This is a genomic window from Aeromonas sp. Y318-3, from assembly GCF_027706185.1.
Classification (GTDB): domain Bacteria; phylum Pseudomonadota; class Gammaproteobacteria; order Enterobacterales; family Aeromonadaceae; genus Aeromonas; species Aeromonas veronii.
This window is the reverse complement of sequence record NZ_JAPDCN010000019.1, coordinates 1-87,263: the sequence shown is the minus strand read 5'-3', so window position 1 is coordinate 87,263 and position 87,263 is coordinate 1. Positions and strand designations below refer to the sequence as shown.

The 87,263-nt window shown below is 57.5% G+C and carries 104 protein-coding genes; 79 read left to right on the top strand and 25 right to left on the bottom strand.

Annotation, left to right across the window (positions count from 1 at the left end; genetic code table 11):
- Positions 1 to 1,005: ParM/StbA family protein (gene parM, locus OKB77_RS20715; RefSeq protein WP_270818418.1), on the bottom strand; the 1,005-nt coding region annotated here is incomplete at its 3' end.
- Positions 1,006 to 1,655: 650 nt separating this feature from the next.
- Between parM and OKB77_RS20710 the strand changes: the two genes are divergently transcribed.
- Complete coding sequence (locus OKB77_RS20710; RefSeq protein ID WP_270818416.1) at positions 1,656 to 2,447, top strand: hypothetical protein; 792 nt, start codon at positions 1,656 to 1,658, stop codon at positions 2,445 to 2,447.
- Positions 2,447 to 3,952: a terminase gene (locus OKB77_RS20705; protein ID WP_270818415.1), complete on the top strand. Its 1,506-nt coding sequence runs from the start codon at positions 2,447 to 2,449 to the stop codon at positions 3,950 to 3,952. The genes OKB77_RS20710 and OKB77_RS20705 overlap by 1 nt, the downstream gene beginning before the upstream one ends.
- Before the next feature lie 48 nt (positions 3,953 to 4,000).
- Here the strand turns inward: OKB77_RS20705 and OKB77_RS20700 are convergent, their stop codons facing one another.
- From OKB77_RS20700 to OKB77_RS20690, 3 genes are all read right to left on the bottom strand, one after another.
- Positions 4,001 to 4,771: a hypothetical protein gene (locus OKB77_RS20700; RefSeq protein WP_270818414.1), complete on the bottom strand. Its 771-nt coding sequence runs from the start codon at positions 4,769 to 4,771 to the stop codon at positions 4,001 to 4,003.
- Between the two features lie 128 nt (positions 4,772 to 4,899).
- The gene (locus OKB77_RS20695) at positions 4,900 to 5,196 is read right to left on the bottom strand and encodes a hypothetical protein (protein WP_270818413.1); all 297 of its coding nucleotides are present in this window, start codon (positions 5,194 to 5,196) and stop codon (positions 4,900 to 4,902) included.
- Positions 5,196 to 5,384, bottom strand: a complete 189-nt coding sequence (locus tag OKB77_RS20690; RefSeq protein WP_270818412.1) for a hypothetical protein — start codon at positions 5,382 to 5,384, stop codon at positions 5,196 to 5,198. Before OKB77_RS20690 ends, OKB77_RS20695 begins: the two co-directional genes overlap by 1 nt.
- Positions 5,385 to 6,138: 754 nt before the next feature.
- Between OKB77_RS20690 and OKB77_RS20685 the strand changes: the two genes are divergently transcribed.
- Positions 6,139 to 6,753, top strand: a complete 615-nt coding sequence (locus tag OKB77_RS20685) for a tyrosine-type recombinase/integrase (RefSeq protein WP_270818411.1) — start codon at positions 6,139 to 6,141, stop codon at positions 6,751 to 6,753.
- A gap of 150 nt (positions 6,754 to 6,903) precedes the next feature.
- Here the strand turns inward: OKB77_RS20685 and OKB77_RS20680 are convergent, their stop codons facing one another.
- The 8 genes from OKB77_RS20680 to OKB77_RS20645 all read right to left on the bottom strand — a co-directional run bounded on the left by OKB77_RS20680 (position 6,904) and on the right by OKB77_RS20645 (position 10,610).
- A complete protein-coding gene (locus tag OKB77_RS20680; RefSeq protein ID WP_270818410.1) occupies positions 6,904 to 7,548 on the bottom strand; it encodes a hypothetical protein in 645 nt (214 codons plus the stop codon).
- Between the two features lie 178 nt (positions 7,549 to 7,726).
- Positions 7,727 to 8,062: a Lar family restriction alleviation protein gene (locus OKB77_RS20675; protein WP_270818409.1), complete on the bottom strand. Its 336-nt coding sequence runs from the start codon at positions 8,060 to 8,062 to the stop codon at positions 7,727 to 7,729.
- Positions 8,063 to 8,074: 12 nt separating this feature from the next.
- A complete protein-coding gene (locus OKB77_RS20670; RefSeq protein ID WP_270818408.1) occupies positions 8,075 to 8,272 on the bottom strand; it encodes a hypothetical protein in 198 nt (65 codons plus the stop codon).
- Positions 8,273 to 8,281: 9 nt separating this feature from the next.
- The gene (locus tag OKB77_RS20665; protein WP_270818407.1) at positions 8,282 to 8,578 is read right to left on the bottom strand and encodes a hypothetical protein; all 297 of its coding nucleotides are present in this window, start codon (positions 8,576 to 8,578) and stop codon (positions 8,282 to 8,284) included.
- Positions 8,575 to 8,979, bottom strand: a complete 405-nt coding sequence (locus OKB77_RS20660; RefSeq protein WP_270818406.1) for a hypothetical protein — start codon at positions 8,977 to 8,979, stop codon at positions 8,575 to 8,577. Before OKB77_RS20660 ends, OKB77_RS20665 begins: the two co-directional genes overlap by 4 nt.
- A 63-nt stretch (positions 8,980 to 9,042) precedes the next feature.
- Positions 9,043 to 9,852 (bottom strand): hypothetical protein, encoded by an 810-nt coding sequence (locus OKB77_RS20655; protein WP_270818405.1) that lies wholly within the window; start codon positions 9,850 to 9,852, stop codon positions 9,043 to 9,045.
- A 95-nt stretch (positions 9,853 to 9,947) separates the two neighbouring features.
- Positions 9,948 to 10,166: a helix-turn-helix domain-containing protein gene (locus OKB77_RS20650; RefSeq protein WP_270818404.1), complete on the bottom strand. Its 219-nt coding sequence runs from the start codon at positions 10,164 to 10,166 to the stop codon at positions 9,948 to 9,950.
- A 75-nt stretch (positions 10,167 to 10,241) separates the two neighbouring features.
- Positions 10,242 to 10,610: a hypothetical protein gene (locus OKB77_RS20645; protein WP_270818403.1), complete on the bottom strand. Its 369-nt coding sequence runs from the start codon at positions 10,608 to 10,610 to the stop codon at positions 10,242 to 10,244.
- 206 nt (positions 10,611 to 10,816) lie between these two features.
- Here OKB77_RS20645 and OKB77_RS20640 point away from each other — a divergent pair, with 206 nt between their 5' ends.
- From OKB77_RS20640 to OKB77_RS20555, 18 genes are all read left to right on the top strand, one after another.
- A complete protein-coding gene (locus tag OKB77_RS20640; protein WP_270818402.1) occupies positions 10,817 to 11,143 on the top strand; it encodes a hypothetical protein in 327 nt (108 codons plus the stop codon).
- Positions 11,144 to 11,190: 47 nt separating this feature from the next.
- A complete protein-coding gene (locus OKB77_RS20635) occupies positions 11,191 to 11,382 on the top strand; it encodes a helix-turn-helix domain-containing protein (protein ID WP_204524146.1) in 192 nt (63 codons plus the stop codon).
- Positions 11,383 to 11,760: 378 nt separating this feature from the next.
- Complete coding sequence (locus OKB77_RS20630) at positions 11,761 to 12,234, top strand: hypothetical protein (protein WP_270818401.1); 474 nt, start codon at positions 11,761 to 11,763, stop codon at positions 12,232 to 12,234.
- Positions 12,231 to 12,680, top strand: a complete 450-nt coding sequence (locus OKB77_RS20625; RefSeq protein ID WP_270818400.1) for a hypothetical protein — start codon at positions 12,231 to 12,233, stop codon at positions 12,678 to 12,680. Before OKB77_RS20630 ends, OKB77_RS20625 begins: the two co-directional genes overlap by 4 nt.
- Entirely contained in the window at positions 12,677 to 12,874 is a 198-nt protein-coding gene (locus OKB77_RS20620) for a hypothetical protein (protein ID WP_270818399.1), read from the top strand. The genes OKB77_RS20625 and OKB77_RS20620 overlap by 4 nt, the downstream gene beginning before the upstream one ends.
- Complete coding sequence (locus tag OKB77_RS20615) at positions 12,871 to 13,194, top strand: hypothetical protein (protein ID WP_270818398.1); 324 nt, start codon at positions 12,871 to 12,873, stop codon at positions 13,192 to 13,194. The genes OKB77_RS20620 and OKB77_RS20615 overlap by 4 nt, the downstream gene beginning before the upstream one ends.
- A 35-nt stretch (positions 13,195 to 13,229) precedes the next feature.
- A complete protein-coding gene (locus OKB77_RS20610) occupies positions 13,230 to 13,883 on the top strand; it encodes a hypothetical protein (protein WP_270818397.1) in 654 nt (217 codons plus the stop codon).
- Between the two features lie 84 nt (positions 13,884 to 13,967).
- Positions 13,968 to 14,591, top strand: coding sequence for a Ref family recombination enhancement nuclease (locus tag OKB77_RS20605; protein WP_270818396.1), 624 nt, complete (start codon positions 13,968 to 13,970; stop codon positions 14,589 to 14,591).
- Between the two features lie 431 nt (positions 14,592 to 15,022).
- On the top strand, positions 15,023 to 15,619 hold the full coding sequence (locus OKB77_RS20600; RefSeq protein WP_270818395.1) for a hypothetical protein: 597 nt from the start codon (positions 15,023 to 15,025) through the stop codon (positions 15,617 to 15,619).
- Positions 15,619 to 15,942, top strand: a complete 324-nt coding sequence (locus tag OKB77_RS20595; protein ID WP_139495176.1) for a baseplate protein — start codon at positions 15,619 to 15,621, stop codon at positions 15,940 to 15,942. Before OKB77_RS20600 ends, OKB77_RS20595 begins: the two co-directional genes overlap by 1 nt.
- Entirely contained in the window at positions 15,942 to 17,153 is a 1,212-nt protein-coding gene (locus tag OKB77_RS20590) for a hypothetical protein (RefSeq protein ID WP_270818394.1), read from the top strand. Before OKB77_RS20595 ends, OKB77_RS20590 begins: the two co-directional genes overlap by 1 nt.
- A complete protein-coding gene (locus tag OKB77_RS20585; protein ID WP_270818393.1) occupies positions 17,150 to 17,701 on the top strand; it encodes a hypothetical protein in 552 nt (183 codons plus the stop codon). Before OKB77_RS20590 ends, OKB77_RS20585 begins: the two co-directional genes overlap by 4 nt.
- On the top strand, positions 17,694 to 18,437 hold the full coding sequence (locus OKB77_RS20580; protein WP_270818392.1) for a hypothetical protein: 744 nt from the start codon (positions 17,694 to 17,696) through the stop codon (positions 18,435 to 18,437). Before OKB77_RS20585 ends, OKB77_RS20580 begins: the two co-directional genes overlap by 8 nt.
- Positions 18,438 to 18,440: 3 nt before the next feature.
- Positions 18,441 to 19,433, top strand: coding sequence for a hypothetical protein (locus OKB77_RS20575; protein WP_270818391.1), 993 nt, complete (start codon positions 18,441 to 18,443; stop codon positions 19,431 to 19,433).
- Positions 19,430 to 20,125: a phage baseplate assembly protein V gene (locus OKB77_RS20570; RefSeq protein ID WP_270818390.1), complete on the top strand. Its 696-nt coding sequence runs from the start codon at positions 19,430 to 19,432 to the stop codon at positions 20,123 to 20,125. The genes OKB77_RS20575 and OKB77_RS20570 overlap by 4 nt, the downstream gene beginning before the upstream one ends.
- Before the next feature lie 3 nt (positions 20,126 to 20,128).
- Positions 20,129 to 20,416, top strand: coding sequence for a PAAR domain-containing protein (locus OKB77_RS20565; RefSeq protein WP_270818389.1), 288 nt, complete (start codon positions 20,129 to 20,131; stop codon positions 20,414 to 20,416).
- A gap of 2 nt (positions 20,417 to 20,418) precedes the next feature.
- Positions 20,419 to 20,778: a hypothetical protein gene (locus tag OKB77_RS20560; protein WP_270818387.1), complete on the top strand. Its 360-nt coding sequence runs from the start codon at positions 20,419 to 20,421 to the stop codon at positions 20,776 to 20,778.
- A 53-nt stretch (positions 20,779 to 20,831) separates the two neighbouring features.
- A complete protein-coding gene (locus OKB77_RS20555; protein ID WP_270818386.1) occupies positions 20,832 to 21,611 on the top strand; it encodes a DUF7217 family protein in 780 nt (259 codons plus the stop codon).
- Positions 21,612 to 21,641: 30 nt separating this feature from the next.
- On the opposite strand, the gene OKB77_RS20550 is transcribed toward OKB77_RS20555, so the two are convergent.
- Complete coding sequence (locus tag OKB77_RS20550; protein ID WP_270818385.1) at positions 21,642 to 21,956, bottom strand: hypothetical protein; 315 nt, start codon at positions 21,954 to 21,956, stop codon at positions 21,642 to 21,644.
- A gap of 66 nt (positions 21,957 to 22,022) precedes the next feature.
- Entirely contained in the window at positions 22,023 to 22,769 is a 747-nt protein-coding gene (locus tag OKB77_RS20545) for a hypothetical protein (protein ID WP_270818384.1), read from the bottom strand.
- Positions 22,770 to 23,199: 430 nt separating this feature from the next.
- On the opposite strand from OKB77_RS20545, the gene OKB77_RS20540 reads away from it, so the two are divergent.
- The 23 genes from OKB77_RS20540 (at position 23,200) to OKB77_RS20430 (ending at position 53,385) form a co-directional block, all read left to right on the top strand.
- A complete protein-coding gene (locus OKB77_RS20540) occupies positions 23,200 to 24,888 on the top strand; it encodes a hypothetical protein (RefSeq protein ID WP_270818383.1) in 1,689 nt (562 codons plus the stop codon).
- Between the two features lie 46 nt (positions 24,889 to 24,934).
- Positions 24,935 to 25,372 (top strand): hypothetical protein, encoded by a 438-nt coding sequence (locus tag OKB77_RS20535; RefSeq protein WP_270818382.1) that lies wholly within the window; start codon positions 24,935 to 24,937, stop codon positions 25,370 to 25,372.
- Positions 25,373 to 25,374: 2 nt separating this feature from the next.
- Positions 25,375 to 27,003: a hypothetical protein gene (locus OKB77_RS20530; protein ID WP_270818380.1), complete on the top strand. Its 1,629-nt coding sequence runs from the start codon at positions 25,375 to 25,377 to the stop codon at positions 27,001 to 27,003.
- Between the two features lie 47 nt (positions 27,004 to 27,050).
- Positions 27,051 to 27,740 (top strand): hypothetical protein, encoded by a 690-nt coding sequence (locus OKB77_RS20525; RefSeq protein ID WP_270818379.1) that lies wholly within the window; start codon positions 27,051 to 27,053, stop codon positions 27,738 to 27,740.
- Positions 27,741 to 27,753: 13 nt separating this feature from the next.
- A complete protein-coding gene (locus tag OKB77_RS20520) occupies positions 27,754 to 28,332 on the top strand; it encodes a hypothetical protein (protein ID WP_270818377.1) in 579 nt (192 codons plus the stop codon).
- Between the two features lie 9 nt (positions 28,333 to 28,341).
- Positions 28,342 to 28,842 (top strand): baseplate protein, encoded by a 501-nt coding sequence (locus OKB77_RS20515; protein WP_270818375.1) that lies wholly within the window; start codon positions 28,342 to 28,344, stop codon positions 28,840 to 28,842.
- Positions 28,842 to 29,405, top strand: coding sequence for a hypothetical protein (locus tag OKB77_RS20510; protein ID WP_270818373.1), 564 nt, complete (start codon positions 28,842 to 28,844; stop codon positions 29,403 to 29,405). The genes OKB77_RS20515 and OKB77_RS20510 overlap by 1 nt, the downstream gene beginning before the upstream one ends.
- 9 nt (positions 29,406 to 29,414) lie before the next feature.
- Positions 29,415 to 29,993 (top strand): hypothetical protein, encoded by a 579-nt coding sequence (locus OKB77_RS20505; RefSeq protein ID WP_270818370.1) that lies wholly within the window; start codon positions 29,415 to 29,417, stop codon positions 29,991 to 29,993.
- A gap of 2 nt (positions 29,994 to 29,995) precedes the next feature.
- Positions 29,996 to 30,799, top strand: coding sequence for a hypothetical protein (locus OKB77_RS20500; protein ID WP_270818368.1), 804 nt, complete (start codon positions 29,996 to 29,998; stop codon positions 30,797 to 30,799).
- A gap of 852 nt (positions 30,800 to 31,651) precedes the next feature.
- The gene (locus OKB77_RS20495) at positions 31,652 to 34,171 is read left to right on the top strand and encodes a transglycosylase SLT domain-containing protein (protein WP_270818366.1); all 2,520 of its coding nucleotides are present in this window, start codon (positions 31,652 to 31,654) and stop codon (positions 34,169 to 34,171) included.
- On the top strand, positions 34,171 to 34,530 hold the full coding sequence (locus tag OKB77_RS20490; protein ID WP_270818364.1) for a hypothetical protein: 360 nt from the start codon (positions 34,171 to 34,173) through the stop codon (positions 34,528 to 34,530). Before OKB77_RS20495 ends, OKB77_RS20490 begins: the two co-directional genes overlap by 1 nt.
- Complete coding sequence (locus tag OKB77_RS20485; RefSeq protein ID WP_270818362.1) at positions 34,527 to 35,957, top strand: bleomycin hydrolase; 1,431 nt, start codon at positions 34,527 to 34,529, stop codon at positions 35,955 to 35,957. Before OKB77_RS20490 ends, OKB77_RS20485 begins: the two co-directional genes overlap by 4 nt.
- Complete coding sequence (locus tag OKB77_RS20480) at positions 35,947 to 36,783, top strand: hypothetical protein (protein ID WP_270818360.1); 837 nt, start codon at positions 35,947 to 35,949, stop codon at positions 36,781 to 36,783. Before OKB77_RS20485 ends, OKB77_RS20480 begins: the two co-directional genes overlap by 11 nt.
- 76 nt (positions 36,784 to 36,859) lie before the next feature.
- Positions 36,860 to 37,279: a hypothetical protein gene (locus OKB77_RS20475; RefSeq protein WP_270818358.1), complete on the top strand. Its 420-nt coding sequence runs from the start codon at positions 36,860 to 36,862 to the stop codon at positions 37,277 to 37,279.
- Between the two features lie 11 nt (positions 37,280 to 37,290).
- Positions 37,291 to 43,428 (top strand): pyocin knob domain-containing protein, encoded by a 6,138-nt coding sequence (locus tag OKB77_RS20470; protein WP_270818356.1) that lies wholly within the window; start codon positions 37,291 to 37,293, stop codon positions 43,426 to 43,428.
- Between the two features lie 16 nt (positions 43,429 to 43,444).
- Positions 43,445 to 43,831: a hypothetical protein gene (locus OKB77_RS20465; RefSeq protein WP_270818354.1), complete on the top strand. Its 387-nt coding sequence runs from the start codon at positions 43,445 to 43,447 to the stop codon at positions 43,829 to 43,831.
- Between the two features lie 125 nt (positions 43,832 to 43,956).
- Positions 43,957 to 44,295, top strand: coding sequence for a hypothetical protein (locus OKB77_RS20460; RefSeq protein ID WP_270818352.1), 339 nt, complete (start codon positions 43,957 to 43,959; stop codon positions 44,293 to 44,295).
- Between the two features lie 369 nt (positions 44,296 to 44,664).
- Entirely contained in the window at positions 44,665 to 45,090 is a 426-nt protein-coding gene (locus tag OKB77_RS20455) for a hypothetical protein (protein ID WP_270818350.1), read from the top strand.
- Positions 45,083 to 45,712, top strand: coding sequence for a hypothetical protein (locus OKB77_RS20450; RefSeq protein WP_270818349.1), 630 nt, complete (start codon positions 45,083 to 45,085; stop codon positions 45,710 to 45,712). Before OKB77_RS20455 ends, OKB77_RS20450 begins: the two co-directional genes overlap by 8 nt.
- Positions 45,712 to 48,549: a hypothetical protein gene (locus tag OKB77_RS20445; RefSeq protein WP_270818348.1), complete on the top strand. Its 2,838-nt coding sequence runs from the start codon at positions 45,712 to 45,714 to the stop codon at positions 48,547 to 48,549. The genes OKB77_RS20450 and OKB77_RS20445 overlap by 1 nt, the downstream gene beginning before the upstream one ends.
- On the top strand, positions 48,549 to 49,724 hold the full coding sequence (locus tag OKB77_RS20440; protein ID WP_270818346.1) for a hypothetical protein: 1,176 nt from the start codon (positions 48,549 to 48,551) through the stop codon (positions 49,722 to 49,724). Before OKB77_RS20445 ends, OKB77_RS20440 begins: the two co-directional genes overlap by 1 nt.
- A 38-nt stretch (positions 49,725 to 49,762) precedes the next feature.
- Entirely contained in the window at positions 49,763 to 53,116 is a 3,354-nt protein-coding gene (locus OKB77_RS20435) for a hypothetical protein (protein ID WP_270818345.1), read from the top strand.
- Complete coding sequence (locus OKB77_RS20430; RefSeq protein WP_270818344.1) at positions 53,116 to 53,385, top strand: hypothetical protein; 270 nt, start codon at positions 53,116 to 53,118, stop codon at positions 53,383 to 53,385. Before OKB77_RS20435 ends, OKB77_RS20430 begins: the two co-directional genes overlap by 1 nt.
- A gap of 30 nt (positions 53,386 to 53,415) precedes the next feature.
- Here the strand turns inward: OKB77_RS20430 and OKB77_RS20425 are convergent, their stop codons facing one another.
- The 3 genes from OKB77_RS20425 to OKB77_RS20415 form a co-directional block, all read right to left on the bottom strand.
- Complete coding sequence (locus OKB77_RS20425; RefSeq protein ID WP_270818343.1) at positions 53,416 to 53,868, bottom strand: lysis system i-spanin subunit Rz; 453 nt, start codon at positions 53,866 to 53,868, stop codon at positions 53,416 to 53,418.
- Positions 53,865 to 54,653 carry a hypothetical protein gene (locus OKB77_RS20420; RefSeq protein ID WP_270818342.1) on the bottom strand — a complete coding sequence of 263 codons (789 nt, stop codon included), beginning with the start codon at positions 54,651 to 54,653 and terminating at the stop codon, positions 53,865 to 53,867. Before OKB77_RS20420 ends, OKB77_RS20425 begins: the two co-directional genes overlap by 4 nt.
- A gap of 323 nt (positions 54,654 to 54,976) precedes the next feature.
- Positions 54,977 to 56,062, bottom strand: a complete 1,086-nt coding sequence (locus OKB77_RS20415) for an RNA-guided endonuclease InsQ/TnpB family protein (RefSeq protein ID WP_270818341.1) — start codon at positions 56,060 to 56,062, stop codon at positions 54,977 to 54,979.
- A gap of 169 nt (positions 56,063 to 56,231) precedes the next feature.
- Between OKB77_RS20415 and OKB77_RS20410 the strand changes: the two genes are divergently transcribed.
- Positions 56,232 to 56,759 (top strand): hypothetical protein, encoded by a 528-nt coding sequence (locus OKB77_RS20410; protein WP_270818340.1) that lies wholly within the window; start codon positions 56,232 to 56,234, stop codon positions 56,757 to 56,759.
- Here the strand turns inward: OKB77_RS20410 and OKB77_RS24080 are convergent.
- From OKB77_RS24080 to OKB77_RS20395, 4 genes are all read right to left on the bottom strand, one after another.
- Positions 56,756 to 56,950 carry a DUF4236 domain-containing protein gene (locus OKB77_RS24080; protein ID WP_139495212.1) on the bottom strand — a complete coding sequence of 65 codons (195 nt, stop codon included), beginning with the start codon at positions 56,948 to 56,950 and terminating at the stop codon, positions 56,756 to 56,758. The two genes, OKB77_RS20410 and OKB77_RS24080, sit on opposite strands and share 4 nt — an antisense overlap.
- Entirely contained in the window at positions 56,947 to 57,699 is a 753-nt protein-coding gene (locus tag OKB77_RS20405) for a RepB family plasmid replication initiator protein (protein ID WP_270818339.1), read from the bottom strand. Before OKB77_RS20405 ends, OKB77_RS24080 begins: the two co-directional genes overlap by 4 nt.
- Before the next feature lie 601 nt (positions 57,700 to 58,300).
- Positions 58,301 to 58,717: a hypothetical protein gene (locus tag OKB77_RS20400; RefSeq protein WP_270818338.1), complete on the bottom strand. Its 417-nt coding sequence runs from the start codon at positions 58,715 to 58,717 to the stop codon at positions 58,301 to 58,303.
- Between the two features lie 4 nt (positions 58,718 to 58,721).
- Positions 58,722 to 65,384 carry an SNF2-related protein gene (locus OKB77_RS20395; RefSeq protein ID WP_270818337.1) on the bottom strand — a complete coding sequence of 2,221 codons (6,663 nt, stop codon included), beginning with the start codon at positions 65,382 to 65,384 and terminating at the stop codon, positions 58,722 to 58,724.
- 128 nt (positions 65,385 to 65,512) lie between these two features.
- On the opposite strand from OKB77_RS20395, the gene OKB77_RS20390 reads away from it, so the two are divergent.
- The gene (locus OKB77_RS20390; protein ID WP_270818336.1) at positions 65,513 to 67,183 is read left to right on the top strand and encodes a phage portal protein; all 1,671 of its coding nucleotides are present in this window, start codon (positions 65,513 to 65,515) and stop codon (positions 67,181 to 67,183) included.
- Entirely contained in the window at positions 67,180 to 68,181 is a 1,002-nt protein-coding gene (locus tag OKB77_RS20385; protein ID WP_270818335.1) for a hypothetical protein, read from the top strand. Before OKB77_RS20390 ends, OKB77_RS20385 begins: the two co-directional genes overlap by 4 nt.
- 36 nt (positions 68,182 to 68,217) lie before the next feature.
- Here OKB77_RS20385 and OKB77_RS20380 read toward each other — a convergent pair whose 3' ends face one another.
- Both OKB77_RS20380 and OKB77_RS20375 read right to left on the bottom strand, forming a co-directional pair.
- Positions 68,218 to 68,424 carry a Rop family plasmid primer RNA-binding protein gene (locus OKB77_RS20380; protein ID WP_270818334.1) on the bottom strand — a complete coding sequence of 69 codons (207 nt, stop codon included), beginning with the start codon at positions 68,422 to 68,424 and terminating at the stop codon, positions 68,218 to 68,220.
- A gap of 9 nt (positions 68,425 to 68,433) precedes the next feature.
- Positions 68,434 to 69,186, bottom strand: coding sequence for a hypothetical protein (locus OKB77_RS20375; RefSeq protein WP_270818333.1), 753 nt, complete (start codon positions 69,184 to 69,186; stop codon positions 68,434 to 68,436).
- 1,074 nt (positions 69,187 to 70,260) lie between these two features.
- On the opposite strand from OKB77_RS20375, the gene OKB77_RS20370 reads away from it, so the two are divergent.
- The 22 genes from OKB77_RS20370 to OKB77_RS20270 all read left to right on the top strand — a co-directional run bounded on the left by OKB77_RS20370 (position 70,261) and on the right by OKB77_RS20270 (position 79,525).
- Positions 70,261 to 70,683 carry a hypothetical protein gene (locus OKB77_RS20370; RefSeq protein ID WP_270818332.1) on the top strand — a complete coding sequence of 141 codons (423 nt, stop codon included), beginning with the start codon at positions 70,261 to 70,263 and terminating at the stop codon, positions 70,681 to 70,683.
- A 29-nt stretch (positions 70,684 to 70,712) separates the two neighbouring features.
- On the top strand, positions 70,713 to 70,979 hold the full coding sequence (locus OKB77_RS20365; RefSeq protein ID WP_443111671.1) for a helix-turn-helix domain-containing protein: 267 nt from the start codon (positions 70,713 to 70,715) through the stop codon (positions 70,977 to 70,979).
- Between the two features lie 32 nt (positions 70,980 to 71,011).
- On the top strand, positions 71,012 to 71,464 hold the full coding sequence (locus tag OKB77_RS20360) for a hypothetical protein (protein ID WP_270818328.1): 453 nt from the start codon (positions 71,012 to 71,014) through the stop codon (positions 71,462 to 71,464).
- Entirely contained in the window at positions 71,461 to 71,676 is a 216-nt protein-coding gene (locus tag OKB77_RS24075) for a ParE family toxin-like protein (RefSeq protein ID WP_443111798.1), read from the top strand. Before OKB77_RS20360 ends, OKB77_RS24075 begins: the two co-directional genes overlap by 4 nt.
- Positions 71,669 to 72,049 (top strand): helix-turn-helix domain-containing protein, encoded by a 381-nt coding sequence (locus tag OKB77_RS20355; protein WP_270818327.1) that lies wholly within the window; start codon positions 71,669 to 71,671, stop codon positions 72,047 to 72,049. Before OKB77_RS24075 ends, OKB77_RS20355 begins: the two co-directional genes overlap by 8 nt.
- Positions 72,046 to 72,384 (top strand): DUF4406 domain-containing protein, encoded by a 339-nt coding sequence (locus OKB77_RS20350; protein WP_270818325.1) that lies wholly within the window; start codon positions 72,046 to 72,048, stop codon positions 72,382 to 72,384. Before OKB77_RS20355 ends, OKB77_RS20350 begins: the two co-directional genes overlap by 4 nt.
- Positions 72,368 to 72,565 carry a hypothetical protein gene (locus OKB77_RS20345; RefSeq protein ID WP_139495226.1) on the top strand — a complete coding sequence of 66 codons (198 nt, stop codon included), beginning with the start codon at positions 72,368 to 72,370 and terminating at the stop codon, positions 72,563 to 72,565. The genes OKB77_RS20350 and OKB77_RS20345 overlap by 17 nt, the downstream gene beginning before the upstream one ends.
- Positions 72,562 to 72,987, top strand: coding sequence for a hypothetical protein (locus OKB77_RS20340; RefSeq protein ID WP_270818324.1), 426 nt, complete (start codon positions 72,562 to 72,564; stop codon positions 72,985 to 72,987). The genes OKB77_RS20345 and OKB77_RS20340 overlap by 4 nt, the downstream gene beginning before the upstream one ends.
- 45 nt (positions 72,988 to 73,032) lie before the next feature.
- Positions 73,033 to 73,947: a hypothetical protein gene (locus tag OKB77_RS20335; protein WP_270818323.1), complete on the top strand. Its 915-nt coding sequence runs from the start codon at positions 73,033 to 73,035 to the stop codon at positions 73,945 to 73,947.
- An 8-nt stretch (positions 73,948 to 73,955) separates the two neighbouring features.
- On the top strand, positions 73,956 to 74,702 hold the full coding sequence (locus tag OKB77_RS20330; RefSeq protein ID WP_270818322.1) for a hypothetical protein: 747 nt from the start codon (positions 73,956 to 73,958) through the stop codon (positions 74,700 to 74,702).
- Positions 74,699 to 75,169, top strand: coding sequence for a hypothetical protein (locus tag OKB77_RS20325; protein WP_270818321.1), 471 nt, complete (start codon positions 74,699 to 74,701; stop codon positions 75,167 to 75,169). The genes OKB77_RS20330 and OKB77_RS20325 overlap by 4 nt, the downstream gene beginning before the upstream one ends.
- Before the next feature lie 9 nt (positions 75,170 to 75,178).
- The gene (locus tag OKB77_RS20320) at positions 75,179 to 75,439 is read left to right on the top strand and encodes a hypothetical protein (RefSeq protein ID WP_270818320.1); all 261 of its coding nucleotides are present in this window, start codon (positions 75,179 to 75,181) and stop codon (positions 75,437 to 75,439) included.
- Between the two features lie 34 nt (positions 75,440 to 75,473).
- Positions 75,474 to 75,866, top strand: coding sequence for a hypothetical protein (locus tag OKB77_RS20315; RefSeq protein ID WP_270818319.1), 393 nt, complete (start codon positions 75,474 to 75,476; stop codon positions 75,864 to 75,866).
- A 489-nt stretch (positions 75,867 to 76,355) separates the two neighbouring features.
- Positions 76,356 to 76,676 (top strand): hypothetical protein, encoded by a 321-nt coding sequence (locus OKB77_RS20310; RefSeq protein WP_270818318.1) that lies wholly within the window; start codon positions 76,356 to 76,358, stop codon positions 76,674 to 76,676.
- Positions 76,676 to 77,014 (top strand): hypothetical protein, encoded by a 339-nt coding sequence (locus OKB77_RS20305; RefSeq protein WP_270818317.1) that lies wholly within the window; start codon positions 76,676 to 76,678, stop codon positions 77,012 to 77,014. The genes OKB77_RS20310 and OKB77_RS20305 overlap by 1 nt, the downstream gene beginning before the upstream one ends.
- Positions 77,011 to 77,262 carry a hypothetical protein gene (locus OKB77_RS20300; RefSeq protein WP_270818316.1) on the top strand — a complete coding sequence of 84 codons (252 nt, stop codon included), beginning with the start codon at positions 77,011 to 77,013 and terminating at the stop codon, positions 77,260 to 77,262. The genes OKB77_RS20305 and OKB77_RS20300 overlap by 4 nt, the downstream gene beginning before the upstream one ends.
- Complete coding sequence (locus OKB77_RS20295) at positions 77,262 to 77,456, top strand: hypothetical protein (RefSeq protein WP_270818315.1); 195 nt, start codon at positions 77,262 to 77,264, stop codon at positions 77,454 to 77,456. The genes OKB77_RS20300 and OKB77_RS20295 overlap by 1 nt, the downstream gene beginning before the upstream one ends.
- A gap of 289 nt (positions 77,457 to 77,745) precedes the next feature.
- Positions 77,746 to 78,030, top strand: a complete 285-nt coding sequence (locus tag OKB77_RS20290; protein ID WP_270818314.1) for a hypothetical protein — start codon at positions 77,746 to 77,748, stop codon at positions 78,028 to 78,030.
- A 2-nt stretch (positions 78,031 to 78,032) separates the two neighbouring features.
- Positions 78,033 to 78,434, top strand: coding sequence for a hypothetical protein (locus tag OKB77_RS20285; RefSeq protein ID WP_270818313.1), 402 nt, complete (start codon positions 78,033 to 78,035; stop codon positions 78,432 to 78,434).
- 354 nt (positions 78,435 to 78,788) lie between these two features.
- Entirely contained in the window at positions 78,789 to 78,971 is a 183-nt protein-coding gene (locus OKB77_RS20280) for a hypothetical protein (RefSeq protein ID WP_270818312.1), read from the top strand.
- Positions 78,972 to 78,985: 14 nt separating this feature from the next.
- The gene (locus OKB77_RS20275) at positions 78,986 to 79,150 is read left to right on the top strand and encodes a hypothetical protein (RefSeq protein ID WP_270818311.1); all 165 of its coding nucleotides are present in this window, start codon (positions 78,986 to 78,988) and stop codon (positions 79,148 to 79,150) included.
- Between the two features lie 18 nt (positions 79,151 to 79,168).
- The gene (locus OKB77_RS20270) at positions 79,169 to 79,525 is read left to right on the top strand and encodes a hypothetical protein (protein ID WP_270818309.1); all 357 of its coding nucleotides are present in this window, start codon (positions 79,169 to 79,171) and stop codon (positions 79,523 to 79,525) included.
- Positions 79,526 to 79,889: 364 nt separating this feature from the next.
- On the opposite strand, the gene OKB77_RS20265 is transcribed toward OKB77_RS20270, so the two are convergent.
- Complete coding sequence (locus tag OKB77_RS20265; protein WP_270818307.1) at positions 79,890 to 80,174, bottom strand: hypothetical protein; 285 nt, start codon at positions 80,172 to 80,174, stop codon at positions 79,890 to 79,892.
- Positions 80,175 to 80,380: 206 nt separating this feature from the next.
- On the opposite strand from OKB77_RS20265, the gene OKB77_RS20260 reads away from it, so the two are divergent.
- The 10 genes from OKB77_RS20260 (at position 80,381) to OKB77_RS20215 (ending at position 86,555) form a co-directional block, all read left to right on the top strand.
- Positions 80,381 to 81,901 carry a hypothetical protein gene (locus OKB77_RS20260; RefSeq protein ID WP_270818305.1) on the top strand — a complete coding sequence of 507 codons (1,521 nt, stop codon included), beginning with the start codon at positions 80,381 to 80,383 and terminating at the stop codon, positions 81,899 to 81,901.
- A gap of 9 nt (positions 81,902 to 81,910) precedes the next feature.
- The gene (locus OKB77_RS20255; protein WP_270818303.1) at positions 81,911 to 82,543 is read left to right on the top strand and encodes a VRR-NUC domain-containing protein; all 633 of its coding nucleotides are present in this window, start codon (positions 81,911 to 81,913) and stop codon (positions 82,541 to 82,543) included.
- 26 nt (positions 82,544 to 82,569) lie between these two features.
- A complete protein-coding gene (locus tag OKB77_RS20250) occupies positions 82,570 to 83,148 on the top strand; it encodes a hypothetical protein (protein WP_270818302.1) in 579 nt (192 codons plus the stop codon).
- A gap of 146 nt (positions 83,149 to 83,294) precedes the next feature.
- A complete protein-coding gene (locus tag OKB77_RS20245) occupies positions 83,295 to 83,591 on the top strand; it encodes a hypothetical protein (protein WP_270818300.1) in 297 nt (98 codons plus the stop codon).
- Positions 83,588 to 84,316 (top strand): DNA-methyltransferase, encoded by a 729-nt coding sequence (locus OKB77_RS20240; RefSeq protein ID WP_270818298.1) that lies wholly within the window; start codon positions 83,588 to 83,590, stop codon positions 84,314 to 84,316. The genes OKB77_RS20245 and OKB77_RS20240 overlap by 4 nt, the downstream gene beginning before the upstream one ends.
- On the top strand, positions 84,303 to 85,004 hold the full coding sequence (locus tag OKB77_RS20235) for a crAss001_48 related protein (protein ID WP_270818296.1): 702 nt from the start codon (positions 84,303 to 84,305) through the stop codon (positions 85,002 to 85,004). The genes OKB77_RS20240 and OKB77_RS20235 overlap by 14 nt, the downstream gene beginning before the upstream one ends.
- Entirely contained in the window at positions 84,958 to 85,374 is a 417-nt protein-coding gene (locus tag OKB77_RS20230; RefSeq protein ID WP_270818294.1) for a helix-turn-helix domain-containing protein, read from the top strand. Before OKB77_RS20235 ends, OKB77_RS20230 begins: the two co-directional genes overlap by 47 nt.
- A complete protein-coding gene (locus OKB77_RS20225; RefSeq protein WP_270818293.1) occupies positions 85,367 to 85,597 on the top strand; it encodes a hypothetical protein in 231 nt (76 codons plus the stop codon). Before OKB77_RS20230 ends, OKB77_RS20225 begins: the two co-directional genes overlap by 8 nt.
- Positions 85,594 to 85,929 carry a hypothetical protein gene (locus tag OKB77_RS20220; RefSeq protein WP_270818292.1) on the top strand — a complete coding sequence of 112 codons (336 nt, stop codon included), beginning with the start codon at positions 85,594 to 85,596 and terminating at the stop codon, positions 85,927 to 85,929. Before OKB77_RS20225 ends, OKB77_RS20220 begins: the two co-directional genes overlap by 4 nt.
- Positions 85,930 to 85,964: 35 nt before the next feature.
- On the top strand, positions 85,965 to 86,555 hold the full coding sequence (locus tag OKB77_RS20215; RefSeq protein WP_270818290.1) for a 3'-5' exonuclease: 591 nt from the start codon (positions 85,965 to 85,967) through the stop codon (positions 86,553 to 86,555).
- 44 nt (positions 86,556 to 86,599) lie between these two features.
- On the opposite strand, the gene OKB77_RS20210 is transcribed toward OKB77_RS20215, so the two are convergent.
- A complete protein-coding gene (locus OKB77_RS20210; RefSeq protein WP_270818285.1) occupies positions 86,600 to 87,088 on the bottom strand; it encodes a hypothetical protein in 489 nt (162 codons plus the stop codon).
- Positions 87,089 to 87,263 lie beyond the last annotated feature (175 nt).

Below are 87,263 nucleotides of genomic sequence, written 5' to 3'. Positions count from 1 at the left end.
AATGTCCACAACATATGGCCATGCCTTGGCGTGCTCGCGCAGCAAGTGAGCTCCCCCGCCCACGAAAACGACCCGGGTAAGCACGGCCTCATGGACACGAAGAATCTTGTGAATGCCATCGAGGATCAGCTCGTTCAGGGAGTCTGCCGCCTCGTTGATTTGCCTGGTTACATCAATGCGCTTGGCAATTGCATCAGGAGTCGTGGCGTTACTACCGATATAGCCGCGCTCGATCAGCGTCTTGAGGGTGGGGGAACTGGCGTTGGAGAGGTCTGGCAGCCCAAGCTCAATACTGTCGCGCATAAGCAGGGCGTGGAAGCGCTCAACCATGCGGTGTACGCCATGCTCATAAGTGGCAATGTCTTGGATCTCGTTGCCGGTAGTGATGATGGCGAGGTCACAGGTGAACTCGCCCAGGTCAACAACAAGGGTCGTATGCACATCAGGGTATTTACCAACATCTTCACCCGGCCGCGCCCCATAGGCGCAGTAGTAGTAAGCGGTCAGAGCCTCAGGGTATACGGACACAGAGAGAATGCGCGGCGGCTTGGCTGCGCCAAACGTGCTGGTGACCGCTTTCTTCAAAGAGGCTTGCTTGGCTTTGATGCGTTCTTCATTGAGGCGGTCGCCACCGGTTTTGCCCTTGTAATATTGGTTCACCGGTAGGGTGCAACCAATGGCAAGCAGTTGGCCGCCCAGCTTGGCTTTTACTAAGGTATCGACAACTAGCACTCGGGAGGCGTCAGAAATCTGGTAGTCGGGGGCAAGGGTGCTGATAGGGGACTGGGTGGTGCGGCGCACGGTGTAGTTGTGGTCACTGGTAGTCCAGACGCTCCCGTTGAGCTCGTCTGCCATGGATGCGGCTACATCGGCCTCTACAAGGGATGGCTGGGAATACTCAACCATGAAGCCTTCGGCGTCAGTGTAGGCGACGTTGATGTTACCGGAACCGTCATCTACGGCTACCAGTTGGATGTTTGGCTTCTCGGCAGGTTGCTTGGTCATTACGTTGTGCTCCTTGATGAATAAATATAGCGCGTTACAGCAGGGCTATTTTAGGGCCAAATCAGCGCCAAGCAATACCAAAAAGGCGCTGAGAGGTTCTTATTTGTGATGTTGGGGCGCTTTATGGCGCCAGCCGGTCAGTAAATGGGCGCCTGAAATGAGGGCTGCTCGCTCGGGTTAGATTGGGGCGCCCTGTTTGGGTTAATATCCTAACAGGTTTGACGTAACGGTAATTAATGACTATGGCACGCGAAAACTGGGAACTTCACAAAGCTCGCTATCGTGAGAGCTATTCGCACCTGTCTATTACCGACTACGCCAAAGAGATGGGCATCAACCCGAACACCGCCCGCCGAGCCATGGCGGGTGTTGCTGACCAGGGGAAGGCCAAGGAGGGAGAGCAGAAAGGGAAGGGCGATCAGAAAAGTGATCGATCCAAGGGTGATCAGGGCAAAAGTGATCGCAAAAGTGATCGTGCGATCACTTCCGGCAAAGTGATCGCATTGAGCGGCACCCCAAAGGCAAAAACAAAAAAGACAATAATATCAAAGCCTTACGGCTCCAATAAGCAGAGGGGCCAGCACGCACGCGATCAGTTGGCTGCCGCAGATCAAAAAAGCCAAAACAGTCGGCCTGATGACGACATTCTGATGCTGACGAGGCACGCCCAGGATCACACCGGCGGCTATGTCACCTATCTGGGGATGGATGACGACATACGGATGGCGGCCGAGATGCTGGCTATGGATGACGGCGATCTGATGCTGTCATGTGGCCGGTACCTGCAGATGGAGCGGGCCCAGAAAAACATACTGGCCCAGATAGAAGAGGACTATGACGCTGGCAAGTCATGGCCCTACCCCGGCACTGAGACCCCAATGCCCCGTTCGGTGGCAATCGCACAAGCTCTGATCTCCCCCTCTGACCGAATGACCGAGCTGATCAACTTCATCGGTCGCCGCAAGGTGTCAGCCGCCCGCCTGAGGCTGGATCAGCACCGCGCCCACCCCATTAGCGCCGAGCGCCAGATTGCCATCGTTGATGAGGCGCTGGATCTGCGAGAGGAGAAGCAGCTCACGGCCTTGGAGACTGCCTATCTGATAGAGCGTCATGGCATACGCCTACCCCGCGCCCTGGAAGCCGAGCTGCTGCGTGAAGTGTCGCTGATGGAAGCCAAGGTTGAAGAGGGTCAGGGCATCACTGATGACGAGCTGGATGTGCTGGCCCGCAAGTACCAGGAGAAGATGGCCGACCAGAAGGGGCCATGGCTCAAGAACCGCCGAGAGGAGGTGCAAGCCGCCATCGAGGCGGAGCTGGCCGCTCAGGTAAGCGATCAGCTGGACGAGGACGAGTATGCCGACCTCCCCCCTCCCGATTGGAGCGATGTGGATGGGGTAGAGCCGCTTACCGGCGAGGATGACGTACCAGGGGAGCATGGATAATGGCTCGCCTGCGCTCTATCACGAAAGACCCGCGCTACCCCGAGCTGGTGGCCAAGTACCGGTACGACTGGATAAGGGCGTCCGTTGACCTGTTCGGCAAGGAGCCGACATGGCAGCAGCAGATCATCTTGGAGGCCATCGAGGAGCCGGGTTCTAAGGTGTCGGTGTCGTCAGGCCACGGTACCGGCAAATCAGACATGACCTCCATCATGGTGATTTGCTACATGCTGTTCTTCCCGAACGCCATGGTGAACATCGTGGCCAACAAGATCTCCCAGGTGCAGCAGGTGGTCTGGAAGTATTTGCGCCTCAACTGGAAGGAGCTCTGCCGCCGTCACCCTTGGGTAGAGCAGTATTTCGTACTGACCGATACCACGTTCTACGAGATCACCGGCAAGGGCGTCTGGTTTGTGGCTCCCAAGGGTTGCCGTATCGGTAACGAGGAATCGCTGGCCGGTTCGCACGCCAAACACCTCCTCTACATCGTGGATGAGGCCTCCGGCGTCAGCGACAAGGCATTCGGTGTAATGACCGGCGCCTTGACGGAAGAGGACAACCGGATGCTCCTGTTGTCCCAGCCGACCCGTAACGGCGGCTTCTTCTATGACACTCATCACAAGCTAGTGAAGCGTGGGCCGGACGATAAGGACGGATGGACGGCGATAAAACTCAACTCCGAAGAGTCCCCTATCGTCAAAGTCGGCTTTATCCGCATGAAGTTGCGGGAGTATGGCGGCTCCCGGGATGCGCCGGAGTACATGATCAAGGTGCGCGGGGAGTTCCCCAAGTCGCTCGCTGGGTACCTGCTGACCCGCGATGAATGCGAGCGCTCAGGGCGGGCCAAGCCGCGGCTGGATGAGTCGTGGGGCTGGGTGCTCACAGTGGACGTTGGTAACGGCCGCGATAGCTCTGTGGCCAATCTGGCGCGGGTATCTGGCGACCGGTTCGAGCGGCGAGTGGTGCCGCATAGCGTGAAAGAGTGGCCAGGTACCATTGATCCGGTCAACTTCGGTCGCCTGATTGCGGCCGAATACCCCAGGGAGCAGTACCCCAACATCACCGTTGCGGTGGATGGTGACGGCGTGGGTGCTGATACGGCAACGATCCTCGAGGAGGCCGGTGTCGCCGTACACAGAATCCGTTGGGGCCAGCCCTGCTTCTCCGATGATGACAAGACTCGATTCCTGAACAAGCGCGCGCTGGCAAATATTATGGCGCGTGACGCTGTTAAGTCTGGTCGTTTGAAACTGGATACAAATGAGAAAACGCTAGACCAGGCATCCCGAATACCTTGTCGCCTGAACGAGCAGGGACAATGGTGCATGATGCCAAAGGATAAAATGCGCAAAGATCTCGGCCTTCCGTCACCGGATAGATGGGATACCTACTGCTTCCATTTTTTGACAGATTATATTCCGGCCGCAATGGTGATTACGGATGATATGAGGGCTGAACATGAATCTGTATCCGCGTGGGCCAAGGAATTGGTCGCGGAGGATATTTAATATGTACGCATGATGTTGTTTTCCATGTTTATTATCCCATTGTGGTTATTAATCAGTGACGACAACACCTGACTTCTGCTCTCGATAGCGTTTCTTTTGAGCCAGAAGTTCGCTTTCCCTGTATAGAATGCCCGCCACGCTCGGAAGCGAGCATTTAACTGGTTCGCACGAAAGAAAATCCAGCTTGTCCTTTCTTTCGGCCTGTTCCCGTTTCTTTTTGATTTGCACTCGTCCGCTGCGGTTGTCGATAAGGAAGCCGGAGAATGGGCAGCGCTCCCTGACCGTCTCGCCATCTGTCATAGTGAAAAGGCATATGGTCTCTGTGCCATTGCTATTGCGGCATCGGTAGTGCGTCTCGCCGTCAGCCTCCATGGCTGCAAGCTCCTCTCGTAGCTCATTAAGAACGTGGGTACTGGCAAAAGTAGAGGCCCGCTCAGCGTCTTTTTCCAAGGCTTTAATATGCCGCTTCATCCGGTCAACGATAATTCTTTTCTCAATCAATCGGGAGCTGGTGGCCGCATCAATATAAACCTTCACAACATCTACGTTATATATAATGCGGGGCGGTGGATTGAATATGTGAGAGTTCTCAGGAAATCTAACGGGGTCGATAGATACCAACTCATTAACCATATTATTCCATGTGTCTATTAATAGAGTGAAGTCGCGCAGTTCGCTTTCATTTCTAATAAACCCAACAGGTCTTACGACTTTATTATTTTTAATTTCATGGCTTATAGAATGACGATGAATAAGATCGATAAGGGTTTGGCGAAATTCCAGAAATTTCTGGTACTCTGCGATTCCATTTTTACTCATAGTTGGTGCTGCTCCTGTGTGCGTCAAACGACACTTTTTATCAGTGTATAGATAAGCAAAAAGCCCGAATCAGGTCAACTGTTCGGGCTAGGTGTTAGGATAATTATTGTTACGATTTGCGACAATACCTATAGATCAGAGCGCTTTAGTAGCTGGTCGCACCAGATCAAATGAGCAAAGAAGGCCATCAATGAGGCGACACCGGTTGGCAGGTTGGGGATGATCACCAGGAGCGCGTAGCTGGCCGGAGGGATAATGGCGGCCGATGCCCCCACACAAAAGAGTCCAGCGCCACTGGCGAAGAATAAAATGCTGCAACCAAGCAAAAAAACAACAGAGGCAATATGTGGCACGCCAGCCATGCAAAAGGATTGCCCCACCAGCAATCCACCAATAGTGGCCAGAACCAGATTTCGTAGGGTCATCACCAGATCTCATTCTCCTCAATATAAGCCTGAACCGCTGGCATGAATCGTGCCTGAATTTCTTGCAACTCCTTGTCGCTGGTCTCAACCGGAAGAGTGGCTAAATATGCCATCCAAATATCATTAGGTGAGTTAGAGAGCGCGCTTCCTATTATCGACTCTATGTTATATGGCAGTGCCTTGTTCATTATTGTCTCCAAGATCCCGGAGACAGGATGATAACCGCTCGCAAAAAGATCCGGCAATCTTTTTGAGTCTGCAAAATGGTGATCTGTCGCCAACCTTGACCGTAACTGAATAAAGTGATCGAAATCCCTTGTAATTTTGTTAAGCGTATCCGAACAAGTGGTTTGGTTCATTTGAACACAAATCAATGTCTGATAATTACAGTTATACGACATTGATGTATAATCCCTCGGGTAACCCCAACGTCAAGAAGCGAACAATATGCAACTCCCATCTATCCATTCCGGCTCATTGCCGGTTTCAAGCATTCCTCTCCAGCTCGACCGAGTTGGGCCAGACCAACTGGCCGAACTGATCGCCCAAGCGCGCCTTCGTGGCATTCGCCTGGAAGATTCCCCCGAAGTGCAGGAGGCCATGCGCCGGTTCCTCGAGCGGTTCAAATCCACCAGCGGCCGCTTCTCGAAAAATACATGGCGTCAGTTAGAGAGTAGCTGGTCACTTTTCGTTAAGTGGTGTGATAGCAATTCACTGATTCCACTACCCGCAGAACCGGAAACCGTTAATCGTTATCTCTCACATAGAGGGGTGACCGTTCACCGTAATAGCTTAAAGGTTGACCTCTGGGCGATCGGGCGCGTGCATCGGGCGGCCGGTTGCCCAAATCCGGCTGCTGACTCTCAGGTGACCGACTCGGCCGCCGCGATCAGCCGGCGGAAGGTGGAGGAAGAGGAGGAGGGGGTTAGCCAGGCAAGCGCCATGCGCGAAACCCATCTCGATGAGCTGCTGACCATGTGGCGGAAAAGCCCAAGCCTGACTGCTCGCCGGGATCTGGCTCTGCTGACGCTGGCCTATGAGACCATGCTCCGAGAGGCCGAACTGGCGCGGGTCAAGCTCAAGCACATCGCCATGCAGCCGGATGGCGGGGCGATCCTGACGATCCCTATCACCAAGACGAATCACAGCGGCGAACCGGAAAAAGTGGCCCTGTCCCGCCAGTGCATGATGCTCATTGTTGAGTACCTGGAGCTGGCCGGTCGGGAGCTGGATGCCTACAGCGATGCGGCGCTGCTGGGGAGTGTTAGCCGGTTCGGCAAGGCCTTGAAGCGGGGCGCTCCTCTCACAACCAAGACGATCGAGCGGGTGTTTGCCAGGGCACATAAGGCGCTGGGGCTGGATAAGCTCGGGGTGCGGCCGTGGTCGGGTCACTCCGCGCGGGTAGGGGCCGCCCAAGATCTGGCGGCTGACGGCTACAACGCCCTGCAGATCATGAAGGCGGGCCGGTGGTCGAGTGAGGTGATGGTGATGCGCTACTGCAGAGACATATTTGCCCATGAAGGGGCGATGGCCAAGCGCCGAGCTGGGCGGGTGTAGGTCAAGTGAGTTAAGGGTAATTCACGGTGAGTTTGCTTAATTCACCGGATTTGACTAAAAAGCGCTCGCCTCCAACTATCCGGTATTGCCGGATAGTTGGGGTGGTCTAGGGTAGATGTAAGAAGGGCGCCAGTTCGGCGCCCTTTCTGTTTATATCGTGATCTCTACGGGGTATGGCAACGGCTTGCAGGATATGATGGCCAGCTGCCATTCGTGCCCGCCGGTATTCCCCCATATCGTATCTGATAGGGAGTTCAGCGCGTCCTGAGAAAGGATCTGGTGCAGCTCCGCCTTGAGCACTTCATAGTGATAGACGTAGAGGCCGCGATACAGCGCCTCTGACATGCGAGCCTTCCAGAAGTGCATACCTTCGCCTGTCTGGAGGTTATCGCTCAGGATCACATCATAGCGCTTCAAGATGTAGCCGAAGAACACCGCGGCTGGCAGGTCACGCAGCACCGCCTTGTGTTGGAAGTCGGTGGAGCGCCATACGCGCTGCTGGGTGGCCGGTCGGCACTTGAGGTCTTTGTAGTGAACGATGATCACCTGGTTGTAGTAGACAACCTGCTTGAGGTTGTCATTTACCAGGGCGATCTCGAACTTCTCTTTGTCGAGTCGGGTTGTCACGCAGATCAGGCGGTATCCCGGCGTCAGGGGCAGCCCCAGCTCACCAGCAATCTCCTGAACGTGACCGTGCCCCACCAAGGCGTGATAGATAGCCCCGTTGGTTGCTGTCACTTCAAGGTCACGGAATGTCTCTGTGACTTTGGCGGCGTCTAGGATGAGTTGCGGCATAGCGTCCCGTAGATTGCTCATATTTGATTCACGCCTACTCTACCACCCGAAACGGGGCTGTTCCATAAGAATAGCATTGGCGGCCCATCTACGGCGCCGCGCCGCATCATTGCGTAACGGCTTTAATATGTTAAATAGGGGGCAATAGAAAAGGGGGCTTGATGCCCCCTTGATGGTGTCAGCTGCGCTCTCCCGGGAGGGCGGCCAGTGATGAATCTATGATGGCGGCCACCAGCTCAAACGCCTTGTTGCTGGTGGCTGCCCTGGCATTCCAAAACAGCACGGCGGCGTTTCTTGCCTCCTGTTCAAACTCCGGCGTCAGCTTGTTGTCGCCACCTGGGCCGCCGTGAGATATTGGGCCTCGAGCGCCGCACTCGCCGCACTCCACCGCGTTCCTGACATAGGCGCAAACGCGAACCTTTCCATGTTTATTGAGAGCCAAATCTTGGCGCTGGATGGGGATGATCTCTAGTTCTTCTTGTTGGCCGCAAAATGGGCACGGATGGATTTTCACTACCTCTTTCCTCTATTGCTTTGCATCTCTGCGAATGATGGCCTTCACTTCGGCCACCGGCGCCCCAAGGGGGACGCTTACTGTTCCGGCCGGTTCGCCGCCCCGGCTCTTGGTTATCTCGGTGTCACCCTTGAACCAGCACCATTCTGTGTCGCTGGTGGTGTCGGCCGCCTCAAGGATGCCGCACCGGTACTGAAAGTTGATGGCCATCGCGCCCCCTCAACTGAGTTCCCATGCTGCCAAGACTTCATCGCCCTCAAACTCAATCAAGGGCTCCCCGCTCTCCCATTCGTGCCATACATCGCCCACCTTGAATGCGAAGAGGTGAACAATATCCCCCTCCCCATCCCAGTTATCGCGGAACCGGATGGCATGGGTAGGGTGGATGGGCTGAGCCTTTTTCTCTGGTACCTCTACTATCAGCCCGCCCGCCTTTAGCCTCTCAATTGCGGCCTCTACCTGGTCTAGGCTGCAGTCGAGTGATTGCGCCAGATCTTGTGCGGTCATTGCCATCATGCTTTTCCTTGTTCTGTTGCTGCTGGGCCACCAGCAAGCCGTTCTTGCGCCATCATCAGCTCGTAGCCGGTGATCCTGTCCACCCCCTTTACATCCCTCTGGGGTGGCCGGATCTCCGTCCCGTTGACTGTGCCGGTCAATATCCATTGCCTGAGCTGGCCTATCGTCATCCCCAGCTGCTTGCCGGCGTCCTCCATGCGCCATGAGTGCTTGAATAGGAGGTCGTCTGTCACTGGGTCAAAGGTGCCCGCCGTCATGCGCTCAAGCGCTCTATGGGCCAGCTCCTTGGCCGTGTCGCCGTATCGGGCCGTGCTATAGGTTATCTTCTGGCCTTTGTGCTGGGCCGTCCATTGGCCCTTTGAGGCCTGAAAGGAGATCCCGGTCGGGAGTGGTTCGCTCACGGATGGTCTCTTGCTGTTGGTGTTTATGTTCTGCCCCGGCTGGTGGCCGGGGCGATGTAATGGCTATGCCGCCATGCCTGCCCTTACCGCGGCCTCGACACTATCTATGCTCGCCAGGCGCTTGGTGATTGCTTCCCGTATGTGCATCAGCACCAGCTCTTGATCCGCTCTGAGCTCCTGCTGGCGGGCCAGCACCTCTTTACCCCGCTTCTGTGAGTAGAGCGGCGCGTTCTGGAGGCTGCAAAACTCGCTCGAAAACTCAGACATTCCATTGCCAAGCGCCTTTACGGTCACCAGCTTGTAGGCGGCCAGAGCGTCCGGGGTGCAGATGATCCACTGCTCACCGACCAGGGCGGAGCGAGTGAGCCGTTCCCACTGTGCAAGCCTCTCATTCAAGGCGTTACGGCTGCTGGACAGGTCATCGAGCAGCTTCACCAGCTCTCCATTGGCCGCCTTGCTCGCGCTGGCCGCCTGCGGCTCCTGTTCCTGCTGGGGATACTCATAGACCAGCCCTGTTGCCTCACCCGCCCAAGGGGTGTAGTCGCCATCGTTCATTGCTCTGACGGATTCGGCGCTATCGCAGCCGATGCAGATCAGCACCCGGGCGGCAGTCGGGAACCGGCCCTTGATAGTCTCCAGCGCGGCCTTGAAGCCTTTCAGGGTCTTTGGCATATCCCAGCTTTCGCCGGTGGCCAGCAGGGTTTTACCTTCCGCATCTTCGGCCACCAGCACGGCGCCGCGGCTGCGAATAACCCGCAAGTCCCAGTTGTTGGCCGCATCCTGCTTGGCTTCGGCAAACAGATCGCTTTTCAGGGCGCAGATGGCGGCCCAAGTGGTCGGGAGCTGGCTGGTGGTTTGGGTCTGGTTAGTCATGGCGAATCTCTCCAAAGGAAGGGGCGGCGCCCCCTGATGAGAGATAATATAAGAAACATATTTCCGGTTATCAAGCGGAAAGTGGAAATATATTTCTACTCTGCGCCGTTAGCATAGGGCAGGCCGCGCAGCGCGTCATCATAGTAACCAGGGCGGTTAGGGTCAGAAATCATCTGGCCGATCCGGCGCTCTGTCAGCTCCCAGCGGTCAGCCAGGGCGCGCTGCGTCCAGCCCTTCTTCTTGAGCAGGGCTTTGATCTCCTCCTTGGTCATCATGGCTGGCATGGGGGCTGGCTTGGTGGTGGTCTTTGTCATTCCTACTACCTTCAATATCGAAATGGCGAAATATATTTCATGTTATGCGACTGGCGCCCCAGCTGCAAACGCCGGTCACTCCATGATGTTCAGGGCGGCCATTGAGGTGGCGATGATGTATCGCTCATGCAGGGCATAGTTTCGGGTTGGCGCGCTGGCCGCCTCGATGGCCTTCGCCAGTTCGGGATGGGAGCCGTTGAAGGTCGGCCGGTCGTGTGCGCCGCCATCCAGGCAGCGGATCTCCCACTCCCCAGCTCTGGGGTTCCATGTCAGGTAGGGCTGACGCCACCAGAGCATTAGTTCCTGCTGGGTTCGGCGCTCGTTCGACAGGTCGCGGGCTGGTGGGTTGGCAGGGTTTACCGGCACGCCATTGATAACGGCGTCCACCAGCTCAACTGGAGGAAGGGTGCAGGCCTGCTCGAGGGGGATGCTTGAGAAGATCATGGTTAACGCTCCAGGGTGAAAAGGCGGCCGGAATACTATACCGAGTTGCTAACAGGGCCGCCCACAGAAGTTGTGGATAAGCGTATTTATAGCGCGTTACGCCAAATAGAACCAGAAACATATTTCTGATAAATTTCTTGAAAGTGCGCCTCCACGGCGTATTATGTGCGAGTCGATACGCCTTGGCGGCGTATACAGGAGGTGACATGAAGCTAGCCATAGAGAGCCGCTTTATGCGGAGTAGGTGGGGCGCTGATGGCCGACCGATCGGCGGTAACGTGCTGAGCATTGTTGCCACTGCTGGAAGCGGTACCCGGCTGCAGCGCACAGATACCTTTACCTGCTTTGCTTTTCGTGAGGGTGACCTGGTTGATCTGACCGGCGAGGCAAAGGCAAATGCCCAAGCCGCACTCGAGCGCCTGCAGAAGGATGTGGACAAGGGCGAGCTGTTCCCTGGTCAATGGGTGGAGATCGAACCGGCGGCCGGTTCGCCTCAAGCTGTATACAGCATGAAGGGTGCAGAGTGGCTGTGACTACGGCAGAGATAGTCGAGCGCCTGCAGGCCTGCAGGACGGTAGAGTTGAGTACCCGAGACATAACCCCCACCAACATCCGAGCGGCCCGAGAGGCGCTGGATATTCCGGTTGGCGTAATGGCCATGAGGCTGGGAGTGGATCGGGATACTTACAGTAAATGGGAGCGCGGTGTCTGCCAGCCATCTGCCAGCGCCGTGACCACGATCCGGTGGTTTCTGGCCGGTCGGGTGCTATGACTCCCCTCCCCTGGTGGCAGCCGGTGATGTGTCTCGGGGTTAATGGTGCGCGTTATGTCTTGTGAATCCATTATCCTAACAGATCGCCCGTTTGGTATATTATGATGATACAGCGCAGTCAGATGGTGAAAGGCCGATTAATCCAGCTCACGGCGGCCCGCAATGCCGCTGGCCACCCCGTTGTTATTGCGGCGTGGCTGGTGGATGGCGCCGAGGTGCAGGAGGCGGCTATCGCCTTTCCGATGCGCTCCGATGGTACGGCGATAGCCTTTGTGGCAAGCGCAACTGAGGCGGTATTCATGAGGGCTCACGCCCAGCTAGAACCGCACTTTGAGCTTGTCGATAGGTTCATCGCTGGCATGAAAGAAGGTATGCAACGTGCAAAATCAAGAAGCAAATTCCCACCCGTTCAGCCTGGGTACCGCCGCCGTGGATAACTCCCCGCGCCGGTTCCCCGCGTCACTGGTTCCATCAATGATCCGCGCCAAGTTGAGCGGGTCAGCTATCAAGGTGTGCGTGCTGGTGGCCACCGACAAGGCTGAGCTGATGAAAACCATCCCTCAGGCCGTTATCAGCAACCCGGATATGAGGCGCGTTGCCAGCGAGAATGGCGATGCTCACATCTACCGTGGCACCGTCCAGTATCAGGGTTCTGGCAACAGCAACCCCTGCATGGTCATTTTGGCTGCCTCTCAGGACGATCCCGCATTCAGGTCTGCCAAGTTCGCAGCTGGTGGCGAGCCGATGCAGGTGATCGCCCTGCACGATGGCGCGCTGGCCAAGGGCAGCTGCTTTGAGGCGCTGGTTCGCCAGCTCTGTGCTGAGCCGATGCAACTGGAGGGCGGTCTGTGAGCGTATCCAGCGGAATGCTGAGTGTGATCGTCTCCATGATGGAGTTTGGCGAATCCCCGTTCCTGAGCGTGGCCTACGATCCCGATCAGGATGCCTATACCGGCGTCTCCCCCTGCTCCGCCCTCTCCAAGCTGGAGAGGATGGGCTTTGTTCGGGTGATGGACGTTCAACCGGCGGCCGTGGGCGATTGCGCCACTGTTCGCCTGGAGGCTCGCTCCGACTTCCTGAGCGCCTTTGCTGCTGGGGTGCGGGAGTTCGAGAACGGGCGGGATCTCTACTACGCCGACTACTCACAGCACCCCTTCGCCTTCTCTTGCGGCCACCAGCACGCTGCAGCTCGGGCCAAGCGCCCCTGCAAGCCCTATCGTGCCTCTGCTGGCTACATGTGCCATGGCTTCCTTGATGCCGACAACGGCGAGACCCGTTTCATGCAGGGGGGCGAATGATCGCCGTCATCGACAAGGTAGTGCTCGACTCTATGGCGCTGGCCAAGGCCTACCTGGTGAAAGAGGGCTACACGAAAGTTAAGCGCCAGCGCCAGTGTCAGCTGCAATGGTGGATGCGTGGCTCTCGCCATGCAGCGGTAGTAGAAAGCAGCCCAACAGGCCGCGTAATTGTGAAAACAGGTGTTAACGCATGACCGAATTAATTGAGGTGACGATGGACAGCATGGACTGCAGCGCCGAGGCAAAGCAGTTTATCGACCAGTGCCTTGCTGCCCGCCCGGATGGCGAGCGCCTACCTGAGACAGCCAAGATTATGGCCGCCGGTATGGATGCCATGTCCTCTACGTTCAGCGAGCTGCTGGCCCGCAACGTGACGCCTCAAGAGCTGCTGCTGATGATCGCCAGTGCCATGGATGCCACTGAAACCGAGCATGGCAGCCTGCTTGATGTTGAATCCAAGTTCATCTCCGAGATGAAAGATCCCGCCGAACCGGCAAAACCCACAACCCACTAACCCAAGGCCTCAGGCCGCAACAAAAAGGTAATAGCGTGAACAACACCCAAGAGCAGAGCAATATCACCGAGCAGAAAGTCGAAGGCCAAGAGCAGGTGCAGGAGCAGGCGGCCCCGCAACTGACCGCCGAAGAGATCCTGCGCATCAACATGGCCAACAACTACTTCAAGCACTGCGTTAACTCTCGCGTGGTGGAGTGCAAGGAGACCGGCGCCAATCCGTTGCATATCGGCTCTGTTGATTCTCTGGTTGTCCTGCTGGGGCAGGTTCTCAATGTGAGCGAAGGCGATCCGCATGTGCTCCAACAGCAAGTTGGCGCCGTCATGCAGGCGCTCAACACCATCTCTATCGGTAGCGACTCCCTGAGCGTGATCATGGCTCGCCAGATGATCGGTCAGGCGGCCGACCAAGGCCAAGCCTTCTCTCTGATTGGCCACCTGCAGGACGTAGCCCAGCAGCATATGGCTAATGCCTCCATGAATGAGATGGCCCAGCTGGTGGCTTCCATGCAGGCGCCGGTTCAGCCAGCCAACTCCCCCATGGCCCCCTTCCCTGCTGGTGCAGAAGAGGTACCGGCCGTGAATGCCGTTGATGAGCCGAAGAAGGGCGAGGAAGAAGAGGCCGAACCGGCCGAACCGGCCGAGGTGGAGGCAGAGGAGCCGAAAAAAGAGGTAGAAACCGCCGAATAACAGGCATCAAAAAGCCCCTCCGAGGAGGGGCCATTGAATTGATCGGCTGTAACGCCAAATCAAGAAGCAGGGACATGGTAAGCGATGCGAACAACAGACGCAAACCCATTTGATAAAGTCAAAGCTCGACAGGAGCGCGCCAGAGAGCGTCAGCGGGCCAAGCTGGCTGACCCGACCTATCAGGCAAAGCAGCGCGAGAAGCAGAAAGCAGCGGCCGATAGGGCTATCCAGCGCCGCCGTGAGCTGGTGGCCTCCCCAGAGTACCAAGAGCGCCAGAAGGTGAAGCAGGCCGAGGCCCAGCAGCGCCGACAGTGCGCCCCGAAGAAGCCCAAGAAGGCCACCAGCAGCCCCAAGAAGCGGGCCAAGGGTATGCCAGGGCGAACCCCGACCGCCGATGAGCGCCGGGTGATGGACGCAATCGGCCAGTTGCCGTGCATCTGCTGCGAAATGATGGGGCGATACAACCCCGTTATCTCTTTGCACCACACGAAGGGGCGCACGGCGCCGGAGTGCCACAAGTATGTTCTGCCCCTGTGCGCTGGCCACCATGACACACCGGTACCGCCCGAAGTGCTCCAGCAGTACCCAGACATGATCCCCCGCCATGCTAAGGGCTCTCTTGGTGGCCCTGGTGCATGGCGCCGCCTGTTCGGTACCGAGGAGGCGCTGGTGCAGGCCGTCTGGGAACGTGCGGGGGTATCTTCCTAACAAATGGCCCTGTTCCGGTTATTGTGTCGGCTGATCGGCTCTCGTAGAATCGTCTACGTGTTAGCCACCAGCGACACACGGTTAAGGCAAAGCTCCGCTCTTTGAATGCCGTCCCCTCTAACGAGGGGGCAACCGCAAAGGTTCTACTCAGAGTCTTTCCGGTTGCGGGCCTATCTCCTGATGTTTCTCCCGTTCCCACTGCAGTGCATCGGGCCCGCAACAAACTGAGGAAGGTAACAACGGGGTGCATCCTTTTCGGTTCCTCAGGCCGTTTGGGGTGCAGCGCCGCTGTTTCCTGTGATGGCAGTGATGCTTCTTCTCAGGTTTCTATTAGGCGGCCAGCAATGGTCGCCATTTTTTTTGGGAATTTTATGGCCGATACCAACACCATTAACGTTGTGGCGATCAGCTTGGCCACAAAGCAGCCCGTCATGCTGATGGGTTCACTCACTCAGAATGCCCTCCATATCATCGAGCTGACCCAGCTCCCCGCGTCCATCCCAAAGCTGCGAGAGTCGATTGCCAAGCTGCGCACCAGGCTTGCCAAGGCGGGACGGGACGTAACCATTTACACCGAAGATCCTACCGGCCTGCTGCGTGACTGCGGCTACCAGTTGCGCCTGGACTCGATAGCCCCGGCAGATAGCCGCCCCCTGGTCTCTATCGCCCTCGAGCGGTACCGCGCCCTAACCTCTGTGAACGGCATTCAGTACCCCGGCGGCGACAACTCCGCATACCGGATCTCTGACTCAGTGATCAACATCAAGCTCAATGACATGGGTAAGACGGTGTACGAGGTGGATTGGGCCAACATCAAGGACGGCACGCGGGTAATGATGCTGCTGATCTACGGTGCGATGTGTCAGGGGCCAATGCAGGCGGATTACCTGCGCCGCATGTTCGCTGCCATGGATGCGGGATCGAGCAAGCCCAAGGCCGGTAACGGGTTCTTGGCGGCCACGGTCGGGTATGACCGGCTGCAGCAAAGCAAATTCCCCGCTGCGGCAGTGCCCGGGGAGACCCTGTAATGGCCCGCCTATCCCGCCTATCGGACATGCTGATCACCGATGACATTCTGCGGTCGTACCTCTATGCCGCCGTTCTGGCCATGGTGCGTGACCATGCCGAGACGGATGTGATCACCTACGAGATCCGCCCGGATGAAGAATACCGCGCCGACCTGCTGGCCCACCGGGCATACGGTACCGCCGAGCTCCGATGGGTAGTTAAGCTGGTGGTCGGTGTCGATGATGAAGCAGATCCCCTGCCGGTTGGTACCTCCATTCGCCTCCCCTCGAGCGCATGGGTGAGAGAGAAGATCCGGCACTTCCTTGATGACGGGGGGATCTGATGCCAAAGAAGGCGAGCTTTATTCAGGATGAGGCCGGTCGCTTTCAGACGGCTGGCCTGTCAGAGAAAGCCTTTATCCAGGTGTTCAAGGAGATAACGCGCCTCAACAACAAGCGCCGCCAAGACGGCAAGCGAACACTCCGCCCAGGGCAGCTGTCCCGAAAGTCGGTTCAAGACCTGGTACGCCTTGGCAAGAAACCGGACGGCACCGAGTTTACAGTCGATGACCTCAAACGGTTCGACAAGCTGCGCAAGCAGTACCGCAAGCGCCGCGGCGGCCAACAGGGGATCACTTACCTCGAGCTGGTGGCCCGTTCTGCAGATACCAGGATAGACCGCGCCAGTAACCGCTCTGGGGATGGCCGAGAGGTAAACTCCGCCCAGCTGCTTGCAGTGAAAGCCAACGTGCTGACGATCAAGGTCAAGGCCTCCCATGTGTCAGTCCACCAGCACCACCGCGTAGAGGTGCGACTGGAGGAGTGGGATCAGCTGATGGCCGATGCAAATGGGCTGGATTCCGGCTACCAGAAGGCCACCAAGCAGGCCTGCGCGGGCCGCCTGTCCATCAACTGCAGCTGTGGCGATCACCAGTATCGGTACCGCTATATGGCCACCCTGGGGAATTACTGCCTCTCCCCGCCCAAAGAGTTCTCATACCCAAAGATCACCAACCCGAACCTCTCCGGCTTGGCCTGTAAGCATGTGCTGCTGGCAGCGCGAATGATGCAGAGCCCGACCTGGTACAAGCGCCTCAGTTACGAGATGGCCGCTCAGGCGCGCCGAACCGGCTACGGGGATGTGAAGCGCACAACGGTCTACACCGGCCCCGATGCCAAGGCGCTCGCTCGCAACAAGTCCAAGAGCATTGATACGGACGCGGCTCGAGCGGCGTGGGACAAGTACCGGAAGAATGCCGCCAATGTGGCAAAGCGGGTCTCTCGAGGTGATGAAAAGCTCGAGAAGATGCGCGACCAGCTCCTCAAAACCCGCAAGAAGCACCAGGACACCAAGGCCAAGCTGCGCGAGGAGCAAAAGGCGAATGAGGCGCTGCGTAGGCAGGCCCAGCAGATGATGAGGGATAACCTCAAGATGCAGCTGCAGGCCTTCACCGATGCGTTCAAGGTCGCCGGTATGGACGCCAACAAGGCCATGGAGGCGTTTGCCAAACAGAAAGGGATCACCCCCTCCACCCTGCAGGAGTTGATTAAGTGACAACAGAGACCGAGAAGCCCGCATTGAAGCGGGCCCGTTCCCAAGGCCACCAGCCATTCAATGACCTGGTACGCCGCGACTGGGAGCGCCTGATCCGGCAGAGCCAAGACAACTTTGATGCCCTGCTCTACCGGCCGAACCGTGAAGAGACACAAGCGGCCATGACCGGCGCCATGTTCGGCATGGGGGATATGCAGCAGGCCACGATCAGCTATGAGCAAGAGCCAGAGCTGGTGGCCGCGCTGGTGGCCCCGCTCGATGATGACGGCTTTATGTCGATGTGGGATGGCGATGCCATGGGGATGGGCGATAGCGGCATTCTGACCGTGCTCCTGTCCTGTGTGCTGGCCCCTGAGGGTTCAATCCTTGAGTGGAAGGAGGAAACCGCCACCGGCGATGTGCGATCGGTGTTCTGGTATGTGCAAAACGTGCGTGCAGTGGGCTCTGCTGCCGTTGGAGCCTTGCATACCTGCGTACCCTGCGGTGACCTGACTCAAGCCAAACTAGAGGCCGCCAAGGTGGCTATGGGAGAAAACAACGATGAGTGAAGATGCGCTGATCAGTTGGGAGGAGGTGGTATCCACCCGCAATGGCTCCCATAGCGTTGATGACTGTCTGGCGGTCGATGTGGGGTTCGGTAACCTGATCTCTGCGCTGGTGATCGGGATGCGCCCTGGTAATGACCAGCGGCATGGGGCTCTTCGCCAGTTCTTGGCCCGCCCGCCCGCCTCCCGGGTGCTCTACTGCAGCCATGGCGACCCGACCAAGTTTATGAAAGACCTGCTGGCCAAGGGAGATCCCGCTGCTGACGGCAACACTGCGGCCCTGCCGGTGGTGTTCTTCACTCGGGACTTGAGTAGTTCGGTACACGATGGGTCGATATACAAGCCAATCAGAGACCTTGGCCCAATGCAGGGCAAGGATGGCCGGCTGGCCGTGCGCGTTAACCTACTCCATGAGGTTCTGACATATCAGGTGTTCGTGGTGGGCTGGGATCGCCATACCGCTGACTGGATGCGCCGCTACTTCTCCGCCATGCTGCGCCACCATGTAACCGGCTTCGCCTATGAAACCGTGCTGCTGGACGGCTCTATTGACGCATCGGCTGATGTGGTGACCAAAACCCCAGAATGGCAGCCCCAGCCGCTCGAGGATGCGCGCCTTGTGTGCCTGTCTACTTCCATTGAAGTGATTGCAGAGGTGTATGAGGCGGCAGGCCTTGACGCCCAGCTACGCCGGTACCGGCTTCTGGAGCCAAGACCAATGTTTGGCATGGAGGGATAAGCCATGGCCCGCCAGATATATCAATTCTTCCAGCGCCTCACTACCAACGGCCAAGAGATCCCGATCAACAACATCTCGGACGGCGCCTACAGTGAGTTCTGCTCCATGGATGGCCCCCAGCTGATCCTGAACCTGTCCGATACCGATAGCACCCTGGCTGACGATTACGGGCTGGTGGAGGGAGCGGTGATCGATGCCCGCTTTGGTCACACCTACAGCGGCGGTGACGACTACTTTGCCAGCTCCTTTACGGTCGTCTCTGCCGCCCCGAGCGGTGATCACCTGGTCGTTGAGGCAATGGAGTCTGGGGTGTTCGCCGTCAAGCAGCCAGAGCCCGCGCCCCGGGTGTTTGTGGGGGTGACAATCAAGGCCTTGCTGCAGGCCGTTTTCCCTGGCTACACCATCGAGGGGGCCACCAGCACCGACCGAGTGAGCTACCACGTTCAAGTGGGTGCCACTGTGTCGGCCATGCTGCGCCGCCTATCTGCCGATACCGGTCACGCAATCTGGGTCGCCCGGGGCGTGGTGTACTGTATCCCCTTCTCTGAGCTGCTGAACCGAGCTGACAAGGAAGAGCCGATCACGCTCGAGTATGACGGGTACCAATCCAAGTTCCCGATCCAGTCATACAAGCCGATCTACATCTCCGCCGCCGGTGACCGAGCAGCAAAGCGGCACTATGCCACCTGGGATACGGTCGGGGGCGTGATAGCTGGTGGCCAAAATGCCGGGTCACCCCGCGTCATGCTGCCCGCTGCTACCCCGCGATCGCTCAATGAGGGGGTCTGGCGCCTCGATCCCTGCCTCGATGCCACCCTGTTCGGCAATGCCCGCTACGCCGCCGGAATGACGGTTGGTGTGCGCCTGAATCGCCAGTCCACTGAGTCTGTTCTTGATGAGTCGGTACCGGCCAGCCAGACATTTATCAGTGTGACTCACCGAACCGTAGGCCATGCCTACAGCTGTATCGCGTCTCTGGGGGTACCAAGAAAGTGAGCGACAAACTATACGGCCGGTATCGCGCCAAAGTTGAGAACGTGGATCACCCTGAGGGGCACTACAAGGTGCAAGTGCGCCTCCTCTTCCTGTGGGATGACTGGCCCGCCGAGGCGTTGCCATGGGCAGAGCCGGAGCTCGCCCTGGGGACGCGCAAAAACAACGGGGCGGCGATCCCGCTCGAGGTGGGCGATCTGGTCTGGGTCGTGTTTGAGGCGGGTGACTCCCGAGCGCCGGTCATTACCGGAGGGTGCCTATATGCCCCAGAGGGCGTGCTCAACATGCCGCATGAGGCATTCGGTGGCTCTGAGTCATACCAGCACAAGCGAACCGACAAGCAGCCCGCCACCGAGGAGCCTGGCTACTATGAGAACCCTGTTTTCTCCCTCTACGGGACACTGTTCGAGGCGATGAGGAAAGGTGGATTCCGGCTCACACACAAGGCGTCTGGTTCGGCCGTGGAAGTCAACAAAGACGGCCAGTTCGTGCTGCACGGCGAGGCTGAGACATTCCTCTCCAGCAAGGGGGATGCGCTGGTGGAGGGGGACGGCAAGCTGACGATCATCGTCAAGGGCAATGCAGATCTGGAGAGCGATGGAGACATAAGCCTCAAGGCCAAGGGCAAGCTCGCCCTGATAGGTAAGGGCGGCGTGGAGATGGGCGGCTCGTCCTTCAACTGGAGGAAGGGGTAAGACATGGCAGGTATCGCAACAGAGGACTCTATTTGCTCAGGCCATGACGGCTACCCGCCGCGCAAAGCGGTAGAGGGTGACGCCAGTTTCCTGATCAATGGTGTCCCTGCCCATGCAGACGGCATGGTGTGGGACTTTCACACCAAGCCCAAAAGCTCACCCCATAGCGGGGTGGGGATCGGGGAAGGGTCTTTCTTCATCAACGGAAAGCCCGCTTGCCTGATCGGTAGTTCGGTGTCGTGCGGCTCAACAATCGTCACCGGAGATGAGTCATTCAACATTGCGGGGTAAGCATGGAGTCAAAAGAGGGGAATAGCGCCCAACCAGGGGGCAACAAACGGGCAGAGATGATGGCAGCCATGGAGTTGGCCGGAGCAAAGGCGCTCGATGGGGACGATCTGGTGAAGTGGGTAGCGCTGACAGATAAGGTGCTGGAGCGCCCTGAATCGCTGTCAGCCATTTCAAACGCCGCCGGTGCGGCAAGTACACCAGTTATCCCGCAAAAGGCCAAGGAGATAGCGCTCTGGGGTCTTGGCGGGGTGTTCGTCTACAACTTCGTGATAAGAGACCTGCTGATCTTGCTGCTAAAGCTGGAAAACGCGCCTCCACCAGCCATTACGCTCGATGCGGTAATGCGCCTGTTCGCGCTCTAAGGTACGCCGACCCCAATCACTCCCCCGGCTGCCCCATACAAGAGGGTTCTATCTTGCTTGAATCACCAAAGGCCCAAGCGGTCTATCGCGCCCTGCAGTCCTCGAGCGGCTTCTCCAGTTCTGCCGGTAACAAGGCCGCCGCTGCCATCTCCAAGGCTACCGATCTGCAGGGGCAGATTGAGCAGCTGATGAAACTACCAGACGAGGGGATCCCCCCGGCTGGTGGCCTGCCCGTTATCATCCCGAGCGAGATCAAGGCGGCCGTAGCCAAGCTGGACGAATACAAGGGGATGATGGGCGGCACTATCAGCTCCAGTGAGGGGCTGAGCTCGGCTATCAGTCAGCGCATGGAGAACGTGACGGGCAACATGGCCATGATGAATGCGGCCGCCGGTGTCGCACAGAAGATGGGGGATGTGCCTGAGGGATGTGGCGCCCTGGGGGCTGCTTTCTCGGTGCTGACCAGCGAGGGGCAAACAGACGCCCTGAATGCGCTGATGGGGCAGCTTGGCGGCCCGCTGGCACAACTCAAGGATGTGATCGATGAGGCGCTAGACCTCAACTCATCCAGCTTACCAGGGCCACTGAAAGCCGCCCTCGATGAGGCGATGGCGGCGGTCGGCGCCACTATGGCCAGCATTGGGCAAGCAACGGCGGGGATCAACTCGCTGGTGGGCGAGGCTCAGTCGATGTGGGCAGCTCTGGATAAGTCTTTCACTGAGGCGGTGCAATCCACCATCCTGGTGTCGATGTTCAACAACCCCTGTTTGGGGGCCGTGATTGATGCGGTATCGCCGCCAGAGGTGTCAGATATTCTGCACAGCTTTGAATAGCAAAAGGCCCGGCAATCGCCGGGCCTTCTCTTAGCTGGTGGTCATGCTCTCGGCAACTTCGGCCGCCTTGCTCCGGCCGGTCTCGGTGAGCTGGTAGGCAATCTGGATGCCGATGGCCAGTTCGCTGCGAGCGAGCAGCCCTTTATCCACCAGCCCCATGCAGCTGACATGGAAGTTGGAGTACGCAACGGGGTCTTTGTTGTTATCCGCTCTCCAGCGATTGACTACATTTCGGAGGCGGCCGCTCGGGATTGGCTCGAACCACCCCTTACTCTCGATGCAATGCAGGGCGAAAAGCGCTATGCGCTGAGTGCCGGATAACCGTTTGTGAGGTTTGTAATTCATAATGTTTATGAATAATTGAGGTTCAGTGATGGTAATGGTTAATTGATAGCCAATCAAATCTCGCAGTTAGATTTCGAGCGCCAGCTGAATATCAATCTTGTCCGATTCGCGGTCATAGACCAAGCGGGATGCTGATACGCAAGATTCAACTCGCTCAACGAGTATCGAAGCCCTCGTTTCCTTGCTTTGCGGCTGGTATGTGCCTTTCCAGGCGCTGTCCAATCCGATGTTTCGAGCTACGTTCGTGCTGTCTGCGCTGGCAAACGGCAAGTGCTGAAAAACTGACTTGTTCAGGCCGCGAAGCATATGCAGCTTGGCAATGGGGAATCCATCTTCGGTTACGACATGGCGAATAACGTCTTTTAGCTTGGCTACGCACTTTTTGGGGTGCTTTACGTCATATTCGCCACAGCTGCCAATGGCAACCCGATCATAATTCCGACATAGCCGAATAAACCGTTCATCAGATTCATTCATGTGCCATACGGGTACACCAACAGAGCCAAGAGGCCACGCCTCCAGCAAGGCATCATTACCCGACTCTCCGCCATCAATAACGTCAGGAATGATGGCGAAATCAAAGCGAGGGTGATTCATCCATCGCCTTACGAAGTCGTAGTACCCGCTCCAGTCAATTGGCGTTCCGGTACGCCAAAAAGTGAAAGCTCCATTGTCCAGGGCAAATGACTGAGTGATCTCGGATGCAAGGGTGAGCTGCTTAGGGTTTGCATAGCTAATGAAGGCGTGGCGCCCCTTCCATGCCTTAATGGCGCATGTGTCCGGGGTGATAGGCCCGCCGTGGTAGTGAATCATGTTTCAGATCTTCCTGAGTGATGGCGGGCTTACTTGATGAGAATAAGCCGAGGCCACAGCATGACCTCCTTGATGACCAGCCAAAACTGGTGCGGCTTGGATGGATGCTTACCCTGGTACTTTTCCATTAACTGGTTCGAGCGGGCTAGGCACACACCGGCGCCAATCAAAAACCACTGATAGAGGACAAATCCAGCCGCGAAGAGGTGCATTGATGGGGGCATTATTGAGGTCTCCTGTTGTTCCCGCGCTTATCCTAACAACTTCAACGAAAAACAAGAACCCCAAGAGCTACCAGCCGCCCCGATAATGCTTTAAACTTTAAAGTGATTATCCTAACAAGTTAATCAAGCCTTCACTCCAGCCCCCCGAGGAAGGCGAACCTGCGAGTTGCCTTCCTAATCATTCAACCGATTAGGGGCCAACAATAATGTCCAAATCTAAAGAGTATCAGGCGCGCATCGAGCAGCAGCACGCTGACGCTAGTGCTATTCGCCTTGTGTGCGTGAACTCCCAAACCCAGCTTGGCAGCTCTGCCGATCTGGAAACCCGCATGACTGCTATTGCAGCGGCCGCCACCGCAAGCCCGATGTTTGAATCCCTCGGTGAGCACGCCGGTGGCGTTGCTTGTGCATGGGCCAGCGCAATTCAAGAGTACGCCGAGACCTACGGCGCCATGCCGAGCGATGCTCTGCTGAGCTCTGCCGCCCAATCCCTGCGCAACATCACCATGTTTGAGTCTGTTGGCGCTGAAACTCCGATGCTGGAGTCCGTGCAGAAGTCTCTGACCACCTCCCAAGGTGTGGAAATCCGCGCCCGTCAGGCTGGTCTGATCCTGCCGGTTCTGCTGGCGGCCGCCACCTCTGACGCTGTAACCCATATCCCGGGTGCTGCCAACGAAACCGAAATCTTCCGTATCCGCCGTCACGCCGGTTCTACCTTCGGTGACTACGAAAAGGGTGACGAGCTGGGCATCTTCGCCCACGGCCAGTACAGCCAGATGAACCAGACCTACCCGTTTGCAGCTGGTCAGGTACCGGATGGCGAGAAAACCTCTTTCGTCTACAACTCTGCCACTGATGGCGCCGCTATCAAGGTTCCGTTCAAGCGTCACTCCGTCAAGATCCTGGTGAACCGCCGCCGCGGCGCTGTTGAGCTGGAAGAAGAAGGTCGCATGTTCGGCGTGGTCAAAATCAATAACTCTGAGATCAATCTGAGTGCTGACATTGACTACCCGAACGGCAAGGTGACTCTGACCACCTCCGCCCCGCTGCCTGCTGGCGTCAAGCTCTACCTGGTCTATGACGTAGACATTGAGCAAGCGCCCGAGCTGATCCCGACCATCACTCACAAGATCACCTCTGTGAAGCTGCGCCCGCACGAAGCGGTAATTGCTGCCGAACACACCATCCAGGCCTTCTGGACTATGCAGCGTGAATACGGTCTGGATCTGCGTTCCATGCAGATGAGCCATATGCGCAACTACCTGGCATATGAGAAAGACCTCAAGAACCTGAAAGAGATGATCAAGGCTCACCAGGCGCGTGAAACCTTCGATCTGACCGTGCCGGGTGCTCAGTATTTCAAGGAGCATTACGAGCTGCTGGGCAAGAAGCTGACCATGATCTCCAACGACCTGATGGAGCGCACCAAAGTCTCCGGTCTGGTCGGCATGTTCGCAGGCAAGAGCGCTACCGCAGTGTTCAAGTCCCTGGGCGCACCGCACTTCATCTTGGCTGACAACTACCGTCAGGTACCCCGCATCCACTATGTCGGCACCCTGTTCGGCACCAAAGTGTTTGAAGTCCCGACCGAGATCGAAGTCATCAAGGGTGACCCCGAGACCAAACTGGGCGAGTGGGATTGCATGTGCTATGCCCGCGGCGAGAACCACACCGAAGCAGGCATTGTGACCGGTGACGCTATCCCGGCAACCATGTATAGCCATGGCACCCAATCCAATATGCGCGACCGCAATACCCTGTGGGAGCTGTCTTATTGCGATGTTCACCCCGATGCGGGCGAAGAATACTTCACCATGCTGACCCTGATCCCGGCTGCCGAATCCAAGGCTGTCGAGGCACAGGCCAAGCAGGCAGAAGAGCAGGCTTCCGAGTAACCCATAGCGGGCGGCAACCATGCCGCCCGCCAGTTTGGAGGCCTGTATGAACAAGAAACTTCTGGCTCGCGTTATCAACCCCACCAGCTGCCGCTATCGCATCGAATGCACCGGTTTTCCGGCTGTCGTGGTGGTCTCTGGTGAAGATTCTCCCGAGCAACTGATCCCGCTGGACGGCGAAGGCCATCTGGCCGTGCTGAATAGCATGGTGCAGCGATTACAGCTTCACCATCTGCAGGTGTCAGTGCCCGAAGAGCCTGCACCCCCCGAAGAACCGAACCCAACCCCACCAGAAGAGCCGCCGGTTGATGGAGATGGCTCTGGCCAGCCACCAGCCACCGAAACGCTCTCTGAGTCGAATGGTGAGCTGAGCGAAGAGGTCAAAGGCGCTTCTCAGGAAGATCCCGCCCCTCAAGACACCTCAACCGACAAAAAACCGCCCGCCCGCAAGCGTGCAAGTACCAAACCCACCAAAGGTGACTGATTATGGTAATCCCGAGTTCCCTTACCCAAGTCGCGCAAATTGCCGTCCAGGCAATTGATGCCAGCGCCACTATCTCTGCCGGTGGTACCGGTGGCGCCAGTGTGTTTGCCGGGGTAGTTGTCAGTGAGAAGGGTCAGCCCTTTGAGCTGATCAACGTCAACCGCAAGAACTGGCAGACCAAGCTGGGCAAGCCGTACCACCCCTCCAAGGGTGAGATTGCCGACCCGCTGCGCCAAGTTGGCGATGCCGTCCTGGGCGGCGATGGCTATGTCGTGCGCGTTGTCGCCGCTGATGCCAAGTACCCTGTGCTGACAGCCCGCTTGGCCCCTGTAGTCAAGGCAGTCAAAGCCACCAAAGAGGCCGAAGGCAAGCTGGCCGAACCACTGGCGGCCCCTACCGCGCAAATGAACACCTCCGCCGTGGTGTTCGGCACCACTCCGCCGCTGGCCGCTGGCGATCTGTTCGCTATCTATCCGAAGGATGGCGATGTATCCGGTCGCAAGATTGAGATGCTACCGATCGAAGGTAAGGATGGCTTCTTCACCCTGAACCTGTACGAAATCGATCGTCTGGGCACCTCTTTCCTGCAGGAATCCCACGAAGTCAGCTTTGACATTGAAGCCGTTGACGATATGGGCCAATCCGCCTACATCGAAAACCGTCTGGGCGCTGGCTCTGCCGCGCTGGCCATCACCATCAAAGCGGGTGCAGACCTGTCGGCCTTCCCGGGCGCAACCCTCTCCGCATTCACCGGCGGCACCCTGGGCGACCAGAACGAGATCGGCGCCGAGCAGGTTGCCAAGGCGATCGCTGTGCTCCGCTCTGCCATGGTCGGCTATACCGCGATCCTGGGTCTGGGTGTCTATGACACTGACTCACTGGCCGCTCTGGCCGAGGTGGCAGAAGCTCGCCGCATTGACGCCTTCCTTGATGTGCCCCCGTCCCAGAATTACGCGGGTGCTGTCTCCTTCATGGAAGGGATGAACATCAACAACCACTATCCGGCCTGGTACCACTTCCCGTACTCCGCCAAAGACCCCTACTACTCCGGCGGTCGCGCTGTGTGGGGTATCTCCGGTATCGCGTTCCAGGCGAAAGCAATGGGCGTTGCCAAGGTGTCCGGTTCTGTCGGTGGCTGGCACTACTCCCCTGCAGGTGAAGAGCGTGGCGTTATCAATCGCCGTGAATGCCAGCCCTTGGCCGGTATCGGTGAGCTGGATGAAGAGGCGTTCTACAAGGCCCGCATCAACAAGCTGGGCCTGACTGGTAGCGGCCTGTTGATGATTGATGACGCGATCACTTCTCGCACCACCAATGACTACCTGCGCTTCCAGCATGTCTCCTCTGTCATGTCGGCCATTGCCCGCGATTTCTACGCCCTGGCGCGTCAGATCAAGCACAGCCCGGATGGCCTGACCTATGACGGCCTGCACAAAGGCATGACCGATGTTCTGGATGGCTTTGTCACTTCCGGCGCCCTGGTTAAGCCCCGCAATCCCGATGAGGACGGCGAATCCCCATACGTCCTGCACGTAGAGCAAGACGAGTTCGATCAGTGGACTGTCGCCTGGAACGTCTGCGTGACCGGCACCGCCCGCCGCATCCTGGGTACCCCGGGCTTGATCCGCTAATAACCACCAGCCCACCAGCTGGTGGGCTTTTCCATCAAGGAGAACACATGCACAAGTTTTTGCAGATTGCCCAAGGGGACAAGAACCAAATGTTCGGCGCCCTGCTGGGTACCAAGGATAAACCGGCTCAGGAAGGCGTTTCCGAAACCGCGTTTTTCGAGTCCGTTGCCACTGACGAGATGCTGAATGAAGCGGCCGCCGGTGTCGCCAATACCACCGCTCGCGCCGATGCGATGGCAGTTGTGCTGGCATGGTATGACGATGGCGATGACGCCGCCGAAGGTCTGGATGCCTACGCCCAAGCGCTGGCCGACTCTGACGAAGATGGCGAGATTGGCGAGCCGGAAGAAGAGGAATATCACCAGTTCCTCACCCTGATGGCTGACGCAATGGTGTTCCTGGGCGTTCCGGCCAAGACCGCCACTGACGCCATGATGGGCGATGACGCTGCAGCCGCCAAGGCCATGCAGGAGATCGAAACCCGCATGAACGGCGATGACGCTGATGAAGATGATCTGATTGTCGCCTACAGCACCCGCGAAGCCGTTATGAACGAAGCCAAGGTGAAGGTTGTCCGTGGCGGCAAGGTGAAGTTTATCCAGAAGCCCCTGCGCAAAAAGATCCTGTCTGCTGCTCAGAAGGCCGCCCTGCGTAAAGCTCGCCGCAAAGCTCACACTGGCGCCGCCAAGGTGGCACGCCGCAAGAGCATGAAAGCTCGCAAGTCTCGCGGCATGTAAGCGGAGGTAGCCGATGTTTGCAGGGGTAGGCAACAACGATGGGATCAGCAGTTACCTAAAGGTTCGCATCTCCAATGATGCGGGCGACATGGTGACCGCTTATATCGGGGAGGGGAGCAGTAAGACGCTCTCCTCTACGTGGACTTCGCCCTTTGAGTCAGATGCCTTGGGTAAAAGCCAAGGCCTGTCAAAGGCCGGTGACGCCGCTCAAACCGCCACTGACATGACCTCGGTAACCCAGTTCAACAGCCGCATGGTGTGGGAGGGGACTACTCCTCCCACGCTGAACCTCACTCTCAAGTTTCTAGCGTTCTCCGACCCCAAGACGGAAGTTCACGATGCGATCATGCTCCTCGAGCAGATGGCCAGCCCCGAGCTGAACAAGCTGACCCCTGGTGGCCGCCGACCATCCACCGTGACTGTGGATGTAGGTCGCCGCTTCAAGGTCAGTGGCCTGGTGATCGTGGATGTGAGCTCCGAGCTAGACCCTCCCCGCGACAAGCGGGGGTACATGACGCGCAACACCGTGCAAATCAGCCTCATGCCGAATCAGATGCTCAATGCGAGCGAGATTCCAGGGCTCTATCTATAAGGGGAAACCATGCCTGGTCATTCTAATGCCAAGGGGAACACCAGCTACGTTAAGCAGAAGTTCCTGAAAAACATCGCCGCCGGTGAAAAGCTCTCTGGCGCTGAGTTTGACGTAGCCTTTGATGGCTATGACGACCTCTCCGTTCTGGTTCGCACCACCCAGATCCCGGCGCTCGGCCGTGCTGACGTTGAGGACTTCGGCCCCAACGGCATGAAGTTCGTGCAGCAAGGCCCGCTCGAAAACAGCGGTCAGGTCACCATGATGTGTGTGGAAACCATCAAGGGCGTCACCTTGAAGGCGCTGACCGATATGGTGCTCAACAAGAAGTACGTGAACATCACCATCAAGCCGACCCCCGAATCCCTCGGTGGTGGTGTACCGGCCGGTACCGGCTGGCGTCTGGAGCACTGCCTGATCCGCATGGATAACGTGGATCTCTCCACCGAAGATGTGACCGCTATCGTCAAGCCGAACATCACCGTCACCTACAACTGGAAAGAGGTGCTGTAATGACTGCCCTCGAGCTGCTAAGCGCTGTTCGGGGGCGGTTCTCGGTGCTGCTGGTGGAAGAACCCCAGCAGCTCCAACTGCTCACCACCGCTTTAGGTACCTACCAAGACCTTGCCGGTTTCATCAAGCGCGTAAAGGTGACAGAGCGTGCGCCCCTCAAAGCGCCCGCCGACCTTTTGGCGCCGGTTCTATGCACCGACAAGCGAGGCGACTTTGTGCCTCACGAACTGGATTTTGATGCCGAGACCAACGCCGTAATGATCGGCTTTGATGATGCCCGGTCAGCCTATCCACTGAGCTTCACCTACCTGGTGAACCTCCGAACCATCGACCACGACACCTATCAGATCCCGGAAACCATCATTGGCATGGTGCAGGACTATCTGGAGGTGCTGATCTCCATCCCCAACGATGAGCGCATGGCCCGTATCCAAGAGGCCGGAAAGCTCGATGTATCCCGCACGCCCACCAGCGATGCGCGAGAGGGGCAGCTGGCAGCAATGCGCGAGGCCATGAAGGCCCAGCGTGCAATCCTGCCCATGATCACCATTCAGCCGTTCTAAGGGGGTATCGTGGGCCTTTTGACGAGCTTGCTGGGGGCGTCCTCCGCAACCACCAGCAATACAGCAACCGGCGGTACCAGCCAAACAGGCCTGCTTGCCCGCCACCGCCGCACCGTTCGCCAGCTGGTGGAAACACCTTTCCAGCAAGGATGGCAGTTTCGCGTAGAGATTGACGGCCAGCCGTCCGACTTCGATGTCTACGTCAAGGATGTGACTTACGGCTCGTTCACCATTGAGTATGAGGCCACACAGGTCGGGACGAATACCATCAACGCCCCGCTCCACAAGACCGCCGGTACCGTCACGATGACGGTAAGAGATCATCAGGATGGCCGAGTCGAAGCCTTCTTTACCAAGCTATCCAAGAAGGTGATCAACGATGACGGCACCATCAACTTGCCAGCTAACTACCTGGTCAAAATGCGCCTGTACCTGCTCTCCGATAACGGCGCCGAGACGCTGAATAAGGAGTGGGAGGTATCCGTTGCCGAGTGCGGCGAGATTACCCGCTCCAGAAGCGCTCTCAATGAGTTCGTGAGCTTCCCTATCGTCCTGCAAAAATACCGCGCCCTGAGCGCTAAGGACTGACCATGATCCCTTTGTTCCCGCTACCAAGCCGCCCTGCAACTCAGGTTCAATTTCGGATGCCTACCGTGCAGGACGCTATCAACTTCTCAGGCCTGCGCGATGAGCTGGATGAAGCAGCCACCACAGACTACCTGCGTGCGCTCCTGCAGGATGGCGCCCCCGACCCGATAGGGTGGACGGCGGGCGATCGTGTAACCGCTATGTGGTGGATTTGGATGGCCATCAGCGATGACACCACCCTTGCCTACAAGTACCAGTGCCGCCATTGCGGCGAGACCCACCACGTTGATATTGACCTGGTTGATCTCGATGACAACCTCACCGTGCTGGAGCGCGAACCGGCCATCGCCGGGGAGATTATGGCCAATGGCCAGATCCACGCCTGCCAATTTGTCCCCCTCGATGGCTATGCCATGACTGCCCTCGAGCAGCTGCGCCTTGAGTTGCTGGACGCCACCAGCAAGGCGGCCAAGGACACCATCAAGAACCGGATCAAGGTGCTGGAAGTGGCGCACAGCTTCCGCCTGGACGCTGACGCCGAGCTACCCAGAGAGGAGGCTGACGCCAAGCGCCTGGAGCTTGTCATGTCTATGAACCCAGCCAAGGAGTTCCGCGTGCTGGCTGCCCAGTGCTATCAGGCGCTCGCAGAGCTGCGCCACGGCTTGGCGATGGAGATAACGGATGGCCGAGTCGAGCTGATCTCACCACTACTACCGTGCGAAGCACCACAGGAGGGAGAGGGGCAGCCACCGGCATCCGTCCTTCTCCTGCGATTTCAGCCTGTCCACTGCATTCCAGCGATATAGCACGGCAGGGTGGTACACCATCGTGAAGAATCTCACCGTGTACGGCGGCCAGCCGATTGATTCAGTCTTGGGGTCGCCTATCGGCCTTGTGGAGATGATCAACCAAGGGCTGCTTGACCGGTTCCAACGCCAGGGCAACCAATGAGCGACAAAACACACACCAAGCAGGCAGACATAGAGCAGGCATCAGTCGGTGAAATGGTTGTGGAGGGAGAGCCCCTAAACCTCGCAGCAACGCCGGAGGCCATCTCTGCAGAGGACACGGCCGATAGCGCCACGCTGGCCGTGCTCGGGCAGATTGCGACTGATGTAAAGCGACTGAGCATAACGAGTGAATCGCTACTAAAGCGCATAATTTCAGACGGAATATCTGCAAGACAACATCACGCAACCAAGGCGCCAACAAGCGCCATCAAGCGCCAGAAATCACCAAGCGCGGTAATTGAGCGGCAAGAGGTGGCGCCAGAAAGCGCCAACAAGGCCAAAGGAGAGCCTAAAAGCACAGGATTGGCGCCAGCCAAGCCGACAAAGGCAATTAGCGGCCTGTCAATTGAGACCACCGAAAGCGCCAGAAAGCGCCGAAAAGCTCAACAAGAGACTGAAAAGGACTTATCAGGCGCTAAAAAGACCCAAACAAAAAATAACCAAAACGCCAAGGTTGCAGCCTCACCCAGCGGCAGAAAGGAAAACCCGAAGGGTAACGCCCCTAGAAAATCCCGAGAAAACAGAACAATCGACTTAGAGCCAACTGTTGCTGTTCGGGGCAAAAGTGACGGGAGCGCGCCGCAATCAGTCAGCCCAGAGCATACCCAAAGGGCAGAACTGGCCGCGCCTGGACGCAAGCCTAAATCGGTGCAGGCCGACACTCGCCGCGATGGCGGGCTCTACATTGGCGATGATGGGCGGGTAAGACGCCCGGATGGCACGTTCGCCACGAAAGTGGAGGTTCGCCGTTGGCAGCGCGAGCAAAACGAGGCCAGTGACGCCGCGAGCCCTGACAGCAAGGAAAAGACGACTCACAGCCTCACATCGCTGTTAGTTAGAGGTGTGGCGCTGCTGGCTGGCCCCAATGGGATTGCAGGCACCAAGGGTCTATCTCACTCGTCAGCTGGCGAGGCGGCCGGGGTGGCAGCTGGTGGCTCGATATTCTTCGCCATTCGGGAAGTGACTGACCTTGCATCAGACGTAAGCGAGGCCCTGAAAGAGCGCGACATAAAGGGCACCAAAGACCTGATCCCGTACCTGAAAAAGCAGGTCTCAGCACTAAACCCCTTCAAGCGCGAGAAGGGGGAGACCACCGAAGGTACCAACGCTGCAGAAGGCGCCAGGGCCACCGAAAGCACCAAGGCCACCGAAAGCACCAAGGCGGTCGAAACAACCAACGAAAGGCAGGTCACCAGCCAGATCAGTGACTCACGGCAGGTTGAAACCACCAATGAGCGCGAGTCGGTTGGCGTCACCGACCGGCCGGTAAGCAATGAGTCAAAGCGCCCCCAATCAGCCAAGGATGCCACCAGCGCCGAGGCTCACCGGCAAGGCGAGCTGGTGGACACCATCGAGCAGGAGGGCTTGGATCAGGCCGAGCTGCTGGAGCGCCAGCACGGCGAGCTACTTGAAAAGTTGGACGACCTGATCGATAGCAGCAAGCAGAAGGGCCCCGGGCTGGTGGATAGCGCCATGGATCTGGCAGGGGATGCCTGGGAGCGCCGCCGCGGGAAGCGCAAAGGCAAAAGAACCAGAGCCCGCCAGCCTCGACCAGAGATCAGCGCCAGAGCTCGCAGAGAGGGAGTCAGGGGTCGCAGGGCGCCAGAGGTTAGGGGTAAGCCTGCCGGTCGCATAGCGCGAGTCAGAGCGGCCATGCCGCGCATCTTCTCCCCTGCTGCCTCCCCATTGGTTGCTGCCAGTGCCACCGGCGGCGCAATGGCGACAACAGCCAGGGCGGCCGGTTCTCGGGCTGTTGGCGCTGGCGCTGCAGCTATGGGAGCAAGAGCAATCCCGATCGCAGGCCAACTGCTGGCGCTGGGAATGGCTGGCTATGACGCCTATCAAGGCTTCAACGATAAGGATGCCCAATCCCGCGCTTTCGGCCTGCAGGGCAACCAGAAGGCGACTACCGGCCAGAAAAGCGCGATGGCAGCGGCCAACGTGCTGGATCTCGGTGGTCTCACCTCTGGCCTTGCCGGTCTGCTGGGATCTGCTGCTGGGGCGCTTGGCTTTGAGCGCCTGCAGGAGTCGCTGACGTTCGATACCGAAGATATGGCCCGCGCCATCTATGACGGCATGACGATGTTTGATCACAAAAACCCGCTCAAGGACAACGGCAACAAGTCGATCGTCAACAACTACGGCTCGAGCGGCGTGACCTATCGTGGCACTACTCCCGTCACCGGCGAATGGCAGGGTACGCCCGTCCGGTACAACGGGATCGAAGCTGAAAATGGTCTGCCGGCTAACTTCCTGGGGGCTACTTCCATGGTTGAGAGCGGCGGAAATCCCAATGCCTATAACAAGAAATCTGGCGCCATGGGGGAGTTCCAGTTTATGCCCAAAACCGCTGCAGGCCTTGGGCTGGCCAACGCCTTTGACCAGAAGAGCAGCACGGAAGCCATGATCAAGCACACCAAGCAGAATCAGGCATATTTCCGCAAGCAGATGGGGCGGGAGGCAACCGGCAGGGAGTTGTACCTACTCCACCAGCAAGGCATGGGCGGCGGTACCGGATTGATAAAGGCGCTCCAGCAGAACCCCAACGCCAGCGCTGTAGAGGCTTTGGCGGCTAACGGGCAAAAGGCACCGGTTCAGGCTGTGCTGCAGAACGGCGGCCGAACCGATATGACGGTGCAGGAGTTCACGGATCTGATCCTGAACAAGTACGACCGTGCAGAGGCCGCCATCAAGAAGAACCCCGGCATTGCTGCTGGAGAGGCAAAAGCCGTCCTCAAGGAGGAGAAGCCAGCCTATGACGTTCCGATGATGCTCCGCGGCGGCCCGCGTGACGGCGAAGAAGCGCCCCCGCTCGTCCACAAGACCGAGCAACAGGCCTCCGTATCCACCAGCTCCACGACCACTACCGCCGCGGCGCCGGTGACGCAGACGCTCGCCCCTCCGATGACACTGCGCCCGGTGGTGGATATTCAAGAGGAGCAGGCCCGCCGCGCCCTGACAGAGCCAAAGCCATATGCCCCGGTTGTTGATGAGACAGCCAAGATGGCCAAGACCCTGCAGAACATCGAGCGCCTGCTGGCCGAGCAGAACAAGCAGCAGAAAAGCAGCCCGACCGGCGCCCCGATGCGAACCGGCGGCAAGCCAGACACCACCAATCCGCCAATGCTCTCCAGCAACATGGCCGCCTTCGCGTCAGATAGGAGCTGATGATGACCGAAATTGACTACCTGATGCAGCTTGACGAATCAGGCGTGCAGCTGCGGGAACAAGAGGATGCGCTGATCAACAACGTGGCCGAGTGGATGGACACCCCAGAGGGTACCGTCTACGGCCGCCCTGGCTGGGGGAATAGGTTCACCTCATTCAAGCATGAACCACCTGGGGAAGATCTCGAGGTGGCCATCGAGAACATGATTGTGACAGACCTACCTCAAGACGTTCGAGGGGTGGTTGTGAGAGGCATTCGCTGTGAATACAACCAGAGCGAAATCGACATCTGCAGCGTCACCATCGTTACCAACGTTGGCACCCTATCTACCCAGCTAAACACCAAGGAGGCGCTGTGAGCGACCAACCAAACAACCAAACTCCGGTCGAGACCTTCAATGAGCTACTGAAAGGCACCAGCTGGTGGAGCCGCCTTATCGGCTCGCAGTTCGCCCAGGGGATCGCAACCTTTGTCGGCCAGATGGCCTATCGCACCGAAAGCCTTGCTCGCCGCCTCCTGCAAGAGGCCTTCATGTCAACGGCCATCAACCGCGCCTCAATCCTTGCTGGAGCAGAGGATCGCGGCTATGTCGGCGGCAAAGTCATGCCTTCCACAGGCAAGGCCAGTATCACCAACAACACAGACTCAGTGCAGACGTTCGCTTTCGGCACCCCAGTTGATGGCCCTAACCAGCTGGATTACATCTTGGCGGAGGCCGTGCGAATTGAACCCGGGGTGACGCTCGAGGTGGAGATCAGCCAGCTGACCGAAGTGGTTATGACCACAACCGTGACGGCCGAAACAAAGTGGCTGGAAATAGCCCTCCCCAAAGCGGTAACAGCCAAGGCCTCTGAGGTGGAGGTGTGGGTCGAACCGCCCCGCCAGACCTCCCAGCGCTGGGAAAAGCGATTCATGTTCCGCCGAGGTACCCCAACCAGTCGCATCTACACCGAGAGCTATAAGCCAACAGAGCAGCTGGTTGTCCGGTTCGGTAACGGGCTGGCAGGCATGATCCCCCCGCTTAACTCAATCATCCGGCTGGTGGTCTGGTGCAGTGAAGGGGAAACCGCCCTGCTGGAAGGTCAACCCCTTACCCTGGCGGCCGAGAGCGATTTCCTAAAGGAGGGGATCAAGATCGTCACAACCACCCCGATTGCCGGTGGCCAGTCTGCCGAATCGACCGAGGCAATCCGCCGTGGCGCCCTGTACGCCACCCAGTACGATCAGCAGGTGGTCTGGGATAGCGACTATGCCAAGTACATCAACGACAACATATCAGGGCTGGTATGGCTCAAGGTGTGGGGGGAGACGCAGCAGGAAAAAGAAAGCGGGTTCAATGTGGACAACATCAACCGCATTTTCATTTCCGCCTACTCTGACACCCAGAGCCAAGAGCGCCTGGAAGAGCGGATTGCCGCGCTGTTTAGCCGCGGGGCAGAGTTCAATACCCGATACTCCTACGTCAGAGTAAACCGCCAGCCGTTTACCCTGATCCTCAATGGCTCGATCCCCAATCGCCAGCGACAGGATGCCGTCAAGCTCTCGCTGATCACCATGCTCACCAACAAGTTTGGCGAGAACGCCGCCCCGGGCTCCGTGGCTGGCCAGTCCAGCACCAAGGAGATATTCGAGAAGGACATTTGGACTGCCATTGATGAGCTTGGCCTGCTGACCGAGTTCACCATCAAGCTGGTGGGCCGCATTGAGCAGCCCAAGCTGAAAGATTATGTGTTCCTCGATGCGGTGGGCTCTACCTTCAATCTGGAGTACGACAATGCAAGCTAACTGGCTACGCAACCGGCTCACCAAGGCAAAGCAGCAGGCGCCCATGTGGGCAGAGCTGGCCGATGCCGTGCAAGAGGTATTCGAGCAGCACATAGAGCCGCTGGTGGAGCGTCTGAGGGGGATGGGCGGCGCGTTTACGATGGCAGAGGAGGATCTGGATGCCCGGATCAATGAGTTGGGCCCGTTCTTCTTCCTCTCTGAACGGGTCGCGCCTGAGGATTGGCCGCTCGCCCTGATCCAGCGACAGGATGAAATTCACTACAAGAACACCGAATGGCCAATGCTCTCAACGATAGGGCGTGAATTTACCGGCATGTCCGTTACCTGGTCACCCCAGTGGGCCCCCAAGGATATAAACACCTATCCCTACGGCTCGCGCTTCACCACCAAGGAGATGATGCCCTTCGAGGACATTCCCGAGAGCGACTGGTTTATGACGAGCCGCGGGGTGATCCGCGTGTCCTTGCCGGAGTTGGCCCGCTCGTTCCCTGGTGGGGAAACCCAAAACGAGCAGACCGCCGAGTTTGAGGCCATTCTGGCTCGCTTCATCGCCCCCCTGATCCCGCTGCGAATCGTCTTTGATGGCGCCCAGTATTACATCGGGTACACCCTGAAAGAGGCGGAAGAATGGGTAGAGCTGCTGGCAACAGACATAGGGACTAGCTGGCCTGAGGTCAGCGAAGGGAATGAAACGTCAACGGTAAAGCCAGCCGACATTAGCACCACGTTCCCCAACATGAACAACAGCAGTGACGCGCCCATTGGCCAGTTCTACCTTGATGTAATCCCCATGGATGCCTGGACGCTCGACAAGCCGATCACATAGGGAACGGCCGCAAAAAAACTGGTAACATCAAACCGCCTCACTCCCCAACCGCGCCTCCATCAAATGGGGGCACACTTTGAGCGCGATTAAGCTCTATGACGCCAAGCTACTTCGGGCGTACTACGACAACCGGGCGCTAAGCTCGATTGGCAAGTCCAATACCTCATTCCGCCTTAGCAAGGCTGTATGGGGTAAGGGATTCCAAACCACAGTAGGCGGCAAGCCTTCCGTGGGCAACATTCCCCTCGATACCTCCAAGATTGACGGGGTATTCGCTACTACCAACCTGGTTCTCTCCTATGTGTCCGGGCGTATTACCGTGCGCGCGGTACTGCCTACCGGCTCCGTGCCTGCCGGTGAGCTCCATGAGTTCTCAGCCCTTGGCATTCTCGATGAAAGCAACACGCTGGTGGCCGTCATGGCCAGCACCCCCATCACTGTGCATGATCGCCGCTCTCTCTCCGTAGAGGGTGTGATCGAAACCAACATCGCATAAGGGGAGGGGCTATGTCTGATCAAGAAATTACCTTGTCACCCCCGATGAGCGTGGACACCTCGACATTCGCGCTGCTGGCCGACCTGCAGTACCTCGAGCCATTTGCCTCTGAGGCGCTGAACCGCAAGTTCTACGGCGTAATCCCCCCAGGTATCTATCGCGGCTTCCAATACGTGCTACCAGGGAGCATGAAACTCAGAATTGGCCGCCCCAGTGAAGCCGGTACCGCCATCATCCACGTTGGCGACCGTTGCATCACCGTTCAGCAATACAAGCCGGTTGATCTGGTTGTGGCCGCTGGCTTTGTCGGGCGAGTGGTACTGGAGGGTTTTTACCAGTTCGGCGTGAAAACCAAACAGGTAGATAGCGAAAGCACCGTTGATGCCGTATCGATCAAGTTGGTGACCGAGGCACAGTACAAGCCAGAGCATGTGACGCTGTATAACCTCAACGTGCCCGCCAATGCTACCGCCATGCAGGACAGCTATATCAGCGATGCAAAGCGCGATGATGTGGACATTGCCGTTGATAGCAGCATCTACCGGGATCTGGCCGCGCACATTGCCAGCCCGACCGCACACACCAAGGCGCAGGTTGGCCTGAGCAACGTCAACAACTGGCCCGCCACTGCGGCCGTAAATGACTCTTCTGATGTCAAATATGCCACCGCCGGGGCAGTGAAACGCTCCTACGACCTAGCCGCTGCCGCTCTGCCTAAATCAGGTGGCGTGGTGGATGGGAAGATTGTTGTTGGCCCAACTGGGTTTGACTCATACGGTTGGCCAAACGCCACCGACCGAGACCAGAACAACTACATTTCCCGATCGCGGCTGATGGTGCGTGCTGGCAATAACGGCCTGAGCATGTTCGGTACCGCCGCTGAAAATGCCCGCCGGTTCGGCTTGCAAGTCGGCCATAGCGATGGAACCTATGCTTCTGCTGTTGGCACGCTTGAGCTGAACCCCTATGGCGGTCAAGTTCTCATCAATGGCGGTCGCGCCTATCACACCGGTTACAAGCCGACCTCCACCGATGTAGGCCTTGGCAGCGTCAACAACTGGCCCGCAACGGCCTCTGTGAATGACTCTTCTGACGCCAAGTATGCAACTGCAGGAGCAGTAAAGCGCGCCTACGATCTTGCTGCTGCGGCCCTGCCCAAAACCGGCGGGATCATTTCTAGTGCTCTGACCGTAAACGGCCTACTCAATGCAGTTGGTGGCTTCCAGGTTGGAGGTGTGGACGTTATCGGCACATCAACAACTGTTGCCAGGATTGGCGATGGCTCATTCGAGCGAGAGCTAAACCTCAATGCGAAGAATGCCTTGGCATACGTCCAGTACGGCTCTGGTCGCCATCGCATCTATCACGAAGGGTACAAGCCATCCCCCGCGGCTCTTGGCACTTACACCCAGTCAGAGATAGACAACAAGGTAAATGACTCCGGCTTTAAGACGGTCACGGTAGCCGCTCCCGCTGGCGTGGTGGCTGGCAAGTTCTACCCAATCCTGGTGACCTCATCAATTGAAGGCCGCCAAGAGCTCTACGTCAGCACTCGCTCCTCTGGTGGTAGCGATCCGATGAACAACTGCTCATTCCATGGCATTGTTCGCGCTGCCGGGTGGAGCGACAAAACCAACTATGTTGATGGTCAGTTCACGATTTACACGGACAGTAACGAGCGGGCGATCCACTCCATTGCCATGCCAACCGAAAGCGAAGGGTCATACGCCATCTACGTTGAGGCTCGCGCATTCCCGGTTCAGCTGCGCCTGCCTATCCGCTGTGGCGTGTCCTGTACCGGCCAAGATATGCAGGCTGGCACAACTACATTTAGCGCCGGTGTCAGCGAGCCAGGCGGCACAAAAGTCCAGATAAAAGCCGACTTTAGCAAAGGCTCTGGTCGCTACTTCAACAGCAACAAGGCTTATCACGAAGGGTTCCGCCCTTCGGCAAATGACATTAACGCGCTGGACATTCGCGGCACCAACACAATGACCGGCAACCTCAATATCCAACGTCCATCCAATGATGCCGGGCTGATGGTTAAGGGGGGTGATGGCAAGAACGCATGGTTGAAGCTGCTCGAAGGGTCCAGCTTTGAAGGCACCGACTTCGGCATGTACATGCACTACAACGGCGCAACGGATAACGTTGGCCGCATAGGCATGATCAACAACAACGTGTGGGTTGATAGCATCCGGCTATCTCGGGATACCGGGGCGATTGAGCTTGAGAAGGGCGTTACCGCCAAGAGCACGATCACCGCATTGTCGAGTATCGCAGTTCAGAACGCTGCTGGCGTAAAGAACCACATACTTGAGAGCGCAGATACCGTTGCGACCTATCGGTTCGATAATGCTGGAGGCTGGAGGCTGTGGGCTGGTGGAGCTGGCGGTGTTCAGGACGTAATCACTGCGTCTCAAAGTGGCAACGTCAACATCCCTAATGGCAACCTCTCTGAGCGCGGGCAGCGAGTATACAGCCCCAACAACAAACCAACTCCATCTGCTATAGGTGCGGTCAGTAAAACTGGCGATACCATGACCGGCCCGCTGATTGCAAAATCCGGGGCAGAAGGGATCGTTATTCAAGACGATATTGGCCGACTTAGAGGCAAAAAACTTGACGGAACAGCCTCTTGGTATGTTGGGAAGGGTTCAGCGTCAGCCTTGGACTTGTATTCCAATGAGCTGGGCGTTGGCCTCAAAATTACTGGCGGCGCTGATGGCATTTTCTACAACAACAAAAAGCTATACCACGAAGGGAACAAGCCAACTGCGGCAGACGTTCTCGCCATTCCGGTAAAGAAACCTCACCTGGCTGACTGGACTTCCGCACCAGAGATGGCTGGGAAGCGATATGTCGGTGGCTACCAAAGTCCTGACGAAGTGGCCTCTTACATGTCATTTGGCGCCGGCAGCGGCCAGAGAATGGACATTTTCCTTGATGGGGAAATGTACGTTGATGAGGGGCGCCAGAAGGTATACCACCCGGGCAACAAGCCAACTGCGGCCGATGTTGGGGCAACCAGCAGAGAGGTTTATGTTGGCGAAGGGTTCAGGAATCTAGGCTCACTCCAATCCCAAGTTGGTAGCGAGTATTTCTATCGCTGGTACAAGCTCTGCGAGCACACAACATCAGCTCTCGTTGATACCACCTTTGACATCATCGTCAGTGCTGATAAGAACTACGCCGGTTCCAGCGGTCGATATTATGTCACCGTCAGTCGTTACGAGGGTGCCAGCGACCCCGTAGGATCTCTTCACGTTTCGGTGAACAGAAAATATGGCGCCCCAGACATGATTGAGCTTGCAGTCAAAAAAGAGACTGGCAAGACAACCGTATGGGTTCGCGGTAAGCGCATGTGGGGCAATATTGGGGTCTCCGTCATCAATCGCGGCACGGATGGCGGGAAGCCCACGTTCGTTGCTGACGGCACTTTCGTTCTAAGCAATGACGCGATACTGGCCAACACCGTAAAAATGAACTGCGGGAATATCTTTGACGGCGACACTGGGGCCATCAGCTACGCATTCAATGATTATTTCAACAAGGTTCACGACTCCGGCGCTCGGGTATTCAGCCCGAACAACAAGCCTCGCCTTGCGGATATCACTGATGGGACGCTCACCGGCAACATGAAAGTTACCGGTTGGATTGAGTCTGCAGGTACGTTCAAGAGTACCGCCAATAACGCCCTTGCCATTGTTGCAGAGAAGGGTGGGCATCAGGCCGCAATAGGCTGTAGCCAAACAGTTGGCGAATATATTTTTGGTGGCAAGACCACTGCAGCTAGTGATTACCAGCATTACATTCGCTTGGGCAATAACAAGTTCCAGTATCACCAGAACGGCTCGAACTTCGATGTTTATCATTCGGGGAACAAGCCGACTGCCACCGATGTTAATGCTGTCGGCCGTAGCTCTGTAGGGTCTGGCTCGGTTAATCTAAACGCTCTTCGCACTGCTCAGCACTTGCGCTTAGAGGCTGCTGGCAATATCACCAACCGTCCATCTGATGATGTTAGTTATGCCCAGATGATCCATGTTAATGGTGGCGGGGATACGCATATGCAAATCCTTGGAACCTATAACACCGGAAAACTGTTCTGGCGTGGATTTAATAACACTCAGGCAGCTGGTTCTGTTTCATGGCATCAGATTTATCACACTGGGTTTAAGCCAACAGCGGCCGATGTTAACGCCGTTGCGCTCAATGGCTCATCCACAATGGCAGGCACCCTTGTTGTGGACTACGCCGGATATGGTGTTCACATCAAGCGAGACACCTACCCTGGGATCATGCTTGAGAGCAAGGGGCTCACAAGTCACAGGCAAAAGCTGATTGAGGTAAACAACGGCGGCCATCTGACGTTTATCACTCGCAATGACCGGGCGGAAAACAATGGGGTTGTGGTTCTTGAGGGGGGTAAGAGCGGGACTCTATACCACACAGGAAATAAGCCTACACCAGAGGAAATTGGAACATTCAAGGCCTCTTGGGGCTCTGTTACCAATCAAGACTGGAATACCCTCACTGTTGCTGGCTCGTATTCTGTAGATAATGCCTCTGGCGCAAACAAGCCCGCCATTATTGGCCACCCAGATGTTTACACCTACGGCACCCTGTTTGTCCAAAACAACGGCCGAACAATTAGCCAGATGTATATTACTGACGGCAATAAAATCTACCTTCGGGACAAGTACGGTTCCAACGCTTGGGGTACTTGGTCTGGTGTATCCAACGATGAAAGTACCGGTATAACGACAAGCGTAGATCTCGATGATTTGTCATGTGGCGGCCCTTTCAATATGTATAAGGGCTCTGGTGTTACATTCACCAATGCCCCCAGTGATTTCGACTTTGGCACCCTGCAGGTGATTGGTCGTGGTCGAGCTGGCGGATCATTTGTGACTCAGATTTTGACTTGGCGCAGCAATGGCCGTCAGATGATCAGAACCAGAAATGACGGCACAATGACTTGGACGCCTTGGCGCAAGATTTACTCAGAGTCACAAAAGCCGACTGCCGCCGATGTTGGGGCGGTATCCAAGTCTGGCGATGAAATGACAGCCAGGCTAAAAATCTCCGGTACCGCCGATAACACAGTGCCAACAGTTGATCAGGTCAAGCTCGATGGCTATGGGGTGATAGGCAATCGCGGGACGGTTTATGTTACCAACGGGTCTACAGCTTCCAACGCTGCTGTAGCTCTCGGCATTGGTGGTGCTCACGCTGCCGACATAAAGCTGCTCATCGAGAAGCTAAAGGTCACATCAAACGTTGACTTGTACGAGCGCGGGAATCGGGTTTACTCGCCAGCCAACAAGCCTACCTCTGCCGATGTGGGCCTTGGCAGCGTGAACAACTGGCCAGCCACGGCCTCTGTGAATGACGCTTCTGACGCGAAATATGCCACCGCTGGGGCGGTAAAACGCGCCTACGATCTGGCCTCCGCTGCCCTGCCTAAATCTGGCGGAGACCTGTCAGGCAACCTCCGGGTTAAGCACAGCGACACCGTTGAACACTCCCTTGGCACTCAGCGCCAAGGCCGCAACTTCTACATGTTCGACAACGGAAATCAGGTTGGCCTTTATGCGAACAATCTGAAATCAGGGCAGGCATCGGCAACCCTGATTCATCGGGATATTGCAACGGGGGATATTGGCGTTGGTGAACCGGCCGCCGTGCTGTCCACGTATGGCAAGAATGCGGCCCCCACTTACAACAAGCAAAGCATTTACCACACCGGGTTCAAGCCATCTGCTGCTGATATTGGGGCTGCGACTCCGGCTCAAGTTGATAGCGCCGACAACAACGTTAAAAGCTGGGTTGATCAGAACTATTCCAATAAGGGACACATCCACACCGCGCAAGCTGGGAATTGGGATGTTTGCAACGGCACTTGGAATGCCATTGGTTCCTATTCCTTCGCTCAACTGTACCCCGCTAACGATTACGGCCAAGTCGCGCCCGGCTCTACCGTCCCGGGAGCTCATTTGAGGGCTTGTAGCGTGGATAATGACGGAGATGACATTTGGGCTGCACCTTTGGCTGGCACCTATATGTGCATGGGCATGGCCAGAGGCAATGCAGGCGGAGAGGGTGATTGGACTGGTCATAAAACCCTCTGGGTGCGAATTGCATAAATTAGGATGTAGCGAATTGAATAACAAAATAAAAGTTATCTCGGCCCACTCCCCGGTGTGGGCCACCCCAGAAAAAGTCAGCATCACCTTGCAAGTGAAGTTTTCGCACTTCCCGGGCGAGGTGCCATTTACGGCCACGCCCACCGACACAATGGATCACGCCAAGGAGGTGCTCGGTAGGGCGCTAGCGGGAGAATATGGTGAAGTTGCAGAATATAAGGGCCCAAGCCAAGAAGATGTTCAGCAATACGTGCTTGCCCGTGGCCACGCGAGGTCAAAGGCAGAAGTGGAGAGCCGTATCCAAATCCTTGAGCGAGCTAAGCGCCTAGGGATGACCACTGATGCAGAACTGATGGAGCTGGAGGAGTTAGAGCGATCCAGCGTTGAATTAATGAGGCTATAAAGGGGGGGGGTGGGCTGGCCATCCAACGTAACATGGCCGACAGATCCTATCTAATCAGAATAGCAATGCGGCTGGTTCAGCCGTAAAATCCCTTTGAACCATTAACGTAATAACAGGATGTAACAATGAAAAGCCCGATTTTCCAAGCCAGCTTCACCGACATTTATGGCGTAGCACACCCGCAAGCTCAGTGCATGATCTCCATGGTCTCCCGCACTGACTCCGCTTACTTTGACGCCGCCGGAGAGGGTGGGCCTAACAACCAGATCAACTATCAGATTCGCTACTGGCATACCAGTGAAGCGAAGGATGGCGGTGCGGAGCCTCAGGAATATATCACCAAGGATCGCCTGAATACTTTCTACTTCAACAGCAACAGTGAAGTGGAAACCAGCGCTCTGATCGAGACTTGTCAGCAGCACTTCCTGACCTCTGTGCTCACTCCGGCAAAAGCGATCGCTTAGTTGACCGCCTAACATCCTAACAACTCGTTGGTGTATCATTAATGTGACTGGCGAGGGCAAGAGGATGACAATAGATCCGATTCAGGCAGGGCTGGTAACAGCCCTGTCTTTTTTTAGCGGCGTGGCCTCTTACCTTCAAGGTCGGCGCGATGGGAGGCTCAATGGTGGCTGGCTCGATCTCTGTGCAGAGCTGGCCGCCGCCCCCGTTGCAGGGTGGAGTGCTCTCTTTCTTGGGTTATGGCGGGACTGGCCAGAGCCGTTTATGTGCCTGTGCGTAATTGTTGCAGCGCATAACAGCTCGTTCGTCCTGTATAGCCTGAGGCAGTGGGTGCTGTCTTTGTTCAATAACGCAACCAAGGGCGCCCAACGATGATGCTAGATGCACCATTCACAGCGACGGCTGCGGCAGTGGTGGCACTGGCTTTTCTGGATCGCTTCATCTGGAAGCGCGGGAAAGTCACGATTACCGAGCTGCGCAAAGCCGACCGCGAGGGTAACTATTTACGCTACCTGTTGAAGTACGAGGCAAACAGCGAACCTGAGTGGAGCGAGCTCCGCTACTCCTTTCGGGATCGCCGCTGCCCAACCACAGTAATAGCCGGTAAGACGCGCACGCTTGACGGCTGCAAGGCTGGCGAGAACGCCGAATACCTGTTAATCCGCGATGACCTCCTCACTCCAGGGGACTGGGATCTGACTGTGCAGATCACCACTGTTTCCCGCCGTAACCCCTTTTACTCACTGTTCCCTTTCAGCAGCAGAGCAACCATTGAGGAGACAATCGCTGATGGCTGATGAGCGCTTTAGTAAGAGCAAGGCAACCTACCTCACGCTGGACTTTGCCAACGTGACGGAGAAGGGGCTGAAAAAGCTCGTAGACGCATTCGCCCGCACCAAATCCAAGGTCGCCGGAGTCGAAGCAACCAACCGGATCACCAAGAAGGATGGCCAGCCCACCAAGAAAGCCGTTTTGCGGTTTGAGCGCGGCCAATCGGTCACGATCACCGTTGGCCCCCTGGGTGATGTAATCGAAACCCGCCTGAATGCCACCGTAATCCCTGTTGCGCCGAAGGCCATGGAAAACATGGCAGCATACGCCAAAGAGGTGTCAGCCAAGCTGATCGCCAACCAAGGCCGGTTCGACAAGAGCCAGGCTGCCAAGTTGAAGCGCGTCACTGATACCAGTGGCAAAAAGCCAGCTGGCCGCACACTCGCCTCCCGCCTGATTGAGGCGCAATCCGCCAACAATGCCGCAACCGCCAACCTTACCGCCACTCAGCAGCGCATGACCGCCCTGCAGTGGAAGAGTGCGCGCGTTAAGAGCGAGCTGGAGGATGCCAAGCGTAAGCTCGAGGCCGAGCGGGCCACCACAAACCAGCTGCTTGAGCAGATTGAAAACAAGAAGAGGGCCGCCTGATGCAAAACACGGAAGCCATTTATTTTCCGCACAAGCGGATCAACGTGCAGAACATCATCGACCACTGCCCCCGGGCTGTAAGCGCTGATGAATACCTCGGCCTGCTGCAGGATGAGCGCATTTTCGAGTCGGTGACCAGAGAGGAGGTTGAAGCCACCTACCTGTACGACCTGGACGGCGTGGACGAACCCATGATGGAGGCAATCACGACCACCAAGGCGCGCCTCGAGCGCACCATGGCGGGCTTTGTGCGAGCGCTTAACCGTCAGATGCCATCCTTTGGCCTGGAAGCGCAAGAGGCCAGCATTGGCCAGCCGCGCAAAGCCGGTACCGTGGCGGTACAAGTGGCCACGATCCCCGTCTCTGATGGGCAATCGCTGTCGGTGGTGTTCCACTCCCCGAGTAATGACCCCGGCAAGATCACCGCCGCTGACGATCTGGTGGCGTACCGATTCCTGCTGAATAAGCGCGATGTGACCCATATCGTTGCCCCGGCTGGTGGCCGCGATATTTCCTTGCAGCAAACCACCCTTGCCCTGACTAACTTGGCCGCCCGAAACAGCGACAAGTTTCAGGCCAAACAAGCCAAGAACAAGCAGAAGGAAGAGGAGCTTGCAGCCCTGCAGATCTCCACTGAGCAGATCAGCACTGAGGCGGTCGGCTTGGCGCAGCAGGTAGACACCCTGGGAGAAGTGCTTGAAAGCGACAAGGGCGAGCTTACCCGCACCCAAAGCGCCTTGAGCAAGCAGATCTCCCGTAACGATGAGCTCCGCCGCCAGCTGGCCGCCCTTGGGGATGCTTCGCCGGTGATCGACAAGCTCACGGCCGATGGTACCGAACACCAGGACAAGCAAGGTGGCGATGATGGCAAGTCGGTCGCAGATGGAGATCCGCAGCCGGGTAACGGCGACAAGGAGCCTGCCAGCTTTACCGACCACAACGCCGCCGGCGGCGCCCTCAAAGCAGCAAACCCGAGCCTCTACAAGAAGGTGATCGAAGATGTTGCCGTCATTCACGGCATTGATATTGGTGAATACCGTGGCTACAGCCGCGCCCTGTTTGTCAGTTCGCTGGCCAACAGCATCAAGTCGGCCGCCAAGAGAGACCCCGAGCAAGCCCGCCTGGCCCTGCAATTCATCAAGTTGCTCCAGGCTGGCTATGACAAGCCGGTGCTGACAGAGCGGCATGGCGTTTGGTCACTGCTTGGCGAGAAGGAAGAGCCAGAGCAGCGCGATGGTGCGCCGACCGATACCGTTCGCCAAGTGAATGACCGTCTTTCTATGAGCGGTGAGACCACCCTGAGCAATGGCGCCAAGATCGCGTACCAGTTTGGCGAGGTCGATGGCGTGGATACTGGCTGGGCCCTGCTACAGGACGTAGATGGCCAGTTTTACCGAGTGACGGCCACCAGCGATAGCCGGGACGCCATGAAGCAAGCGGGCGCGGAGCTCTACAAGGCCTATCGAGATGGCCAGCATGAGAAATACCGCTATGACCTGTCAGCGGAAGAGCTCGAGGAAGAGCAAGCGCGCCGAGTAAGCGAGAACGCACATCTGGAAGCCAACGCGCTATCAGCTCTGGTCACTAATGCCAAGCGCAGCAAAATGACCGGCTGGGAATTCGATCTGGAAGAGGACTTTGGCGAGAACCGACCAGCCATTGTCATTTCCGCTCCGGCGCTCCAGAACGGCGAGGAGCATGACGGGTACCACATCTTCCCCGATCGGGATGTTGATGGCATGTTCACTGGCAAATTCTCCGTGGCCTTCTCGGATGGCGGCACGATCCCGGGCGGTCAGTCACTCAAGAGCTGGGCGGAGATGAAACCTCTCCTGCAGGCCGACTGGCAGGCGGACGTAGACAAGCAATCCGGCGCAGGAAGCGAAGCCAGCGGTACCTTGTACTGGTATGGCTTGCAGGTTCGCCCTCTGTCTATTGGCGCGCAGCCAAAGGGCAGCGTGGCTTACATCCCGCCAGAGTCAGCCCAAGATGACCCGCGCATCGCCTCAATGGTCAAGACCGCCGGTGATCACAGTGTTCGCCATGGCGCTGTTGCCTATGACAAGGAGCTGTCCCCCAAGGAAGTCGCTAACTACGAGCTGGTGGACTTTGGGCGGATCACCGCAGCATGGGGCGAGGAGCGCCGCGCTCAAGCCTTTGGCGAGCTGAAAGAGACCATTACCAACCTGCTTGGCATGGAATATTCAGCGAAAGAGATCTGGGACGGCCTGATGAAGCCCAAGGGCGATATGGTCACCAATAACCCGTTCTACGACTGGGATATTGAGAGATACCGCTCTGACGACATGATCAAGGCCTTCAAAGAGGCTGGCTACACCGGCGAGATTCAAGGCATGTTCGACAAGCTGGCCACCGAGTTGAGCGAGCCCGCGAAAGACCCCATGGGTACCGCTGGAGTGTCCCGCGGCGCCACCTATCGCAATGTGACCATTAATGGCCTCGATATGGAAAGTATCGAGATTGTAGAGCCGTCAGAAGATGGGAAGGGCGTGATTGTCATGGCCACCATGACCGGCCAGAAAACTGCGACCCGCATGGTGGTTGATGCGACCGAGCTTCAAGGTGCGATTTCTGCCACCGGCGACACTGGCGGTACCGGTGACGACAACCAGTGGGGCGAGACCGACCCGGCTATCACCGGCATCTTGCAACAGCTGGAATCACTGCGAACCGGCGAAAGCGACTACATGGCGTACCTGGACAAAATGCAGGAGCTCATTGAGCAGCTGCAGGCCGCCGGTGCTATGGAGCGCCATGAGCCGTACCTGCACACCGTTGCGGATCGCCTGACCGAGCTGATGGAGGAGGCGGCATAATGGCCCTGAGTATTCTTGAAAAGGTAGGCCTGCAAAAGCAGGCCGCCACCCTGAAAAGCCAGCTGGCAGCAGCAGGCCTTACCATCATGGATAAGATCCGCCTCCAGCGCGAACTGGCGGCCGTTCTGGCCAAGCTCAAGGGGGAGGCCAAGCCTGCCCCTGCAGAAGGCGAGGATGAGGATGAGGGGAGCGATGAGGAGGCCAAATCAACCGCTGGCCGCTCAATCGTAGGTCTAGCCATTAATGGCGCAAATCACCCTGCATGGGCGCGCCGCGCCGAGACCGCTGAAAACCTTGATCTGGTGCTGTCCAACGCCGAACACGAAATCGCCGTGCTGTTCAGTCCTGGGAGCGGTGGAGCCAACCGCTCTAACTTCCATATTTTCTGGCCAAGACACCTTTCCGGCACCAATGCCGAAGGTGGAACCTCGACTATGAGTGCGGATAATGCCTGGCGCGGGGTTCAATCCCCGTTCCCGCCAAAGTTGCGAAAGAAGGTTCGCTACATGGTGGAGCAGGCGGAGCGGGAGATCACTCGCCTTGCCAATGATGGTATCGCTGGCGCCAAAGTTGAGATGATGGCCGCAGGCGTTCGCCTAGTGCGCGAGAACGAATTTGGCTTGGGCCGGACACTCCGAGAGGCCTATGCCGCTCTGGTCGCCACAGAGAAGGGCGTGGATGCGCTGGATAGCCTCAATGGTGAGTCGGTACTTGATGCCATCCAAACACTCTACGTCCGTGCCGACTATGCCCTTGGGGCGCTTGAGACGGCCAGAACGGATGCAGAGAAGGAGCACAGCAAGGAATCTATGCGCCGCTACACGCCGAGCCTGCCACGACTTGAGGAGTTGCGGAAGCTGGTGGAAGAGAGCGAGGCCAGCCAGCCCAAAAAGGATTCGCTATTCCGCATGATTGGCGAGCTCGAGGATATTGCCCGCCAGCTGGAAAGTGACACCAAGATTGACGAGAAACTTCCCGAGCCAGCTCCGGCCCCTGCAGAGGATCAGCTGGTGGCCGATTATGTGGCTGGCAATTTCAGCCAGCTGCCGTATCCAGACTTTCGCCAGAAGGTGATGGATGTTGATGCCGCTGGCGCCACCCTGGATCAAGTCAAGGATGGTGCGGTCATGTGGTTAACGGCCAACGCTGACTCCATCGAAAAACCCGCTGCCTAACCCCACCACTCCCCGGCAGCGCCCCCCGAAGGGGCACTATGCAACTCTCAGAACTGACAAAGCAGATCAGGGCAGCCCAAAGCGCAAAGGGCGTGCTCTATCAGCTCGAGGTGGCGCTTGGTCACCGAGACGGTACCGCGGCCGATTTCGCGTTCAACCGGCGGCCGGTACAGCCCTCCGGCACATTCCGCCAAACTCGCCTCTATGAAGTGGGCGCCAATAACGCACTGATCGCTGGATCAGCCGTTGATGTGCTCGAGCGCCTGATCCGGCATGGCACGACCACCAGCGTGTTTTATTTCATGGGCCGCTTTGCGGGCGACTACCCCATTTACGCAACTCAGCGTAATGGCGACATCATCATGATCGGCAGCGCCTATTACCGTGCGACCGAAGATGAGCCGCCCACCTATGCCATTCGCAATGGTACCGAGCGGCACGCCCAGCTATTAGGGCAGCTGCAGCAGGACATGAAGCATCGAGACAAGAGCCAGCCCCGACTCGTTTACGGGAAGAAGGTGGACTTGGCCAGCGCCGAAGGCGAGGCCGCCGACCTGCAATTGCTTTCTCCGGTCGATGACGAAGAGAGCGATGTTGTCAGTGTCGGGCCAAGCAAGGGCAGAACGGCTTTTGTGGTTACCGCCCGGGGCGATGAGGTGGAGACCCATTTCACAGTGATGGAAGCGGCAGACCTGATCCCGTCCAATCTGGCAGACGGCACGGTGAACCCTGATTTTCCGCAAGACCTGCAGCCGCGAGACCGAACCCGCCAGTCCTCCATCTTGCAGATCTCTCGTCTGTCCAAGTCGCTACGCCCAGCCCAGCTGGCCGACTCAGGCCTATCGAGCCATGGCGCCCCGATCATTGGCCCTGATCGCGTGGTGGAGTCTGGGAACGGCCGCACGCTGGCCATTCTCCGCGCCTATGCAGAGGGCAATGCAGGCGGGTACCGAGAACACCTGGAGCAGAATGCCCAGCTCTACGGCCTCGACTCTAACCGGATCTCGAAAATGCGTGAGCCGGTGCTGGTGCGCGTGCGCCAGACCGAAGTTGACCGGGTGAAATTCGCCAAAGACTCCAACCTATCCGACCTGCAGGGCATGGCCCCGACCGAACTGGCGCGAGTGGATGCCGAGTCGATCGATGACCGGCTGATGGCGCTGTTCAATCCGAGCGAGAGCGGCGATCTACTGGCAGCCAGCAACCGGCCATTTGTGCAGGCCTTCATGGCCAAGCTCGGTACCGAGCAGGCGGCCAGCTACATGACGGCAGATGGCCGACCAACCAAGCAGATCATCGACCGGATGCAGGCAGCCATTTTTGCCAAAGCCTACCAGAACGAGCAGTTGCTCCGGCTATCCGTAGAGGAGCCTGATCCCGAGATCCGCAACGTGCTGACCGCCCTGAATACCGCTGCCCCGACCTTTATCGAGATGAAGTATCTCAGCGGCGAGGTGCATAAGCAGACGACTGATGATCTGGCAGGGGCAACCTCCCTGGTAAAGGGGCTGGATGAAGAGGCGCTGTCTGCCCTGGTTGATGCAACGGCCGTGGTTCGGGATGCCAAGGCGTCAGGGCAAGATCTGGGGGAATACCTGAGCCAGCAGGGGCTTTTCGGTGATGTGAGCGAAGAGGCGGCCGCGCTGGCCAAGTTTATTGCAGCCAACAACCGCAGCGCCAAACGCATGGGCGCCGCCTTCAAGGCTTTGGCAGAGGCTATCTGCGCCGAGCTGCAACACCAGGGCGCCGCTGCTGGTGACATGTTTGGCGGTGCAGCTGTAGACCTGCCCGCAATCCTGGCTCGGGTGAGCGAGCGAATGGCGGAGGAGACCGGCGGCCAAGTGTCACTCTTTGAGTCGGTTCGGGAGTCCCACCAGCTCGCCATCGAGGCCGCAAACACCATGCCTCATCTGCTGGCCATCTTGGATAGCCTGGCCAGCGCTGACCCGGGCAGGGAGCTGATCCCCTTTCGGAAGGCCATCGAGGACGGGATCAAGGCCTCCACGGTCAAAGAGGCCGAGCAGGCCATGGAGCTGTGGCTTACAGCTCTGAGCATTCGCGGCATGAACTGGAAGCCGACCAATATTGGCGAGCTGTTCCCTCCGGCGTGGCAGGTTACCAAGGCCGGTAGCGAGGGCTTCATGTACGCCCTGAGCATCAAAACGGCCGTCCTTCGGGCCCAAGAGCACCGAGACTCCCTCAGTGGGTTCGATGAGCTGCAGCGCCGCCGGAGCGCCGTAGAGCGAGACCTGGTGACCCTGCGCACCCTTCCCGCCACCCCTGATGACTGGCTGACGCTGATCATGGGCAAGCCATATGCCGAGGCGGATCTCTGGAAAGAGCTCGAGCACAACGCCCAGCGCCGCCTGGATGGTGAGATCGATAGCTATCTACCGCGCATCGAGGCGATCACCGTGGAGGCCAAGGAGCTTAGCCCCATGGATCTCGCTGAATCGGCCCTCGATGACCAGTTTATCGAGGCCATGATGGAGAGCACGCGAGAGGTGAAGGCCTATCTCGCCAAAGCGCCCGATCAGGTCGCCACGGCTCGCCTGATGGCCACCAATGCACGCCGTAATGTTCGTGGTGGTATGGCGCCAGCCCAGGCTTTCCAGATTGCCGCCCAAGGCCTCTATGACCATTCAAGCCACCCATACCGCAAAGAGGCGGTACGGGCTGCCAATGCGATGTATCGCAGCTTGGCACAGGCATTGAAGCAGGAGGAGGAGAGAGCGGTTGATGCCAGCTCACTGCGCCAGCTGGTGGACGAGGTGATTGCCGGTTCGCCCCTGAGTGATAGTGACGCGCGCGATATGGTCGCCAAGACGAAGATCCGGGTTACCAGCGCACGTCTGGCCAGCGGCTACAGCCTGCCAAGCCTGCGCTCAGACCTGGCCGACTTCTACAAGATGACGAACGGCAAGATAGAGCCGCCGGAGCTGTCATTCACAAACAAGCGAGCAAGTGCATTCCACAAGGAGAACCGGATCAATACCGGCTCGAACCTGAACAAGGTGACCTTGTGGCATGAGTTGGGCCATCTCCTTGAGAACCGACACCCCGCCTTGCTGGATCAATCTCGCCGCCTCCTGCTGCGCCGCAAGAACGCAATCAAGAATGGCCCCGCCGTCCTGCCCCTGCGCAAGCTGATACCGAACCTCAAGTATGGGCCGCAAGAGAAGGCTCTCAATGACGGCTTTTTTGATTACTATGTTGGGAAGCTCTACGGTTGCCAGAACGACAATAACCCCATGCAGGCAACCTCAACAGAGGTGCTATCCATGGGCCTGCAATGCTTGGCGAGTGATGCGGGATTGCTGGTACTGAAAAAAGACCCAGAGCACTTTGCCCTGACGCTGGCAGCGCTCAAATACCTGCAGGAGGATAACTGATGGAACTGAATACCGTGCTGTTCGATGAGCCGGTTTCCCTGGTGTTTGCGGCCGCCGATGCCATAGACGCCCAAAGCGACCTGACAGGCAGCCCGAGCGATGCCGTGGAGACGGTCAAGGCCATGTGTCGTGGTCAGCTGGATGGCCGAGGCATTCCGATGGAGGAGGGGTGCTTTACCCCGATGGGGGTGGCAGGCGTCCTTGAGTCGCTTGGCCTTCCCGTTACCGGCCTTGATGGCGAACCGGACTCCGGCGAAGAGTCGCTGTAACAAAAAGCCCCGGCACTGCCGGGGCTTTTCTCATTTCGCGCCCTGGTAAACCTTTAGGGCGTCTTGGCAGGCAAGGAGCCTGGTTGCTGTGGCTCTGCAGTCACCGGCGTACCGAATAAGAAATCCTGCATCCTCTCCACGAAGTCCGTGGGGGGTGGTTGCATTATCGAGGCCGGTACCGGCGCTGGCTTCACCGGCGCGGGGGCAGGTAAAGCGCTCGAGCACGAGCACAGAGCCAGACTCAGCAAGGTGAGCAAGGCGCTCCGTTTCATTTTTCCCATCAACTTGTTCCTTCTGGTGATTGGCGTCAATTTTCGCCATGCCGGACACCTGGCGCTGCTCCTCTTGCCTCGCCTGTTCGCTGCCGTCCATGTTGTGGGAGAGCCAGCGCTCCCCCCAGACTCGATCTGCATAGTCATACCCGATGGCAAGGCCTGCGATGAACACGATCAGCAGCACGATACCTGTGTTTGCAGGGCTCATTCCCAACCTCCCGATTCAATCTTGGTTTGGCGGTACTTCTGCCATGCGATAACCACGGCGCAACCAACAGCAAAGCTGCCCAGGGCGAGCCGGATCATGCTTCCGCTGGTCAGGTCATCGCGCGCACCTTCTACGGCCGTCACTACAGACGGCAATGCGTTTGCTAGGGCATCAACACCCGCACCGGCGGCGTCAGTGATTGCAGGGAGTACGTCAGATAGCTGGTCAGCACCAAAGATGGCGGCGCCTACTGGGATGGTTGCCTTGCTGGCAACGTCTTTAACGGATGGCTTTTTGCGAACTACGCCCGCTCGCCGCAGGCCTTCATCGATCTCGGCATCGCTGTACCAGCCGTTGGCGTTTTTGTAGAAGGGGCCGCGGCCGTTTTCGTGGCGAATGATCCCTTCTACCAGAGGGCGAAGGTGGTCGTAGTTGTGAACATCGATCACCTCATCAGAAGGGCCTACGCCATCGAGCAAGGCCGCCACGCTGGCAGAGTAGGATGTGGTGTCATTTTCATTGGGCGGAGCCCAGCGCTCGATGAACTCTCTCACGCTATCAATGCGGCTTCCGTCTTTGGCTCGGCGTTTATCCTGGTAGGTGATCAGAACACACGCCAGCGCGCGGATACCGTAGGTGGCAGAGATGAACTGGCAAAAGCGATCGTCTGTTCGGTCGCTCTCTGGCCGAAGCCCTTGCCATGGCGAGCCCCACTCCAAGTTTCCCGGGTTGTTATTCCGGTACCCTCGGGTTTTGCTTGGGCCTTTGCTTTTTTGCTTGGACATTTTTCCCTCCAAATGAAAAAAGGCGCTGTCGAAACAGCGCCTTTTACCTCACTCCCCGGCCGCGCCATTTGTTAAAAATGATACTTGGCGGTTTAACCCCGCAAACATCCTAACAACTGAGAGACGCCGATAAGAAGTGATTTCGAAGAATGGCCCGAAGGTGGCCGCATTTTGTGATTTGGGGTGGCCTGATTGGGGTCTCAATCTGACTTCTCCTCACCCTTATCGGGCGAGGGTTCTTATATCGCTACAAGAACAATTTCTAGCTCAATACGCCTTCCCTAGATAGCCTCTTTCGAGGCTATCCCCGTTCCGGGCGCTCCCTAGACTAACCCCGCCAGTCCGACGGTTTTTATATTCCTTGCGGCATTAACATCCCTGTCATGCTCAGTTTTGCACTCTGGGCATGTCCAGCTACGGATGTTTAACGGCATCTTTTCGTGTACGAACCCACAACCGCTGCAACGCTTTGAGCTAGGGAAAAAACGATCTACTTCTGCGATAGTTCTTCTCGCCCATTCCGCCTTGTATTTGAGCTGGCGAACAAATTCACCCCAGCTTGCGTCTGCTATCGCTTTGGATAGCTTGGGATTGCGGATCATGTTCTTCACTTCCAGCGATTCAACACAAACAACTTGGTTTTCGTTAATGAGTTTGTGGGACAACTTGTGCAAGTTATCCAATCGACAATCGGCAATTTTTGCGTGTAGGCGAGCAACTTTTAGCCGTGCCTTTCGGCGGTTCTGGCTGCCTTTTTGCTTTCTGGCTAGCTTCCGCTGTAGGTAGGCTAATTTGCTTTCATAACGCTTAGTGTGGCGAGGATTATCGACTTTCTCACCGCTATCAGTGATGAACAGGTTATTTAAACCCAGATCAATGCCCACTGTTTTAGCGGTGACGGGCAGTGATTTAGGCTCAAACTCACACAGCATAGACACGAAATAACGGTCTGCGCTGTCTTTTGAAATGGTGATAGAGCTAGGCTCGCTGGGAAGCTCACGCGACCAACGAATATCAAGCGGTTCTTTTGATTTGGCAATGAATAGCTGACCGTCTTTGCATTTGAATGCAGCCTTGGTCAATCGGATTGATTGCTTATCACGCTTAGACTTGAAGCGCGGGTACTTGGCTCGCTTTTCCCAGAAGTTTTTAAATGCCTCTTGCTGGTCACGCAAGGCTTGTTGAAAAATGACGCTGGAAACGTCTTTAAGCCACTCAAATTCTTCTTTAAGTGGGACTAAGCGCTTCTCAAGGAAAGAGTGGGAGATTGATTCGCCGCGCTCATAATAGGCATCGGTGCGATATTTCAGCGCGTTATTCCACACAAAACGACAACAGCCGAACGACTTTGATAGAAGTTCAGCTTGCTGTGGTGTTGGATAGAATCGCTCTTTATATGCTCGTTTCATGTCGGTTAATTTACAGTTTTAAAAATATTCTGTAAAGGAAGATAACTCCGTTATCTTGCGCTTATATCCCCGCCCGCATTGGGCGAGGCTTTACGCGCAAAGTGATAAGTGTTTGTTCGGATGAGGATTTGTTACACTCGGGAAAGACTCACCTCCCCAGGAGAAAAATATGAAACTCTTCCCTGCCTTACTGATCCTCGGTCTTGTTCCTGCAGCTGCGATGGCAGCTCCCGTTGATGGATACAAGGGGGTGAAGTTTGGGACGCCGGTTGCGAACGTTCTGAAATCGGCCCCTTGCACGCTTAATCACCTCCCCATGTTCACCCCGGGTCTTGAGGTGTTCGAGTGCGAGGATCTGACCGTTGGCCCGCATACCCTCAGTGCAACCTGGATGTTTGTGAATGGCCGGTTCGGGCGGGTGGCTATCGACCTGCCGTGGGGGGAGTTGCTGTCCTTTAGTCAGACGCTCAAGGACAAGTATGGGGTAACCAATGGCTCGACAGAGGCGGAGTTTGCAGCGGTAGAGCAGCAGCCCAGCAAGGAGGCCTATCTCGCCTTTGCTGACTCGTCTGTCTACATCACAATGAGCTCAAACGAGAGATCCCAGACCTCCGCCAGTCTGACGTACACAGACCTGAATTTCGATAAGATGCTGGAAGGTGCGCAGGCGCCGCGCAGTATTGACCAGGATATTTAAGGGCGCTTGCCCCTGATCCGCTTGCGGTAAGAAAGCCCGGTACCTCGGGCGCTTGCACTGAAACTGGCCCCCTTGGGGCCGGTTGTGTATGAGAATGGCCCCAGCTTTACGCTGACTGACCAGCCGCCCTTGGATAGGTTCAGCCATAGGAACGGCAATAGGCGAATGCGCCGCCGGTATTGAATGCTCACGCGGTCACTCCCTTGTTGGCTGGTTTGCGAGAAAAGCTGAATAGGATGGATGTAACCTTGCGGCCGGTCTTGTTCTCGACATACGCCACAGATAGCGGGGTCTTGGCGTTGATCTCCGACACGGCTACGTCCAAGAACTTCTGCTTGAAGTTGGCGTACCTGGAGTATGACGCTGGCAGCTGATAGCGCTCTATGAACCATTCAACCTTCTGGCAGAAGGTCTTGGTGTTCTCAAACTGGATGAGGTTTTCATACAGTCGCATTGCATGGGGGTTTCGGAGATCTGTTACATCCAGCAGTTGTAACTTGGTGAAGTCACGACTCAGGCCCAGCAGGAACTTACTCAGTTTGGGGTTCAGCTCGATCGTGTGTTCGCCTCGGCGCGGTTTCTTCCCTCGGCCGATAACGATGTTTTTGGCGCTGTAAGCCTTCTCTCCATCCTCCCCATCTTCGTCTGGGTGATAGAAGATCACTTCCCTTGCTCTCAGCTTCTCCATTGCATTGCTGATGTCATAAGAGGCGTTGCCGGAGTCCAGCTCAAAAAGCTGTGCGTACTCGGCATTGGTGATTGTGATCTCGTCTGGGATTGTCTCTTCGGCCCCGTTCAGTTGGCTCAGGCAAAGCCAGAGAATGCGCTTCTCGTCACGGCTCATTGTGTAGGCCGCGCTTAGTAGGGCGTTGCTTTGCCAAGCAACCCGCTGCGGAGTCTTTTTCATTTGATGGCAACCAGTAGTTAGCTTGGTTGCCATTCTTTTTCTTTGCTGGCCAAGAGTCAAGCCGCCTGGTTCGGTAGTGGCATCGGGCTCTCATTTATCCACACAGACCAGCCCCATAGATCTTTTTAAAGATCTTCTCTTTTAGAGATCTCTTTTAAAGATCTTTTAGGCATCCTGCAGCCCAAGTGCGGCGCGGCCTGCGGCGATGTTTGGGCAACTAATCGAGGTGAATGGGCAACTAATCGAGGTGAGTGGGCAACTATTCGAGGTGAACTTTATCCCCATAGGCAACTAATTGAGGTATCTGGCTGCTGGCGGGGAGGCTATGTGGATAAGTGCGGTCTGGAGCGGCCTTTTGGGTGGAAAGCGGCTCACATAGGCCACAAGAAAGGCAACTTTTTGAGGTGCTGTGACGAGGCCAGCCCTCCGAACCGGCAAGGATGGGCGCTTGCGGCCGCTGCTTTCGAGCCTGAAAGGCAACTTTTCAAGGTGTCTTGCTGCCCACTGATTTTGACCACAGGAATCGGGCCCATTAGGGGAGGTGGTAAAGGCAACTATTCGAGGTGATTGCCGGGCGCCCGGACAAAAAAAGCAGCCTTGCCGGCTGCTCTTTTTGTTGTGCTGGTGGATGGTATTACGCCGCCGATCCTGTCTGCTCCATGTCACTGTCATAGAGGTTATATTCGTAGGTCTCGCCATCATCCAGATCAAGCCAGTGCTCACTGCAGCGCAGATAGCCCTGCTCAATCATCCGTTGCTGGTAAGCCCAAGCGGCGCATACCGTCAGAGCGGGTGACTCCAGCGTGTAGCGTTCGGCGGTACCCATCTCCAAGCTGCCGGTACCCACTTCATGGCCGTGCTCAATCAGCATGGCTTTCAGTGGCCACCACCAGGGGCCATAACTCCGGTACTGCTTGGGGTCTTTGCGCAGCAGGTCGGAGAGGTTGGTCATGTAGAGGGCCACAAAGGCCCCCTCGTCTCGTTCGCTGGTGGCTTCTGCCAATAGCGGAGCCAGCTCGTCAGCGCTGGGGATTACAGTCAGCTCCATCATGCGGTTAGCCTCCCAAAATGTTGATCAGGTTGTCGATCGGCGTGCTTGCTGGCACGAACCACCAAGCGTCCGGGCACTCCTCGGATGCGTCAACGGCAAACTTCGCCCCGTACAAAGACTTGAGCGTATCCTTAACGGCAAACAGGCGCCCAGACTTGCCTTGCGGGTCGTGCAGAGCGATAGACCCTGGTGACATATCAGCCTTGCGGTACCGGTTAATCTTGACTGATGCAGGCATGGAGATCACCCGGATAGTGACGCCGGAGACGATCTTGTCATCGGTATTGGCCGCGCTGGTGGCCGCTTCCGCCTTCTCCAGCTCCCCCGGCGATGGCTTCTCTGGCTCAGGTACCGGCATCGCAGCCTTCTCGGCTTCCATCCTGGCTCGTTCTCGCGCCTCAATCCAAGCATTCAGGGGGCAGTCATAGCGTCCCAGCTTTCTCTGGCCGTCCTGTAGGAGTGCGCTCAGCGTTGATTGCTTGGTTACGCTGCCGAGCTCTACCGCACCGATCGCGGCAAGGTCGGTTACAGCGGCGGCGAGGTCGAACCGGCCATCCTCGAGCACATACGGGCAACCTTCTGGCGCTTGCTTCTTGTCGATGATCTCGAAGGCATAGAATCCGGTCGCTGCCGTTTTGTGGTCACGCAGCCACACCAAGCGCGCCGCCCGCTTGTCGTCAGTGAGGTTGGCTTTGGCCCACACAATGCGAGCCCCCAGCCTGACGGCTTCCCTGGCATCTTGGATCTCTCGCTCTTTGGCAATCTCGTTGGAGATGGCCTCTCGAACTGTATCCACCGCCTTGGAGAAGGCAGTCCGGTTGTCCCATTCGCTCGGGATCTCTTTGCTGGCGAAGTTGTCCCAGGTGTAGGCCAGTCGGGTTTTGACTCCGGCCTTGATTTGTTGCCATTCCTCAATGATCTCTGGCAGCGCTTCAAACTTGGCCCGAGTATCCGCCGCCCACTGGTTGATAACCCCAGCTGGCGCGTTCTTGCCGTATCCCTCCTCAATGGCCAGCTTGTAGCTGTCACCGAAGATGGCCTTGATATGTGCATTGGCCTGGCCGTACTCCCGCATACGGGAGCGATCTTCCAGTAGCCACTTGGCCAGCCGCGCTTTCTCGGTGTCGCTGGGGTTGGGGTAGATAACCCGATCCGCATCTTGGGGGAGCTTGAGCTGGTAAAACGCGGTTTCGGCAAAGCTATCCCCATCCCTGACCAGCAGACCGGCGCTTTGGCCAAGGTCGATCCGTTTAGCGCGCATGTGCTGGACGAATTGAGCCTCAGTCATCAACCCGGCTACCTGCCCAATCATCACAGTTTGCATCAAGCGCTGCAGCAGCTTGATCTCATCTGTGGTGTGGGAGCATTCCTCTCGAGCGAAATTCAGGCTGTAAGTCTCGACCGTGCCAATCTTGCTGCTGGCGAACTTCTCGGCCGTGTAAAGCAGCTTGCCGGAGAAGGTCTTGGTGTCGAACTGCAGGGAGACGACTTCCACCAGGGCGCCGGTGATCAGGGTGTAGAACCGGCCCTTGCGGATCATGGTCTTGCCGTCAGTCATAAACTCGGCGCCATGATCCAGAACGTCCCGGCTGACTTGAATTGAGCCGGTATCAATGGCTCGCTCCACCTCGCCACGGAGGCGCTTAATGGTGTCGTTGGCCTTTGTCAGGCGTGCTTTTCGGCGCTCGGCGCCATCGAGCCTGGCAGACTTCACCTTGTACTCAGATGTGAGCTTGGCCAGCTCTTTGCGGGCTTCCTTGGCATTCTCCTGGTAAAAGCGCTTCATGGAGTAGGAGCTGGTGGCCGCCTCTTCGCTGTTGCGCTCGGCGCGTTCGCGGGTCTTTTCGATGCTGGCTGCCAAGGTTGGTACTTCCAGCCGCAACTCGGCCAGCTCTGCATCCAGAGCGCCAACGTCCGTTGCTGCATCGTGCTGTGCCTTGAGGTAGTTGTGCAAGTCGATGTTGGCTCGCTTGCGCGCAGCCGCCTCTACGCGCTCCTTGGCCTTTCGTTGGGCCTCCTCGATGCGGCGCTGGCGCTCCTCGGGATCGGGGGCGAGCAACATCCCCATATCTGCAGAGTCGCTGGCGTCCTCATTGCGCGCCCGCTCGGCGCCGCCCACGGTCAGGATCTCATCCTGCCAAGTGGCCTTGCGCTTGAGCGTTTCCAGGCGCCATTCATCAAAGCTGCCTTTGCCCAGGTAGTACCACACCCGAACCTTGCTTTGTTTGGCCCCGACTCGGGCGCCGCGGCCGTTGCGCTGCTTAATGCTGGCGGGAGTCCATGGGAGCGTCAGGTGGTGAATATCCGTAGTGCCGTGGTGGAGGTTGACCCCGACCTCTGCTTTCTTGTTGCAGATCAGGATGCGGAATCGCCCCTCGTTGTAAGCGGCGGCAATTGGCTCTACATCCTTGAGCTTCTTCCCGTCAGCCCCCTTCATATCTGACTTACCATCAACGGTGTCAGCATTGATGATGCCGATCTGTTGCGGGGTAATGTCCAGGTGGTGGGCCAGCAGGCGGCGCAGCTTGTTGTGCTGCCTCTTATCCTCGACAAAGATCAGCTGCTTGCCGCCCGCCTCGTAACTGGCCTTCACGTTCGCAACAAGGCGAGCGTACTTCGGCGTCATGGGGTGGCTAACATCGGTGTCCTTGATGCCGAACTTGGCCAGTCGCTTGACGACCTCCGCCTCGTAGGCGTCAGAAACAACCAGGCGCAGGGTATTACCCTCATGGGTGATTTGTGCGGAGGCGGTATAGGTCAGAGTGACAGAGCCGCTGCCATCGGCGTAATCGTCAGTGTCGTCTGTGGTTGTCGCTGTGGCGGCTACCCGGCGGGTCACCTTTTCAGGGAGATCGTTCACCAAATCCCTGAGTGCGGTTGCATGTTCGGCCGGTACCAGGAAGGTCATGGTCTTGTCATACAGATCCATGTCGGTACAAACCCGATCCATGTCGGCAATGATGGCGAACACGGCATCTTTCGGCTCGTCTTTGTCCTGTTCGCCGTTGCTAAGGCGCTCCGCTCGCTGGCGCAGCTCCTCATAGATCTGCTGCTGGCGCTCTGACATATCAACGGCGACATTCTCCTCCTCAAGGTCAGGGATTGTGACCGTTTTGGATACGTCCTTTGCCGTCTTGAAATTGACGTAGCGGTGAAAGAGGCTTCGCAGGCCGGAGAGGTTGCGGAAGCCAATCAGGCCTTGGCGGCTCTCTACTTCGCCGGAGAGCTTTTGCACCATTACGTTATCGGTCTCACCAAACACTTTGATGAAGTCGTTAACGTCAGCGATCCCGTACTTGCCCCACTCCTCAGGCGTGATGATATGGCTCAGCATGTTGAACACATCGACCGGGCTGTTTACGGTCGGGGTGGCGGTCAGCATGTAGCACCCGCGGCCCTCATACTTGCGCTGCAGCCATGCCATCTTCATCTGCATGTCCATAGCGGTTTGTGCAGACTTCGGCTTTGGCAGGTGGGCCAGCTGGGAGGCTTGGCGCCCCACTTCATAGGTGTTCCGGTAGTTGTGGCCCTCATCGACAATTACGGAGTCAAAGCCGCAATCCTCGAAGTAGGGGAGATTCATGGCCTTCTTCGTGCCGGTGTCGCTGTGCTTCTCCTTGAACTTCTCTTTCTTCTTGGCCTCGCGGTAATTCTTCGCTTCACCCTCGATCAGGCCGGAGCGCAGGCCTGCCGCCATCATGGTGTCAACGTGGTCGATCACCGTTTCCGCTCGCAGCGGCAGGGTGGCGAATCGCTCCTTGCTGATCAGTACCGTGCCTTTGGCGGTGTGCGGGATCATGTTGATGCGGGTGATCACCTCATCGCCGCTCAGGGTGCGCAGCTTGTCCCGGGTTAGGGGTTGGCCGTGCTTGTTGAGCTTGATCTCGCCCTCGTCATCGAGCACCGGCGTTTGCTCTACATCGCCGTCCTTGTTGCGAACCGGCTCGATACCCACAAACAGCATGTTCTGGTCAACGTAGGCGCGGCCATAGGTGGCAACCGCTTCGTGGTACCAGTTTTCCTCTACAGCTTTGGGGACAACAACGGCCGAGCGCTTGGAGCGGCCATTTTGCTTGTTGTAGGCATCCAGCAGGAGGGCGGTGGTTGTTTTGCCAAGGCCGGTACCGAAACCCAAGATCCCGCGCCCGTCCTCTGATAACCGGCGAACGGCTTGGTTCTGGTAATCGAACGGGGTGAGCTCTGCGTTGAGGCCGGTCAGCTCGAGCGGCGCGTCTGAGTGCTCGGGAGGCACATAGCCGTTGAATGTGTCGTTGTAGAGCTTAACCAGGCTGTCGCAGTCGTCATGCTGGCGCAACCAGGTACCGAATTGCTCCTCGAGCGACTTGATGCGGCTCATGTGGACGGCGGCGCCCTCGAGACCCGCGCCTCTTACTGGCAGATCATTGAGGTAGTGCTCGAGCTGGCGCTCAAATTGCTCGTTGCTGCGGCCCTTGAGCTTGCCGCCCTGACCATCGCTGTCATACCCGTACCAGGTGCCATCCTCGCCGTCATAGCTCTCGTCCAGCTCCATCTCGCCATCTACGGTAATCACCTTCCCGTAGCGCAGGCCTGCATAGCCCTGGGAGCGCAGGAACTCAGACACATAGCGGCGTGGCAGCCAGCGCCCCAGCATGGTCATGTCGATAGCGTCTACGCCGGTATGAGGGCGCTTCCTGTCGATCTCTGCCAGCTGGCGCTGGTAGTTGTCGATAATGGCTTGGTCGGTGCCGGAGACCATTGCCAGCAGCAGCCGATCAGACTTCTTGGCTACATCGCCGCTGGTGGCCCTGTCCATCGGTGCCAGCATTCCATCCGGCGTGATGGCTACCCCGTCAACTTTGGCCAGCGCCTCGAGCGTCATAGGGACGCTGCCGTTGTAGTGCTCAGCGAAGTCGTCCAGGTCAACCGGATTAAGGCCCAGCTGGCCGAAGAGGAAGGAAACTACCTGATAGGCATCCTCATCGTCATAAGCCCGCACGTTGCCCCGGTCGGCCTTGCCCTGCAGCAGGTCGGAGAGCTCGCCGGTGGGGTCGGTGGCGGCATAGAAGGCCTGCCAAGCGCCCGCGGCATTGCCGGTTTTGAGGGTGGCCAGCGTCTTATCAGCTGCGGCCACTCCGAATCGGGCAATCTCGTTGCTGATCAGGCTGCGGATCTGTGCCGCCTCTTCAACTGGGAATTTGCCGGTTTCGGTAAACACTGCCGCCATGGTGCGGATACGGTCACCGATCAGGGTGCCGCGAATGATCCGTTCCCGGTGCTTCGGGTCGGCCATCTTGGCCAGCTTGATTGCTTCGTGGACTCGCTGATCCAAGAATCGGGGATAATCCCGCTCTACCGCCATGATCTGGGGGAGGGTGAGCTCGAGCACAGCTTGAGGGTTGTCTGATAGGACGCTGCGGAGTTGGGATACCGATGCGGCGCCATAGGTTTCCTGGCTGATTTCATCGCCATCGCCGCCAGCTGGCTTGATGAGCTCCCATTCCCCAGCGGTCAGGCGGTGCCAGCGGCCGTTGATTTGACGCTCATCGCCTTCTGCATAGGTTGGGCTGGATGGCTCGGCCAGTTCGAGAGCGGCCCAATCAATGCGGCTGTCAAAGCGCTGTGCCAGTCGTTCCTTGATCCCCTGGTTGGTCAGGTTGCCTTTCTCCACGACCATTCTGGCGAACCGGCCGGTACCTGTGGTGGTCTGCTCGCCCATGATGAAGCGGCGACCTTCTGCTGACTCAAACCACTTGCCTTTGATCCAGGTATCCCAGAGCACGTTGGCGGCTTTCAGGTCGCTGCTCTTGCGGGAGTTGATCAGCTCGGCCATGTCGGCTGGGTGCTTACGCAGCAGGAGAATATCGGTAACGGTGTCGGTACCGTTGGCATCAAACGTGCCAGAGGGGAGGCGGTGAGCGCCCAGAAACTCAGCCTTGAGGGAGATGGCATGTCGCCACTTAGACCATGACGCTCTCGAGATGATGCGGGGAGGGACAACAACGCTGATCAAGGCGCCTGGCTTCACCTTATCGATCATCCTGGTGATGAAATACTGATCCACGTATTTGATGTGGGAATACTCGGGATCGTGCGCCCCATTCATGCCGCGCGTATCACCGAACGGCACGTTGCCTACCGCACCATCCCAGGTGTTGTCCTCTGTCTCGCTGGCCAGCTGTTCAAAGGCGGCATGGCGAACGTGATCTTCCGGGTGCAACAGCTGGTTAATCTGGCTGCTGGTGGCGTCCAGTTCTGAGGCAGTCATAATGGCCCCGGCTGGTTTGGTACCGTTGAATACGCCGATCCCGGCTGACGGCTCCAGATAATTACCCGGGCCAGCGCCCTGAGCCGCCATCATGTCCCAGACGCCTTCGGCTACATACTGGGGGGTGTAATACTCATCAATGGAGCCGCCAATCCCGCCTTTGCCGGAGTATTTGCGAAGGGCGTCTTTATCGGCCTCAGTGATGGAGCTCGGGTCTGCAGTGACGCGAGCAAGGACTTCAAGCGCGGCTTGGTTGGCAGCCAGTCTGGCCTTGCCAATATCTACGCCGTGAGTTTTGGTCAAACCGAATTCGACCGGGGCTGCGGGCAGGAGCGCCTTATCCAGGCTGGCCAGAATGCTGGCCACTGACCCCGCCGCAACAACGTCTGCGATTGCAGATGCGACTTTCGTGCGCTGCATGATTAATCTCCGTGGGTAAACAGCGCTTGAAATGGTAACATCCTAACAAGTCGGGCGCGCCCCGATTTCGTGACTCCCCGGTTAAGCGGCCTCCCCCAGCCGCACGCGCCCCTAGACGCGAATAGACCATGGCCAAAAAAGAAAAGGGACTGGTGGCGGTGATCGCCCAGGCGTTCGCTGGCTACAACCCCGATGACCAGAACAATGCGGGCATTCCGCTGCAAAGCGGGCCCGGGGCATCCTCCAGCTGGCACAACTCAGCGCCAGAAGCGGAAGAGGGCAGAGATCCGACTACCGATTCTGATTGGGTAGGCGATAAGGTCATGCCAGAAGATCGCTACCTGAAATATGACGTTCTGCAGGGCATGATTACCGATCCGCTGCTGTCTGGCGGTATAGACCTGCATATCTGTCATGCCCTGAGCGCTGACAACCGAACCGGCAACATAGTGACCATTGAGGCCACCGACCCGAGCATGGCCGAGTTGGCGGCCGAGCTGAATGCGGCGCTTGGCCCGCTCATCAATGAAGGTGCCCCCAGCTGGTGCAAGCAGATGGCGGTTTTTGGGGCTCACTACGTCCGGCCGTATGCCCGAGAGGGTGTCGGCATCGTTGATATTGAATCGTCCTGGTACACGATGGCGCGGCAGATCCGCGAATACGTCCGGGGCGGCAAGGTGGCTGGGTACACCTCCGAATACCTCAAGAAGCGCGGGACAGGCGGCGCAATCCAGCTGGCGGAGCCGTGGTCGCTGGTGGCCCTCAAGATCCCGTACTGGCAGCCAAACATAAACCGAGAGCCGCTGAACAATACCGGCACCCAATACAGCCTCTACGATGATAACCACCGGCGGGTACCCATCGAGACGCAAGACTACGGTACCTCGATGCTCGAGCACTGCTATCCGGCATGGTGCGACCTCAAAGACTCCTTGGTGTCACTCAAGGGATCCCGTTACAACGCCTCCCGAATCGACCGCTTTGTCGCTCTGGGGATGGAAAACCTCGACCCAGTGCAGGCGGCGCAATACCTGAATCTGGTGGGTACCCAGATGCGCAAAGATCTGGAGACGGCCGAGCGCAAGAGCCGCCAGAAAGGCCTGCTGCCAACGGTCTGGAACCGCATTGTTCCGGCCCTGGCTGGTGGCAAGGGCGGTGTGACAATCGACACTCAGACCACCAGCCCAGATATAGCCCATATCGAAGATGTGATGTTTCACCTAAAGCGCATGTCAGCAGGCCTTGGGCTGGATGTGTCAATGCTTGGTTGGGGGGATCTCATGTCTGGCGGGCTGGGTGATGGCGGGTTCTTCCGCACCAGCATTCACGCCGCCATTCGAGCGAACTGGCTGCGCATCGGCTTGCGTCAATCCATCCACCGGATGATCGACATTCACATGGCCAACAAGTACGGCAAAGTGTTCCCTGCCGGGCAGACCCGCCCGATTGAGGTGAAATTCCACTCGCTCAATACCGCGATCGCCCAGGAAGAGGCAGAAGAGCGCGAATCCCGCGCCAACTTCGCCATGACGCTGGCCACCCTGCTCGACACCATCGAGAACGGCCGCTTGGCTGGCTCCGACACCTTCAAGAATCTGGCGCTTACCGACCTGGCAGGCATCGACAAAGATGTGGCCAAGGCGGTCATTCACGAACTGGCAAAGAGCGCCAGTGAGGCCGCGGATAGTGACGAGTTCATGGAGTCCGTTGGTTATCGGGGAGACAGGGCCGGATTCGATGCTTGGCTCAGTCAGAAAATCAACTCAGAAATCATCAGCTTTGTAGGAGGTGCGTCTTGATTATCGTTGAAGATAGTTTCGACCTGAAAAATGAAGGGCGCGCGGGTGGTAACCGGCGCCGTTATATCATCCATGCCGTAAAGGCCATGTTCCAAAGCCCGGTTACTCAGGAGGCTCTGAAACTGGGGGAGGCCTACGGTTATTTCGGTCACACGATCCGAGAGATGACCGGCAAGATGCGCCCGCGGGAGATGGAGGTGGTCACCATTGACGGCAAGCCGGTACAAATCCAGGTTGTACCGTCAAACCGCACGCTGGCTGTGGATGTAGACGAGAATGGCATCGTCAACCACAAGCAGGAGATCCTTGATACTCCACCTGGCCGAATCGTTCAGGCAATGTGGAATGACAAGGTGGGCGGCTGGAGTTGGGCCACCAGCGGCTCCAATGATCCGGCGTTCGGCGCCCGCCCGCGCTCGTTCTTCGGCTTTGACTATGTGAAGCAGCCCAACTTTGTCCCGCTGGACAGGCAGCAGGCCATGATGGAGTCGGCCACCGGCGAGCGGGTTATCGAGCTGTTGGTATCATCCGGCGTCAGCAATGGCGATGCGGTACCGCTGTTTGAAGGGTGGGCCGGTCTGTCAGAGAGCTATGCCGCCACTCGGGATGTGGACATGGACATTATGATGATGGAGGGGCTGCTCATCGAGGAGCGCAACCGTAGTCTGGTTCTGTCTCGAGATCTCGACCTGGCTAAGCAGGAGCGAGAAGATCTGGGTAAGCGCCGTGAGCAGGCGCTCATGGAGGCTCTTGATACCGCCCCAATGGTATTCACCAAGGATCAGCGTGAAGCGTTCCTGCGCCTTTCTACCCCTGAGGATGCAAAGGTCGTGAAGATGATGCTGGAATCGCTGGCTAACATGGATGTGGAGAGCTTGCCGATCCGCCATCGCGCCGCGCCGGTGGAGATCACGCCGACCCCGACTAAGGGTGAGCGCTCAGGCATTCCGCTGGGGGCTGTGATCTTCCAGAAGCAATTGCCGACATGGCCAAAGTAACGAGCTGAATCCAAGGCCGCCGATTGGCGGCCTTTTTCATGCCGCCTCTTCCTGTTTGCCCAATATGGCCTGCAGGTCTGCCAGCAGATCATCAGCCTGTTCGTGCATGGCCTGAACCTTGTCGGCCACCTCATCCAGTGCCGGGTTATTCATGGCGTCCACCTTCTCAAGCAGGCGGATCAACTCAGCCTTCAAGAATCGGGATTGGTTGATAATGGCCTGTTCCGGCGTTTTCTTTGCCATGGGGGCTCCTTACTGCTGACAGAGGGCTAACTGGGAGTTGAGCGATTCGATAAGGGCGGTGTCGCCGCGGGCTGTGGCCATCTTCAATAGGGCCATCAAGCCGTTGACGCTGGTGGTTGCCGATGCGGAGGCGCGCTGCGCTGCATAGAGCTCCTGTCGCACCACACTTGCGGCCTGCTGTGGCTGCCGGTCAGGGTGGGCGGCCAGCATGGCGGCGAGCTTGTCAGCCAGCTCGTTATTCCCCTGCAGCTTGGCAACGTCCAGCTCCATCTCAATGCTGCGGGCGCTGCGCTGGTAGCCAAGTTTAGATTTCAGCTTGGCGGCAATGATGGCGGTGGCGTCTTTCACGCTCTTGAAGGCTGTGGTCTTGTGACGGTTGGCAAATTCGACTGCTTTGGTAATGAGCTTGCGGAGGTACTTGGAGAGCTTGCTGGCGCTGGCGCGCTGCTTGTCGGCGTGTTCGGCCAGTGGTTCAGGGTGTATGACATACCGATCGAAGTATTCACCCTCCACCCTGAACTTGGTCAGCACTCCCCAGCGAACCAGTTGGGCGATCACCAGTCTGACATTCCGGCGGTCTTGGTACTCGCAGAGTTGGCGAATACGCTCCTTGCCCGGATGTGCAATCCATAGGTTGTTAGTCTGCGGAGATTTGGCGCTGGCGTGGCCTGCAATGGCAAGTAACACCCGGCGTTGAGCGGAGTCATGTGGCCAAGCGTTGATGATGAGGTTTACAAGGTCAAAATGGTGCTGTTTGTTCATGTTTTTATGAAACCTAAAAGCTCGCCTTTTAGCCTTGAAATGGTGGATCTGCCCCTGTATTCTTACTCATAGAGTTGGTGTCCGTTTAGGGCTACAACTCCGGTTGTCAGGTAGATCTTTATCTCTTTTGAGGCTTGCTGGGCGATGTTTGTTAACTCAGTTAAGTGGGGTGGAACCCATCTAGGTCGAGCGGATTTAACGGAATCCATCTGATAATTGACGGACGGTGTTGGTATCACCTTCTGTGGTCAGGTAGCTGGAAACTGCTTGACCTACGTTTTTTACTCTACCCGATCGTCTTGTGATCATGCAACGTGATCACTTGATGATCGGGTAAAAAAATATTAAGCCGCCTTCGGGCGGTATTTTTTTATCTGCAGCCCGCCAATCCTCAGTTCCCCATAACGATTCTATCGAGAGCGCAAAGCGCAAGCGAAGCGCGCGCGTTTGATCTCTGATCTATCTGCTTCAATGTTTTTGTTTAATGGATCGGAAGCCTAGAGGCCTGATTTGCCAAGGCTTTCAGGCTGTCCATTTTGCTGCTCTGGGTGGTCTCGCCTGGTGGTGCCGGTGGGCCTGCTGGGTGAGGGGGAGGATCGGAAGAGATGGCGGGGGGATCGGAGGCTGCTGGTCTGCGGGCACAAAAAAGGCGCCGTGATGGCGCCTCTTATAATCGACCCTGCGATCAGCTGAACGGGCAGTTTTCCACAAACCGCCGGGTGGCTTCTCGTAGCCATCTGTTCCGCTGATCAGGGTGAATTGAGAGGGAGCTAATGACGTTCTCTACATTCTTGAGGTCGTCAAATGAGTTAATGCTATTCATCAGCTCTGCGATGCTTTGTTTCATGGTTGTACCTTTGCTTCTTGATTGACGGGACGCCCCCGACGAGTCCAATCATGCCCCAAACGAGCCGTTAAATCATCCTAACAAATTTGCCTATGTGTCGTTATTGTGATCTTGGTCAAGTTTGATGCCAAATCAGAGTAAAAGACCTCAAATGGAGTTGTTAGGATATTTACAGGAGCCCTGATTAGGGTTAAAGTCTTGCCCCGTCTGGATACGAAGGGGGTTTTATGGATGGCGAGTACAGCAGCGTAAAGGAGGTTCTTCGGCTTCAACTGCTGGCGGCCCGTCACGCTGACTCTCCATCGGTACTCGATGGCCTTGAGCTGGTGGAGCCCGCCGTTGAGGAGGAACCAGCCGAAGCTACCCCAGAGAGCGGCGCCGATTTGCGCTGCACCTTCTGCGAGGAGGGTCTGGTTAAAGGCCTTTTCGGCAAGGACTACGAATGTGCGGTGTGTCATGGAACGGGTTTCGACCTATCCAAGCCGGTCGCCGTCATCAAGTACCTGCTGGGAGGCGGTCGCAAGCTGCGAAAGCACTACAACGACCTGCGGCGAGAGTGCCGCGAATTTAGGGATATGTGGTCTCCAGAGGAGATTAAGGCAAGGCAGGAAGCCATTTTTTGCGAAAAACACAGCTCACGCTTTGATTAACCCCGTTTAGGAGAAAAGTAATGTCGAACATCGAAAACAGTGAAAAGGCCATGGGTAAGCGCATTCAGCAGGTGCGCCAGTGTTTGGGCCTGTCCCGTCCGAAGTTCGCAGAGCTGATCGATGTGCCGCCGACCACCCTGAAAAACTACGAGCTGGGTTATCGCGGTACCAGTGGTCACATGCTCGGCCAGCTGGCTGCCCAGCCTAAAACCGCCTCTTACGTTTTGTGGGTGATCTCCGGCGAGACCGGTTCACCTCAGTCGGTGCCGACCGCTGATCTGAATCCGTCATTCTGACCAGTCGCCAAATCAAGGAGCCCGTTTTAACCATGAATCAGTCAATCACCTTGAAGCCGTCTCAGATCGAGAATGAGGCGCTGGCGTCTGCCGTTCGCGCCCAGTTCGATGATGAGTTCGAGGCCTGCCGCCTTGCCCTGTCTACCGCCGCAACTGCCTATTGCGAGGCTGCCATCCCTGCGGAGGTACGCATGGCCCATGAAGTCGTGCATCCCTACCTCCACCGCTCGGTTACTGCTCGCTTCACTGATGGTGGAGAGCCGGTTTGTCTGTCCGATGGCTGCGGCGTTTTCTACCCCGTTCACCAGATCCCGTTGGGTGAGCCGATGGTGATGCCGCGTGATCGCCTGATCGCCATAGACAGGGAAATCAAAGAGTCGCTGCCGCTGGTCTCTGCGATAGCGGCAATGGGAGAGCTGCTGGCCCAGGTGATGGACACCTATCGCAAACTGGCTACGCAATCTGCGTGCGGGGTGGCGAGATGATCTCTTTTGTGACAGTTGGCCGCGTACCGGAGCGCGTGGTTATGCAGGCGAAAGAGATCTTGGAAAGTGGTCGAGTTCGCCCAAAGAAAATGGTCTGTCGTGGTGGAAAGGCCTTTTCTATGCCGGTCGGCCGTAAGTGGAGACTTTGGATGCCTGTCGCTGGTGGCGAGTATCAGCTTATGTCTCACGAGAGGTACAACCGCCTTGCATAACCAACTGAGTGTGAATTTGAAAACCCCCGGCGCCCGTCTGCGGTATGTCAGAAGGACGGTTCTCGGCCTGTCGAGAGTAGACGCCTGGGACATGACAGGGGTTCCAGAAAAAACCCTGCGGAATTACGAAATCGACAAGAACCGGATGCCGCTGATGGCCATCGTCAAGATCTGTGAGTGCATCCCGTTCGCCCCTTACATGCACTGGATCATGTTGGGTTCTGTGAACACGGTAACCCAAGTAGACCCGATCACCGGCGAGCACAGCCAGGCGGCGGCCGAAGCGGCCATGAAGGCTCTTGAGCAGCTTGATGATCGCTCTCTGGATTCGGTTGTCGCCACGATGCGCTCGTTAGTGCCGGGTGGCCGATGAAGCGGGTTTTTATTGTCGTCCCCTTTGACCAGCTGGTGGATACACAGATCCCTCGGTACCTGGTGAGGGAGTTGCTGTTGAAGCGAGAGGGTGTGTTGGTTTTAAACCCCTCGGTGCTGCCGCTGGGACTGACCAGCGAGGAGTACGCAAAGATTTGTATGGCGCTGCTATCCATCGCACAGGAAGTTCATTTTCTCCCAGGGTGGGAAAGCGATCGGGTATCGCGCGCCCTGCACGCCATGGCCCAGACCGGCGAGCAGGTTATCTATCTGGACGGGCTTGTTTCCGTGTCAGCGCACCATGTTGAAAGAGGTTGTTATGAGCAAGAGAGTTGATCCCCAGTCCGTCCCACAGCGCACTCTGGTGTCCCTGTATGTTGATGTTGCCCTGGTAAAGCAGGCCGAAGCGGCTGCCCGCCAGCGCGATAAGGAGTTCAGCGCCAAGATGCTCGCCAAGCAGCCCCCTGGAATGGTTCAGCGTGTTCGCCAGTTCCTTGGTCTTGGAGGGAAGCAGTGAGCATTGAGACCGCAAGTGTTCTGGCCGCCGTTCGGGCCATGGCTGAGCAGGCTCGCAAGAAGATAAAAGGGGGGTTCGCCTCCCTTAACGACCGGCGAGAGCTGGTGGCCGAGCTGGGGCGTGGGTATGCCGAGCTGGTGATCCTGTTCAAGGCGGCCGGACTAGAGCCGCCCCGCTGCCTCCACAACTGGCGAGAGGCAACGTATCGGGAGATGCGCCGCAAGAACCCTGATGCGGAGCCGCTGCTGAAAGAGGTGTCGATACTCGATGACCTACGGCGCCAAGCCCGAGACCTGTCGGTGACCCCAGCAACCTCTCGAGGTGCCCCGCTCAATGAGCGAGACAAGGAAGGAATGTACTGGTCGGCAGAGATGAGAAGCCTTATGCGCCCCCCGTCACGCCTCGTCCAATCAAGTAATTAACCCCCCGGGCTGGTTCGCCAGCCCACCAAATCAAGAAGCCCCGATATGACTATGACTAAACGTGTGGATGGCTTATCCGCCATTCTGGAACGCCTGCAGCTGTCACTGAACACTCAGGACGGCCGTTACACTGCCGACCCGTTCTATTGCGTGTTCTCCAAGCGCGAAATTGTTGTTGATGCAGACTACGACCACGACCAGATTGGCTGGTGGCATCAAGAAAGGCACGTAGAGGCCAGTGAGACGACTGCGCGTAGGTTGGAACTTCTCAGGCGCGATGGCCGCGAAACTGGAGAGTGGGTAAAGATTGCCACCAAGGAGATCAGCTACTTCGAGACGGCCTGCTTCACCGAGCAGGGCTGTAAGGATTTCCTCGAGATCCAAGGCCACAACCTGCGCAAGCCTTACATCTACGCAACCAGCCTGTTCCGCAACCGAGAAATGCTCGCCCTGCGCGAGGCGCTGATGGTCGGCCAGCTGGCGGAGAAAAGCGACCGGTCAAACCGTGCCATTGCTGACCTGGTAAACAGCCTGCGTGATACCGCCATCAAGTACCAGGGCTCCCAGCAATTGCGCACCCAGCTGGCAAACATCATTGTCCCCGTCCTGAAAGGGGTGGAACTGCACCGAACCGACCTCGTTCGCTACTGCCATGAGTGCGGCCATGTCGGAGAAGTTAACGATAAGCACCTTGATTGCTGCCCCTCTGGCCAGGGTAGCTATGTGCGAAGGGCTGTAGCCGAGCAAGCGCGCCTTAGCTTGAGCAAGCCCGAACCGTCAACGAATGCTTGTCAGTTGCCCTCCGAGGAATGGAGTGATGACGCCGATCCCGAGATCACCAAGGCGGCCTATCTGGAATTGCAGGCACGGCAGGATCAGCTGCAGACCGAGCTGGCACAAGCCCGAGCGGCCTTGCGGAAAGCAGAGCTGGCACTCGAGAAGGCGGGGGTTAAGGCATGAAGTATCAAATGCGCCGTGAACGCCTGGAGCACGCCAACGCCCTGATCAAGTTGATTTCCAGCCGTGGCCGCCGGTTCTTTTACAACAAGGGGGCAGACCGCACAGCTGAGATGTGGATCGACCTTAATGGCCGGATTTGGTTCATGGACGATTACACCGGCCAGCCAATTTACACCCTGTACCGCGGCCGCTGGCGGGGATTTAGCCATGGCGGCACGCTCCGAGATCTGGTGATCCGTCTGCACGACTACATTGCCCATGGCCACCTGCTGTCAATCGAGATCATCTGCCCGACCCGCAACAACCCAGAGGACGGCAATATCTGGGGGTACCCCAAGGAGGAGGCGGAATTGCTGCGGCAAGAGTGCGAGGGACTGCCCCTGTTCTGCACCTACGAACCGGGCATGAATAGGGAAAGGGTGAGGGATACCCTGACGGCAGCCGGGATCACAGTGGATAGCGTCACCGTGCGCCAGCTACGCGAGTTGCATGAATGCCTCCGGCTGCTACTGCCCCAGTTCACCAACTGCTACGAGGGGACTATGCGGATCAATGGCTATCGCAGCGACCCGGCATTTTTGACTATGCGCACGTTCAGCTGGAAGTCCCGAGAGGCGGTCAGTTTTAACAGTCGGGATCAGTTTATCGGCATCGCCGGATGGGCTGACGACAGGAACGTTGTCCCGCTGCTGGTGGCCCTGCTGCACTGGGCCTCCCTGATTGAATACCGCCGCGCCAAAGGGGGTAAGGGATGAGCCATACCGAGCGCCTGCTCGCATTGCTCAAGGAGGCGGCCGAGGTGGCCCCTCCTGAGTTGAAGGAGCGCATCGAGGCGGCCATTGGTGAGAGCGCACCAGGCATGTTCTACCTGCAGGACGCCCGCGGGTATTCAGGGAATTGCATTTCGTGGTGGCGGGCAGGGGGTGGCTATACAACCAGCCTTGCCGAGGCCGAGTTGTTCACCAGGGAGCGGGCCTGTTACCACAACCAGGACAGGGTGACAGACATTCCATGGCCTGCTGAGTATGTGAGGGCACGCGCTGACATGACCGTGGACATGCAGCGAGTGACTATCAGTGAGGCTCTGGAGGGTACCGGCATCAAGCTACGCAAGCCTGACCGGCCTATCTTTCGGCCCAACAGGTGCTTTACCTGCGGCAAGTTCTACGGCGCCCGCCATTACTACGACTGCCCGCACTGCGGCGCCAGCAACGCACCATAAGGGGGATGTGTGACAGATAAAGTGGTGGCCCGAATCACCAAAGAGGTGGAGGTGGATGTGTGTGTCTATCTATCCGAACTGGAAACCTCTGATTTGGAGGCCGAGTTAAAGCGGCGGAATCTGGGCCCAATGCTGACCCCTATTGGAGCCGAATTTGACCATGATCAGTTTCTCGAGAGCCTTTATCAAGCCGTGGTTTTCGATGACCGGGCTCGCCAAGATCAGCTGGTTCGAGAGCTGCTGCGGGAAGTTGGTAACAAGACGGTTTGATGGGTCGCTGGTGGCCCACTTTTGAGGATTTCACATGGATATTTTAGACCGCCAAACGCTTGCCGCTGCAGTGCTGGGGCTGACCGATGATCGGCTCGAGGCGATCATGAATGGCGATGAGGATTTTGATACCCCGCTGATGGAACGGTTTGGTGTGGATCTGGATACCTTCGGTGGTATTGCCGAGGCGCTGATCCTGCTGACTGCGCCGGTTAGTTGCGATCAGGACGGCAACCAGATTCACGCATTTGTTCGCAATGAGGGGACTTTCCTGAGGGCGCTGGCCACCGAGAAGGGGGCAAACGTGAGTTGGGCCCACCCGCCAGCCGGAAATGACCATTCTCCCGAGGTCGGCAATATGGTCAGCGCGTTGGGCCCACACGCCAGAAATGAGCGAAAGCCGGGGGAGGTAGGTCGGCATGGATGATGAGAAAAAGCGCCTCCATGCCCAGCTGGTCAAATTGGGCGACATGATGGGAGATGGCTTGCACTTAGAGCCGGATGGGAAGTGGATTAGCAGGGATTACAAGAAGATCCTCCGCGCCCTGGGGATTTCAGCTCCGAGAAGAAACAACGGTGGCGCCATCAACCAAGCGATGGCCGAGGCATTAAAAACGGCTCGCTGCACTTGTGGGGCTGAGTTGAAGCAGTCCCGCTCTGGCTCGATGCGAGCGGACTGTACCAGGTGTGAAAACAGGTACCAGTTTAAGCGAGGCCGGAAGGCCTCAGGAGGCTGAGATGTATACGCCAAAGTGCCAGTACCTAATAGGCGACCTGTGCAGCAAGCTCGATGCCAAATGCCTCGAGCTGCGCTGGTTCGGCGGCTGTAAGGTCTGCCCGTTCAAAGGGATGGAGAAGCCGCCGGTTCGGCCTCCGGTACCGAACCCAATATCACGCCCAGATAAGGAGAAATGAAGTGAGCGCATTCAAATTCAAACCGGCAACCGACCTTGAGCTTTACGAGCTGCTGGTGGCTGCATACCCGGACAAGTTCAGCGAGGACGGCCCAGACATTTGGGACGATGTGATGGAGTTTGCCGAGGAGCTGGTGAGTAGTGGTGAAGTTGAGGTTCTGAGTGAGCTTCTGGGGCGTATCGTGATGCTGGCCAGCCCTATGCAGGGGATGATTGCCGGTGAGAGTCGGCATAGCTTGGGCAAGGTCACCATTCAGGGCAACCAGGTACTAATGACTTCGGCCATCTCCCGCCCGGTGGCCATGCCAGAGAAGGTGCAGTGATGGGATTGCATAGCGCACCGGATCTCTTGCTGGCCATTCAAGAGGATAAGCAAGTGGGGGCAGAGCAAACCCCCGCAGCTCACTGGCGCCAGAACGGAGAGGCTGACCCCTTCGGGAAACGCTATGAGTGCGAGCGCGCCAGCCTGCCGCTTGGAAATCTGACGGATGATGAGCTGGCCAATGCCGTGTTCATGTACGGAGACTCAACTCCCAGCGTTACCGAGCTGATGAATGGTGTCCATATGCCCATTACCTACCTGACGGCAGCGAAGGAGCGCATTCGCTGGCTGTCTCGCCAGCTTGAGCTGGCAACCACTCACAGAGGCGAGGCGGAATGATTAACTGGTTGAAGTGGTTGGTGGCTGGCAAGGAGATGCAGGAGCTTTACCGCTGGCGGGTCAAATGGCAGGAGTACCGCCGCTGGTTGGCCGAGTTCGATGAGGTTGGGGTCACACTGGACAACCTCAAGGCCGAAGTAGATGGCAAGGGGTTGAGTGCCAGCCATCCACCGGGGGACGTTGGGCCTTGGACTGTCGAAGCTCTACGCGAGCGCCTGCGCATAAAGCGCCGCTCCGAGGTGGAGTGATGGCGGTTTACGAACGGGATGTGACGACCCTAACCAGGACGCAAGCCCTTATCTGGCTCAAGAAGAACGACCCGGAGTATGACTGGCTGGGTCAGGGGTTATCGAGGGAGGAGTTGGTTGCCGTCATTCGTGACAACCTTCACACCTTCGGGGAAACGAATCAGGCGCCCGGGCTGCGGGCCATCGAGAGCTGAATTGGGGAGAAGGTATGTGTAACTGTCAGGAAATGGCCCGCGACCTCAGAGAGACCATTGATGGTAAGTATCCGCCAAGCCGTCACGCTCCATTTTGTGAGGACTACAAGGCTATAGCGTTTACCAGGATTGAGGTCGATGGCTCTGGGTGCATAGTCTCCGAGTCAGAGGCTGCCGCTGTGATTGCTGGCCTGGATGGCGAAGAGTACAGCGTCAGCACCATTCATTTGACGCAAGACCAGTTTGATAGGCTGCCAGAGTCAGCCGGTTTCTGAGCTAAGGGGATTGTGTGAACGAAGCCTACCACTGTTATATCGAGGCGATGTTGGCTACTGCTGGGGTGGTTAAGCGTGAGGATCTGACCATTGCCTTCGGTGTTTCCCTGCCAACTGTGACCCGTCATTTTGCAGATTTTCGCCGGACTTATCCCGGCGTTATGGAGTTCGAGCCGTCAGATAAGACCTATCGCCAGGGTCGCAACTTTGCCACTCAGGCGTTGATTAAGCGCGGCGTAACACCAGAAGAGTTCTTGAGTGCTGTGCGCACTGTATTTGGGCACGAAATTAAGAGGTAATTATGAGCGAGAGCCGTGCGGAATATTGCTATTCATGGAATGGCGAGGATTTCAATTGTGGGACTTTTGATAGCGTCAAGGCCGCGTTGGCTGATGCAGTAGCAGAGAACGATGAAGGGCATACCATCGTTCACATTGGCAAAGTAGATCGCCCCTGTAATAGCCAGTTCTTCCCTGATGCCAGTGATGTTATTGAGCACATGGAAAATCAGTCTTACGACTACGGCGGCGAGTATGCGGTGGACTATCCAGATGTGTCTGACGAGGCCAAGGCTGAGCTTGATGCCCAGCTGTCGGATCTCCTCGATGCGTGGTGTAAGAAGCACGATGTATCCCCGAACTTCTACCAGGTAGTCGGCGCAAAGGAATATCCCATCTCGTCATCTCCAAGCCAGGAAGGGTGATCGGCAATGCCGTGTTACACACTTCACGACAAGAACGGTAAGGCAGTGGGCCATCTCTGCGGAGAGCTTGGCCCGCACTGCGCTTGCTGTGGAGGGGTATCTGGGTACCTGTGCGATTTCCCAGTGGGGGAGGATAAGACCTGTGATCGGCCGCTCTGCAATGTTCACGCTGCAGAGGTTGCGCCAGAGCTTCATTACTGCCCTGGTCACCTGCAGGAGTGGCAGGCCTTCATGGAGTCGGGAGGGGTCAAGAAGCAGTTGGTAAGCGTTGTCCCGTTCGCCCGGGGTCACTGGGTCAATGTGCCGAAGGGGGAAGGGTAAACCACCATGCAGCGATCTGGAGGGGGAACGGCGATGGAGAATGGCCAGCTGGGGTTTACCAGGGAGCAGATCGAACTGTTCAGAGAATGGTTTGATGCCGTTCAAGACCTCAATCCGGCCTACCTCAAGAAAGGCGATTACGCCCTCGGCAAGGAGCTGTACGAGCGCCTTGGTCTAAGGGTTCCAAATAGCATATCGACCAACGTTGGAAGTTGAGGGAAAAACGGAATATGGAACGGGTAACGATTGAGATAGACAGGGGCGCTCTGCCGCCACATACGGATGATGAGTTTGAGGAGTGGGTTCGCTTTTGTGTCGGCTATCGTGCCGATATTGATGGCGACAATCCAATGTCAGATATGGACATGACCGCATCGTCAGTAACCGTAGGCTAATGGATAGGGAGACACGGCATGGCCGACAATCGAGAGTTTGCCGAGCAGATAGCAGGGGCAATCGCCAGTCTTGGCACAACTGATGCGCTGAGTTGCATGGGGCGGGTGATGTGCTGGGTTGCAGCAGACCACGGCCATCCACTCCAGTTTGAGTGCGATCTTGGGGTAGTGACCATCGAACCCCGGCAGTTGCCGCTGGATAAGGTCGAGCAGGTACTCCAAAACAAGCAGCGCGAGCATAGCTACATGCTGAAAAGGGCGGGGGAGCTGCAAGAGAGAATTGCCAAGCTGACCAGCGAACTGACAGAGCTGGGGTATCCCCCTCCTCCTGGTAGCTTTGCGGCCACCTTGATGAGCGTTAAGGGGGGAGAGTGACGACAGCAAAAGAGTGGTGGTCGATGGGGTGGGGCATAGTGCCCGCCCCAGCTGGAAGGGGGCGATGGCTGGTGTGTTATGGCGACCAAGACATGGCGGTAACGACCAGTTGGCACTATAACCGCCGGAGGGCCAAGAAGGAGATCACCCATTACATCAATAGAGGTGCGGCCAGAGGCCCATGCCACGGTATCTATCGGATATTCGACAAGGCGACAGGTCGGTTCCGCTGGTAATTGCTCTGAGGTCACCCGTATTCAAAGGCGAGGTCACCTCTATTTGCCTCGAGGTCACCCTCATTTGCTGTGAGGTCACCTGTATTTGAAGAGTTGAGAAAAGCCCGGCCTGTTCGCCGGGCTTTTTGTTAGGCGGGCAGGAGGCCTTCATTGACCAGCGCCTTGGTCGCTGCCTTCTTGGCCTCATCGCGGGCTGCAGAAACGTCCAGGGCGCCATTCTGGACGGCCTTCTTCACCTTCTTGTAGGTGCGGAATTCGCCCAGGCTCAACCCTGCCGCTTGCAGTTGTGGCTCAATCAGCTTTTCGGCCGTGTGCTGGTCATAGGTCGCTACCAGCTGGTCAAAGTCGTAGTTCTCTTTCGCTTCCCGGCAGGTACCCAATACTTCTCGGCCTGCATCGATCAGTTTGCTCATAACCGTCCCCTATGTTTGTTGGTCAGCCCTCCATCTTTAAGCGGTTAGGCACGCATAATCAAGCCAGTACAAACAGTCTTTGTCATATGGCTGGTGGATGGCTTATTTTGGGGCTTTTTTGCGTCCATTATTTTTGTGGCGCGTTACGTTGTGTTATCCTAACAATCTCAAAGAGACGTTATTTTGTGATTGGAGAAGCACGCCAAATGAATGCACTCACCCCAACCTCGTTACTTCCGCGTGACGAGGTGATCATTCGCCAGGAGAGCCAGGAGGTTTACGTTGTCACTCTGGAGCTGGCCTCTCTCACGCCAACCGGCGAATCCCTAGAGATTGAGCGCGATCGCCTGATTGACCACATCATCACCCACCAGTACCGGGATCTGGCAGCCCTGCGGAGTGAATTGGGGGTGCGGGAGCAGTTATTGGCTGCGGCCACCGGCCAGCTATCGTCCCTCAATGGAGAACTGGCGATTGAGCGGGCCACCAGCGAAGGGCGCCAGAAGGTTATCGAGCGCCTTACGCTGGAGTCCGGTTCGGCCAATAGCGAGGCAGTGCAGGCCAAACAGGCAACCATCGAGCGCCTAGCCGGTGAGTGTGCCGACCTTCGGGCTCGGATTGGCGAGCTGGAGCGCGAGCTGGCCGCATCAAAAGAGGGGGCAGCCGCCGCCGGTGACGCTTCCGCCCGGGCTGCAGATGCTTATGCCCGCCTTGCTCACGTAGAGGCCCGCCGTGACGAACTGGCTGCCAGCCTACAATCGGAGCAGACGGACAAGAACCACTTAGCGGTGCAGCTGAAAGACAGGCAGGCCAAGCTGGCCACGGCCGAACGCGAGGTTCGCCAGCTGCGCGACTCTCTAGCGGTTGCTGACCGTGGCAAGCAGAATGCCTTGGCCGCCCTTGAAACACGACTGCGCGAGGCTCACGCCCTCGAGCTGCAAGCCGTGCGTAGCGAGTATGACGGCGTTGCTGCTGTTGACCAGAAGGAGCTCGCCACCCTGCGCCGTCAGGCTAAGCGGGTACCGGAGCTGGAGCAGGAGATTGCCCGTCTGCAGGAGAAGTGTGATGGGTTGCTGGCTACGAACAAGACATACAAGGGGAACATCAAAAAGCTGGAGGCCGAGCAGGAGAGCTTTGCTCGCACAATGGAGAAGGCCCAGAACATGCTGACGGTGGTTAACGGCCACTATGCCCAGGCACGCCGGGATGTTGATTATGCCTATATGTCTCTGAGGGCTTTCAACAACCAGCCTGAGTACAAGTCTGACAGCGGCCGGCTAACAATTATGAGCCTGCACCCAGGGCACATTCAGTCCACGGATAACGAGACCATTCACCCCGACAAGCCGATCTGCTGGTGGAACACTCCCCGCGGTCTCGGTTGCGTTGTGATGTATTCGGCCGCCCCGCGGGATGATGACGGCGAGCACTACCTGATCTTCCCCTCCTTCTCGGTCACTGTTGCTGGCGTTGATGAGACTATCGACATTGCCAAGGCTGTGATGCCGCCCAAGGATGAATGGCCTGCCATCATCGAGCACTTCAAGCAGATGAGCGCCAAGGAGATGCAAGTCGCCATGGAGCACAGCGAAGCCGCCGCCATCGCGTACACCGAAATGAAGAATCCTGACGCAGAGGCAAAGATCCTGGCCATGCTGCGCGCCCGCCAGAGCAGCACTGCCGTTATCCAGCGCAAGCAGGGTAAGCCAGCCAAGAAGCGCCGCTAAGGGGGATTTGTGCGTCATTCACCCGAGCAGTATGAAGCCCTGATCGCCCGCCAGAAGGGATGGGCGGCCCAGGGCATCAAGAGCGGGAGCGGCAAGGCTTTTGGTGGCGCCGGTGTGGGGCTGGTTCCCCCCAAGGCCAAAAAGCCGAAGGAGAAGCCGAAGCGGGGGGAGGTCGGTTATGTGTCCCCCCATGCTGCCGCCATGGCCGCCTTGGCAAGTAACCCTGAACTTCGCAATGGTGCCCAAGAGCACTACGAGCAGGTGGAGCTGTTCTATTGGGCTGAGCTTTATAGCGCTGAGCTCTACGAGTCGATGGCCGCCGTCCCGAACGGTGGTCACCGGAGCAAAAAGACCGCCGCCGATCTCCGAGCCGAGGGGGTGAAGCCCGGTTACCCCGATATACTGGTCGATCTGCCTGCTGGCGCTTATCATGGGGCCCGCTTGGAAATGAAGGCCGAGAATGGCCGCTTATCCGAGCTGCAAATAGAGACCCTGAACTCACTGGCAGATAAGGGTTTCTATTGTGCGGTATGCTGGGGGGCCGAAGAGGCCAAGGCGGTGCTGATTGCCTACATGGCTTTAGCCCCTGGCCAGCGCATGGCCGAGAGGCCACAAGACGCCAAGTGGCGAACTAAAAAATAAAACACCTGATGAGGGGGGAAACAGCGATGCGTATGAATAACAACAGAAGGGTGATTCTCGATTTGCTCTGCAATCCCGGGTACATGATGTTACGCCGGAATGCGAGCACCACCCCTATGAGTCTCAGAGGTGTACTGCTGACTGGTACCTGCATCGTTGAGCTGAAAGATGGCCATGAGAAGTTGATTTCAGAGGTGAGCGGCCGGTCGGCCAGCAACCTGATCAATGACGGCTATGTCGAACTGGCCGAGCGCAAGCCGATGTACGGTGTGTATTACCAGCTCAGTGAGAAGGGCCGCCGCGTGGAGGTACCTCCAGCGCCAAAGAGCATAACCCGCCGCCGTGTGGTTGAGGGGTATGCACTGGAGTACGGCACCCACTTGAACTATCACCATGGCCGAAAGTGGTTCTATCTGTCAGACGACAATGGGCAAGAGGAAGTGATCGAGAACCCCGTAACCGGTGGGGCGGTAGAGCGCCTTGTCGATCTCACACATGAGCAGTGGGAGAAGGCCATTGAGGTGGCCGGTCGAAAGCTGCAACAGAAAGGGGATGCAATTGCTCAAACAAAAACTACGGGCGGTAGCCGCCAACCTAAGAAGTGACGGCGATAAAGTGATGCGTCAGGCACGGCAGGAACGGGGCGGAATGGTGGGCTGTCAGCCGCAATCTGCACGCGAGCTCAACCTCGTTCGATATGCCGAGGCCCAAGTGAAGGTTGACATGGCAAGCAAGCTGGAGGCTCTGCTCCATGGCGATTGAAGTAGTAAAGGGGCCGGGACGCCCCAAAAGCCCGAACCCTGAGAAATCAGCCGCGGCCCGCCAGAAGCGGTACCGTGATCGCTGCGCCAAGCTGGGTATTGTTGAGCTGCGGGGCATTCGAGTATCAGAGACCGAGCGAGAGGTTATTGATGCCCTGGCGAAGGCGAAGGGGTTTGATTCAAGGGTGGAGCTGGTGGTCAGCACGTTGATGGAAGAGGCCGCCAGCCTTGGCATTCACATTGTTAAAAATCACGTAATAAAAACAGGGGAGGGTGTTAGGAAGTGAGTGATCTATCGCGTTTATTCTCCCTCGATGCGGAGGAGTGGCTGGCGTCCCTACCGGACGGCTCAGCAGATTGCATAATCATCGACCCCCCTTACGAGTCACTGGAAAAGCACCGCAAGCGCGGCACGACAACCCGCCTGGCTCACAGCAAGAGCTCCAGCAACGACTGGTTCAAGATTATCCCGAACGCGAGGTTTGAGGCGCTATTCGCCCAGCTGTATCGGGTACTGAAAAAAAACCGCCACCTGTACCTGATGTGTGACCAGGAAACGATGTTTGTGGCCAAGCCGCTGCTCGAGGCCGCCGGATTCAAGTTCTGGAAGCCCATTGTGTGGGACAAGTTAGCCATGGGGATGGGGTACCACTACCGCGCCCGTTGCGAGTACGTCCTGTTCTGCGAGAAGGGGTACCGCAAGCTCAACGATCTGGGTATCCCTGATGTGCTCAACTTCGAGGCGGTAGACCAAGAGGACTGCTACGACCTGATCCCGGCTAAGCGTATTCGGTTCGGGTACCCCACGGAGAAGCCGGTCGGCCTGATTAAGACCCTGCTATCCCAGAGCACCCAGCCCGGGGAGCTCATTATCGACCCCTGCTTTGGCTCTGGCTCCAGCTTGATTGCCGCTGACGAGCTCGGTCTGGAGTGGATGGGTAACGACCTGTCCCCAGCCGCTCACGAATACTTCCATAAACGCCGCCTGGAGGCCGCCAATGTTTCAGCTTGATGAATTGACCCGTTACCAGAGCCACAAGACCGTTGCCGCCAAGCCTATGAGCCGTGGGGAGTACAACGAGCGCCGCGGCTGGTCGCTGCCTGCCAATGAAGATCCCGCCGATCCCGGCTATCTGGTGGTCTACAACATCGGTGAGTCACGCCAGCACGTAAGCTGGTCGCCCAAGGATGTGTTCGAGGAAGGCAATCGCAAAGCCGACACCTGGCACGACCGCCTTGTTATCGAGCTGATTGAGCTGGAGGGGCGGCTTTCCTCCCTGGTCACCTTCTTGAATATGGAGGATAAGCCCTGCACTGATCAGGAGGTCGCCGCCCTGGCTGGCCAAGCCCGGATGATGCTCCACCTTGCCGATGCACTGCGCGAGCGTAGCGGCCGACCTGAGCTCCTGCCGGTTCGCCCCGATAACATCCAGTCTTTTGATGACCGGAAATCAACTGACCTCCATGCGTGGGTGGGTGGTGGGGCACTGCACCTTTCAATCGGTGCTGAATCGCTGGCCAAAGCCGCCAAGGAGCAACTGGATTACCTTGATGGGCTGACCATTAGCGACACAAGCCTCTTTGCTTCAACCGTGGCGGGCATTGTTTGCAGCAAGCAAGGGGTGGTGCGCGGGATGATCAGTGAGGCCGCCCATGAAGCCCTCGATCGCGGTATTGGGGGCATCGAATATGACGATTGAGTGCCCGAGCTGCCACGGTAAGGGAAAAGTGGACGGGTTCGCCAATGGCGGCCCCGACATATCGCTCCACTACTACGGCTCGCTGCCCTGCTTCCGCTGTAAATCAACCGGCCGTGTGCCTAAAGCCATGCCCGACTGGATGGCTGGTGGTCGCCGCTTGCGTTTGTACCGTGCAGCCAACAACATAACCCTCCGCCAGATGGCTAAAGCCATGGGTCTGACCATTGCAGAGGTCAGCGCCATGGACAACGGCCGAAGCGACCCCACTCCCGCCCTATCCCGATACAACATTCCCGATTCAATGCCTGATGTGGTGCTCTCAGTAGCGACCCTACAGGCCGCAATGACCAATGGTGTGATAGATGAATAACGTTCAACTCAAGCTGATTACCTTCAACTCAGTCCGTTATGCCCGAGATGTGCCAGCTGCCCAGTTCGCCGTTATTGAGGATGGAGTGGAGGTTGATCGCCTATGGATGGATGCTGACGACATTCAGGCGAACGCTGACGCTGTTAACCAGAGCTTTGATGAGCTCTCCAAGGGGATGGCCCGCTATGGCCGTGTACTGCAGAGGAGCAAGGGGGAGCAATGAGCGCCAAGGAGTGCAGCCAGTGTGAGACTGGCAATTCATGCGAGGAGCACGGTCTCCTTGTTGTGCTGAATGCGGTACGGGATTACCGAGACCGTGTATCTGTCGGCGTATCACCAGCTGCGGCCGGTGAGCGTGTTGATGAGCTCTTGCATATGTCCTCTGTCGTCTATGGCCGTGGGGCTGCTGCTGGTGGCATGTGGGATACAGTTGCCGTTGTGATACTGGCGCTGCTCCTGGTTGTTTGCCTGATGGCCGGTGTGGCCATTGGGTACTGTGTGCTGCCTGATATTGTCGGGCCCTGGTCAAAGATGCTGGAGGTATTGAAGTGGTAGTAGGGGCGGTAAATCGGGCTTCACGGTTCGTAGTGGTGATTGACCTGGAAACACTGAGCATTAGCCCGGGTGCGGCTATCGGTACCGTTGGCGCTGCGCTGGTGGATGTGCTGACAGGGGAGATCCTTTCCGAGTTCTACGAGCGGGCCGATCTGAAAGGGCAAGATAGCCGCCTGCGGGATAGTACCACCATGGCCTTTTGGGCAGAGCAGAAGCTAGTGAACCGGCTTGCATGGGATGAAGTGTTCAGCACAGAGATTTCACGCCGACCGCTGGCATGTGTGCTGCAGACCTTCTGCAACTGGATGATGGCCATTCAGGAGACCTATGGCGAGGTAGAGGTCATGGGGAACGGCCCAGAGTTCGATAACGTCATCATGGTGGATGCGCTGAAATGGTGTGGGCTGGATGATCCGTGGCACTTCCGCTTCAATCAATCGCTGCGCACGGTGGTGTGGCTGGCGCGACTGCTGCTCAAGATTGACCCGCGCAATATCCCGCTGGTGCCGGGGGAGGTGCAACATCACGCTCTGCACGATGCCAGGCGAGAGGCCAAGGGGCTATATCGTGGCGTGAACGCCTTTTCTGAGCGGCTGGCTGGTGGGGATTCTGTGCTGTTAGCGTGACAGGAGAGATGGAAAGAGAAAGCGGCCCGTAGGCCGCTTTTTTGTTAGTCGAGGGTACCAAGACTGTCTGGGATAGGGCGCCGAGTGCCTGGGGCGGGGCGCTTGGTCGGCGCATCCTCTTGTGGATGCTCGCCGCTGGTGGGCTGTGCGGTGCTCTGAGCGCTTGCCGTCTCTGTGGGTGTCAGCGTAACGGGAACGTCCTCAGGCTCGCTCTCTGGCTTGCTGGTGGGCTCTGCTGGCTTGCTTGCGCCTGCAATCTCAACCGGCTGGTGGGTGTGACCAAGGAACACGGCCAGTTCGGCCACCAGCATACTGCGGCGCTGTGTCGGGCTGGCTGCGGCCCACTTCTCGTTATCGCAGGCGGTGACCACTAGCTCCAGCAGGCCGCTCTCCTTGAGAAGAGTCCCGCCACATACAGCTTGGCTAAGGACGGCCGCCTTCCCGCTGTCGGTCTCTTGGTAGAGGGCGGAAAACCGCCCTGCTGCACCCTTTCTGGCGCTATCTACCTCGAATTTGGCGTAGGTTTTTTTCATTCAGTCAGTGCCTCTGCTGCGCGAGCCAGGATGGATGCGCGCCGTTTCTCAATGAGCAAGTGGACACCGCGGCAGATGGCCTTCTCGGGTTCAGCCGGAATGTCCACAACATATGGCCATGCCTTGGCGTGCTCGCGCAGCAAGTGAGCTCCCCCGCCCACGAAAACGACCCGGG

What these genes read in the sequence shown, in the direction of transcription:
- OKB77_RS20710 (WP_270818416.1), top strand. Translation starts at nt 1,656, where the DNA reads ATGCTGACGAGGCACGCCCAGGATCACACCGGCGGCTATGTCACCTAT.
- OKB77_RS20705 (WP_270818415.1), top strand. Translation starts at nt 2,447, where the DNA reads ATGGCTCGCCTGCGCTCTATCACGAAAGACCCGCGCTACCCCGAGCTG.
- OKB77_RS20700 (WP_270818414.1), bottom strand. Translation starts at nt 4,771, where the DNA reads ATGAGTAAAAATGGAATCGCAGAGTACCAGAAATTTCTGGAATTTCGC.
- OKB77_RS20695 (WP_270818413.1), bottom strand. Translation starts at nt 5,196, where the DNA reads ATGACCCTACGAAATCTGGTTCTGGCCACTATTGGTGGATTGCTGGTG.
- OKB77_RS20690 (WP_270818412.1), bottom strand. Translation starts at nt 5,384, where the DNA reads ATGAACAAGGCACTGCCATATAACATAGAGTCGATAATAGGAAGCGCG.
- OKB77_RS20685 (WP_270818411.1), top strand. Translation starts at nt 6,139, where the DNA reads ATGCGCGAAACCCATCTCGATGAGCTGCTGACCATGTGGCGGAAAAGC.
- OKB77_RS20680 (WP_270818410.1), bottom strand. Translation starts at nt 7,548, where the DNA reads ATGCCGCAACTCATCCTAGACGCCGCCAAAGTCACAGAGACATTCCGT.
- OKB77_RS20670 (WP_270818408.1), bottom strand. Translation starts at nt 8,272, where the DNA reads ATGGCCATCAACTTTCAGTACCGGTGCGGCATCCTTGAGGCGGCCGAC.
- OKB77_RS20665 (WP_270818407.1), bottom strand. Translation starts at nt 8,578, where the DNA reads ATGATGGCAATGACCGCACAAGATCTGGCGCAATCACTCGACTGCAGC.
- OKB77_RS20655 (WP_270818405.1), bottom strand. Translation starts at nt 9,852, where the DNA reads ATGACTAACCAGACCCAAACCACCAGCCAGCTCCCGACCACTTGGGCC.
- OKB77_RS20650 (WP_270818404.1), bottom strand. Translation starts at nt 10,166, where the DNA reads ATGACAAAGACCACCACCAAGCCAGCCCCCATGCCAGCCATGATGACC.
- OKB77_RS20645 (WP_270818403.1), bottom strand. Translation starts at nt 10,610, where the DNA reads ATGATCTTCTCAAGCATCCCCCTCGAGCAGGCCTGCACCCTTCCTCCA.
- OKB77_RS20640 (WP_270818402.1), top strand. Translation starts at nt 10,817, where the DNA reads ATGAAGCTAGCCATAGAGAGCCGCTTTATGCGGAGTAGGTGGGGCGCT.
- OKB77_RS20620 (WP_270818399.1), top strand. Translation starts at nt 12,677, where the DNA reads ATGATCGCCGTCATCGACAAGGTAGTGCTCGACTCTATGGCGCTGGCC.
- OKB77_RS20615 (WP_270818398.1), top strand. Translation starts at nt 12,871, where the DNA reads ATGACCGAATTAATTGAGGTGACGATGGACAGCATGGACTGCAGCGCC.
- OKB77_RS20605 (WP_270818396.1), top strand. Translation starts at nt 13,968, where the DNA reads ATGCGAACAACAGACGCAAACCCATTTGATAAAGTCAAAGCTCGACAG.
- OKB77_RS20600 (WP_270818395.1), top strand. Translation starts at nt 15,023, where the DNA reads ATGCTGATGGGTTCACTCACTCAGAATGCCCTCCATATCATCGAGCTG.
- OKB77_RS20595 (WP_139495176.1), top strand. Translation starts at nt 15,619, where the DNA reads ATGGCCCGCCTATCCCGCCTATCGGACATGCTGATCACCGATGACATT.
- OKB77_RS20590 (WP_270818394.1), top strand. Translation starts at nt 15,942, where the DNA reads ATGCCAAAGAAGGCGAGCTTTATTCAGGATGAGGCCGGTCGCTTTCAG.
- OKB77_RS20580 (WP_270818392.1), top strand. Translation starts at nt 17,694, where the DNA reads ATGAGTGAAGATGCGCTGATCAGTTGGGAGGAGGTGGTATCCACCCGC.
- OKB77_RS20575 (WP_270818391.1), top strand. Translation starts at nt 18,441, where the DNA reads ATGGCCCGCCAGATATATCAATTCTTCCAGCGCCTCACTACCAACGGC.
- OKB77_RS20565 (WP_270818389.1), top strand. Translation starts at nt 20,129, where the DNA reads ATGGCAGGTATCGCAACAGAGGACTCTATTTGCTCAGGCCATGACGGC.
- OKB77_RS20560 (WP_270818387.1), top strand. Translation starts at nt 20,419, where the DNA reads ATGGAGTCAAAAGAGGGGAATAGCGCCCAACCAGGGGGCAACAAACGG.
- OKB77_RS20550 (WP_270818385.1), bottom strand. Translation starts at nt 21,956, where the DNA reads ATGAATTACAAACCTCACAAACGGTTATCCGGCACTCAGCGCATAGCG.
- OKB77_RS20545 (WP_270818384.1), bottom strand. Translation starts at nt 22,769, where the DNA reads ATGATTCACTACCACGGCGGGCCTATCACCCCGGACACATGCGCCATT.
- OKB77_RS20540 (WP_270818383.1), top strand. Translation starts at nt 23,200, where the DNA reads ATGTCCAAATCTAAAGAGTATCAGGCGCGCATCGAGCAGCAGCACGCT.
- OKB77_RS20535 (WP_270818382.1), top strand. Translation starts at nt 24,935, where the DNA reads ATGAACAAGAAACTTCTGGCTCGCGTTATCAACCCCACCAGCTGCCGC.
- OKB77_RS20530 (WP_270818380.1), top strand. Translation starts at nt 25,375, where the DNA reads ATGGTAATCCCGAGTTCCCTTACCCAAGTCGCGCAAATTGCCGTCCAG.
- OKB77_RS20525 (WP_270818379.1), top strand. Translation starts at nt 27,051, where the DNA reads ATGCACAAGTTTTTGCAGATTGCCCAAGGGGACAAGAACCAAATGTTC.
- OKB77_RS20520 (WP_270818377.1), top strand. Translation starts at nt 27,754, where the DNA reads ATGTTTGCAGGGGTAGGCAACAACGATGGGATCAGCAGTTACCTAAAG.
- OKB77_RS20515 (WP_270818375.1), top strand. Translation starts at nt 28,342, where the DNA reads ATGCCTGGTCATTCTAATGCCAAGGGGAACACCAGCTACGTTAAGCAG.
- OKB77_RS20510 (WP_270818373.1), top strand. Translation starts at nt 28,842, where the DNA reads ATGACTGCCCTCGAGCTGCTAAGCGCTGTTCGGGGGCGGTTCTCGGTG.
- OKB77_RS20500 (WP_270818368.1), top strand. Translation starts at nt 29,996, where the DNA reads ATGATCCCTTTGTTCCCGCTACCAAGCCGCCCTGCAACTCAGGTTCAA.
- OKB77_RS20490 (WP_270818364.1), top strand. Translation starts at nt 34,171, where the DNA reads ATGATGACCGAAATTGACTACCTGATGCAGCTTGACGAATCAGGCGTG.
- OKB77_RS20480 (WP_270818360.1), top strand. Translation starts at nt 35,947, where the DNA reads ATGCAAGCTAACTGGCTACGCAACCGGCTCACCAAGGCAAAGCAGCAG.
- OKB77_RS20470 (WP_270818356.1), top strand. Translation starts at nt 37,291, where the DNA reads ATGTCTGATCAAGAAATTACCTTGTCACCCCCGATGAGCGTGGACACC.
- OKB77_RS20460 (WP_270818352.1), top strand. Translation starts at nt 43,957, where the DNA reads ATGAAAAGCCCGATTTTCCAAGCCAGCTTCACCGACATTTATGGCGTA.
- OKB77_RS20455 (WP_270818350.1), top strand. Translation starts at nt 44,665, where the DNA reads ATGATGCTAGATGCACCATTCACAGCGACGGCTGCGGCAGTGGTGGCA.
- OKB77_RS20450 (WP_270818349.1), top strand. Translation starts at nt 45,083, where the DNA reads ATGGCTGATGAGCGCTTTAGTAAGAGCAAGGCAACCTACCTCACGCTG.
- OKB77_RS20445 (WP_270818348.1), top strand. Translation starts at nt 45,712, where the DNA reads ATGCAAAACACGGAAGCCATTTATTTTCCGCACAAGCGGATCAACGTG.
- OKB77_RS20440 (WP_270818346.1), top strand. Translation starts at nt 48,549, where the DNA reads ATGGCCCTGAGTATTCTTGAAAAGGTAGGCCTGCAAAAGCAGGCCGCC.
- OKB77_RS20435 (WP_270818345.1), top strand. Translation starts at nt 49,763, where the DNA reads ATGCAACTCTCAGAACTGACAAAGCAGATCAGGGCAGCCCAAAGCGCA.
- OKB77_RS20430 (WP_270818344.1), top strand. Translation starts at nt 53,116, where the DNA reads ATGGAACTGAATACCGTGCTGTTCGATGAGCCGGTTTCCCTGGTGTTT.
- OKB77_RS20425 (WP_270818343.1), bottom strand. Translation starts at nt 53,868, where the DNA reads ATGAGCCCTGCAAACACAGGTATCGTGCTGCTGATCGTGTTCATCGCA.
- OKB77_RS20420 (WP_270818342.1), bottom strand. Translation starts at nt 54,653, where the DNA reads ATGTCCAAGCAAAAAAGCAAAGGCCCAAGCAAAACCCGAGGGTACCGG.
- OKB77_RS20415 (WP_270818341.1), bottom strand. Translation starts at nt 56,062, where the DNA reads ATGAAACGAGCATATAAAGAGCGATTCTATCCAACACCACAGCAAGCT.
- OKB77_RS20410 (WP_270818340.1), top strand. Translation starts at nt 56,232, where the DNA reads ATGAAACTCTTCCCTGCCTTACTGATCCTCGGTCTTGTTCCTGCAGCT.
- OKB77_RS20405 (WP_270818339.1), bottom strand. Translation starts at nt 57,699, where the DNA reads ATGGCAACCAAGCTAACTACTGGTTGCCATCAAATGAAAAAGACTCCG.
- OKB77_RS20400 (WP_270818338.1), bottom strand. Translation starts at nt 58,717, where the DNA reads ATGATGGAGCTGACTGTAATCCCCAGCGCTGACGAGCTGGCTCCGCTA.
- OKB77_RS20395 (WP_270818337.1), bottom strand. Translation starts at nt 65,384, where the DNA reads ATGCAGCGCACGAAAGTCGCATCTGCAATCGCAGACGTTGTTGCGGCG.
- OKB77_RS20390 (WP_270818336.1), top strand. Translation starts at nt 65,513, where the DNA reads ATGGCCAAAAAAGAAAAGGGACTGGTGGCGGTGATCGCCCAGGCGTTC.
- OKB77_RS20380 (WP_270818334.1), bottom strand. Translation starts at nt 68,424, where the DNA reads ATGGCAAAGAAAACGCCGGAACAGGCCATTATCAACCAATCCCGATTC.
- OKB77_RS20375 (WP_270818333.1), bottom strand. Translation starts at nt 69,186, where the DNA reads ATGAACAAACAGCACCATTTTGACCTTGTAAACCTCATCATCAACGCT.
- OKB77_RS20370 (WP_270818332.1), top strand. Translation starts at nt 70,261, where the DNA reads ATGGATGGCGAGTACAGCAGCGTAAAGGAGGTTCTTCGGCTTCAACTG.
- OKB77_RS20360 (WP_270818328.1), top strand. Translation starts at nt 71,012, where the DNA reads ATGAATCAGTCAATCACCTTGAAGCCGTCTCAGATCGAGAATGAGGCG.
- OKB77_RS24075 (WP_443111798.1), top strand. Translation starts at nt 71,461, where the DNA reads ATGATCTCTTTTGTGACAGTTGGCCGCGTACCGGAGCGCGTGGTTATG.
- OKB77_RS20350 (WP_270818325.1), top strand. Translation starts at nt 72,046, where the DNA reads ATGAAGCGGGTTTTTATTGTCGTCCCCTTTGACCAGCTGGTGGATACA.
- OKB77_RS20345 (WP_139495226.1), top strand. Translation starts at nt 72,368, where the DNA reads ATGAGCAAGAGAGTTGATCCCCAGTCCGTCCCACAGCGCACTCTGGTG.
- OKB77_RS20335 (WP_270818323.1), top strand. Translation starts at nt 73,033, where the DNA reads ATGACTATGACTAAACGTGTGGATGGCTTATCCGCCATTCTGGAACGC.
- OKB77_RS20330 (WP_270818322.1), top strand. Translation starts at nt 73,956, where the DNA reads ATGCGCCGTGAACGCCTGGAGCACGCCAACGCCCTGATCAAGTTGATT.
- OKB77_RS20325 (WP_270818321.1), top strand. Translation starts at nt 74,699, where the DNA reads ATGAGCCATACCGAGCGCCTGCTCGCATTGCTCAAGGAGGCGGCCGAG.
- OKB77_RS20315 (WP_270818319.1), top strand. Translation starts at nt 75,474, where the DNA reads ATGGATATTTTAGACCGCCAAACGCTTGCCGCTGCAGTGCTGGGGCTG.
- OKB77_RS20305 (WP_270818317.1), top strand. Translation starts at nt 76,676, where the DNA reads ATGGGATTGCATAGCGCACCGGATCTCTTGCTGGCCATTCAAGAGGAT.
- OKB77_RS20300 (WP_270818316.1), top strand. Translation starts at nt 77,011, where the DNA reads ATGATTAACTGGTTGAAGTGGTTGGTGGCTGGCAAGGAGATGCAGGAG.
- OKB77_RS20295 (WP_270818315.1), top strand. Translation starts at nt 77,262, where the DNA reads ATGGCGGTTTACGAACGGGATGTGACGACCCTAACCAGGACGCAAGCC.
- OKB77_RS20285 (WP_270818313.1), top strand. Translation starts at nt 78,033, where the DNA reads ATGAGCGAGAGCCGTGCGGAATATTGCTATTCATGGAATGGCGAGGAT.
- OKB77_RS20280 (WP_270818312.1), top strand. Translation starts at nt 78,789, where the DNA reads ATGGAGAATGGCCAGCTGGGGTTTACCAGGGAGCAGATCGAACTGTTC.
- OKB77_RS20275 (WP_270818311.1), top strand. Translation starts at nt 78,986, where the DNA reads ATGGAACGGGTAACGATTGAGATAGACAGGGGCGCTCTGCCGCCACAT.
- OKB77_RS20270 (WP_270818309.1), top strand. Translation starts at nt 79,169, where the DNA reads ATGGCCGACAATCGAGAGTTTGCCGAGCAGATAGCAGGGGCAATCGCC.
- OKB77_RS20265 (WP_270818307.1), bottom strand. Translation starts at nt 80,174, where the DNA reads ATGAGCAAACTGATCGATGCAGGCCGAGAAGTATTGGGTACCTGCCGG.
- OKB77_RS20260 (WP_270818305.1), top strand. Translation starts at nt 80,381, where the DNA reads ATGAATGCACTCACCCCAACCTCGTTACTTCCGCGTGACGAGGTGATC.
- OKB77_RS20250 (WP_270818302.1), top strand. Translation starts at nt 82,570, where the DNA reads ATGCGTATGAATAACAACAGAAGGGTGATTCTCGATTTGCTCTGCAAT.
- OKB77_RS20245 (WP_270818300.1), top strand. Translation starts at nt 83,295, where the DNA reads ATGGCGATTGAAGTAGTAAAGGGGCCGGGACGCCCCAAAAGCCCGAAC.
- OKB77_RS20235 (WP_270818296.1), top strand. Translation starts at nt 84,303, where the DNA reads ATGTTTCAGCTTGATGAATTGACCCGTTACCAGAGCCACAAGACCGTT.
- OKB77_RS20230 (WP_270818294.1), top strand. Translation starts at nt 84,958, where the DNA reads ATGAAGCCCTCGATCGCGGTATTGGGGGCATCGAATATGACGATTGAG.
- OKB77_RS20225 (WP_270818293.1), top strand. Translation starts at nt 85,367, where the DNA reads ATGAATAACGTTCAACTCAAGCTGATTACCTTCAACTCAGTCCGTTAT.
- OKB77_RS20220 (WP_270818292.1), top strand. Translation starts at nt 85,594, where the DNA reads ATGAGCGCCAAGGAGTGCAGCCAGTGTGAGACTGGCAATTCATGCGAG.
- OKB77_RS20210 (WP_270818285.1), bottom strand. Translation starts at nt 87,088, where the DNA reads ATGAAAAAAACCTACGCCAAATTCGAGGTAGATAGCGCCAGAAAGGGT.